This window comes from Burkholderia sp. F1 (genome assembly GCF_050813845.1).
In the GTDB taxonomy this organism is placed as follows: domain Bacteria; phylum Pseudomonadota; class Gammaproteobacteria; order Burkholderiales; family Burkholderiaceae; genus Burkholderia; species Burkholderia ubonensis.
The window spans coordinates 1,587,344-1,702,686 of record NZ_CP172422.1; the positions used below are offsets into that span (position 1 = coordinate 1,587,344).

Consider the following 115,343-nt stretch of genomic DNA (forward strand, 5'->3'; position numbering starts at 1 on the left):
TCGCCATGCGCGCGAAGACCTCGCGGATGTCGTGCGCCGCCGCGACGGGATCGGGATTGCCATCCGGACCTTCGGGGTTCACGTAGATGAGGCCCATCTGCACCGCGGCGAGCGGATTTTCCAGGTTGCGAGCGGGTTCGCTGCCGTGTTGCGGTTCGTCGGCCGCGTCCTTGCCGTAGCGCAGATCGCCACCGAGCCAGGTCTTCTCGCTGCCCCAGTAGACGTCGCGATCCGGCTCCCATGTGTCCTCGCGACCGCCGGCGAAGCCGAAGGTCTTGAATCCCATCGTCTCGAGCGCGACATTGCCGGTGAGAATCAGCAGGTCGGCCCAGGAGATCTTCTGGCCGTACTTCTGCTTGATCGGCCAGAGGAGGCGCCGAGCCTTGTCGAGGCTCACGTTGTCCGGCCAGCTGTTGAGCGGCGCGAAACGCTGCTGGCCGCGCCCGGCGCCGCCGCGGCCGTCGCCCATGCGGTAGGTGCCGGCGCTGTGCCAGGCCATGCGGATGAAGAGGGGGCCGTAGTGGCCGAAGTCGGCGGGCCACCAGTCCTGCGAGTCGGTCATCAGGGCCGCCAGATCCGCCTTCACCGCGGCGAGATCGAGGCGCTTGAAGGCCTCGGCGTAGTTGAAGCTCGAATCAAGCGGGCTGGATCTGCTCGAGTGCTGGCCGAGCAGATCCAGCCGCAATTCTGTTGGCCACCAGTCACGATTGGACGTGCCGCCGCCGGCAGCGTGGTTGAACGGGCACTGCCCTTCCTTCGACATAAGCACCTCTGTGTGAGGACGTGAGGATGTATCGTCATGCGCGCAGGACTCGCCGGGGCCGATCATCGCCCGTGCTGCGAGCCGCGCAAACGGACACTTGCACAACGCTTGAGCGTTTTTCAGCAAGACAATATGCCCCCCGAAGGGGGCTGGCGGGCGCCGGGAGGCTGTCGCCCTGGCGCTCGTGGCGCTTACCCGCGCACGAACGCGAGCAGATCGGCGTTGATCGTGTCGGCGTTGGAGGTGGGCATGCCATGCGGGAATCCCGCATAGGTCTTCAGCGTGCTGTTCCTGGCCAGCTTCGCCGACAGGAGGCCGGAATCGGCATAAGGGACGATCTGATCGTCGTCGCCATGCATCACGAGAACCGGGATCGTGGTGCTCTTCAGGTCTTCGGTGAAGTCGGTCTGCGAGAAAGCGACGATGCCGTCATAGTGGGCCTTGGCGCTGCCCATCATGCCCTGTCGCCACCAGTTCCAGATGACGCCTTGCGACGGCTTCGCTCCGGCGCGGTTGTAGCCGTAGAAGGGGCCTGCCGGAACGTCGTAATAGAACTGCGCCCGGTTCGCCGCGAGCTGGGCCTGGAGGTTGTCGAACACCTCCTTGGGAAGGCCGCCCGGGTTGCTCTCGGTCTTGACCATCAGCGGCGGGACCGCGCTGATCAGCACGGCCTTGGAGACGCGGTCCTCGCCATGACGGGCGACGTAGTGGATGACTTCGCCGCCGCCCGTGGAATGGCCGACGTGGATGGCCCTCTGCACGCCGAGGTGCTTGACCACGGCCGCGACGTCGTCGGCATAGTGGTCCATGTCATGACCGTCCCAGACCTGGCTGGATCGCCCGTGGCCGCGACGGTCATGCGCAATGACCCGGTAGCCGTGCGACAGGAAAAAGAGCATCTGGGCATCCCAGTCGTCCGCACTGAGCGGCCAACCGTGATGGAAGAAGATCACCTGCGCATCGCGCGGACCCCAGTCCTTGTAGAAGATCTCAACGCCATCCTTCGTTGTGACGTATCCCATGGTCTGTACTCCTGTTCAATATGTAAGTTGGCAAATCAGTGACGTGTTCGATGATCGTTGCTGCTCGGTAGGGTTCTGCTCCTTTCATGATGGTGACTGTCGAGACGGCAACATGGCTGGAGACATGTTGCCGGTGATACGCAGGCCCGGGTCACCATTCGCTCGGGCCTGGTGGAGGCGCATCATCTTCCCGGACCGGACCTGGTCCGTGTTTACGATGCTCTCCTTCGGATAGGCTTTGTTGAGACAATTCGACATGTTCGAGCGGTCAGGGAACGCTTGCTTGTCGAACAAATCCACCGTGTTGCCTCGCGTAGTCATGAGCCAACTTTAGGATTAAAGTCAACGTTAATGTCAATAGTTTTTTGGGGTGTAGTGTGAGAATTGGAGAGTTGGCGAAGCTCAGCGGCCTGACGGCCTCCCGTATCCGCTTTTACGAGGCGGCTGGATTGATCAGGGTGGTGGAGCGCAAGGCGAATGGCTATCGCGAGTACCCTCCGGAAGCGGCGTGGATCCTGGGGATCATTTCCATCGCCCAGAATGCGGGGTTCTCGCTCGAGCAGATCCGGCATCTGCTGCCGGTCGGGCCAGGTGCCTGGCATCATGACGCGCTACTGGATGCCCTCAAGCAGAAGGTGGCCGAAATCGAGGACCTTCAAAAGCGCCTCGTGCAGAACCGCGCGCAACTGCTCGTCGCGATCGAGAGCATCGAGAACAGGCCTGACGGAATCAATTGCGCCGATAACAAGAAGCGCGTGCTGGACCGCCTCCGCGAAGCAGGGGGCGCGTCGGCACTGGACAAGCTGGACGGCTCCGACCTCGGCTGATCCTCGTGCCAGCCGGGAAAACTTGCAGGGCTGCGAGAACACCTGCTTTCTCGGCGCGTCGGAACATCGACCGGGTCATCGGCCCCCGGTCCCTCGATGAGCGGCTGCAGGCCCTGCGTTAAATCCCCCTTGTCCCGATGAGGACAACCGCACCGATCCGCATCCGGGTGCTTGACCTTAAAGTCATATTCAATCTTAGAGTGGTTGCTGCTGGCTGTTAATCGGCATGCCTTTGGGGGCTGCCCGCCGGTTCAATCACCGAGAGAGGTCAACGAATATGGATAAGCGGTTTACACAGGTCGAATTCGGGACACACAAGGTCGAAGTGCCCGCGGGCGGATACTACGACCGTTTCCGGATGAATCCGAACCTCGATGAGGTGGCACGGGATCCTGCCGCAGGCAATATCGATTTCTTCCGCAGGATACCCAAGCAACTGGTGTCATCGAGAGTCGGCCCGACCTGGGCGCCGAACTTCTACTATCGCTCGAGCAATATTCAACTGCTGTTTCTGGCCCCTCTCGCCCGGTTGCGGGCGATGCTGCCGATGCCGCTCGAGCCCTTGAGGGCGTTTCCGGGCTACGGGCTGGTGGCGCTGACCTTTTTCTCCTATTCGGTTTGCGATAACGACCCCTACGACGAAGTGTCCGTTGCAGTGGTGATCCGCCGGCCTGGCGCGCGTGGTTCCCATACGATGGAACTGCTCGATTCGATGCGACGCCGCAGCTTCTTCGCGCATGTGCTCGCACTGCCCGTCACCACCGAGATCGCGCGGGTGCGTGGCGTGCATGGCTATCAGTTGCCGAAATGGCGCACCGACATCGACGTGAACATCGGCGCCGACGTGAAGGCCAGCATCGCCGGCCCCGGCGGCAAGCCGGACTTGACCCTGAGTGCGCCGCTGCCGGCCTTGCGCAATGTCGCACCGCAGTCGCATATGGGGACGACGACCATGATCAACCGGATCGACGGGGAATGGCACCAGACCTCGGTGCTGACCAACATGTTGTCGTTCGCCCAGCGCCTCTTTCCTAAAGACGTCAAGCTGTCGCGCCATGGCGGCCCGCTGAGTCAATTGCTCGATGGGCTGGGCGCTTCCACCATGGTCCGCCTGGACGTGGTCAAGGACGCGCAACTGGTCCTGAATCTGCCGACGCGGTTGAAGACTTTCGATTGCGTCGGCGCGTGACCGGGGAGCGTCGTCTAGCTGACGACCATCGGCCCCGACACACAACGCAGGGTTCGGCAGGCTCAGGGTCTGCGTCTGACAAACGGACCGGATGAATTTGAAAAAAAGCGGAATTGCCAGGATGTCGCTGGCGATACGCGGATATTGGAGAAGCCAGGCATGAAGGTCATGGATCAAGGGGGAGCGGTCCGCCCGGGCGAAGAGCTTGACGTAGAGGCTGTCGATCGATGGCTTAAGGCGCAGGACAGCAGCCTGTCCGGGCAGCCCAGGATCACCCAGTATTCCGGCGGCGCGTCCAACTGGACCTACCGGCTCGAGTACGGCAACCGCGACCTCGTCCTGCGGCGTCCGCCAGCAGGGACCAAGGCGGCGGGCGCGCACGACATGGCGCGCGAGTACTCGATTCAGAAAAGTCTCAAGCCGGCATACCCCATGGTGCCTGACGCCATTGCCCTGTGTCAGGACCATTCGGTGATCGGCTGCGACTTCTATGTCATGGAGCGCGTCGCCGGGATCATTCCGCGCGCGAACCTGCCCCGTGAACTCGATTTCACGGCGCCGCGTGTGCGTGAACTGTGCCTGAACGTGTTGGACCAGCTAATCGCCCTTCACCAGACGGATTACCAGGCGGCCGGGCTCGGTTCGCTGGGCAAGGGGGCTGGCTACTGCAAGCGTCAAGTCGACGGATGGGATAGCCGCTACGAGAAGAGTCTGACCTGGAACGTACCGCGCTTTCGAAGCGTGCGTGCGTGGCTGAGGGCAAATACGCCGGAGGACAGTCGTACCTGCATCATCCATAACGACTGGCGCTTCGACAACGTCGTTCTGTCCGCTCAGGAACCCACCCGGGTGATCGGGGTGCTGGATTGGGAGCTTGCCACGCTGGGCGATCCGCTCATGGACCTCGGCGCCATGCTGGCCTACTGGATACAGGCCGACGACAACTTCCTGATGCGGGCGGCGCGGCGTCAACCGACCCACTTGCCGGGCATGCTGACGCGCAGGGAAGTAGTCGACTACTACTTCCGCAAGACCGGCCTCAAGGTCGACAACTGGGTGTTCTACGAAGTCTTCGGACTGTTCCGGCTGGCGGTCATCATTCAACAGATCTACTACCGCTATCACCACAAGCAAACGAACAATCCGGCATTCAGGCATTTCTGGCTGATGGTTCATGCACTCCATCGACGCTGTCGGCAACTGATCCGCCAGGGCAACGGAGCTCGATCATGACGCGCGTCATTCTGGTACGTCATGGTCAGGCTTCCTTCGGCGCCGCCGACTACGACTGTCTCTCCGCCAAGGGACTCGAGCAGGCCGGGCATCTCGGCAAGGTACTGCGCGAGCGTGGCGAAACAATCGACGCCCTGTGGTCCGGAACGCTCCAGCGTCACCGGCAAACTGCGGACGGGTTGCTCAAGGGTGCCAATTGGGCACTTGAGCAGCACTGTCTTGCAGGTTTCGATGAGTTCGACCACCAGCAGGTGATCGTCCGTTACGAGCCTCGCTATATCGACCACAAGGTGATGATGAGCGAACTCGCCGCCGCACATGACCCGCGAGATGCATTTTTCAGCATGTTTGGCGCCGCGCTGGCGCGTTGGTATGGCGGCACTGCCGACGGAGACTACGACGAACCCTGGTGCCGGTTCCAGTCGCGCTGCCTGGCCGCATTGGCGCAGGTGCTGAACCGGGCCGGGCCGGACGAGACGCATCTGGTGGTGACCTCGGGCGGGGTGATCGCGGTGCTTGTTCAGGCAATGCTCGGCCTTGGCGATGCAGCCGCGATGCAGGTCAACTGGACACTGGCCAATGCCGGCATGACTGCAATACAGGCAAGCGGTCAGCACACACGCCGGCTCATGACCCTTAACGAGTATTCGCACTTTCACGGCGACCGTCAGCATCTGCTGACCTGGCGCTGAAGGATCGAACCGGACGAGATCGAAATGAAACAGCAATCCAGGACTGTCCTGATTACCGGTGCCAGCTCGGGGCTGGGAGCCGGCATGGCGCGGAAATTCGCCGCACGCGGCTACAACCTTGCGCTCTGTGCGCGACGCACTGAACGACTTCGGGAACTGGAGGCGGAGCTATGCGGAACGTTCGGCGTACGCGTTGAGGTCAGGGCGCTCGACGTCAATGAGCACGACCAGGTGTTCGCCATATTCGACGAGTTTGCGCAGATGTTCGGTCGGCTCGACCGGATCGTCGTCAATGCCGGGATTGGTGAAGGGCGACGCATTGGTACCGGCCATTTCACCACCAACCTGCGAACCGCCGAAACCAACTTCATAGCGGCCCTTGCGCAATGCGAAGCGGCGGTGGGGATTTTCCGAAAACAGAACAGCGGGCATCTGGTGGTCATCTCGTCCATGAGTGCAAAGCGCGGCCTGCCCAGGCACTTGACTACCTACGCGGCAAGCAAGGCAGCAGTGGCCCACCTTGCCGAAGGCATTCGCGCCGAGTTGCTGAGTACACCGATAAAGGTGAGCACGCTGTTTCCCGGTTATATCCGCACCGAACTCAACGCGGGAGCGAAAAAATTGCCTTTCGAGATCGACGAGGATCTCGGCTGCCACTACATGGTAAAGGCCATCGAGCGCGAACCGGACGAGGCCTGTGTCCCTCGCTTGCCGTGGGCATTGGTGGGCGTGCTGATGCAAACGCTGCCGCTACGCTGGGTGGCGCGCTTTAACTGAGGGGATACGCCTAAATGCCAAGGTAATTTCAATCAGATCGAGGAGCATCGAGAACATGAAGATAGGGGAACTGGCGGAGCGCACTGGCCTTACCCCTTCGCGCATCCGCTTTTACGAACGCATCGGCCTGTTGACGGCGGTCGAACGCCAGCCAAACGGCTATCGGACCTATCCGCCAGAAGCAGTGCTGGTGCTCGGACTGGTCGCGACGGCACAGAAGGCCGGCTTCAGCCTCGACGAGATCCGCATGCTGCTGCCGCCCGACCTCGCGCAGTGGCAGCATGGCCCGCTGCTCGAAACGCTCCGTCGCAAGGTGCGGGACATCGAGGAAATGGAGGCGCGGCTTGCGCAGAGCAAGGTGCACCTCGTGTCGCTGATGGCGGAAATCGAGGCCAAGCCGGAGAAAATCGACTGCGCCGCCAACGCGACGCGCGTGTTGTCGCGGATGCAGCGGGGGGCGATCGGCGACCCGGCCCCTGCGACCGGCGTCGTCAAGGCAAGCCGGCGCCGATCGGTCCGGACAAGCTAGGCAGTATGCACTCCGCAATGTAAAGGCTGGCCTGCGGTCACAGGTCACAGAAGCGCGGCGACCTGCTCGGCTGTCGCTTTCGCGGATTGCGGGTTCTGGCCGGTCACCAGGCGGCCATCCGTGACGACCTTCGACGTGAACGGCAGCAACGCTTTCTCGTAGAGTGCGCCGCGTCGCACCATCTCCTGCTCCGCGTTGTAGGGCACCTTCTTCGCGACCCCGGCCAGCACTTCCTCCACCCACGAGTAGCCGGTGACCCGGCGGCCGGCAACCAGCAGCGTGCCGTCGGTCAGCTTCGTGTTCAGCAGGCCGCAGTAGCCGTGGCAGACGGACGACACGATCCCGCCACGCTCGTAGATGTCGCGCGTGATCCGCTGCAGCCCCGCGTCGTCGGGAAAGTCCCACATGACGGCGTGCCCGCCGGTGAAATAGATCGCATCGAAGTCCGCCGGATCAATCTGGTCGGGCCGGGCTGTGGTCGCCAAAAGCTGCTGGCGGTCCTTGTCGTTCAGCCACGCCTTCACGGAGGCATCGGCAAGCGGCCATTTCAGGGAGCGGGGTTCCAGAGGGGAAGCGCCGCCCTTGGGACTGACGAGACGCTGGTCATACCCTTTCCCGGCGAAGACGTGCCAGGCATGGGTCAACTCCGACAACCACAGGCCGGTTGGCTCGGACTGGTCCGCATAATTGGCGACATTGCTGACGACGTGAAGTATGCGTTTGGTCATGCTGGACACCCCCTCTTCATCGGTCACGGGCGGCAGTCGTGGACATGCCGCCTCTGGTCTGACGGCAGAAAACATACCCATGGCCACGATACGCTTGCCATGGCCAACCATAACCTTCAAGTGAAGCCCAAGGTCAAGGCCTTTTTGCCTGCGTTCGCCCGGGCCGTGCTTCGTCCAGCACCAGCCCATCCAGCAGCGTCGTCAGGGCATCCTCGATAGCGTGATCACCCACCTTCGCCGGCACCAGCCGGCCATCGATCGCGAGCATGGTCAGGCCGTGCAGATGCGCCCAGCAGGCGGTCGCCTGACCTAGCGCCGAGCGCCGGCGGATCGTGCCCTCGCCCTGGCCCCGCTCCAGCACGTCGATCACGAGCAGGAAGGGGGCCTGCGCGCGCGGATCGAGGTGGATGTCCGACGGCTCCCCGGCATCCGCCGCGAACATCAGGCGATACAGGTCCGGGCGCTTGACGCCGAAGTCCAGGTGCGCATAGGCCAGCGCCATCAGGTTCACGGGCGCATCCAGCGCGGGATCGAGCGCCGCGTCCAGTTCGTCGCGCAGGCGGTCGAACCCGATCAGCGCCAGTTCGCGCAGCAATGCGGCCTTGTCCGGGAAATGCCGGTAGGGCGCCGAGTGGCTGACATTCGCCCGCCGGGCAATTTCGCGCAGCGTGAATTGCCAGCCCTGCTGCTCCTGCAACGTGTCGAGGGCCGTTTCGATGATCACGCGCCGCAAGTCGCCGTGGTGATACGGCTTCTGCTCGGCGCGCGCTTCCGACGTCATTTCATGTGCTCCCAATCGATGTTGACAGAGAACACATTGTGCTCCTATCATCGTTTCGCATCAAGTTGACGCTGTCTACATTGCAATTACCTCATGAGGTGCAAGATGACCATTCCTGCCGAACCCGGCCACGTAATTGATGCAGCGGCGTTGCTGGCTCGCCAGCGCAGCGCTTTCCTCAGGGAGGGCCCGCCGAGCCTGCATCAGCGCAAGGCGCGGCTCGCCCGGCTGCGCGCCGCTGTTCTTGCTTGCCGCAGTGAAGTAGAGGAGGCGATCAGCGCCGATTTCGGGCATCGCTCGCACCATGAGACCGGCATCATGGAACTGGTCGGCGTGATCCAGTCGATCGACTACCTGAGCCGCAATCTGCGCCGCTTCATGAAGCCCGAGCGCCGGCATGTCGGCCTGTTCTACCGCGCCGGCCGTGCTCACGTGGAATACCAGCCGGTAGGCGTCGTCGGCGTCATGGCGCCGTGGAACTACCCGTTCTCCCTGACGATCATCCCGCTGGCGACCGCGCTCGCCGCCGGCAACCGCGCGATGCTCAAGCCGTCGGAACTGACTCCGCGCACCAGCGAGGTGATCCTGCGAATGATCGCGGACAGTTTCTCGCCCGACGAAGTGGCGGTCGTGCTCGGCGGCCCGGAGGTCGGCGCCGCGTTCAGCGGCCTGCCGTTCGACCATCTGCTCTTCACCGGCAGCACCCAGGTGGGTCGCAAGGTCATGAAGGCGGCAAGCGACAACCTCGTGCCCGTGACGCTTGAACTGGGCGGCAAGAGCCCCGCGATCGTCGCGCGCGGCCATGTCGATGACCGAACGCTCGGCAGCATCGTCTTCGGCAAGCTGTCGAACGGCGGCCAGACCTGCGTCGCGCCCGACTACGCGCTGGTCCATGAAGACGACCTCGAAACGTTCGTCAAGCAGTACGACGCGGCGGTGGCCCGCTGCTATCCGGACGGGCCGACCAGCAAGGACTACACGTCGATCGTGAGCGACCGGCATCTCGACCGCCTGAAAGGCTTGATCGAGGATGCCCGGCGCAAGGGGGCGCGGGTGATCGAGGCGGGCGTGAGTCCGGAGCGCGCTGCTACCCGGCTGCGCACGCTGGCTCCCACGCTGGTCGTCGGGGCCACCGACGACATGGTGATCATGCAGGAGGAGATCTTCGGTCCGGTCCTGCCGGTGCGCACCTATCGCACGATCGACGAGGTCATCGACTTCGTGAACGAAAGGCCGCGGCCGCTCGCGCTCTATTACTTCGGCGCCCGCGACGCCGACTGCGAGACGCTGCTGAAGCGGACCACCTCCGGCAATGTCGGCATCAACAACACGCTCATGCACGTCGCGCAGGACGATCTGCCGTTCGGGGGCGTCGGGCCGAGCGGGATGGGCGCGTACCACGGCGTCGAGGGCTTTCGCGCGATGAGCCACGCGAAGGGGGTGTTCGTCCAGGGGCGCTGGAACCTTCCGGGCCTGCTGCGCGCGCCGTTCGGCAAGTTCGTGGATCTGGCGCTCTCGGTCACGCTCGGGAAGCGTCACGGCCGGCCGGCAAGCTACCCGGCTCAGGCCGGGCGCTGAGCCTGATTTGTCGCCGCTGTTTGACGGGGCGCTGCAGCAGCGGGCGTTGGCAGACCGCCGGTTCGATTCTGCTTGATGGGTTGACGAGGCGACCTGCAGGATGGCCGCTTCGATGTCGGTTTCCGTGAACGCACGCTGCTTCTGGGTGCCTGGCGACGATGCCTTGATCGTGCTGCCGTGAGGTATAGCCTGACCGGTACGGCATACCTGAATGGCCTCGATGCCGAGGCATATTTCGCCTACGTGCTTGAGCGCATCGCCGACCAGCGACTTCGATGCCCTGCGCGTTTCGCGCCAGGTCATTGCTGCCCGTTTTGTCCGCGTTCGGGCTGCGTAACTCAGGACCTCTGGAAGGCGAGAAACGGAGGGAAGGCCAGACGTGCCTCCGTACAAACAGCACTGCACGTTCACGATGCGCTGCTTGACCTTGAGCTCGCCTTCAAGGTTAGCCTCCTGCCTACCGTCATTTGACGCAAGGTTACAAAGGCAGACGATATGCAAACGATATTCGGGGCAAATGGCCAAATCGCCACGGAATTGGCGCGAGAATTGCGGCGCATTGACACGGGCGACATCCGCCTCGTAAGCCGCAATCCGCGCAAGGTAAACGACACCGATAGCTTGGTGTCGGCCAATCTCCTGGATGCGAGCCAGACAGCCCGTGCGGTCAGGGGCAGCAGTATTGTCTATTTCACCGCCGGCCTTCCGCCGGACACGCAACTGTGGGAAACGCAGTTTCCCGTGATGTTGAAAAACGCCCTGGACGCGTGTCGGGCGGAAGGCGCCAGGTTTGCCTATTTCGACAACACCTATATGTATCCGCAGGACAACCGGCTGCAGACGGAGGCAACGTCCTTCGCGCCAGTAGGCCGCAAGGGCAGGGTGCGCGCGGCAATGGCGGCCATGGTGCTCGACGAGATGGCGCGAGGGGACATTCCGGTCCTAATCGGGCGGGCGCCCGAGTTCTATGGCCCCGGCAAGACGCAGAGCTTCACGAATGCGCTGATCATCGACAAGCTCAAGGTCGGCAAGAAACCCAAGGTGCCATTGCGTGACGACACCCGGCGAACGCTCATTTGGACGCCCGACGCAAGCCGTGCGCTCGCGGCCCTGGGCAACACGCCCGATGTGTTCGGCCAGACCTGGCATCTGCCGTGCTGCGACGACCGGCCGACATACCGGGAGTTTGTCGCCATGGCCAGCGAGGCCTTCGGACGAAAGCCTGCCTATACGGTTGTCGGGAAATGGGCCTTTGTCGCTGCTGGCATTTTCTCCGGCCAGGTGCGCGAGATCAGGGAGCTCCTGCCCCGCTACGAGCAGGATAACCTCTTTGATTCCACGAAGTTCAAGCAGCGGTTCCCCGAGTTCGAGGTGACAACTTATCGAGCGGGTCTTGAGCAAATTCGACGGGAACTGTAGGCGTTCACAATGGAAAATTCCGGATCTTCGGGATGGGCCGGCTCGGCCCGGACGGCGCACTGGCGGGCGAATTCCGCCGGCGTCACCCATTGCAGCGCGGATTGAGGACGCGCCTCGTTATAGTGCTCGTGCCAAGCCTCGATTCCTGCAGTGACAAGAACCAATGTGCGTCGAGGCATTCCTCCCGGAAGCGCCCGTTGAAGGACTCATTCCTTGCGTTATCGGTTGGCTTGGCGGGACGTGAGAAGTCGATGTCCACGCCGTTCTCGTATGCCCATCGATCCGGCGCTTTCGAGACAGCAGATCCTTCAGCGCGGCGTTGTCGAGCATCGATTCGGCCACCAGGCGCTTGAGCTTGTTGTTCTCCTGCTCCAGTTCCTTCAGGCGCTGCGCTTCGGAGACCGTCATCCCGCCGAACTTCCCTTTCCAGTTGCAATAGGTCGCTTCTGAGATGCCGTACTTGCGGCACAGCTCTGCCGGCTTCAGGCCAGCCTCGGCTTCCTTCAGGATGCCGATGGTTTGTTCTCTGTTGAATCGCCTCTTTCATTGCCGTTCTTCTCTGGAACGGACTCTACACCGTCACCGAACTAAGCGCGGGGAGCGGGTCGCAACCAGACGGCAGGTCCGCGTTCCTGTCCATTGCGCGTTGCAATGCGTCCAGCAACGCATCGAGATGAGCGCGCGAGTCGAGCGTGACGTGTGCCGCCGTCGACGGTTTCGGCAATCCGCCGCAGCGCGTCGCTTCCCGACATATCGAATGTGCCTGCGCCTGAGTCGGCGTCGCGACAATTCGGTGTCAGCGAGTTGACTTCGGCGGACGTATCGGTCGAAACGTGCATGTACGCAAGGGCTCCCTGGTTCGATGTCGCGCAGCGCGCGTCCCATGTTGCGATCTGACGACGAGGTGCGCCGAGCGCCGCCGCCGCATTTCGAACGCGTAATTAGTTGCCTTAATTGCAATGATAAGGCCGACTGGAAATAATCGGTTAATCTATTTTTTCATTGAAACTGTTTCGTAATGTTGAATTGCAAGCGAATCCGGTGAAGTTTGTGAGATTTTCGCGTCCGCTTGAGATTGGCAAGGTTTCTTTTAACGAACGCATCGACGGTAAAAATTTCCGCGCTCATATTAATGTTGATGGGTAATATATCTTTTATAATGTGTGTGCTTAATTAAGGGGCGGTCGCAAGTATTTCGAGTTCAATCGTCCAGCTTTCCTTGTCGTGTACGCTCGTAAAAATACTGTTTACATTCATGCACCTGCATCCTTTCCGGGATGTTCGGGATGACGGGCGGCGACCAAGCGCCCATCGAATCCTCGAAGCGGCCGACAAGTCACGTAAGCATCGGTCCCTGCGCACGCCGCGCCTCCCGGTCACCATCCGTTAATGAAATTCTCGCGCCCTCCACGTGTAAATTTTTCGCCTGTAAAATCTATCAGGGAAGGATTTTTGTTTGAAATAAAGCGGCGTACCTTGCCGCGAAATTTCTTGACACCTGAAAGGTTGTGGTTAATTCTAATCGTGCCTTGAAGATGAGGGTTCATTGACAAATACATGCCCAATAACCGGATATCAGGTTGGTTCAGAGGACAATTCCCGCAGAAGAAATACTTGATTCTCTGATGCATCCAATGCGTTGGGCGTAGTGGCGAGCCCGCATCCGAGCGATGCCGAGGCGGTACATCCGGCGCGCCTTTCCAGCCGATGGTTTCGCGCGATTTCACCTGCGCGCCGCCACGGCAAAAAACCGGCACATCACGTTGCTTTCCCTGGGAACCAGCTATGGACGACGAATTGTATTTCGTAGTGCGAAATAACGAGAGCCAGTATTCGGTCTGGATGGACGGGCGAAGCCTTCCCGCCGGCTGGGAAACGGTCGGCGAACCTGCGACGAAGCAGCAGTGCCTGCAACGCATCGAGCAACTATGGACGGACATGGTGCCAGCCAGCGTCCGCGAGCATCTCAATCAACAATCGGGCTCGGGAATCGACTATGCCGTACGATGAAATTCTGCCTATTGAAACGCTGGTTCGGCCCAAAGTGTCGGACTTCCGCGAGCATTACCTGGAAAAAGAGCACCCGGTGAAGATCGCGAGGGCGCTCGATGCGTGGCCGGCGATGCAGAAATGGTCGCTCGACTATTTCGAGAATAATTTCGGCGACGAGACCATCGGCGTCGAGAGCTTTCAGCCTGACGAACGCGGGCCCGGCAACAATAGCCCACAAGGTTACGTCAAGCACCTGCGCTTCCAGGAACTCAAGCTCAAGGACCTGATCCACACCCTGCGAACGAAGCCGGACCACATGTACTACATGGCGTCGCACCCGTTCCGCAAGAGCTTTCCGAACCTGCGCGCCGATCTCGTGCCGCATCCGTATGTGCAGGGGCATATCGAGCACATTCCGGGTGCGCACATGGATTCGTACCTGTGGATCGGACCGGCCGGCACGCACACGCCGATCCACATCGATCCGATGCCGAATTTCCTGACGCAGATCGTGGGCCGGAAGATGGTGTACCTGTTCCCGCCGGACCAGGTCAGCAAGAACCTCTACATCGGCCAGTTCGAGCGCGAAACGTTCAGTCCGGTCGATCTCGAGAAGCCGGATCTCGAGCGCTATCCGAACTATCGGTATTGCACGCCGTACCAGGCGATCATCGAGCCGGGCGAGACGCTGCACATTCCGCGCAACTGGGGGCATTGCGTGATCTCGATGGACATCTCGATTTCCATCAGCACGTTCTTCATCACGTATCCGCAGCTGTTTCGCCTGGTGCCCGAGTTCTTCACCCAGTACGTGAAGCGGGCGTTCGAGGGCTGGCGCTGGAAGGGCATGGAAAACGAGCGGGCCGGCCTGAATCCGCCGCCGCGCTGACGCCGTGCGCACGATGCATCGGGCAGGAATCGACAAATCAGAATCGGCAAGGATGAAATCGTGAGCGTTGGCGAAGCAATGGAAACCGAAGTACGGGCATCGGCGCAAGCCGCCTGTCTGGCATTCAATGAAAACCCGGAAGCGGTGGAGCCGCGCGTGCAGGCCGTGATTGCAGCCGCGGCCGCACGGATCAATCGCTACCCGTTTGACGCCGAACCGCGAGTCATGCACAAGCTCGCCGAGCATTTCAGTTGCCCCGAGGAAAACCTGATGCTGGTGCGCGGCATCGACGAATGCTTCGATCGAATCAGCGCAGAATTTTCGTCGATGCGGTTCGTTACCGCATGGCCGGGCTTCGACGGCTATCGCGGGCGAATCGCCGTCAGCGGGCTCCGACACTTCGAAATCGGCCTGACCGACGATCTGTTGCTCGAACCGAAAGATCTTGCTCAAGTATCGCGCGACGATTGCGTCGTACTCGCCAATCCTTCGAATCCGACCGGCCAGGCGCTGACGGCGGGCGAGCTCGATCAATTGAGGCAGCGCGCGGGCAAGCTGTTGATCGACGAAACCTACGTCGATTATTCGTCGTTTCGCGCCCGCGGCCTGGCTTACGGCGAGAACGAACTGGTGTTTCGCTCGTTCTCGAAATCCTACGGTCTCGCCGGTTTGCGGCTCGGGGCGCTGTTCGGGCCGAGCGAGCTGATTGCCGCGATGAAGCGCAAGCAGTGGTTCTGCAATGTCGGCACGCTCGATCTGCATGCGCTCGAAGCCGCGCTCGACAACGATCACCCGCGCGAAGCGCATATCGCGAAGACGCTTGTGGAGCGTCGCCGCGTCGCCGACGCGCTGCGCGGGCTCGGCTACCGCGCCGCGTCGTCCGAGGCCAATTTCATTCTCGTCGAAAACGCCGCCGGCGAGCGCACGCTGCAGTTCCTGCGCGACCGGGGCATTCAGGTGAAGGACGCCGGCCAGTTCGGACTTCACCACCACATCAGAATCAGCATCGGCCGTGAAGAGGACAACGATCGGTTGCTCGCGGCGCTGGCCGAATATTCCGACCACTCATAAGGTGACTCCATGACCGCTGCAACGCTCGTTCGTGCGCAAGCGCACGAAGAAGACCTGTCTGTCGAAGAAATTCTGGATTCGCGCTGGTTTCAGCCCGAAATGTTCAAGACGCTCGACTACGTGAAAGGCTTCGTCGGCGCGAAGGTGATCTTCCAGATGCTCAAGCTCGGCGTGTTCGACGATCTGCTCGCGGGCAAGGCCCTCGCGGAAATCGCGAGCGACCGTGCGCTCGATCCGTACCTGCTGCGCACCGTGTTCGAGTATCTGACCGTCGAAGGGCTGCTCGTCAAGGACGGACGCGAGGACGAGGCGTCGTTCCGGCTGTCCGATTACGGCTCTCGCATCAAGCACTACGAAGGGTGGTTCAACATCCTGATCGGCGGCTACGACAGCATCTTTTCGAACGTCGGCGCGATGCTGAAGGAAGGTATCGACGGCTATAAGCGCGACGGCAAGTGGGTCGGCGTCGGCAGCTGCCAGATTTCGAAGTACGACACGATTCCGATCACCAAGGCTTTCATCGAGTCCGTGAAGCCGGATGCGAAGCAGATCGTCGACTTCGGCTGCGGCAACGCCCTTTACCTGTGTACGCTCGCGAAAGAGCTCGGCGACATCAAGGCGATCGGCATCGAGCCGGATACGAGCGCGTACGAAGCCGGCTTGAAGAAGGTCGCCGAAATGGGCTTGCAGGAGCAGGTACGTCTCGTCAACGTCGATGCGCTGGATTACGAAATCGAAGAGCAGCCCGATTTCATCCTGTTCGGCTTCGTGCTGCAGGAAATCATCGCGCAGATCGGCCGGCCGGCATTCATCGAGTATCTGCGAAAGCTGGGCCGGAAATTCGCCGACAGCTACCTGATGGTGATGGAAGTCGACTACGACATCGACAACCGCGAAATCATGCAGTCGCCGATGGGCCGCGGGTATTACAACCCCTATTTCCTGCTTCACCCGTTCACCAATCAGCTGCTGCTGCCGAAGCGCGAGTGGGACGGAATTTTCGAGGAAGCGGGCTACGACGTCGTCCGGGACGAGGTCACGAGCCCGAAGGCAGATCCGTCCGGCTTCGGCATTTGCTACGTCCTCAAGTATCGCAGTGCGGACCGCTGACTGATCCGCCCAACGGCTCGACGCGCTTTCGTGCGCGATCAGAATAGGATTCCTACATGAATGACAAGACTTGCGAGAAAGTCCTGCTCTGCATCGACAACGTCGCAGGACTGGAAGTGCTCAAGTACCTCGCCGACCGGCCGAGCGTCGAGGTCGTCGGCGCGATCGTCCATCCCGAAGCGAACGCGACGCACCTCGACGAAATCGTCGAGGTGTGCGAGCGGAACGGCATTCCGCCGATCGACATCCTCGATGCGCGTGCCCGCTTCGACGAGCTGATCGCGCCGCTCGCGCCGGACTTCATTGTTTCGATCTACTTCGACTATATCCTCGACGATCGCTTCATCGAGTTGCCGTCGAAGGATTCGATCAATCTGCATCCGGGCTATCTGCCATACAACAAGGGCTTCTATTACTACGCGTGGGCCGTGCTCGACGGCACGCCGGCGGGCGTCAGCATCCACCGGATCGTGTCGGCGGTCGACGCGGGGCCGATCATCAGCCAGAAGCGTGTGCTGATCGACGGAGCGGACACGGGCGACGTCATCTACGACAAGCACATGGACGCGTCGGTCGAGCTGTTCCGGACGACCTGGCCGAGCATCGAAAGCGGCACCTATCAGCTGTTCCGGCAGCGGCACCAGGGCACGCGCAAGAAGATCACCGAAACCAATGAGGCGATGGAGATCGATCCGAACGCGACCTACGTCGCGCGCGAGCTCATCGATCTTCTGCGCGTGTTCTGCTTCCGCGGCAGCGGCGGCTGCGTGATGAACATCGACGGCAAGAAATACAGCATCGGCATCGAATTCTCGGAACTGGCCGACAACGTCAACCAGATTCGCGGCAAGCGCGACAACTACCTCGTCGGCTAGGCGACGAGGCGGCGAACCCATCCATCACGGAAGATCCGACATGAAACCCAAACACATCCTCCTCGCCTATTCCGGCGGCCTCGACACGTCCACCGCGCTGCATTTTCTGAAGCAGCATTTCGATTGTCGCGTCACCGCCTATTGCGCGAACCTCGGGCAGAAAGAGGATTGGGAGCGGATGAAGCGCCGCGCGGCGATCGCCGGCGCGGACGAGCTGGTCGTCGAGGATCTGCGCGAGACGTTCATCGGCGATTTCGTGTTTCCTGCACTGAAGGCGAACGCGTCGTACGAGCGAGACTATCTGCTCGGCACGCCGCTCGCCCGCCCGGCGATCGTCAAGGGTCTCATCGAGTACGCGCGCAAGCACGACGTCGACTGCCTGTCGCACGGCTGCACGCAAAAGGGCAACGACCAGGTGCGATTCGAGATGGCCGCGAAGATCCTCGCGCCCAACCTTCCGACTGTCGCACCGTGGCGCATCTGGTCGCTGCAGTCGCGCGAAGATCTGTTCGCGTATTGTCAGCAGCACGACATTCCGGTCGAAAGCCGTCCGGACAATCTGTTGAGTCACGACGAGAACCTCGTGCACATCACGACGGAGGGCGACTATCTGGAAAGCGTCGCGAACGAGTTCAACTGGCTCGACGTGAACTGGATCACGCCGCCCACGGAGGCGCCGGATGCGGTCGAGACGATCACGGTCGGTTTCCGTCAGGGCGTGCCCGTCAGCGTCAACGGCGCGGCGCTCGGGCCGGTCGAGCTGATCGAGCGGCTCAACGAGGTGGGCGCCCGCAACGGCGTCGGTTTTCAGGACATCATCGAGAACCGCATCAACGGCCTCAAGGTGCGCGGCGTGTTCGAGAATCCCGCGCTGACGATCCTGCATGCCGCACATCGCAAGCTCGAGAAGATCACGCTCGGGCGCGACGTCGAACGCCTGCGCAACCTGGTATCCGACGACTACGGCGACATCGTCTACCGCGGGCTATGGTTCAGCGACGAGCGGCTGTGCCTGCAGGCGCTCATCGACGAATCGCAGAAATACGTGAGCGGCGACGTGACGGTTCAGCTCTACAAGGGGTCGTGCACGCCGTCCGCCGTCGAATCGGAGCAGTCGCTCTATTCGCGCGAACTCGTGACGCTGCATGCGGGTCGCGCGATCAGCGGCGAGGACGCGACGGGCTTCCTGAACACGCTCGGCCTGCGCATCGGCATCGAAGCCGCGCGCGCCGCGAAATCGGGAGCCGGCGCATGAGCAATCCGATGGCGAATCCGTGGGCCGGACGCTTCAGCCAGTCGATGACCGACAGCCTGGTGGCGTTCAACACGAGCCTGCCGCTCGAGGCGCGGCTCTTCGAAGCCGACATCGACGGCACGGCCGCGCACGTCGAGATGCTGCATGCGGTCGGCTTGCTGGAGACGGCGGAGCACGAGGCGCTCGCGCGCGCGCTCGACGAGATCCGCGCTGCGTGGCGCGCGGGCGAGATCCAGTTGTCGCCCGCGCTCGAGGACATCCACATGAACCTCGAGACGCTGCTGGTCGACAAGGTCGGCGAGCTCGGCAAGAAGACGCATACCGCGCGCAGCCGCAACGATCAGCAGGCGAGCGCGCAGCGCATCTATTTCATGCGCTCGACGCGCGAGCTGGTCGACGCGATCGACACGCTGCAGCGCGCGATCTTCGAGCACGGCGAGCGCCACGAGGGGCTCGTGATGCCGTCGTACACGCATCTGCAGCGCGCCGAATTCACGTATTACGCGCACTGGCTCGCGACTTACGTGGTGATGCTCGAACGCGATCGCAGCCGTTTTGTCGACGCGCTCGCGCGCGCCGATCAGTGCCCGCTCGGCGCCTGCGCGTCGACCGGCACGAGCCTGCCGATCGACCGCCGGCGCTCGGCGTCGCTGCTGGGTTTCAAGGAGCCGACGCTGCACAGCATCGATTCGGTGTCCGACCGCGACTACCTGGTCGAATTCGGCTCGCACGCGGCGAACTTGATGATCCATCTGTCGCGGCTGTCGGAAGAGCTCATTTCGTTCACGAGCCAGGAGTTCGGTTTCATCGTGCTCGCGGACGGCTACTGCACCGGCAGCTCGATCATGCCGCAGAAAAAGAATCCGGACGTGCCGGAGCTCGTGCGCGGCAAGGCGGCCTCGGTGATCGGCAATGCGATGAGCCTGATGGCGCTCCTGAAGGCGCTGCCGCTCGGCTACAACAAGGATCTGCAGGAAGACAAGACCGCGTGGTTCGCCGCGCTCGACAACTGCATGACGTCGCTCGCGATCCTGACCGAGCTGGTTCGCACGATGGCGCCCGTGCCGGACAGGATGCGGCAGGCGACGCTCGGCGGACACATCATCGCGACCGAGTACGCGAACTATCTGGTCCGGAAGGGAATGCCGTTCCGCGAAGCGCATCGGGTCGTCGGCGAGCTGGTGAAGACGGCGGACGCACGCGGCGTCGACGTGTCGGCGCTGCCCCAGGCGACGTTCGCCGAAGCGAGCCCGCTGTTCGGCGACGACATCGGCCGCATCACCGTCGAGGACATGGTGTCGCGCAAGAACTCGTACGGCTCGTGCGGCGACCAGGCGCTCGACGAACTGCTCGCGCGGCTTCGCCTGATGCTGGACGCGCACCATCCCGGCCGATGACCGATCGAGCGCTGACCATGTCGGAGCCCATGCGTTCATTCATCCCGGCCGCGCGGACGGCGTCGGGCATCTCGTACTGCTCGTTCGGCGAACTGCTGCAGGGCGTGCTGCTCGAGGACGACGCCGATTTTCTCGTCACGCTGCCAATCCAGAAATATTCGGTGAGCACGTTCGTGCCGGACCACGGCAGCACCGAGATCGTCACGCATCCGAGCGGCAAGACGAAGTCCGCGGCGCTCGCGAAGATGATTCTCGGGCGTTACGGGCACAACGTCGGCGGGACGTTCTACATCGACTGCGACATCCCGATCGGCAAGGGGCTCAGCAGCTCGTCCGCCGACCTGCTCGCGACCGCGCGCGCGATCGAGGTCTACATGGGCCGCGAGCTGCCGCTCGGCGAGCTGTGCCGCGACATGAGCGGCATCGAGCCGACCGACGGCGTGATGTTCGCGGAATCGGTCGTCTACCTGCAGCGCAAGGGGATGCTGCGGTCGCGGCTCGGGCGCCTGTCCGGCATCCAGATCCTGTCGCTCGACGAGGGCGGCACGATCGACACGCTCGAGTATCACCGCCGCGACCGCGCGCATCGGCACAACGCCGAGCATCGCAGCGAGTTCAACGAGCTGCTCGACCGGATCGTCGCAGCCTTCGGCGCACGCGATCTCGACGAGATCGGCAGGGTGTCGACCCGCAGCGCGTACATCAACCAGAAGATCAATCCGAAGCGCCATCTGGCCTCGGTTCACGACGTGTGCAAGGGGACGCGGGGGATCGGACTCGTGACGGCGCACAGCGGCACGTGCATCGGCATCCTGTACGAAACCGGGCGGCCGGGGCACCGCGAGAACCTCGCGCAGGCGGTCGATGCGCTCTCGGGATACGGAAACGTCAAGGTCTATGACACGATCCAATAGCCGCCGCGCATACGCGGCCGAACAGCTGTCGCTACGCTTCGGCAAGGACGACCATGCCATTTTCTGAATCCGTCGCCGACGCGCCGAGCGCCGTCGAGGCCGGGTATGCGCTCAGCGCGCGAAACGTGCGCATCTACCTCGCGTACCGGGTGCTGACGCTCGCGATCATCGATCGCGCGATCTTCGTGATCTTCCTGATGCACAAGGGGTTCGACGCGTATCAGATCGGCATCCTGCAGGGCGTGTTCTTTGTCGCGAATATCGTGACCGAAGTGCCCGCCGGCATGTTCGGCGATGCGTTCGGCCGCAAGCGCTCGGTGCTGCTCGGACTCGTCGCGTATTGCGTGTACGCGCTCGGCGTCATCGTCAGCGACGGCTTCGTGCCGTTCGTCTGTCTGTATGCGCTCCTCGGCGTCGCGCTCGCGCTCGTGTACGGCTCGGACACCGCGCTCCTCTACGACAGCCTCGTCGTCGACGGCCGCGTCTCGCATTTCAACCGGGTGCAACTGCGCGCGAACGCACTCGGCCTGATCTCCGGCGCGTTCGCCGTGCTCGCGGGCGGCTTGCTGCAGAAGGTGTCGTGGAACGCGGTCTATGCCGCGTATTTCGCGATCTACGCGGCGGCGCTCGCCGCGTGGTGCTTCGCGATCGAGCCGCCCGAGGCCCCGACGGAAAAAAGCGCGGGGCGCAAGGACGTGACGAAGGAGCTGTTCGCGTTCATCCGCGGACACTGGAGAAGCGTCGCGCTGCCGATCCTCGGCTTCACTGTGTTCGCGGCCTGCACGACGCCGTTCTTCACGTTCAGTCAGGCGCTCTTCAAGGAGAACGGATTCAGCGTCGAGCACATCACATGGTTCTTCTTCGCCGCGCAGATGCTGATCGGCGTCGTGTATCTCGTGATGCAGCGGACCATGTCGTTTCTCGGCTTCTATCCGGTCGTGCTCGCGAGCACGCTGCTGACCGCGGTCGTGCTCGCGTCGATGTTCTTCAACGTCGCGGCCGTCGACTTCACCGGATTCTTCCTCGTCATGATCATCAATCCGATCGTCACGGTCGTCGCCAACGAATACTTCAACAAGCGTCTGCCGAGCCGAATCCGCGCATCGTTCCTGTCGCTGATCGGGCTGTGCATGTCGGTCACGATCGCCGTGATGTATTTCCTTTACAGCTATCTCGCCCAGTACCTGGCGATCTACAAAGTGATGGCGTCGACGTCGCTGATCGCCGCCTGCGCGTGCGCGATCTTCATCGTCGCGCGCTGCGTCGACACGAAGGAGCAAGCATGATGCTGCGCCGCCTGCTGTACCGCGAAACGCCGTTCGAGCCGCTGACCGATGCCGAGCTGCAGCGCCTCGAGGCGGCGTTCGACGAGATGGTCGCGGGCAATCCGCTCATCTACTACTGGGTCCACCGGATCGACGGCGCGCGCTGGCTGATCACGGACTTCTTCCATCCGTCGATGTTGCGCTATCGGGGGCTCGAGTTCGTGCTCGTCGAGCGCGGCACGGTTTCGTACTACCGGCTGCCGGGCGCGAAGGTCGGCGGCACCGGCCACGTCGCCGCCGGGGACTACCGCGTGAGCGTCACGTCTCCCGCCGGCGCGGCCTTCCTGATCGAGATCCGCAAGAACGCGCTCGGCCGGCTCGAGCTGCTCGGCGTCTCGGCGGGGCCGGCAAGCGGCGCGTCGCCGTCGCACGTCGAACTGCCGCGCCATACGCTCGAGCCGAGCAAGTTCGCGGACGAGATGAAGGCCGCGATCGCGGGCGGCGTCGAGTGGGTCTACCGGCGCTACCGCAGCGCAGACGATCGCGCGAAGGCCGCGCTCGCGGACGAGTTGCGCGACGCCCGCTGGCCCCGCGCGGTGCGTGGCGCGAGCCCCGACGCGGATACCTATTTGTGGATGCTCGAACAATCGATCGCATGAGCGACATCATGACCCAGACACTCGACAGACCCGCCATCCCCGTGTACGACAGCGTATCCGGCTCGCTCGACCATCCCGACCTGATCCGGCTCGCGCCGGGGCTCGTCGCGGCCGCGTTCCGGCTGATGAAGCTCGTGCCCGCCAAGTACATCATCGAGAACGCGATCGCGAGCGGGCAACTGAATCCCGGGATGCCCGTGCTCGAGACGTCGAGCGGCACGTTCGCGATGGGCATCGGGATCGTCTGCGCGGAAAAGCGCATCCCGTTTCACATCGTCAGCGACGCGGCGATCGACGAACGGCTGCAGGCGCGCCTGCGGCAGCTTGGCGGGCGCGTGCAGATCGTCGGAGCGAACGCGACCGGCTCGAACGTCCAGGTGCTGCGGCTCGAAGCGCTGCAGGAGCAGCTGCGCGAGAACCCCGGCGGCTTCTGGCCGCGGCAGTACGACAACCCGGACAACCAGCACGCGTATCGCGGGTTCGCCGCGCAGTTGATCCGCACGTTCGGCACGAAACTCGCGATCGTCGGTACGGTCGGCTCCGGCGCGTCGACGTGCGGCACGATCCGGGCACTGCGCGAGGTCGATCCGTCGATTCCGCTCGTCGGCGTCGATACGTTCGGCAGCGTGCTGTTCGGCCTGCCGGTCGGGCCGCGCGCGTTGCGCGGCCTCGGCAATTCGATCTATCCGAACAACCTCGACCACACCTGCTTCGACCAGGTGCACTGGGTGTCGCCAGGCGAGGCCTTCGAGAGCACGCGCCGGCTGCACCGGCAGCACGGGCTGTATTGCGGGCCGACGTCCGGCGCGGCGTTCATGGTCGCCGAATGGCTGCGAGCGCAGCGCGACGACGGCAGGACGATCGTGTTCATCGCGCCCGATGAAGGACATCGCTACATCGACACGGTCTACGACGACGCATGGCTGCGCGAGCAAGGGCACGCCGGCGCGGCCGCCGCGCCGGCCGCCGGGCCCGTGCGGGCGGTGAGTCCGAACGCCGCATCCGGCCCGTGGGCGTACGTCGAATGGGGGCGCCGCACGTTCGAGCAGGCGACCGGCCGCTCGCGCCCGGCGGGCAGCGTGCTCGAGCAGATTCGCGGCGTCCGGCCCGCGCCCGTCGCGTGACGCCGCGAGCGACGCATCGCGTTTCGATTTTCCTTTGGCGGCCACATTCATCGTGAAGACCTTCGTATTCATCGAAAGCAACACCACCGGCACCGGCCGGCTCTGTCTGCAAAAAGCGCGGCTGCGCGGCTTCGACGTGCTGTTCGTCACGAGCCGCCCGCAGCTCTATCCGTTCCTGCAGGAAGAGATGGTCGTGCCGCTCGTCGCCGACACGTCCGACGCGCAGCGGATCGTCGACGCGCTTGCGCCGTATCCGGGCATCGCCGGGATTTTCTCGACGTCCGAGTACTACATCGAAATCGCCGCGACCGTGGCCACGCGCTTCGGCCTGCCCGCGGCGGACCCGGAAGCGATCCGCACCTGCCGCGACAAGGGCCGGCTGCACCGCTGCCTGCGCGACGCGGGCGTCGGCGCGGCCGATACCGCGATCGTGTCCGACCGAACGCAGTTGCGCGATCTGGCGCGCAGCCTCACGTATCCGCGCGTGCTGAAGCCGGCATTCGGCTCCGGCAGCGTCGGCGTGCGGCTCGTGCAGACGCAAGCCGACATGCTCGCGCACGGCGACCGGATTCTCGACGCGCGCAGCAACGAGCGCGGCATCGCGGTCGCGCCGCAACTGCTCGTGCAATCGTTCGTGGAAGGCCCGGAATTCTCGGTCGAAGTCGTCGGGCTTGGCGCGGAGCACGGCTATGCGGTGCTCGGCGTGACCGGCAAGCATCTCGGGCCGCTGCCGCACTTCGTCGAGTGCGGCCACGATTTTCCGGCGCCGATATCCGCGGCGCAGCGCGATGCGATCGTAGCCGAGACGCTGCGCGCGCTCGACGCGGCCGGCCACCGCTTCGGGCCCGCCCATGTCGAATGCCGCGTGAGCGGCGGCAAGGTCGTCGTGATCGAGATCAATCCGCGTCTTGCGGGCGGCATGATCCCGCAGGCGGTCGAATGCGCGACGGGCGTCGACGTCCTCGGCGCGGTGATCGACCTGCACGCGGGCACGCCGCCGGATCTGGGCCCGCGCCGCCGCGACCATGCGGCGATCCGCTTCGTGCTGCCCGCGCGGCGCGGCGAGCTGAAGGCGCTGTCGTTCGAGCCGGACGAGCGCTTCCCGGCGGTGCGCATGCGCTTCATGCCGCTCAAGCAGCCAGGCCAGCGCGTCGAGCCGGCCGGCGATTTCCGTGACCGTCTCGCGGTCGTCATCGCGTCCGCGGCCGATCCGGACGCGCTCGCGCGCGCGCTCGAAGACGTCGAGCGGCGCGTGACGGTCGTGCTCGGCGACGCCGACGCGGCGGGCGAAAGCATGAGCGCCGGCCGGCTGCGCCGCACGCTGCATCCGGAGGCGCTCGCGATCGTGCGCAAGCCGGCGCCGCGTGCCGAGCGGCTCGCCGAACTCGGCGCGTTCGCGGCGATCGACGAGGCGCATCTGCTGATGCTCGTCGACGCGGGTATCTGCGATCGTGCGCGGGCCGCGACGGTGCTCGCGGAAATCGCGCGGCAGCGCGATGCGGAGTTCGCCGCGATCGCCGATGCAGTCGCGCCGCGCGGCGCATATGCGCTGTACGAGCAACTGATCATCGAGCGGGTCGGGATCGACGCGGGGGGCGCGGTGCATACGGCGCGGTCGCGCAACGACATCAACGCGTGCGTCGCGAAGCTGCGCGCACGCGACTGGTTCGATACGTGCGGCGGCAAGCTGTGGCGCGTCCGGGCGGCGATCGTCGACAAGGCGCAGCACACGCTCGACTGGCCGCTGCCCACGTACAGCCAGTACCAAGCGGCGCAGCCCGGCAGCTTCGGCTATTACCTGTGGTCGGTCGAGACCGCGCTGCGGCGCGACCAGGCGGCGCTCGAACGGCTCGACGACGAGCTCGCGGTCTGTCCGCTCGGCGCGGGCGCGGGCGCCGGCACCGATTTCCCGATCCGTCCGGAGGTGAGCGCGGCGCTGCTCGGCTTCGCGCGCAGCTTCGACAGCGCGCTTGACGCGGTCGCGAGCCGCGATCTCGTGCTGCATTTCCTGGCCGCGATCGCGATCGCGTCGACGACGCTGAGCCGGCTCGCGCACGATTTGCAGCTTTGGACGATGCGCGAGACCGACTTTCTCGCGCTGCCGGACGAGCTGAGCGGCGGCTCGTCGCTCATGCCGCAGAAGAAGAACCCGTACCTGCTGGAAATCGTCAAAGGCAAGCTCGCGCACGTCGCGGGCGCGCTGAACGCGGCGGTGTTCGCGTCGCAGCGCACGCCGTTCAGCAATTCGGTCGAGATCGGCACCGAGATGCTCGCGCCGTGCGCCGACGCCGTGCAGGCGTTCGGCGAAAGCTGCGATCTGTTGCGGCTGATGGTGAGCGGCGTGACGGGCGATCCGGCGAAGATGCGCGCGGCGGCCGAGGCGGGGCTCGTGACCGCGACGCAGGTCGCCAACACGCTGGTCCGGGAGACGGACATCAGCTTTCACGCCGCGCATCGCCAGATCGGCGCGCTGATCACGCAGGCGCTCGACGCGCACGAGGAACCGGCCGCGGTGCTCGGCGGCCTCGTGCGGCAGCCGATCGCGTCGATCGACGAAGCAGCCGAACGGCTCGTCTACGGCGGCGGGCCCGGCGCGGCGGGCGCCGGACTCGCGCGGTCGCGCGCGCTGCTGCGGCAGTCGGCAGACCGCCTGTGGCGGCGCCGCGCCGCATGGCACGCGGCGGATGCGCAGCGGCGCGTGCGCGTCGCCGACCTGCTCGCCGTGGCGCCGGCCTGACGCGGCGGCGCGGCCGCACGCGATGCGCGGCGCGCACATGCAATGACACGCACGACGGCGGCCGCGAAGGCGGCCGTCTCTGCGACGAACCGGCGCAGCGAGGCCGGACGACCCAACTAATGGATCGAGACGATGATTGATTTCCTGAGCGACACGGTGACGCTGCCGACCGCGGAGATGCGGCACGCGATGTTCACGGCGGACGTGGGCGACGATTGCTACGGCGAGGACCCGACGGTCAACGAGCTGGAGTCGGTCGCGGCCCGCATGACCGGCAAGGAGGCGGCGGCGTTCGTCACGAGCGGCACGCTCGGCAACCTGACCGCGCTGCTCGCGCAATGCCCGCGCGGGCACGAAGTGATCCTCGGCGATCGCTCCGACCTGTACAACTACGAGGCGGGCGGCGTGTCGCTCGTCGGCGGCGCGGTGCTGCATCCCGTCGCGACCGCGGACGACGGCAGCCTGCCGCTCGAGCGGCTGCGCGCGGCGATCCGTGACAAGACCGACTACCAGTGCGCGCCCGCCGCGGTGATCGCGCTCGAGAATCCGCATTGCCTGGCCGGCGGCCGCGTGCTGTCGCTCGACTACCTGCGGCGCGTGCGCGCGCTCGCCGACGAGCACGGGCTCGCCGTGCACATGGACGGCGCGCGTCTGTTCAACGCGCAGGCGAGCCTCGGCGCGCCGGCGGCCGAGATCGTCGCGCACGTCGATTCGGTCCAGTTCTGCCTGTCGAAGAGCCTCGCCGCGCCGTACGGCTCGATGGTGTGCGGCAGCGCCGATTTGATCGATCGCGTGAAGCGCTATCGGAAGCTGCTCGGCGGCGGCACGCGGCAGGCCGGCATCATGGCGGCGGCCGGGCTCGTCGCGCTGCACACGATGGTCGCGCGGCTTTCGGACGATCACCGCCGCGCGGCCCGCCTTGCCGCGGAACTGTCGCGGATTCCGGGCGTCGCGCTGCGCTCGGCGGTGGTCGAGACGAACATGGTGTTCTTCGACGTCGCCGAGCCGGGCAACGAGGCGTTTCTCGCCGCGCTGCACGACGCGGGCATCCGGATGGGCGTGCTCGGCGACGGCGTCATTCGGGCCGTCGTGCACTACATGATCGACGACGACGCGATCAGCCGCACCGTCGACGCCGCGCGGGCGATTCTCCGTCCGTTCGTGCCGTCGTCCAAGCCGGTCGTCGCACCGGAGGCGCAACGATGAGCGCCTTCTCGCTGACCCACGCGCACCTCGATTTCGGCCATGAAGGAACCCGCATGACCACTTTTCCCATTTCCACCGCGCGCCTCGTGCTGCGGCCGTTCAAGCGCGGCGATCTGGCCGCGTTCACCGCGTACCGGAACCATCCCGACGTCGCTCGCTACCAGAGCTGGTCGTCGTACACGGACGACGACGCGAATGCATTCCTCGCCGAGCAGCACGCGCTCATGTTCGATACCGACGACACGTGGTTCCAGATCGCCGCCGAGCACAAGGCCGACGGCGCGCTGATCGGCGACGTCGCGGTGCATTTCTTCGACGAAGGACGCCAGGCCGAGCTGGGCGTGACGTTCGACGTCGCCGCGCAGCAGCAGGGCTTCGCGTTCGAAGCGGTGTCGCGGGTGATCGAGCTGCTGTTCGCCGATCTCGGCAAGCACCGGATCGTCGCGACGGTGGACGCGCTCAACGTGCGCGCGCAACGGCTGCTCGAGCGACAGGGCTTCCGCCGCGAGGGGCACTATCGCGAAAACATCTTCTTCAAGGGCGCGTGGTCCGACGAGTACGGCTATGCGTTGCTGAACCGCGAATGGCGGACCCTCCGGCAAGCGGCGACGGGAGGCGCGCAATGACGGCGTTCGAGAATTTCGTCGACCTGTGCGCGCACCGCGCCGCCGCGAACGGCGACGCGCTTGCCTACCGCTATCTGAGCCCGCACGACGAGGATCGCACGCTCAGCTTCGGCGCGCTCGATCTCGCCGCGCGACGCATCGCGGCCCGGCTCGCCGCGAGCGGGGCGCCGGGCGATCGCGTGCTGATCGTCTGTCCGCAGAGCCTCGACTACGTGAGCGCGTTCTTCGGCTGCCTGTACGGCGGTTTCATCGCGGTGCCCGCGTACGCGCCGCGCAACAACCACCATTTCGAGCGGCTCAGCAAGATCATCGAAGACGCGCAGCCGCGCGTCGTGATGCTGTGCCGCAAGCAGTACGCGGCCGTTCACGCGTTCATCGAGCGCAATCCGCCGCTTCGCGCGGTCGAGCTCGTCGTCGTCGACGCGCTCGACGACGTGGACCCGAGCGACTGCCGGCCGCACGCGGCCGCGCGCGACGACGTCGCGTTCCTGCAATACACGTCCGGCTCGACGGGGCAGGCGAAGGGCATCATGGTGTCGCACGGCAATCTGCTCGCGAACGAGGAGATGATCCGCACGACCTGCGGCAACACGCCGGACAGCCGCGCGGTGTTCTGGCTGCCGCTGTTCCACGACATGGGGTTGATGACGTTGCTGCAGGGCGTCTACGTCGGCTATCCGACGTACCTGATGGCGCCGATGGATTTCCTCGCGAATCCGCTGCGCTGGCTGCAGGCGGTGTCGCGTTTCCGCGCGACGCTGACCGTCGCGCCGAACTTCGCATGGCAACTGTGCGTCGAGAAGATCCCGCCCGGGCAGCTCGACGGGCTCGATCTGTCGAGCGTGACGGCCGCGGTCAACGGCTCGGAGCCGATCTCGGTGCGCACGCTCGACAGCTTCGTCGCGCGCTTCGGCGCGTGCGGCTTTCGCCGCGAAGCGTTTCGGCCGAGCTACGGCCTCGCCGAGGCGACGCTCCTCGTCACCGGATCGAGCGGACATGCGCCGGACGGCGTGATCGAAGACACGATGGTGTCGTCGGCCGGGCGCCGCACGCTGTTTCAGCGGGTCGGCTGCGGCCGGCCGGCCGCCGGTTGCGAGGTGGCGATCGTCGAGCGCGACACCCGTGCGGTGCGCCGCGACGGCGAGGTCGGCGAGATCTGGGTCAAGGGGCCGCACGTCGCGCAAGGCTACTGGAACAATCCGGAGCAGACCGCGCAGACCTTCGGCAACCGCACCGCGGACGGCGCGGGGCCGTATCTCGCAACAGGCGATCTCGGGTTCCTGAATGACGGCGCGCTCGTCGTCACCGGCCGTTGCAAGGACGTGATCATCCTGCGCGGCGACAACTATTACCCGTCGGATCTCGAAGCGACCGCGACGGCGGCCCATCCGGCGCTGGTGCCGGACGGCGCGGCGGCGTTCACGCTCGCGGGCGACGACGCCGGGCCGGACGACGCCGCGGCGCAGGCGCTCGCCGTCGTCGCCGAAGTGCGGCGCAACACGCCGTCCGCGCAGTTCGCGGAGATCGCCGCGGCGATCGTCGAACGGATCTCGGCGGGCTACGGGCTCGCGCTCGAGCGGCTCGTGCTGATCAAGGAGCGCTCGATTCCGAAGACGTCGAGCGGCAAGGTGCAGCGCGGCGCCGTGCGCGCCGAGCTCGACGGCGGGCAACTGAAGACGCTTCACGACGTCCGTCCGGGCGAAACCGGCGTGTGCGCCGCCGCGCAGCCGTTCGCCGAGCTGCACGCGATGCTGGCCGCCGCGCGCGGCGACGGCCTGGCGCGGATCGTCGACGGCTTCGTGCTGGGCCAGTTCGCCGAGATCATGAAGACGCCGTTCTACGCGCTCGACCTGACGCGCTCCGTCGCAGCGCTCGGGCTCGATTCGCTCGCGCTCGTCAACGTCCAGCACCGGCTCGGCGCGGCGCTGAAGATCGACGCGCCCGCGGAACTGCTGTTCGGCGACGCGACGCTCGGCGAACTGGCAGCGCAGATCGGCGCGCTCGCACGGCACGCGTGGGCGGCTTTGCCTGCTTCGTCGGCTGCGTCTGATTCGTCGGAGACCGTGGCCGCGTCGGACGAGGCAGCGCAGGCGTCGCCGGAAGCAGCGGCATCGGTGGTGCGTTCGGGGTTCGCCGACGCCGGATTCGAGTCGACTTCGGCGTCGGCCGGCTGGGACGCGACGCCCGGTCAAGCGGCGCTATGGCTGATCCAGCAGGCGGAGCGCGAATCGCGCGATTACAACGAGGGCTTCGTCGCCGCCGTCGACGGCGCGTTCGATCCCGAACTGTTCATGCTCGCGCTGGCGCGCCTCGCCGCGCGCCGCGATGCGCTGCGCGTGACGTTCGCCGAAATCGACGGCCGCCCGGTCGCGCGCGAGGCGCACGCGCTCGAGCAAGCGACGGTCCGCTGCGCGGACGACGCGGCCGCGCTGCAGGCGGCGCGCGACGCACTCGCCGCACCGTTCGACTTGAGCCGCGCGACGTGGCGCGCGGTGCTCGCGAAAGGGCCGGGCGCGACCTATGTCGCGCTGGCGCTGCACCATGCGGTCGTCGACATGTGGTCGTTCGACATCCTGATCGACGAATTGAAGCAGCTCTACGATGCGCTGGCGCGCGGCGTCGACGCATCGCTCGCCGCAGCCGGCGGCTACCGCGAATTCGCCGCGTGGCAGCGCGGCTGGCTGAACTCGCCGGAAGCGGCGACGCACGCCGCGTATTGGCGCGACCAGCTGCGCGGGATGCCGGCGCGCTCCGCGTTTCCGTCGACGTCGATTGCGACGCCCGCGCCCGGCGCAAGCGCCGGCGCGCGCGCCCACCGCTTCGCGATCGATGCGCGGACGATGGACGCCGTGCGCGCGCTCGCGAAGCGGCATGGCCTCACGACCTACCACGTGCTGTTTGCGGCCGGCGCGCTGCTGCTCGGCCGCTACGCCGGCCAGCGCGACGTGGTCGTCGGGATGCCCGCGCACGGCCGACCGCGCGCGGCCGACGCGGGCACGATCGGCTATTTCGCGAACGTGCTGCCGATCCGGATTGCGCTCGACGACCGGAAACCTCTTGCCGACTGGCTGCACGACGTCAAGGATGCGATCGTCGGCGGCCTCCTGCATCAGGCGCTGCCGCTGCCCGTGCTGACCGAAGCGCTCGCGCTCGAGCGGGGCGCGCAGGACGGCGCGCTCGTGCAAACGGTGATCTCGCTGCTCGCGCCGAACGCCGCGCGCGCAGCGGACGACACCGCGGACGCCGGCGACCGACTGTCGCCGTTCGTGCTCGGCGACGCGGGCGGCAGGCTCGCGCTGGGCGACGCGACGCTGACGTCGTGCGAATCGCGGCACGATCGCGCCCCGTTCGACGTCGCCTTCACATTGATCGATGACGGCGGCGAGCTCGCGGCGTCGATCGGCTACCGCGCCGATCGCCACTCGGCCGAGATGATCGAGCGGCTCGCCGCGAACTACCGTTGCGTGCTGGAGGCGCTTGCGCATGCCGCGTCCGCGCGGCTCGGCGACGTGCCGCACGTGTCGGCCGCGGAGCGCGGGCTGCTGCGCCGCAGCCTGACGCATCGGGCGCTTGCACCGGCGTCGGCGGCCGGCGCAGACGGCGAGAGTGTCGTCGATCGATTCCGCCGCACGGTCGCCCGACAGCCGGACGCGATCGCGCTGGCCGGCGCCGGCCGCACGCTCACGTACGGCGAACTGGCGCGCGCCGCCGACGCGCTCGGCCATGTGCTCCTCGACAACGGCGTCGCGCCCGGCGACCGGGTCGTCGTCGCCGTCGGCGAGCGCGCGATGCAGGCGCTCCTCGCGCTCGCGACGCTCAAGGTCGGCGCGGCCTACGTGCCCGTCGACCTCGCGAATCCGCCCGAGCGGCTCGCTTATCTGCTGAACGATTGCGGCGCGAAGCTCGTGCTGACCGCGCGCGGCGACCGGTCGAGCCTGCCCGCGACCGGCGCGAACGTCGTCTGCGCGGACGCGCTCGACGACGCGACGCTCGCACGGCATGCGGGCCGCCCGCTGCCGCGCATCGCCATCACCGCGGGCCAGCCAGCGTATTGCATCTATACAAGCGGCTCGACCGGCCAGCCGAAGGGCGTGCTCGTCACGCACGGCGGCTTGACGAACCTCGTCGACTGGCACGTCGACGCATTCGCGCTGGACGCCGGCGCGCGCGCCGCGATGCTCGCCGGCCCCGGCTTCGACGCGGCCGTCTGGGAAATCTGGCCCGCGCTGTGCGCGGGCGCGGGCCTGACGGAGCCCGCGCCGGACGCGCGGCACGACGTTGCCGAGCTCGCGCGCTGGCTCGACGCACACGCGATCAGCCACTGTTTCATGCCGACGCCGCTCGCGGAGGCGTTCATCGCTGCGGGCGCGCGGCCGCGCGCGCTGCGCTTCCTGCTGACGGGCGGCGACCAGTTGAAGGCGCGCGGCCGCGCCGACGACGGTTTCCGGCTGATCAACGCGTACGGCCCGACCGAAAACACCGTGGTCACGACGAGCGGCGCGGTCGAGCCGGCGTCCGCGTCGGCTCACGGCGACGCCGCGCACGAGCGCGTTGCGCCGCTGCCGGATATCGGCGCGCCGATTCGCGGCCAGTCGCTGCACATCCTCGACGCGCAACTGCGGCCGACGCCGCTCGGCGTGAGCGGCGAGCTGTACGTGAGCGGCGCGGGGCTCGCGCTCGGCTATCTGAATCGGCCCGCGCTGACGGCCGAGCGCTTCGTGCCGGCCCCCGACGCGGAGGCGTACGGCGCACGCATGTATGCGACCGGCGACATCGTGCGGCTCGACGCAGGCGGGCGGCTGCATTTCGTCGGCCGAGCGGACGACCAGGTGCAGATCCGCGGCTTCCGTGTCGAGCCGGGCGAAGTCGAAGCGGTGCTCGCCGCACATCCGGGCGTCGCGCAATGCAAGGTGATTGCGTTCGAGCGCGAACCGTCGGGCAAGCTGCTCGCCGCGTACGTCGCGGGCGACGCGAGCGTGACCGAGGCGGCGCTGCGCGCGTTCGTCGACAGCCGGCTGCCGTCGTACATGCGACCCGCCGCGTTCGTGATCGTCGACGCGCTGCCGCTCGACGCGAACGGCAAGATCAGCCGGCGCGCGCTGCCGTCCCCGACGCTTGCGGCCGCAGACGAAGCCGCCTTTGCCGATCCGCTCGAGCAGGCGGTCGCGAGCGTTTATCAGGAAGTGCTCGGCTGCGGCCCGGTGCGCGCCGACGCCGATTTCTTCGCGCTCGGCGGGCATTCGCTGCTGGTCGCGCGCGTCGCGGCGGGCATTCGCGCGCGGCTCGGCATCACGGTGTCGATTGCCGACCTGTTCGCGCATTCGAAGGTGGCGGCGCTCGCTGCGCACCTGCGCGGCGCGGCTGCCGCGCCCATCCTGCCCGCCGGCCGGCTCACGCGCGCCGGACGGCCCGCGCGCGTGCCGCTCAGTCCCGCGCAGCAACGGATCTGGCTGCTGCAGGCGCTCGAACCGGACAGCACCGACTACCACGTTTGCGGCGCGCTTCGGGTGCGCGGCGCGCTCGATCTCGATCGGCTCGCGGCCGCGCTCACGCAGACCGCCGCGCGCCACGAAGCGCTGCGCACCTGCTTTCCGAAGCAGGACGGCGAAGCATGCCAGGTCGTCTTGCCGCCAGCCTCCGTCGCCGTGGAACGGCTGTCGGTCGACGTCGGCGGCGCATCGCCGGCGGTGCGCGACGCGGCCGTGCAGGCGCGGATCGACGCATGGGAAGCGCAGCGCTTCGATCTCGAGACCGGTCCGCTCATCAAGGCGGCGTATCTGCCGCTCGCCGATCGCGACGACTATCTGCTGCTGAATCTTCATCACATCATCGCGGACGGCCGCTCGATCGCGATCCTGCTCGACGATATCGCGGCGCGCTATGCGGGCCTGCGCGCCGGGGCCGCCGGCGCGGATGCGCTCGACGCGCCGGACGCCCCGCATTACGCGGACTACTGTGCGTGGAGCCGCTCCGCGGCCGCGCGCGAATGCGAGGCCGCGTCGCTGCCGTTCTGGCGGACGCAGCTTGCCGGCGAACTGCCGGCGGGCATCGCCGCGCTGCGCACAACCCACGCCGCTGCGGCGCAAGACGCGCAGGACGCGCCCGGCGCGCGGCGCGGCGACGAAGTCAGCGACACGCTGCCGGCCGATCTCGCGGAGCGCATTCGCGACGCGGCGGCGCGCTGGGGCGTGACCGAATCGATGGTGTATCTGGCCGCCTACGGCCTGCTCGTCGCGAAATCCGGCGGCGACGCCGACGTGCTGATCGGCATCGCCTATGCGGGCCGCGATCTGCCGGACACGGCGGACATGATCGGCATGTTCGTCAACGTGCTGCCGATTCGCGTCGCGCTCGGCGACGCGGACGCGTTCGAGCAGCAGGTGCGCGGATGGCGCGATGCGTGCGTCGGTGCGTTCCGGCATGCGCACGTCAGCTATGAGCGGATGGTGGAGCTCGCGGGCGGCGACCGTCGCGACGGCGCGGGCGAGCTCGTGAAGACGATGTTCGACTTCGAGGAGCGCGGGCTGCTGCCGCGCGTGTTCGGCGACGCGCAGCTCAGCGTCGAGCGCCGTCCCGACCGCAGCGCGAAATTCGATCTGACACTGCGCTGCAGCGCTGACGCGGACGGGCGCATGCGAGTCGCGCTGAACTTCCGTCGCGCCGCGCTGAGCGTCGAGCGGGCGCGGCGCCTGCTCGACGCATACCGGCTGGTCCTCGAACAGGTGCTGCAAACGCCGGACCTGACGCCCGCCCGCACGCGGCTCGTCGACAACGCGCAGGCCGACGCGCTGCTGCGGCTCGGCGGCGGGCGGGCTGCGCCGTGGGCCGGCATGCCGGTGCATCGGCAGATCGAACGGATCGCGCAGGCCGATCCGGATTCGCTCGCGCTCGCGGGCGAAGACGGCGCGCGCATCGGCTACGCGGCGTTCAACGCGATCGCGAACCGCCTCGCTCGCCGGCTGCGGGCGCTCGGCGTCGCGCCGCGCGATGCGGTGGCGCTGTGCATGCGTCCCGGCCCGTCGTTCGCGCTCGCCGCGCTCGCCGTGCTGAAGCTGGGCGCCGCGTACGTGCCGATCGATCCGCGCTATCCGGACCCGCGCAAGCTGCGCATCGTCGCGGACAGCGGTGCGCGGCTCGTCGTCACCGAGCCGGACGCCGCGCCCGCGCAGACGCCGGACGCCGCCGCGCTCGTCTGGTGGGACGCCCTCGCGGTGGAAGCCGCGACGCTGCCGGACGGCGATCTCGGCATCGAAACCGCGCTGGACGATCTCGCGTACATCGTCTATACGTCCGGCACGACCGGCGCGCCGAAGGGCGTCGAGATCCCGCACCGGGGCCTCGCGAACCTGTGCCAATGGCATGCGCGCGCGTACGGGCTGCACGATGCGCCGCGGTCGATTCGCGCGAGCCAGACGGCGGGCGTCGGCTTCGACGCCGCCGTTTGGGAAATCTGGCCGTATCTGTGCACGGGCGCGAGCGTCTGGTTCGCGCCGGACGCGGCGCGGCAATCGTCCCGCTGTCTCGAAGACTGGCTGACCGCGCAGCGCATCACGCATTGCTTCGTCGCGACGCCGCTCGCGCACGCGGTGCTCGCGGACGGCTGGCTCGGCTCGCCGAGCCTCGCGTATCTGCTGACGGGCGGCGAGCGGCTCACGCGCCGCGCGCCCGCCGGCGCCCGCTACCGGCTGTTCAATCACTACGGGCCGTCGGAGAACAGCGTCGTCGCGACGGCGGGCGAAGTCGCGCAGGGCGTCGGCGAGCCGCCGTCGATTGGCGCCGCGCTCGACAACGTCCGCGTCTACGTGCTCGACCGACACGGCCAGCTCACGCCGCGCGGCGTGCCGGGCGAGCTGTACCTCGGCGGCGCGTCGCTGATGCGCGGCTACCGGTCGAACGACGCGCTGACGCATGCGCGGCTCGTCGCCGATCCGTTCGCGGGCGCGCCCGATGCGCGCATGTACCGCACCGGCGATCTCGTCTGCTGGAACGACGCGGGCGAGCTCGACTACGTCGGCCGCGCAGACGATCAGGTGAAGATTCGCGGTCACCGGATCGAGCCGAGCGAAATCCTGCATGCCGTCAAATCGGACCCCGGCGTGTACGACGCGGTGGTGACGACGGTCGACCATCCGCAGGCCGGCCCGCAGCTCGTTGCATACGTCGTGTTCGATCCGGCGCGCATCGCCGGCGTGCCGGATCGCGCGGCGCACCTCAAGCGTGCGATCGCCGCGCAACTGCCGGAGTTCATGGTGCCGGCGCACGTCGTCGAGCTTGAAGCGCTGCCGCTCACGAGCAACGGCAAGATCGACTATGCGGCGCTGCCCGCGCCGCGCGCGGCGAACGCTGCTGTGCCGCGGACGCCGCTGCGCACGGAAACCGAACGCGCGCTCGCCGGCATCTGGAGCGAGCTGCTCGGCGAGCCCGTCGACGACGCGCACGCGAACTTCTTCGCGCTCGGCGGGCATTCGCTGCTGGCCGCGCGGGCCGTCGCGCTGATCGAGACGCGCATGGCGCGCGAGCTTGCGCTGAAGGACTTCTTCGCGGCCGAGGATCTCGCGGCGCTCGCGCACGCGCTCGACGCGGCCGGCGTCCATGCCGGCATTCCCGCCGCGCCGGCCGGCGCGCCGATCCCGCTGTCGCCGTATCAGCAGCGCCTCTGGCTCGTGCAGGCGTTCAATCGCGGCAGCGTCGACTACAACGTCGTCGGCGCGCTGCGCGTGAGCGGCGCGCTCGATCCGGCGCGGTTCCGCGCGGCCGTGTCGGCGGTGGTCGAGCGGCACGAGATCCTGCGCACGCGCATCGTCGACACGGAAGACGGCCCGCGTCAGCACGCACCGGACGGCGACGCGCGCGAAACGGACCTGCTGCAGATGAACCTCACGGGCAACCCGCCGTCGATGCAGGACGGTTTCGTGCGCGACTACCTCGCGCGGATGGCCGTCGAGCCGTTCGACCTGGCTGCGGGGCCGCTCTTCAAGCTCGTGCTGATCCAGACGGCGGCGGACAGCGGGGTGCTCGCGGCGAGCTTCCATCACATCGTCGTCGACGCGTGGTCCGCGAACGTGTTCCTGCGCGATCTGCTCGAATGCTACGCGGCGCAACGCGCGCCGCGGCTCGCTGCGCTGCCGATCCAGTACAAGGACTACAGCGTCTGGGCGCAGCGCGAGCTGGCACGCTCGGAAGACGCGCTGCTCGCGTTCTGGCGCGACTATCTGCACGCGCTGCCCGCACACGCGCCGCTGCCGGTCGCGCGCCGCGGCGCCGACGCCGCGCCGCGCGCCGGCCGCCAGCTGTCGATCGCGTGGCCGGCCGACACGCTCGCGCGGCTGAAGGCGCTCGCGCGTCGCGAGCAGGCGTCGTTGTACGAGGTGCTGATCGCCGCGTATTTCGCGTGGCTGCACCGGCTGAGCGGGCAGAGCGATTTCGTCGTCGGGATGCCGTACAACGATCGCGGACGCGCGGAGCTGGAGAACCTGGTCGGGTTCTTCGTCAACGTGCTGCCGGTGCGCGCGCGCGTGCGGCCGCATCTGTCCTGCGCGGCGCTCGTGCGGCAGGTTCGCGACGATCTGCGCCGCGTGTACCGGCACCACGCACTGCCGTTCGACCGGATCGCCGAACAGTGCACGGACGCGACGGGCAGCCTGTTCCAGACGATGTTCGACCTCGAAGCGCAGCCGCTCGCGCACGACGCGCGCACGGCGGACGGCGACAGCGATGGCCTGTGCGCCGAGCTGCTCGACGGCGCGCCGCAAGCGCCGGTCGCGGATCTGTCGGTCACGTTCCGCGAAGCGGCGGACGGGCTCACGCTGTCGTGCGTCTACGCGGCCGACTGCTTCGATGCGCCGGCCGTCGAGCGCTGGCTCGACAACTTCCGCGCGCTGCTCGACGGCGTGGCGACCGACGCCGATCAGGCCGTCGGACGCCTCGCGTTTCTGACGGCGAACGAGCAGGCGATCGTCGACCGGCTGCGCAACGCGGCGAGCGTCGACCACCGTGACGTGCTCGCGGAGGCGGGCGGCGCGAGCGGCCCGGCGCTGCTGCACCAGCTCGTCGACCGCTGGGCGACGGTCGCGCCGGCGAATCCGGCGCTCGTGTCGCCGGTGCAGACGCTGAGCTTCGCGGAGCTCGCGCGCAGGACCGACCGGCTCGCCGGGATCCTGTGGGAAGAGGGCGTGCGGCCGGGGATGGTGGTGGGCGTCGAGGCCGCGCACAGCGTCGACGCGGTGCTCGGCATCATCGCGACGATCAAGGCGGGGGCGATCTGCTTCCCGGTCGACACCCGGCTGCCGCCGGACCGGCTCGACGCGGTAATCGCGGACAGCGGCTGCCGCCACGTGCTTGCGTCGGCGGGCGCGTCGCTCGGGCGCTTCGACGGCAAGCGGCTCGCGCTCGACGGCGCGGCGTGGCGCACGCGCGACGCGGCTGCGCCGGCCGCCGATGCGACGCCCGACCACGGCGTGTTCCTGACCTACACGTCGGGCACGACGGGCGCGCCGAAGGCGTCGGTGCTCCATCATCGCGGCATCGTCAACTACATCGGCACGGTCGTCGAACGCTTCGGCTATACGCGCGGCGATCGCGCGATGCTGTTCGCGCCGCTTACGTTCGACGCGTCGCTCGAGGAGATCTTCACGCCGCTGTGCGCGGGCGCGTCGCTGTACATCGGCGACGAAAACGTCAAGCGCTCGGTGCCGGCGCTCGTCGACACGTGCCGTGCGCAGCGGATCAGCGTCCTCACGCTGCCCACCGCGTACTGGCACGTGCTGAACGAGCATCTCGCGGCAAGCGGCGGCGCGGCCGAGCTCGGCGCGGTGCGGCTCGTCAGCATCGGCGGCGAAAAGGTCACGCTCGAGGCGATCCGCCAATGGCATCGCGCGACGGCGGGGCGCATCGCGCTCTACAACATCTACGGGCCGAGCGAATGCTCGATCGGCAGCATCGTCGACCGGATCGACGTCGCGCGTGCGCTCGAAGACGGCGAAGTCTATCTGCACCGGCCGGTCGCGAACGCGCATCTGCACGTGCTCGACGCGTGCCTGAATCCGGTGCCCGCCGACATGCCGGGCGAGCTCTACATCGGCGGCGTCGGCGTCGCGCACGGCTACCACGGGCGGCCGGCGCTGACCGCGCAGCGCTTCGTCGCCGATCCGTTCGCCGCCGTTCCCGGCGCGCGCCTGTATCGGTCCGGCGACCTGGTCAGCTACGACCTCGAAGGACGCCTCCATTACCTCGGCCGCACCGACTTCCAGGTGAAGGTGGACGGCATCCGCGTCGAGCCGGAAGAAATTCAGGCGGTGCTCGAATCGCATCCTGAAGTCGCGCAGGCGGTCGTGCTCGCGGGCGAAGCGCGGCATGCGCGCAATCCGCTGATCGGCTACGTGATCCTCGAGAAAGCGCCGGCCGGCGCGCACTCGGCCACCGGCACCGACGGCGCGGCGTTCGTCGACTTCCTGCGCGCGCGGCTGCCCGCGCACATGGTGCCGGCCCAGGTCGTCGTGATGGGCGCGTTTCCGCTGACGACGAACCAGAAGGTCGACCGCCGCGCGCTGCTGCTCGCGGCGAACGATTCGGTCGTGGCCGCGCCCGCGCTGTCGGTAACCGAAACGGCGCTGCTCGCGCTCTGGCGCGAACTGCTCGGCAACGACACGTTCGGCGTCGACGACAACTTCTTCAGCCTCGGCGGCAGCTCGCTGCTCGCGATCCGCATCAATAGCCGCGTGGAGGCGATGTATGCGGTGCGGCTGCCCGTCGCCGCGCTGTTCGACTGCCCGACGGTGCGCGCGCTCGCGGTGCTCGTCGAGCGGCTGCGCGCGAGCCGCGACGCCGGTCCCGACGAAGCCGCGCAGTCGATCGCGCCGATCGAGCGGATCGACGAGCGGGCGACGCCGCTGTCCGGCGCGCAATACCGGCTCTGGTATCTGCATCAGCGTGACCCGGAGAGCACCGCGTACCATCTGCCGGACCTGCTGAAGCTTGCCGGGCCGTTCGACGCCGCCGCGTTGCGCACGGCGCTCGCGCATACGCTCGACGAGCATGAATCGCTGCGCACGACGTTCGTCGTCGAAGGCGAGACGCCGCTGCAGGTGATCGCCGAGCGGGCGGAGCCCCGGCTCGACGTGCACGACTTGTCGGCGCTCGCGCCGCACGCGCGCGACGTCGCGCTCGATGCGCTCGTGCGCCGCGCGCTCGACACGCCGTTCGATCTGGCGCACGGTCCGCTCGCGACGTTCGCGCTCGTGACGCTCGCACAAGACGAGCACGTGCTGCTGTCGGTGTTTCATCACATTGTCGTCGACGGCTGGTCGGTCGGCCTGTTCCAGCGCAGCCTCGCGTGCCATTACAACGCGGCGCGCGGCGGCCGGGCGGCGGCGCAGGCCGCTGCCGACGCGTCCCCGCGCGCGCTTCAGTACCGCGACTTCGCCGCTTGGCACCGGCGCGTGCTCGACGGCGGCGAGCGCGAACGCCAGCTCGACTACTGGCTCGCGCAGCTCGACGGCACGCTGCCGGTGCTGCAACTGCCGACCGACTTCAATCGCCCGCCGCAAGCGAGCGGCAGCGGCGAAGCGTTCTCGTTCGAGCTCGACGCGGCGCTCGCCGCGCGGCTGCAGGCGGTCGCGCAGCGGCATCACGTGTCGATGTTCATGCTGCTGCTCGCGGCGTACGCGGCGCTCCTCGCGCGCTACGCGCGGCAGGACGATCTGCTGATCGGCGTGCCCGCGCTCGGCCGCACGCGGCCCGAGTTCGAGTCGGTCGTCGGCTTCTTCGTCAACACGCTGGTGATCCGGGTGCGGACGAATCCGTCGACGACCTTCGCGAGCCTGCTCGAGCACGTGCGCGCAACCTGCCTCGACGCGTTCGATCACCAGGATGTCGCGCTCGAGGAGATCGCGGCCGGCGTGAACGCGCGGCGCGAGCGCGACGGCACCGGGCTGTTCCAGACGATGTTCTCGTACCAGGAAGCGGATGCGCTCGAACCGGCCGCATTCGACGGTCTCGTCGCGACGAGCGTCGAGCCCGAGCACCGGAGCGCGAAGTTCGACCTGTATCTCGCGACCTGGGCGCAGGACGGCCGGCTCCACGGCGGCTTCGAGTTCAGCACCGACCTGTTCGAAGCCGCGACGGTCCGGCGCATGGCCGATCACTACCGGAACCTGCTCGCCGGCGTCGCCGCGCATCCGGACGGCGCGCTGCACGCGCTGCCGCTCCTCGGCGACGACGAGCGCGCGTATCAGGTGCGCACGCTGAACCAGGCGTCGCGGCCGCTGCCCGGCGGCGTCTACGTGCGCGATCTGTTCGCCCGGCAGGCGGCGCTGCATCCGGCGCGCGTGGCGGCGAGCTGCGGCGCGGCGTCGCTGACCTACGGCGAGCTCGACCGCGCGTCCGATCGCGTCGCGCGCAATCTGCTCGCGGCCGGCGCGCGCGGCGAGGATCTCGTCGGGCTGCTGATCGGCCGCAATCTCGACTATCTGGTCGCGATGCTCGGCGTGCTGAAGGCCGGCGTCGCATTCACGCCGATGAACCCCGACGATCCCGCGCACAAGCTCGACCGGATCGCCGAGCTGGGCAACGTGCGCTACGTCGTGCACGACGCGGCGAGCGCGGGGCGCGCGCAGGCGCTGACCACGCGGGCGACGCGCGTCGCGCTCGACGCGCTGCTGGGGGAACCCGCGGCGGCGCTCGACTTCCTGCCGCTCGCGCCGTCGTCGCTCGCGTACGTGATCTACACGTCGGGCTCGACCGGGCTGCCGAAGGGCGCGATGATCGAACAGCTCGGGATGCTGAATCACCTGCTCGCGAAGATCGACGACCTGGCGATCGGCGCGGACGACGTCGTCGCCGAGATGGCGGTGACCACCTTCGACGTGTCGGTCTGGCAATACCTCGTCGCGCTGCTGGTCGGCGGCCGCACGGCAGTGATGCCGGGCGATGCGGCATGGGAGCCGCAGCAGCTGTTCGCGCAGCTCGACGCCGACGGCGTGACCGTGTTCGAATCGGTGCCGTCGCACATGAAGATCCTGATCGACGAACTCGAAGCGCGGCCGGGGCATCATCGGCTCGGCCGGGTGCGCGTGTACGTCAGCAACGCCGAGGCGCTGACGCCCGCGCTATGCGCGCGCTGGTTCGCGTGCGCGCCGCACATTCCCGTGGTCAACACGTACGGCGCGACCGAGTGCTCGGACGACACCAGCCACCTGTGGATTCGCGAGCCGCTGTCGACCGCGTTCCCGTACGTGCCGATCCAGGGCACGCTGCCGAACCTGACGACCTACCTGCTCGACGAGCGTCTCGAGCCGGTGCCGGTCGGCGTGACGGGCGAGGTTTACATCGGCGGCGTCGGCGTCGGGCGCGGCTATCTCGGCGATCCGGCGCGCACCGCGCGCGCGTTCGTGCCGGACCCGTTCTCGCCGCAGCCGGGCCGCCGCCTGTACAAGACGGGCGACCTCGCGCGCTACCGGCCGGGTGGCACCCTCGAGTTCCTCGGCCGCGAGGATTTCCAGGTGAAGATCCGCGGCCAGCGGGTCGAGATCGGCGAAGTCGAGAAGGCGATCGGCGATCACGACAACGTGCGCCAGGCGGTGGTGGTCGCCGCGCGCGACGGCAAGGACCGCCTGTATCTGCTCGGCTACGTGATCCCGCATCGCCATCCGGCGCCGACCGTGCCCGAGCTGCGCGCGTTCGTCGCCGGGCGCGTCGCGAGCTACATGGTGCCCGCGTCGTTCGTGCTGATGGACGAATTCCCGCTGAACGCGAACGGCAAGGTCGACCGCAAGCGCCTGCCGAAGCCGGCGGATCAGGACATCTTCCGGCGCAACGAGCATGTCGCGCCCGCGACGCAGACCGAAGCGCGGCTCGCCGAGTTGTGGCGCGAGCTGCTCGACGTCGACGAAATCGGCGCGCTCGACAGCTTCTTCGAGCTCGGCGGCCATTCGCTGCTCGCCGCCGAGCTGACGCTGCGCATCCGCACGCTGTTCGGCGTCGCGCTGCCGCTGCGCACGCTGTTCCAGTCGCCGCAGCTGCGCGACGTCGCGTCGGCGCTGGACGCGCTGCGCACATCGGCGGACGCGGGCGGGCTCGCGCGCGTCGAGCGCCTGCCGGCGCGCACGCACTACGAGCTCGCGCCGTGCCAGGTGCCGGAGTGGTATGCGTACCAGATGGACCCGTCGAGCCCGGTCTACAACATCAGCGTCGCCGACCTGTTCTTCACCGGCAAGCTGAACCGCGACGCGTTCGTCGCCGCGTGGCGGACGATCCTCGACCGGCACGACGTGCTGCGCGTGAAGTTCGACTATCGCGACGGCGCGCCGATCCAGATCGTCGATCCCGCGATCGACATCCGCGCGGACGAGGTGTTCCTCGATCGCACGACGCTCGCCGGCGCCGACGCGATCGACGAGGCGAACCGGCTCGGCGCGCGGTTCGGCACCGCACCGTTCGATTTCGCGAACGGTCCGCTGTTCCGGCTGCACGTCGCGAGCTACGCGGGCGACTTCCATCAGCTGATCTTCGTCGTGCACCACATCATCTGGGACGAAACGTCGCTGATCAACCTGATGCTCGAGCTGAGCGAGCTGTACAACGCGCATGCGGCGGGCCGCGCGGCGAACGTGCCGGCGCTCGAAGTCGGCTATTTCGACTACGTGCAATGGACGCACCAGCAACTGCGCTCGGGCGCGTTCGACGAGCACAAGCGCTACTGGCTCGACATGTACCGCACGCTGCCGCCGCCGCTCGACCTGCCGACCGACCGTGCGCGGCCGAACCTGATGTCGTACCGCGGCGACGCGCTGCGCACCTGGCTGCCGCGCGGCGTCGTGCGCAAGATCGAGGCGTATCTGAAGCAGCATGACGTGACGCTCTTCATGCTGCAGCTCGCGATCCTCGACTGCTATCTGAGCCGCATCAGCGGTCAGCGCGATTTCGTGATCGGCTGCCCGATCGCGGGGCGCGCCGACGCGCGCCTGAAGCCGCTGCTCGGCCTGTTCGCGACGCCGATGCCGATCCGTTGCACGATCGACGAGAACATGACGTTCGGCGAGCTGCTCGCGCAGGTGTCGCGGCGTACGCTCGATGCGTTCGAGCATTATCACTATCCGTCGAACCAGGTAATCGAGCAGTTGCAGCACGAGAAGGACCTGTCGCGGCCGAAGCTGTTCTCGATCATGTACGGGGTGCAGAACAACAAGACCGACCTGATGGGCCGGCTGAAGTTCGACGGCCTCACGCTCAGCCTCGAGAACGTCGTCGATACCGAGAACAAGTCGTCGAGATTCGATTTGAACTTCGTCGTCGACCAGTTCGGCAGCGACATCATGTTCAGCTGCATTTACAACGTCGACCTGTTCGACGCGTCGACGATCGAGCAAATGCTCGACAACATGACGGCGCTGATGGACCAGGTGCTCGACGACCCGGATCAGCCGCTGTCCCGCTACACGATGGTCGGCGCGAACGGCAATCCGTCCGCGGTGCTGCACGGCCCGCGCGTCGACTACGACGGGACGGCGACAATGCACGCGCTGATGGCCGAGCAGGCGGCCCGCACGCCCGCGGCCACGGCGCTCGTCGCGGAGGGCGTCGAGTACGACTACGAGACGCTGAACCGCCAGGCCAACCGGCTCGCGCATTACCTGCTGTCGCTCGGCGTGACGAGCGGCGAGAACGTCGCCGTGATGCTGCGGCCGTCGTTCGAGATGGTCGTCGCGCTGTACGCGATCCTGAAGGTGGGCGGCGCGTTCGTGCCGATCGGCCCGCAGTATCCGCAAAAGCGCGTCGACGCGATCCTGCGCCACGCGGGCGCGCGCTGGGCGCTCACGCACGGCGACCACCGTCGCGCGTTCGCCGCGTTCCCGTACGACGTCGTGTGCATTGACGACGTGATGGGTGCGCTCGGCGGCTATTCGGACCGCAATCCGCCGCCCGTCGATCCGCGACGGCTCGCGTACGTCCTGCACACGTCCGGCTCGACCGGCGTGCCGAAGGGCATCGAGATCGAGCATCGCGGCGTCGTCAGCATGCTCGCCGACCTGCAGCGGACCTATTGCCTCGACGCGAACGACCGCGTGCTGTTCCACACGCCGTTCACGTTCGACGTCTTCATCCAGGACGTGTTCTGGCCGCTCGCGTCCGGCGCTCGCGTCATCGTGATGGGCGACGATGCGCTCAAGAGCGCGCACGGCTTCGCCGACGTGATCGAGCGCGAGGGGGTGACGCTCGCCCAGTTCGTGCCGGCGATGCTGGAGACGCTGGTCGACGCCCGCGAGCGAGGCGAGATCGCGGGCCTCGCGTCGCTGCGGCAGGTCATCTGCGGTGCGGCGGCGCTGTATCGCGGCCTGGCCGAGCGCTTCGCGCGCGCGTTCGGCTGCCGCCTCGCGAACCATTACGGCCCGACCGAAGTGACCGTCGACGCCAGCCGTTTCGACTGCGCCGAGCCGTACGCCGGCGACACCGTGCCGATCGGCCGGCCCGTCGGCAACGCGAGCCTTCATGTGCTCGATGCGCATCTGCAGCCGGTGCCGCGCGGCGTAATCGGCGAGATCTGCGTCGCGTCGCCGGGCCTTGCGCGGCGCTATCTGAACGACGACGAAGGCACCGCGCGCGCGTTCGTCGAGGTCGTCGTCGACGGCGCGCCGCTGCGGCTGTACCGCACGGGCGACCTCGGGCATTGCGATCGAACGGGCGTCGTCTACTTCCACGGCCGGGCGGACAAACAACTGAAGATCCGCGGCAATCGCGTGGAGCTCGACGAAATCGGCAGCGCGCTGCGCAGCCATCCGGCGATCGCCGCCGCCGCGCTCGCGTACCGCGAGGACGCGGCGCACGGCGGCCGGCTCGTCGCGTACGTCGAGCAGACGGCGCTCGATCATCAGGTGCCGGCCGGGCCGGGCGGCGCGCCGCTGTATGGCTTCACGCTCGAGCAGCGGCCGGAGCTCGCCGCGGCGGCGCTCGCCTTGTCGCCGGGCGCGGACGATTCGGCGCGCGAACTCGCGCGCCGCTTCCCCGCGTGCCAGCTCGTCGTGACGGACCGCGCGAGCACGGTGACGGCGTTCTGCCAGGCCGTGCCGCTTCGGATCGACGCGACGGCGGGGGGCGACGCGCCGTCCGCCGCGCCTGTGCTCGGCCGCGACGCGGCGCTGCGGCTCGCGTTCGCGCAGCAGGACGACGGCGTCGAGCCGAACGCGCTGTACGTGCTCGACGATGCGGCGACGGGCGCGCCGGCGACGTCGCCCGCCGCGCGCGCGGCGCTGCTCGCGCAATGGCGGCGGCTCGCGGCGGCGCTCGGGCTCGCGCGCCTGCTGCACGCGAGCGCGGGCGGCGCGGCCGCCGAGCCCGCCGATGCGGGCGGGCAAGGCGCGCTCGCCCGTTCGTACCTGACGCGCGATGCGGTGCGCGCGTGGCTGCGCCAGTCGCTGCCCGACTACATGATCCCCGACCAGGTCCACTTCATCCCCGCCATCCCGCTGACCGACAGCGGCAAGGTCGACGCGCGGAACCTGCCGGTGATCGAAGTCGACGAGCAGCCGGGCAGGCAGGCGGCCAGCACCGCGCTGCAGCGCGAGCTGACCGACGTGTGGGAGCGCCTGCTGCAAGTCGAGCAGATCGGCGTGACCGACGATTTCTTCGTGCTGGGCGGGCAGTCGCTGAAGGCGATCGAGATGGTCGCCGAGGTGGGCCGCCGCTACGGCGTGAAGATCCATCTGCGCCAGTTTTACGAGAACCCGACCATTCGCTATCTGGAAACGCTGCTGACCGAGCGTGCCTGACGCGAATGACGGCGCGTTCCGGCTTGCCGCCGACCGGAACGCGCGCACATCGAGAAGCGGACCATCGAGACAATCAGAAAGGACGTCAACGTGTACATACTAGGCATCAACGCTGCATATCATGAGTCCGCCGCCTGCCTCGTCAAGGACGGCCAGGTGGTGATGGCGATCGAGGAAGAGCGCCTGAACCGGATCAAGCACGGCAAGCTGTCGACGCCGGAGACGACCGGCCAGCTGCCGTGGAAGGCGATCCGCAAGTGTCTCGACGCGGCGGGCATCGGCCTCGACGCGTGCGCGCACATCGGCTACTCGTTCAGCCCGGACATCCTGCAGAAGGGCGTCGCGTCGTGGCGCTCGGCGAACGGCAGCGCGCACGATTGGCCGCTCGACAACGAAAGCTATCAGACGCTCGAGGGCGGGCTGAATTTCGCCGAAGGCGTGCTGTCGTCGCGCCGGCAGTTGATCGAGGACGCCGGCTTCAAGGGCGAATTCCATTTCCTGCCGCACCACGACTGCCATGCGGCGAGCGCGTTCCACGTGTCGCCGTTCGACAAGGCGGCCGTGCTCGTGGTCGACGGCATCGGCGAGTGGGCGAGCACGTCGCTCTATCACGGCGACGGCGCGACGCTGAGGAAGGTGCACGACTTCCTGTTTCCGAACTCGCTCGGCTTCGTGTGGGAGAAGCTGTCGAAGTATCTCGGCTTCAGCCAGTACGACGCGTCGAAAGTGATGGGGCTCGCCGCCTACGGCGACGGCGCGAAGACCATCGAACTGTTCTCGCGGATCGTCACCGACAAGGAGAACATGACCGTCGATCTCGCGGTGCTGCGCCACGAATCGCCCGATTTCACGACGCTCGAAGCGCTGTTCGGGCTGCCCCGCCGGCACACGCCCGTCGACTTCGACGCCGACAACTGGCAGGCGTACGTCGACGTCGCCGCGGGGCTGCAACTGCTCACCGAGCAGGTTCTGCTGCACATCCTGCGCAAGTTCGATCGCACGACCTACCGGCACCTGTGCATGGCGGGCGGCGTCGCGCTGAACTGCGCGGCGAACGGCGTGATCGTGCGCGAGAAGCTGTTCGACGACGTGTTCATCCAGCCGGCGTCGAACGACGCGGGCACCGCGATGGGCGCGGCATTCCTGATCTGGAATCAGGTGCTCGGCAATCCGCGCGAATACGTGTTCAACCACGCGTATCTCGGCCCGGAGTATTCGGACGGCGAGATTGAGACGGTCCTGCAGCGCACGAACCTCGCGTACCGGAAGGTCGACATCGAGAAGGAAGTCGCGCAGCTGATCGCGAACGGCAGCATCGTCGGCTGGTTCAACGGGCGGATGGAGTGGGGCCCGCGCGCGCTCGGCGGCCGCAGCCTGCTCGCGGACCCGCGCAACAAGGCGGTGCGCGAGCTGATGAACGTGAAGGTCAAGCACCGCGAGCTGTATCGCCCGTTCTGCCCGAGCATCCTCGGCGAGCGCGCGGAAGAGTGGTTCGAGGGCAGCGCGAGCGTCGCGGCCGGCAAGTACATGCTGACGACCTCGCGCGTGCGCGCGGAGAAGGCCGAGCAGATTCCGGCCGTCGTGCACTTCGACGGCACGGTGCGGGCGCAGACGGTGTACGCGCAAGACAATCCGCGCTACCACCGGCTGATCTCCGAGTTCGACGCGCTGACGGGCGTTCCGCTGCTGCTGAACACGTCGTTCAACGATTCGGAGCCGATCGTGTGCACGCCGCAGGATGCGATCAACACGTTCATGAAAACCGACATCGACTATCTGGCGCTCGGCAGCTACCTGATCTCGAAGCATTGAGCGGCGTCGAAGCGCCGGCCGCCGCCGCGCGCCGCGCAGCCTGCCTCCGCGCCGCGGAGGCGGGCGGCGCGGCGCCATCCCGTCTCACCGTCTCGTCTCACGAATTCGCGTACCCATGGCTTCTCGCACGAACCGCTTGCCGCGGTGGCTCAAGATCCTCCCCGGCCTCATTCTCCTCGGCGCGCTGCTCGTCGCGGCCGGCGCGGCGCTGTTCCTGCGCGCGAGCCTGCCGCAGCTCGACGGCGACGTGCGCGCGCCGACGCTCGGCGCTCCGATGACGATCGAACGCGACGCCGCCGGCGTGCCGACCGTCGCCGCGCGCGACCGCTTCGACGCCGCCTACGGCATCGGCTACCTGCATGCGCAGGACCGCTTCTTCCAGATGGATTATCTGCGCCGGACCGGAGCAGGGGAGCTGGCGGAGCTGCTCGGGCCCGCCGCGCTGGATTTCGATCGCGAGCACCGGCTGTTCCGGTTTCGCGCGCGCGCCGCCGCTGCGCTCGCGCAGTTGCCGCCCGACGAGCGGCGCCTGCTCGAACGCTACGCGCAAGGTGTCAACGACGGTCTCGCCGCGCTCCGCGCGCGCCCGTTCGAATACGCGCTGCTCGGCGAGCGGCCGGCGCGATGGCGGCCCGAAGATTCGCTGCTCGTGATCTGGGCGATGTACTTCCAGGTGCAGGGCACGCTCGCGTCGCGCGACATCGCGCGCAACTGGCTGACGGACCACGCGACGCCGCAGCAGCGCGCCTTCCTGCTGCCGTCGTCGAGCGGATTCGACGCGCCGCTTGATGCGTCGCGCATCGACGAAACTCCCGCGCCGCTGCCGGACGCCGCGCCCGACTGGTTCCGCGCCGCAGGCGACGGCGCGACCAAGCGCGCGTCGCTCGACTTGCGGTCGTCGGTCGGCAGCAACAACTGGGCCATTGCCGGCAGCCGCAGCGCACGCGGCGCGGCCATCGTCGGCGACGACATGCATCTCGTGCTCGGCCTGCCGAACACCTGGTATCGCGCGGCCTTCACCTATCCGGCCGGCGCGGCGCCCGTGCGGCGGGCCGTCGGCGTGACGCTCGCCGGGCTGCCGGCGATCGTGGCCGGCAGCAACGGGCATGTCGCATGGGGCTTGACGGTCGGTTACGCGGATTGTCTCGACCTCGTGCCGCTCGAGCGGGACGGCGACGATTCGCGCGCGTTCCGGATGGACGGCGCGCGTCAGGTCGCGCGCCGGTACGTCGAATCGATCCGGGTGCGGGGCGGCGCGCCTGTTTCGCTGACCGTGCTGGAAACGGCGGCCGGGCCGGTGCGGGAAATCGGCGGCCGGCCCTATGCGGTCCACTGGGTCGCGCAGTCTCCGGGCGCAGTGAACCTGAGGCTCGCGCGCCTCGCGGACGCCGTCGACGTCGACGGCGCGATCCGCGTGGCGAATACGCTCGGCATTCCCGCCGAGAACATCGTGGTCGGCGACCGCGCCGGGCGAATCGGCTGGACCATCGCCGGCGCGCTGCCGGACCGGCGCGCGCCGCGCGGCGGCGAGGGCGCGGCGTGGCAGTCGCTGCTGCCGCCCGACGCGTATCCGCGCGTCGTCGATCCGTCGGGCGGCCAGCTTTGGACCGCGAACAGCCGGCAGTTGGCGGGCGACGCATACCGGTTGATCGGCGACGGCGGCACGGATCTCGGCGCGCGGGCGACCCAGCTGCGCGACGGACTAACGGCGCTCGGCCGCACCGACGAACGGGCGGCGTATCGGATCGATCTCGACGATCGCGCGCTGTTCATCGCGCAGTGGCGCGACCGCGCGCTGCGCGTGCTCGACGACGCGGCGCTCGCCGGCCATCCGTCGCGCGCGGAATTCCGCCGGCTGCTCGAGAACGGCTGGACGGGCCGGGCGAGCGTCGATTCGGTCGGGTACACGCTCGCGCGCGGCTTTCTGTATCGGCTGTACGACGTCACGTTCGACGGGCTCAACGCACGCCTGAAGCAAGTCGATGCGGGCACGGACTACGAGCTGGCGAATCTGCGCTGGCCGGCCGTCGTCGCGCGGCTGCTCGACGCGCAGCCGCCGGGCTGGCTGCCGGCCGGCGCGTCGAGCTGGCGCGACGTGCAACTGATCGCGATCGACCGGACCATCGCCGCGCTCACGGCCGACGGCGCGCCGCTCGCGCGGGCGAGCTGGGGCGCGCGCAACACGCTGCGGATCGCGCATCCGTTCGCCGGCAGCCTGCCGCTGCTCGGCGGATGGCTGACGGCGCCGGCTGCCGAGATGCCGGGCGATTCGCACATGCCGCGCGTCGCCGCGCCGGATTTCGGGCAGTCCGAGCGGATGGTCGTGTCGCCGGGGCACGAGGAATTCGGGATCTTCAACATGCCGGGCGGGCAGAGCGGGCATCCGCTGAGCCCGTTTTTCCTCGCGGGCCACGATGCGTGGGTGCGCGCGGAGCCGACGCCGTTTTTGCCCGGCGTCGCACGGCATACGTTGAGATTCGCGCCGTAGCCGTGACCGAAGCGAACGGGCGCGGCGCTTCGGTGCGGTTTCGATTCCGGCCGCAGGCGACGCTATGCGTACGACCATCGCATCCGGCCTTTCCGTCAGCCTGGTTACAAATTTGCGAAGACCGCAGCCACCAACCGTCCGGTAGGCGAGGGCATTTTCAAGCGGCACGCCCCCGTCCCTATTTACGTCTACGAGTGTAGTGAGAAACCGCTGAGCCTTACCAGGTAAGGCTTGGATCATGCGGCCCGATCCCATGGGAGGAGGGGCAGTTACAAAATTGTGCAAACAGACGGCCAGCGTCCGGTTGCAGAATTTTGTAATTCCCCGGCAACAGCAATTAGAGGCTCTTCGCCCAGGCAGTTACAAAATTGTGCAAACGAATTTTGCAGAATTTTGTTCATTTATCGGACGGTTGCACAATTTTGTAAATCTTTCCAACGGATCGACCAACGCTGGCCTACTCTTTAGCTCACGTGCCCGATCGGCATAGGAGGCTCTCATGGCGAGCGTCGGACTCGTAGATGACCGTGCCGAAGAGATGGAACACTCGGAACGCCGAATCTGCGGGAAATCGATCGATCTTTCCGCTTGGCCGACGTTTGATGAAGCAACCCTTGTGGGGGCCCAGCAAGAGAGGTATTTTGCCCGAAAGTACGCTGTGACCCTATATTTAAGGGGAGCATCATACGAAACACTTGCGAAGTCGACATCTCTTAGTGGAAACCAAATATATCGACTCATCAGTGAGAGATGCTTAGCCATTCATCCTGATGGACGCGAATATGGTTGGCGCGGCCTCGTGCCGTACGCCCGAATTCGGCAATATCGACGCACCAAGAAGGTCTGTATCGATCAATTCGGATCTGGTGGTGTAGGTGCACTGGAGAGTACTCTCGATGCGTATCCAGCTCTTCGGCATGCGTTTGAAAAGCGCATTCGAACGGTTGCCCCGAACCAAAAACTGGTCCATATAGGACCGTCATTGACTCGGCATTGCAAATGGCTCCTCGATGAGCTTCGCCGACTCGGCTGTGAAGCGAGGGGGGAGTGGCCATTTAACACTCGCAGCTTGGCGTACTACTCAGTCCGCCGATATGTCGAGAAGACTCTCGCAGAATCCCCAACGGCGCTGGCAAGCTCCATTGGAGGGCCAAGACTTGTGCGAAAACTGAAAACTGGTGACGGGACAGGTCGTCCGGTAACGCGCTTTATGCAACGTGTCGAAATGGACGCACATAAGATCGATGGCCGATTTTGCGTCTCAGTCGCACAGCCAGACGGAAGTTTCCAGGAGAAAATCGTCCACCGACTGTGGGTAATTGTCATTATCGAGATAGTCTCTCGAGCAGTGCTCGGGTATCGTCTTAGTATGGGAAAGGAGATTTCGAAAGATGATGTGTTGCGTGCAATCAAAAGCGCACTAGGGAAGTGGGTACCCCGACCAGTGGTGTTCAGTGCGGCACCATTTGCTAAAGGCGCCGGATTTCTATCCGCTCTGGGAGATGAATTCGTCGGCTTGTGCTGGGACGAGACCAGTGTTGATGGCGCGCTCGCAGAAACCTGCCAGTATGTAAGCCAGGCGCTTTTAAATGCTGTCGGCGCAGTGATTTTAGAACCAAAATCGTCTTTCGCGAAGCGTCGAAGCATGGATGATCGCCCGTTTATTGAGACATTTTTCAGAACTTTGGCAGGCCGTGGATTTCAGAGGCTTTCAAATACAACCGGAAGCAATACAACTGGGCGAAGCGACAGGAAACCAGATGAGGTGGCTATCTCTAGCAAATTCCAGCTTGAATACGCTGAGGAGTTATTGAATGTATTGATTGCGAATTATAACGGTACGCCGCATAGTGGAATAGGCTTCCATACCCCACTCGAGTACGCAAAATTTCTATATGACAACACGCCAGCAAAGCTGAGAAGAGCAGACGCGAGTCAGGTTCAAACATTTTTCAGTTTTAGAAGGTGTTGTGTCGTACGGGGCGGGGCTAAAAGCGGCCGCTCGCCGTATGTGGAGTTTTGCTATGCACGCTATACCAATGAGACATTGCAGCAGAGGCAGGATCTTGTTGGGACTAAAATATGGGTGATTTCTCACATTGACGACGACGGGCGCGTCGCGATTGGATCGACCCTTGATGGAGGATCACTCGGAGTGTTGCGCGCCGCACCTCCGTGGCATCGCTCCCCTCATAGTGTCACGGTTAGAAACTCAATATATAAGATAAGCAAGCGATTAAAATTTTCGCTAACAGAGGGAAACGATGGAATTGGTGCATTTATCAATTTTGTCGAAAGTCAGCCGAAGGGGAAATTGCCGGTGCATCCAACTTATCTCGAAGTTCGACGAATTCTCGCAAATGCGTTACCAGCGTCAATCACCGGGACAATGCTCGATTCCGCTCTACAGAGGCTCGAATCTGATCGCGAAAACTGTCAATCAGCTCCAGTGGAGGACGGGGTGACACTTTTTGAAGAGGTGTCGAAGGAAAAAGAAGCGTTGTCAAGATTGCCCCCACCCACAATGGCGGCATCAGATTAGCCATGCACGAGTCGTGGCCAGAGCATATCGATCCCCAACACTGCGTCCTCCGGCAGCGATATGCCGTGTATACCCCGCCAGCCTATGAAATGATCAATCAGATTGGCGACTGGATCGATCAGCAACTGCCGGGTGGTTATGTCTATGGCGCGTCTCGCCTTGGAAAAACAAAATGCGTCCAATGGTACCTCGCTTCGAAACTGGAGGAGCGTTTCAAATCCATACTGCCAATAATTATTTGGAGTCGCCCAGCCGACAGCCAGACGAGCGAAGTGGCTTTCTGGTATCAAATACTGAAGGCATCGAAATTCGAATTTGCAAAACCAAATTCTCGCCAGAGCGTGCGAAAGATCTTTGAGCAATGCGAGCAAAGATTTATCTCCATAGCGGAAAATGCGAAAAGTAACTATGCGATACTCTTGATTGATGAGGCTCATGATTTGACGCTAAGGGAGTGGAAGTGGCTGCTCGGAATGCAGAATGCTCTCGATAGCGCCGGATATATCCTGAGCATCTTTTCAGTCGGATCACATCAGTTAGGATATCAGCATGACTATATTGCGAAAACCGGGAATGCGCATGTCGCGGCGCGTTTTATGGTGGCAAGCGTTCGTTTTCATGGGTTGCGATCGAGCAGTGAGATCGAGTACGTTCTAAATGGATATGATGTGAATTCCGAGTGGCCGCGCGGCAGTCAGATTTCTTTTCTTCAATATTTCGCTCCGAACGATTTTTCTCGCGGCCGCCGTCTGGCGGAATCGTCGAAGCTGTTTTGGAAAGCGCTGAAAGAACTTACACCAACCGAGGCAAAAGAATATAAAGAGTTCCCGATGCAGCATATCGCACGAGCCGTAGAGGGTGTGTTGCGGCAGCTTGCAAATGGACTCGATTGGGAAGATGCGACATCATATGAAAATTGGTTGAAAGAGCTTGCCAAAACTAATTTTTCAGATCACATGAGAATCATCGCGTCGGAGCAGTAAATGATTCGCTACCCCTCTATAAATTGGTGGCCAGGGAATTTGCGGCGCTATGAGGCAAGGGAGTGTTTTGTTGCGCGTTTTTGTGATCAGAATGGAATTTCAACAAGTCAGGCAATAAAATATATAGGAATGGGGACGTCGCACATCGGTCTCGATGCAAATAAAGAGATAATGCATGTGTCATAGGTCTTGCGAGAAAATAAAGCAGTTGTCTCAACCGTTCTTCGTCCTTTGCTAAGGGCTCCAGCATTCGAGGTGCGCCATTATCCTAGCATTAAACGCGGCTCCTATATTATGCGAATATGCCCCGAATGCATAGAAAATGGATATTACAGCAATTTCCATGAAATGAAGTGGATTAGACTGTGTCCGCTTCACGACTGCGAATTGGTGGAGTGTTACGCAAACCGAAGTGGGTCGACTATTTTTGAGAATAGGGTTTCACGTCTTCGAGACATCCTTCGGAGTAGTTGTAGTTATTGGCCGGCGTCTGGAACAAGACACCCTATTAGAATCACGAATGCCGCGAAAAGAATCGCAGAATGGTTGTCCGCGGCCAGTGATGAAATGGCGACCTTATCCGAGAACCAGATATGGACAAATGATAATCAAGCTGAGGATCCGATTAATTTGATGGGTCGAGCAAAAAGATTGGTGCCGATTGAGAAAAGTATCGAGAAATACCTTGTCGATCGGTACGCATTGTGGCACGTAGAGCGCCAGGATTTTGGTGTTGAAGTGAAAAATAGAATTGACGAGCTTCAGCTTGCTTCGAATTTTAGCTTCGAATATTCATATTATTTCTACAAATGCCTCGGAGGAAATGAGGCGAGCGGAGTTGACTTCCTTGGGAATGTGAAGCGAGAAAGGAAGAAAATTGAGCTCCGACATGGTGTATGCAACTGTCAATGGAAATATTTCAAGGGTGGATGGAGAAGGTCTGAGCTGCTTGATGATTATGGATGGCCGGAGAGGTCAATGGGGGAATGTCCATTCCAGATGGCGCTGTCTATGTGGGATGAAGAGTGGGGAATGGTTTCCGATTCTATTTCCAATCGTGATCTGAGAGAATACGCATTGGAGATGACCGAGTTATCTCGTTTGATGTATAACGCCGACTTGATTTCTTACGCGCCTGATGCCAACTTGTCACCGGAAGGGCTTCTTTGTTTATCAAAAAAACCACTGTCTTACTGCAGATGGAACTCCGAGTCGGTGCTTGCGGGAATTTTCAAATGCACCGCTATTTGGGAGGTTGAGTGGCTGTCGACCGTGCTCAACAAATGGCTCGATAACATGAAGAAAGAAAGCCCGCCTCCGGAAATAAATTGGTCGCGAGATCGAATATGCTTAGTCAAGATGGCGGAAGGGGTGGCGTTGATGAAGTGGATAAAAGTCATTTAGCCATTTCGACAACTTACAGCTCGTGAAGAAAAAAATAGAGTCTCCGCTGCATGAGTGTGTACCCGATGGGGTGGTTGTTCCCAATACACTCCGAAAATTGTGACTTAAAGACGACTGACGGGGTTCGGGGAAGTTCGCAGTATTCTGCGGATGTCTCACATCCGAAATGTCCCGCCCCCCCAAGTCGCTTCCAGCTCGCGAGGTGTTAGCGATTAATCTACGCCGTCTTCGCGCGGAACGAGGCTGGTCGCAAGGGGATCTCGCTGAACATAGCGGGCTTGACCGATCGTTCGTGGCGCATGTCGAACGCCAGGCCCGCAACATATCGCTCGACAACCTGGAAAAGCTGGCCTTAGCACTTGGCGTGAAAATAGCTAGGCTGCTCGAGTATTGAGATTGGTGCCGCGCTCTTCGGAATGTGACGGGCGTCCATGGTGACCTCAGTCCTCGTCAAGATCGCCCCGCGTTGCGCCGCTTTGAATTCCACAAGGGATATGACCTGACGCGCTCGTCGGTACGACACAAGCAGTGCGGTGCTCGAACAGGACTCCTCCCTCTGTCTAACAAATCGCTTGTACGTTCGTGCCATCGACACATGGAGATGTGGTTTTATTTTGGTGGTTTTTGCGTCACAACCAGACCTAACCTCCGACTTCATGGGCGCGCGATGGGCACACGTTCTGATGCACCAAATGCTGGGCAGAGGGATTCGTTCAAATGTCAGGTTGACTGCGGCGTCGAGGTCGGCATTGATTATGCAGGGCGCATGGTCTGGGTTGTGGCTGAGAAATCAAGGCTCTGCATTGCGGTAGCGCTCGCCGATTTCGCCGACATGGGATACAGCGTCAAGGCCCGCACGCTAGGCATCGCGCTTGATTCATCGCTCGGATACATAGAAATACCATGCTCCCGACAACAGGCCGAGAGTATTGTCGTACGTATCGGGTGGGATGTGGCCCGCCTCCATATTCATTGACATCACGTTCTTGGCGGTCGTCGTTCACTTTGCGTGGCAGCCGAACGGAAAAGCTGCACTGAGTCGATGATGAAGAAGCCATATCGCGCCGTCAGGCGCTATTCACTCAACGTCGAGGGACGAGACTTCGTTGTCGGTGACGTGCATGGTTGCTTCTCCCTGCTAGGGAATCGCTGATTAATAGGCCATCCTGCGAGGTTGTCGGCGGCGCTGGTACGGAATTTCCGGATGCCGAAGTGAAGCGTCGGCAATTCCGGTGAGTTTGGCCCGAGGGTGCGCCTCGTTTCTCGCATTCTTCACGCACATAACGGACTGCTCCCATGAACGGATCGCAACAGGTTTCGCGCGATCACCAGATTCGCCAAGGCGAACAGGCTGAACAGTTGCGCGGTGTTCTTCGCCAGTCCCTTGTAGCGGACTTTGCGATGGCGGAACAGATTCTTGACGACATGAAACGGGTGCTCGACTCGCGCACGAATCTGCGCCTTGGTTCGCTCGAATGCGATCATCAGATCCTTCAGCGCCCCGTCCTGCATCGCCTTGATCCTTCCGCGCTTGGCCGCCACCCGCCATTTCACCGACTTGCCCTTCATTTCGTCGCGCTTATCCACGCCGATATAGCCCGCGTCGCCGAACGCTTCTCGCTCGTGACCGTGCAACAGCGCGTGCGCTTGCGAAACGTCCGACACGTTGGCCGACGTGCTGACCACACTGTGAACCAGCCCCGAATCGGCATCGACGCCGATGTGCGCCTTCATGCCGAAATGCCACTCGTTGCCCTTCTTCGTTTGATGCATGTCCGGATCGCGACGCTTCTCGGCGTTCTTGGTCGACGGCGGCGCTTCGATGATCGTCGCATCGACCAGCGTGCCTTCCTTCATCATCAGCCCGCGTTCGCACAGCGAGATGCCAATCTCGTCGAACAGCTTGCGCGTCAGGTCATGTTCGAAAAGCAGGCGCCGGAACTTCAGCAGCGTGGTCGCATCCGGCACGTTCTCGACGGCCAGATCAATCCCGGCAAACGCTCGCATCGCGATGCTGTCGTACAGCGCATCCTCCAGCCCTTCGTCCGACAGGCTGTACCACTGCTGCAGGAAGTAGATTCGCAGCATCCGCTCCAGACCAATCGGCGGGCGGCCGCGAGCTCCCTTCGGGTAGTACGGCTCGATTGCCGCCAGCAACCGCGACCATGGCACGAGCTTCTCCATCTCGTCCAGAAAACGCTGACGCCGGGTCACGCGCTTCTTGCCCATGCTTTCCGCTTCCGCAAAGCTCACTTGCCGTTTCATCGTCTTGGGTTCGTTCCGTGAACTATCTTCTACAACGTCCCCGGCTGCGTCAGCGATGACCGCCGTGCCGGATAAATCAGTGTTTCCCTAGAGAAAGAACTCGCGTCAGCCGCGTATGATCCTCGTTCCGACAGACTATTTAGCGTCGGCGACTTGGTAGACCGCGGGCCGGAATCAGCATCGGTACTCGATGCTGTTCGCCGGTACCGGATCAAGGCAGTTCGTGGCAATCATGAGGACATGATCCTGAGGTGGTGGGGCGGATACACGTCTAGTGATCAATTGATCGCCAACGGTGGGGAGTGGTTCATTGCGATGGACGACGGGAGCGGTAGAGCAAGGCGTTTCGCAAGCTTTATGGGCTCGTTGCCGTACGCCATCGAGATAGAAACCCGCAACGGTCTTGTTGCACTCATCCATGCGGATGCTCCTCAAGACGATTGGCCAAAGTTGGCCGAGATGCTTGAACGTGAGGGGCCCGACAGTATGACCAGCCGACAGGCGCTGTGGCTGAGAGCGCGGTGGGGCGAGCGCAGGGAGCGCGATGATGGCGAACTATCTCCACTTGACACGTTATTCGACCTACCCGTCGAAGGGAGGAGGCCGATAGCGTCCGATCCCGGCCGAATCATTCATGGCGTGAAGGCCGTGATTGTTGGTCACACTCCGGTTCGAGAACCGATTGTTCGCGGAAACGTAATCAATATCGACACCGGCGCCGTATATGGTGGGGTACTGACAGTGTTTGATCTCAACGCATTGTTAGGCTTACTTTCAAGCACAGAGCCCGAACAAATCGGCGAGGTTCATCGCCTCGTCAAGTAGCGGGCGGCTACCGCGTCCCGGCTGTTCAAGCGACGATGCGCTGAGCGTCATAGCACGCCTGCTTGATGCTCATATCGCGGGGCCAGCACCGCCGGTCGTCGAGAGCCACGCAGGCGTGCGCAGGCGCCTGCAGGCAGCAACTTGGAGCGTCGACAAGCGGCCAGTGCGACGGAAACTCGGCTGCGGCGATCGCATCGATTCGTTCGACAGGCGCGTGTCAAATCACCTCTCGGTAGTGCGCCGCAAGAATGCGCAATTGTTCGACGAGACTCGCAAATGATGGCCGCGGCAGCCGGCGCATGACACGCATCGCACGTCGAGCGCCTCGAGCAGGTCTGCCGTGCGATGTTCGATGCCGCGTCCACGGGGTGACCTTGAGATACAAGTAAATCTCCGGTCAGCGCGATCTAGATGCGGTCGCATCGCAACAAGCGGTTCGACGGCCGTGAGCAGATCGGATTTTTCCGGAACTCGATGCGCTGTCCAGTACGCGCGAGATGATTGTCGCAATATTCTCACCGTTCTGGATGATTCGGTTCGGCTGGCATCTGTTGCCATGTGCTGGGAAGCGGGTTGCGGCAGGTAACTGCATTCGAAGTGGTGTCGCGTCCATTTGCAAGTACATGGCACGGGCGCTTAATTGACTGCGGATCTGGTGCCAAAGTTTGGCGAAATCGTTCTTTGCTGGACCCGTAGGTATCGCATCGACACTGGACGGGGTCATCGGGTCGTTGATCTCGACTTCGTCCGCGGAGAACATCTCCGGTGAATTGCGCTAAACCGGAATCGCCCCGGCCAAGTTCCCTTTGACTCGATGCGAGCGGCGGATGATGAATGTTTTGCACCTGCGTTCTCAACACGGTTCATATCAACAGTTCAATGTCAAAAGGGCGAGGTACCCTCTTTCTCATCGCGCCACATTGTCGTTAGCCGCTTGCTATTCGTTGCGCCTTCCTGTGCTCATCCCGTAGATGAGGTCATGAGCCACACTCATGAGCCTCGCCTCGATCGCCGGCGAATTTCTCGCTGTTCCGATCTGAATCGTCAGTCCGTCAACCATTGAAATCAACAGTGTTGCCACTTCCTGACTATAAGCAATACTGTTTTTTGGATTAACGGTGCTCAGCAATTTGGCAAGTTCACACGTTAGCGTGCTGTACCATTCGTCGAGAAACTTGGAACATTCCGGATCCGTTGCTGCAAACGATAGAAAATGCCGAATCAGTGCGCAATATTCCGGACTCTTCGCATCGCGCAGCGAGCGCTGCAAGATCTCGTCGAGCACTGCTTGGGGTGTTGTGTCGCTGCTCAGTGCACTCTTTAGATCGTCCAAATACGTGTCGATGACAGGTTCGATAACCGCACGCAAGACGGCCAGCCGCGTTGGAAAGTAATATTGGAGATTACTAACGCTGATCCCTGCCGCAAGGGCAACCGCACGTTGCGAAAATTCGAGTGGCCCACCTTGCAAAAGAAGCTCTTTTGCCACCCCCACAATTCGATTGCGGGTACGCAAACCTTGTGCCCGCAAGCCGTCGACATGGCTTCCCGCGACCGCTGCACTCGATGTGCGCCGACTCCTACGAATGTGCTGCTTAATAGGCATTGTCATCGCTGCGTGTCCAGAATAGGGCGTGTCAGCACTTTGAGTGCCGCTGGCAAGATTAGTACGCAACGCACGAACTGGTTGAAGCGGCATTCCGTCCACGTGTGCCGGTTGCACACCCCACTACGTGATGGGTCACAGAACTCTGCGACATGTCATTGCACGGCATCATTTGTGGCGATCTTTCCGTGGGCGATGCGAATCGTCATGGTCATCATCAGTTCAAACACGCGGTCAACATCCAGCGACTGCTCACTCGCGCCAAACATTAGAATCCCTGCGCCGTCCGCCTGCGCCGTGATCAATGTCGCGCGTGCGAGGCATTCACGCGCGGACGCGGTCGAGTCTATCTCGCGCACCAGATCAGCACAGATCCCCCGATATATGATGTATACGTTTCTTACAAGTTCTCGCGCTACGTCCGAGTGCTGAGCTAGCGCATACATTTCGAACCAGAGTCGACACTCTTTCGGATCGCGCGCTGCCTCGAAGACGTCCTCAGCGATTTCACACAGACGATCCAGCGCCGATTTGGCGCTCGGCTTGCCCATATCCGTATAGCGGTCTAGATAAATCTTTCCTAATGCGCCGATTGTCGAGCGGAGCAGATCATCGTGGGTCGGAAAGTAATTTCGGAGAGCTGATGTCAAGATGCCGAGTTCCTTGGCGACTCGCACCAAGGTAAAGTTCGCGTACCCTTCGGTCGCCAAAAGGTTCACGGCCGTAGAGAGGATCTCGTTAACCTTTATTTCTCGTCGCTTTCCCTGGATTGTAGGTCGGTAGTAGAGGGAGGCTTGCGTTGCTTGTAGATTTCTCAAATCCAAGTGTTCGGAATGGTTGTCTCGATCGGACCCAAAGAGGCCGACGTGGGCATCGTTAGTGTCACCGACGTGAGGAGTGTGCGAACCCTGAAGAGAATTCTCGCTGTCCTGCGGCTGTCCTGACATTCCAACGATCATTTTCACAGCCCTCTTTGTCACACGAACGAATTCTGTATAGTCTTTCTCCGGGTATTCGCCGCGAGAAGTTAACAGCACCATTCCGTCAAATTTCGCGACAATGACCGATGCGCGTGCCAAACACTCTTTGCTCGGCATATTCGGATGGAGATCCGAAACCAGTCTCGCAAAGACGCTACGATACTTGGCGCACATATCGTCAACGAGCTCGGTAGCATATGGCTCATGCTGTGCGAAAGCCCAGACTTCCACCAAAAACTTCGGTAAGTCAGTTTGACTGATATCTTGAAAAATTCGTTCTACCAGTGTGGAGCATCGCCGTATGGCGCTGATATTTGATTGACTGGCGATCGCCGCGTAATTTTCGATTGTCTGACACATAAATGCCAGCAGTGCTGCGCGCAGCAACTCTTCTTTCGTTCGAAAGTAATACTGGAGATTGCCCAGTGTAATTCCCACTCGATCCGCAACCCGGCGTGTTGCGAATCCGGCATACCCGTCCTCCTGAAATACCTGGCGGGCGACATCGAGAATCTCCCTGATGCGCAGCTCCCGGTTTCGTCGAGCCGTCACCCGCGTATTGGGTTCTGCTTCCTCAGAATAGTCAGAGGTTTCCTGCTTGATAGCCGTCCGTTGCACGTCGACTCTCCCCCAAAGCTTACAAGAACATGCCCACGATTATAGGTCGAATCGGTGGAGTAACAAAACATCGCGGTGTTCTCGCCCCATTGGCAGACCCCACTGCGAGAGCGGGGTGCACCGGGTGCTGGTTCCCACGGAAGTTCAGGGGAGTCGGGAGCTGCTTTCACTCGCGTTGCACTGTATCCCGTGATTGAGGGCTGTGCGCAGCTCATAGTCGATTCCGCCCCATCTGCTCCGCGTTCACGTGCCACCATGCGTGCATAGCGCTCGGCCTATGCTTGGTAGGCGGCATCGCGGCCGGGTGATCCGACGTCCTTTGTGAACGCCACTGAGGGGCGAAATTCGGGGCGTCCGAGGTCAATCAATCTCCCGGAGTGGTCAACTTTTCGGTGGCCACCTCAGCAAATATGTTTGGGCCATTCGGTGTTTTCCCTACTTTTGATCGCCTTGCATATAGGTCGTGACGGTTTTATTATTAGGTCAACAAGGTGTTGTTTTTGGGTCGGTGGCGCGGAAAGATCGGCGAGGCGTGACACCAGCTACGAGGGGTGGATGCGGATGGCCCGAACAGCGCGATGTCACCCGCATGGCGCTGACTTCGGATGAGGTAGGTCACTTGCGATTTGACAGATCTATAGCCCGCTAACGAATCGTCCTTCTTGTGGCTTATCGTCTGTAGTTTGGTGTTCTAAATGCATGTGGCCAGAAGCGTTCGTGGCCCGGTTGCCGTTTGATGTAGTAGGAGATCGAAGATAGATGCGCGTCGTGGAGCTCAGTCGGGGTGTCGCAACTCGCCCTTTCCGAGCCGTGCGTCGAGATTCAGGGGTGGCTGGGTTTGGCAATGACTGAGGTGGTCTTCCAAGCTGCTCATCGAGCGAGACATGCTTTTCTATCTCGTTAGTATCACTATCAAAAAATATCGTCGTCGTGGATGTCTGCCAGGGCGGCGAGTGATGGCGGAATCGAAAGGAGAATCATGATGGAGCAGCGCAAAATCAGGATCGTGTCCGCTATCGCGGCCACCGCATTTTTTGTGGTCGGGACCGCCGCCACGGCGGACGATCTTACGCAGGGGGGGGGCGCGAGCAAGGATGGAGCCGTGCCTGCCTATACCGGAAAGCAGTCGCCGGATTCCGGCTGGGCGTACGGAAAGGTTCGCGGCGATTTCTGGAAGCACCGCAACGAGAAGCCGCTTTACTCGATCGACGCAGCAAACGTCGAAAAGTACGCAAGCCAGCTCACACCGGGACAGATCCAGTTGGTCAAGCAGCAGAAGGGTTACCGGATGGACGTCTATCCGAGCCATCGCGAGTGCCAACTCCCTGAGGCTGTCGAGGAGAACTCGAAGGCGAACCTGACCTCGGCGAAGCTCGCGTCAAACGGCGAGACGTTGCAGTCGGCGATCCTGCCCGGTGTGCCGTTCCCGCAGCCAAAGAATGGCGCCGAAGCGATCCTGAACTACGAAATGCGCTACCGCGGCGAAGGCGTCGAATGGCCACTCGACGTCACGACCATTTCACCTCGCCCGGGCGGTAGCGAATGGATCGACGCGGTCGGCCCACAGATCTTCTTCTTCCCGTCGGGCAAACTCGGCAAGACCTCGCCGCAGGACGTCGACCAGCTCAGCCTCGCCGCGTACTTCACCGCCAACTCGCCGGCGGCGCTGGCTGGGCAGGGTTTCGTGCAGCGCCAGTACTACGACAAGGTGTCGGAAACGTACTACTACTTCCCCGGGCAGCGGCGCGTGAGGCGCATGCCAGCCTATACGCACGACGCGCCGCTGATCGGCTTCGAGAACCAGTACCTGATCGACGAAGCGAACATGTTTAACGGCCCCATCGACAGATTCAACTGGAAGCTCGTAGGCAAGAAGGACATGATCGTACCGTACAACGCGTTTGGCATGTATACCTTCAACGCGAAGCTGCGCGACGTCGCGACGCCGAACGGCATCGCCGCCGGCCACCGCCGGTACGAAATGCATCGTGTCTGGGTGGTCGAGGCGACGGTCAAGCCGAGCGCACGCCATGTCGCATCGAAGAAGGTGTTTTATCTGGACGAAGACAGCTGGCTCGCGCTCGTCGGCGAAGACTACGACGCGCAGGGCAAGTTGTGGAAGGTCCGCGAGAGCTATCCGATTCCGGTATGGGAACTCGGCGGTACCTGCGACAACGAGCCGTTCGTGCAGTACGACCTGATCAACGGGCGCTATGTGTTCGATTCGTCGACGATCGGTCAGGGCAAGGACATCCGCTGGTATCAGCAGGTCAACGACCCGCGTTTCAAGCCGGATTTCTTCACGGCGGAAACACTGAGGTCGGTCAGCGAGCGCTGACGGCTGTTGGGTCGATAAAAAATAGAGCGGACGCGCGCGGATGCGCCGTCTGCACCCGGTCTGGAGATGGGGTGGCGCGATGAAAGCGAATAAGGTAGTTAGACATACTACAGTTTCGATTGCCGTGCTGGGTGCGGCGACGTCGAGTGCATACGGTTACGATTTTACGATGGGGGAAGGTGCCGTTCAGGGCTCGTTCGTCACCAATCTCACGGCAGGCATGGGGATTCGGACCAAGAATCCGAGCTGCTCGCTCACCGGCGATCCGAACGCGTACGGCTGCGGGGCAGCCGCCAACGTCAACCAATGGGGGGCCAGCGACAACGGCGACCTGAATTACCGCAAGGGGCAGCCATTCAGCACGTACGTGAGCGCGACCAGCGAGTTGCTGCTGAAGATGCCAAGCGAGGGGCTCAAGTTCATGGTGCGCGGCACGGGGATGTACGACTTCCTCGCGGGGAATACGGCCCGGACGCCGCTGTCGAGTACCGCGTCGGCGCAGGTGGTCTACAACGCGCAACTGCTCGACCTGTGGGCGCAGAAGGACTTCACGATCAACGGGCAGGCAGCGCACGTGCGACTCGGCAACCAGGTGATCAACTGGGGCGAGAGCATGTTCGCGCAAAGCGGCATCAACGCGACCAACTCGCTCGATACCCAGAAGCTGCTGATCCCGGGCGCGCAGCTCAAGCAGGCGCTGCTCCCGGCGCCGATGCTGAGCTTCGCAACCGGTCTGTCCCACGGGTTCAGCACCGAGGCCTACTACCAGTTCCAGTGGAACGGCAACCGCTACCCGCCGGTCGGCTCGTACTGGTCGCTGGCCAACGTGTTCGGCCGTGGTGCGGAACCGTTCACGATCAACACGAACAACCTCAACGTGGCGGGCCCCAGCGCGGGCACGATCGCGGGGCTGACGGGGCTCGACAAGGGCAACTCCGGCGCACTCGACGGCATCAAGAACGGGCTCGTGAACGGCAGCTTTTCCGGGCCGCCGTTCAACGACATCGGCATTCCGGTCTCGACGCAGTTGCCGGCGAAATACCGGCCGCAGTTCGGCGTGAAGTTCAACTACTCGCCGCGTTCGTTCGACGCGAACTTCGCGTTCTACTACATCAACTACATCGACAAGTCCCCGGTGCTCTCGACGCTGGCGAACGGCACCGCGCAGTGGTCGTATCTCGGCAACCGCCAGCTGTTCGGCGCCAGCGCGAACTTCGGCCTCGGCCCGTGGGCGATCGGCACGGAACTGTCGTACCGGCCGCGCGACGCCGTCGCCTTGTCGAGCTGCTTCGGCGCGGGCGGCCCGCTGGACCTGAACACGAACGGCGTACCGGGGACCAACTGCCAGCAGTGGGTCGACAAAAAGAAATTCCAGCTCGACATCAACGGCCTGCTGGCGCTGACCCGCAGCGAGTATCCGTTCCTTAAGCTGCTCGGCGCGGATTCCGCCGCGCTGACCTGGGAACTGACGTGGATCTATTACCCTGGCCTCGGGTCGAGCGTCACGCGCACGATCAACGGCCAGCCGGTCACGCAGGTGCCGGCGACCGGCTATTTCCCGTGGCTGAACAACAACTCGGGGCTCGGCTATCCGATCACGGCGGGGCAGGGCACGTCGAGCTCGGTGGGCGCGACGATCGACTTCAACTGGACGTATGACGGCACGCTGATCCCCGGCTGGCAGGTGACGCCCGGCGTGACCTTCACCACCGGGCTCTACGGATACACGCCGACGTTCAGCGCGAACTACATGCAGGGCGCGAAATCATTGAACGTCTACGTGCTGTTCAACCAGAATCCGCCGAAGTGGCAGGCGGGCATTAACTTCGCGGCGTTCTTCGGCGGGCACCAGACGGTCGGGCAGCCGTACGCGGATCGCAATTTCGTCGGCTTGTTCGTGACCCGGAACTTCTGACGGGGTAACCCGCGGGAGACGGCACACGTCGTGCGCCGCCGGCATACTTGAAGGGGTAATGTTGTGCTCAATCGTCTAGTCAGCCGTCTGGAAAGAAGCTTCTTCGGCCATCGCGCGATCGTGCTTGCCGCGATCGGGCTGTTCACCGCCGCGATGGCCGTGTTCGCGGTGCAGTTGCGCATGGACGCCGGCTTCGAAAAGCAGATGCCGATCGGCCACGAGTACATCCGGACGTTCCAGCAATACCGCAACGACCTGCTCGGCGCGAACCGGATCACGGTGGTCGTGCGCGCGAAGCACGGTTCGATCTGGTCGAAGGAAGGGCTGACTCGCCTGTACAACGTGACGCAGGCGGTCACGTACCTGCCGAACGTCGACCGGATCGGGGTGCGCTCGCTGTGGACGCCGAACGCGTTCGTCAATGAAATCACCGACGAAGGCTTCCGCGCGGAGCCGATCATCTCCGGCACGATCACGCCGGACCAGCTGACGCCGGAGACCGTCGCGAGCATTCGCCGTGCGACGACGCTGGGCGGCTATGTCGGCACGCTCGTGTCGCATGGCGAGGACAGCGCGATGATCACGGCCGAGCTGAACGAGCGCGACCGCGCGGGCAAGGTGCTCGACTATGTCGCGTTTAACCGTCTGCTCGAACAGCAGATCCGCAAGCCGTTCGAGGACGCCGGCTACGAGATCCAGATCATCGGCTTCGCGAAACAGATCGGCGACATCGCCGACGGCGCGACCGGCGTGCTCGGCTTCTGTGCGATCGCGCTGCTGCTGACTGCGCTCGCGGTGTACTGGTACTGCCATTCGGTGCGCTTCACGGTGCTGCTGATCGTGTGTTCGCTGACGTCGCTCGTGTGGCAGTTCGGCACGCTGAAGCTGCTCGGTTTCGGGCTCGATCCGCTCGCGGTGCTGGTGCCGTTTCTGGTGTTCGCGATCGGCGTATCGCATGGCGTGCAGCAGGTGAACTTCATCGTGCGCGAGATTGCGCACGGGAGCAGTTCGTTCGATGCGGCACGACACAGCTTCAGCGGCCTGCTGATTCCGGGCGTGCTCGCACTCGTCACCGCGTTCGTGTCGTTCATCACGCTGCTGCTGATTCCGATTCCGATGGTGCGTGAGCTCGCGATCACCGCGTCGCTCGGCGTCGCATACAAGATCGTCACGAACCTGATCCTGCTGCCGGTCGCGGCGTCGTGCTTCAACTTCACGAAGACCTATGCGGACAGCGCGCTGAAGCGCGGCGAGCGGCGCTCGGCATGGCTGCGCGGGCTCGCGCGCATCGCGCAGCCGAAGTATGCGGGCGTGACCGTCGCGGCGACGCTGGCGGTGTTCGCGCTGGCCGCGTGGCAAAGCCGCGACCGCGTGATCGGCACACTGCAGCCGGGCGCGCCGGAACTGCGCGCGGATGCGCGCTTCAACCGCGACGCGACGTCGATCGCGGGCAACTACGACATGGGCCTCGACTGGCTCACGGTCGCGATCGAGTCGAGCGGCAAAGCGTGCGACAACCCGGCGGTCGGGCTGTACGAAGACGATTTCGCGGCGGCGATGCGCACCGAGCCGGGCGTCGTGTCGGTGCAGTCGTACTCGGGCATGTTGCGCGCCTATAACCAGGGCTACAACGAGGACTACCCGAAGATGAACGTCGTGCCGATCGACCCCGAAAACTACGGGGCGGTGTCGGTCGATGCGGGGCGCGTCAAGGGCTTCATGAAAAGCGACTGCGGGATGACGGCCGTGCATCTGTTCCTGACCGATCACAAGGCGACGACGATCAACCGGATTCTCGACGACGTGAAGGAGTACCGCGCGTCGCACGTATTCCCGGGCATCAACGTCCGACTCGCGGCGGGCAATGCCGGCGTGCTGGCCGCCACCAACGACGAGGTCGAGAGGAGCGAGCTGCCGATGATGCTGTACGTGTACGCGGCGATCCTGATCCTCGTGTTCCTCGCATATCGCGACTGGCGCGCGATGCTCGCGTGCTGCGTGCCGTTGTCGGTCGCGACCTTCATCGGCTACTGGTTCATGAAGGAGCTGCAGATCGGGCTCACGGTGGCAACGCTGCCGGTCATGGTGCTCGCGGTGGGTATCGGCGTCGATTACGCGTTCTACATCTACAACAGGCTGCAGGTGCACCTTGCCGGCGGCCAGACCATTGTGAAGGCGGTCCAGCACGCGATGCTCGAAGTCGGCGTGGCGACGATCTTCACCGCGATCACGCTGGCGATCGGCGTCGCGACGTGGAGCTTCTCGGCACTGAAGTTCCAGGCCGACATGGGCAAGCTGCTGGCGTTCATGTTCCTCGTCAACCTGCTGATGGCGATGACCGCGCTACCCGCGTTGGCGTCGGTGCTGGAGCGCTGGTTCCCGCGCCGCAAGCCGGCGCGCGCGCCGGGCTTGTTCACTCATTGACTTCAGCCATCGATATACCCGAACGCCACGGAGAACCTGCCATGAACAAGCCCCTTGCTGGCTGTACCGCGTTTTGCGTTGCCGCAGCGGCATTCGCTCTATTCCACGGACCGGTTGCTGTTGGGACGGCACCGCTCCCCATGAACCTTACCAGCGTCACGCGCACTGGCGTGCACATCGTCGCTGTCGACGAAAGCGGGGTCGTTCTGTTGTCGGACGACGACGGCAAGACCTGGCGGCGCGCGTCGCGCGAGTCGGCGTCGGCGACGTTGTCGACCGCTGCGTACGGCGGCGCGCAGTCCGGCTGGGCTGGCCTGTTCACCCACTGACGTCCGCGAACACCACTACCGAGGCGCGACCATGATCAAGACTCTTGTTGCCTGTACCACGCTCTGCGCCGCCGCGGCCGCCTTCGCGCAATCCCATGGAACGGTCGCGGACTGGGCCGCGATGCCGGCTCACGCGTGGGCCGCACCGACCCACATGATGCTGACCGACGCGACGCGCGCGGGCAAACGCATCGTCGCCGTCGGCGAGCACGGCGTCGTGCTGCTGTCGGACGACGATGGAAAGACCTATCGTCAGGCCCGTCGCGTGCCGGTCTCGGCGGCGCTGTCGGCTGTCACCTTCACTGACGCCCAGCATGGCTGGGCGGTCGGCCAGTGGGGCGTGATTCTCGCGACCAGCGACGGCGGCGAATCGTGGGAAAAGCAGCGTATCGACACGTTGGTCGATCAGCCGCTGTTCTCCGTCAACTTCACCAGCGCCAAGGACGGAATCGCGGTCGGCCTGTGGTCGCTGATGCTGTCGACCCATGACGGCGGCAAGACGTGGACCCGGACGACGCTGCCGAAGCCACCGCGAGGCGGCAAGGCGGACCGAAATCTCTATCGCATCTTTGCCGATGGCAAGGGCGCCCTCTACATCGCCGCGGAGCAGGGAACCGTGCTCAAGTCGAGCGACGGTGGCGCGAACTGGATCTATCTCGAGACGGGCGGCAAAGGCTCGCTGTGGTCGGGCGTGGCCCTGCCCGACGGCCGGATCGTGGTTGGCGGCCTGCTCGGCAGCCTGTTCCAGAGCAGCGACGGCGGCACGACCTGGTCGGCGCTGAATGCAGGGACGAAGAGCTCAATCACCGATCTCGTCGCAACCGGCGACGGGCTGATCGGCGTCGGGCTCGACGGACTGGAGTTGAAGCAGCGCGCAGGCAGCGCGTCGTTGGAGGTCTCCCAGCGTCAGGATCGCGCAACGCTGACCGCGGCCCTGGCCGACGCGGGCGGAAAGCCGATTTTGTTCTCGCAGGATGGTGTGCTGACGGCGCGCTGAGCATGTCTGTTTCGTACTTTGTTCACACGCGTTCATGAAATTATTCAAGCAAAAGCCCTCGATGATATTGAATAAGGACTACTAGTTAATCGAGAACAGACTCAATATTTTAAGATTTCAACCACCCAAGTTTTAGCGATTCAACTTTCAACCACTCACGTATCAGGAGACAAGCATGGCAAAGCATCCCGTCGTCGTTTATGGCGCAAGCGGTTACACCGGCATGTTGGTCATGGACTGGCTGATCGACCAGAACATCCCGTTCACGGCGGTCGCGCGCAATGCAGGCCGGACGAAGGAAATGATGGCGCAACGCGTCGTGCGCCTCGAATCGGCGAACTACGAGATCATCGAGGTGGAACACAACGTCGACTCGCTCGTGAAGGCGTTCCGTGGCGCAAAGGTCGTGTGCAACACCGTCGGGCCGTTTGCCGATTTCGGGCTCGTCACTGTCGAAGCGGCGCTCAAGGCGGGGTGCCATTACCTCGACACCACGGGCGAGCAGTACTACATGCGCACGGTCCGCGAGCAGTTCGGCGAACAGTATCGGCAAGCCGGGTTGCTGGTGTCCCCTTCGAATGCATACATGTACACGTTCGCCGAAATCGCCGCCGAGCTGGCGCTCGAGACGCCGGGCGTCGATGCGCTGGAAACCGCCACGCTGGCGCGGGGCCCGCGCGCGGCGGCGGGAGTGAGCGTTGGCTCGGCGGCGACGATTTTCGAAGGCTATCGCCAGGAAGCCTGCTACCTGTGGGAGAAGAAACTCGAGCCTCACGCGGCGAGTGCGTCGTTCAACGTCACCTCGCCCGATTTCCTGGAGCCGGTGTTCTGCCTGCCGTGGGGCGGTACGTCGCTGCCCATCTACTTCGAGCAGGATTCGCGCGTGCGGAGCTGTATCTCAGCAGTCGGCTTCTACGACAACAACGTGATGCGGACAGTACACGCATTTGGGCAGAAATGGGAAGCCGAGTACAAGGGTCTGCCGCGTGAGCAGCAGGACGCGATCGTGAAGCAGCTCGTCGACTCGACCACGCCGACGATGCCGCCGCGTGAACGAACGACGCTTCAACGCACCGTCGACTTCGCGATCGGGCGCGGCCAGCTCGCATCAGTGCGGGCGACCGTGCACGGGATCACGCCGTACATCTCGACCGGTGCGATCCAGACCGCCTGCGCGATCAAGCTCATCGAAGGAGAGACCACAAAGGTCGGCTTCGCTTCCGGTTCGAAAGCGTTCGGACATCGCTACCTGCTCGGTTTCCTCGAGCAGCGCGGGCTCGCACGCGCGTCGGTGTCGCAGCTCTGATTGCCATCCCGGAGCCGGGACAACTACATAGGAATACCTGAAATGGCAATCATCGATTTCTTCGACCGCGGGTGGCGCATCGACCCGCACGCCATCGCATATATCCAGGGCGAGCGCAGCTACTCGTTCCAGGAAACTGGCGAGCGGTCCTGCCGCATCGCCAACGGGCTGATCGCGGCCGGGTTCGCCAAGGAAACGAAGGCTGCGGTGTGGGCGGACAACGACGTCATGGCCTGGGGCTGCACGCTCGGGCTGTGGCGCGCTGGGCTGGCATACATTCCTGTCAACGGGCGCAGCACGCCCTCCGAGAACCAGTACGTTCTCGATGCGTTCGACTGCGAAGTGCTGTTCTTTCAGCAGGCGTTCGCACCGGCGATCGAAGCGCTGCGCTCAAGTCTGCCCAAGGTCCGGCTCTGGGTGTGCATCGATGCGGAGTTGCCGTGGGCGCCGTCGCTGGATGCATGGATCGCAGGCCAGCCGTCGACGATACCGGTCGTCGACTACCAGATGGACGATGTCGTAACGCTGTCGGCGACGGGTGGCACGACCGGCTTGCCGAAGGGCGTGATGAACACGCATCGCTCGCTTCAGACCTACTTTGCGCAGTTCATGATGGCGTTCCCGTACGGAACGCAGCGTCCGGTGAACCTCGCCGCGGCGCCGATGACGCACACCACGGGGACGCTGTCGCTGCCGTGCACGTCGCGCGGCGGCACGGTGGTCGTGCTGCCGAAGCCCGACCCCGCGCTGCTGCTCGGCGCAATCGCGAAGCACGGGGTCACCGAGTTCTTCCTGCCGCCGACGGTCATCTACCGGCTGCTCGACATTCCGGGCATCGAGAAGGTGGATTTCTCGTCGCTCAAATGCTTCCTCTACGGTGCCGCACCGATGTCGGTGGAGAAGCTCAAGCGCGCGATCGAGGTATTCGGCCCGGTGATGGCCGGCGGCTACGGGCAGACCGAAGCCCCGGCGTCGATTTCCTATCTGACGCCGGCCGAGCATTTCGTCGACGGCAAGCTCGCGTCCGACGAACGGCTGGCGTCGGTCGGCCGCCCGAACCCGCTGACTCGCGTCGAGATCCTGAACGATCGCGGCGACGTGCTGCCGCAAGGCGAGACCGGTGAAATCTGCGTGCGCGGCGACCTCGTGATGAAGGGCTACTACAACGCGCCCGAGAAGACCGCCGAGACGATCGTCGACGGCTGGCTGCACACGGGCGACGTTGGCCATCTCGATGCCGAAGGCTACCTGCACATCACCGACCGCAAGAAGGACATGATCATCAGTGGCGGCTTCAACGTGTATCCGAGCGAAGTCGAGCAGGTGATCTGGGCGCACCCGGCAGTGCAGGACTGCGCGGTGATCGGCGTGCCCGACGACACGTGGGGCGAAGCGGTGAAGGCGGTCGTCGAGCTCAACGCGGGCCAGAGCGTGAGCGCCGAAGAGCTCGTCGCGCTGTGCAAGGAGAAGCTCGGCTCGGTGAAGGCACCCAAGAGCGTGGATTTCGTCGCCGCGCTGCCGCGCAGCACGGTCGGCAAGGTGTTGAAGAAGGACCTGCGCGAGCAGTACTGGCACGGTCAGCAACGCAAGATCTAAGCGGGTTTACGACGAGAGACAAACGATGAGCAACATCTACATTGCCGGCATTGCGATGACCGTGTTCGGTCGGCATCTCGAGCGCAGCCTCGACGATCTTGCGGGCGAGGCGCTGCGCGGCGCGTTGCAGGATGCTGGCTGCGGTGCCGAGGCGATCGGCGCGGCCTTCTATGCGGGCATCACCAATGGGCCGCTGCAGGGCCAGCTGTCGATCCCGGGCCAGGTCGTGTTCAGCAAAATCGGCATCGAAGGCATTCCGGTGTTCAACGTCGAGAATGCGTGCGCGTCCGGCAGCACGGCCGTGCATCTGGCGGTGCAAAGCCTGAAGGCTGGTACGTGCGACGTCGCGCTGGCGCTCGGCGTGGAGAAGATGAACGTCCCGGACAAGGCGAGATCGTTCGCGTTGTTCGACGGCGGGTGGGACGTGTCTCGCGTCGATGAGAACTTCGCGAACCTGATGAAGCTGGGCGAAGGCATCGAGCCGCCGCCTGGATCGGAATCGGACCGGCCGTACAGTCGCTTCATGTCGGTCTACGCGGCGATGTGCCGCTATCACATGAAGACCTACGGCACGACGCAACGTCAGATCGCGGCGGTTTCGGCCAAGAACCACCAGCACTCGGTGCACAACCCGCTCTCGCAGTTCCGCAAGCCGTTCACGATCGACGAGGTACTGGCGGCACCGCCGATCACCTATCCGATCACGCTGCCGATGTGCGCGCCGGTCACGGACGGTGCGGCTGCCGCCATCCTTTGTACCGAAGCGGGCCTGCGCCGCATCGGCGCAGACCGTAGCCGTTGCATCAGGGTCGCGGCAAGCGTGATCCGCAGCTTCACGCATCGGCGCATCGACGAGCCGGAGAAGAACATCGGCCGGCTGGCTGCGCTGCAGGCCTACGAGCAGGCAGGCCTCGGCCCCGAGGACATGGACGTCGCCGAAGTCCACGATGCGTCGGCCATGGGCGAGATCATCCAGGCCGAAAACCTTGGGCTGGTGCCGTTGGGCCAGGGCGGACCTGCTGCCGAGCGGGGCGAATTCACACTCGGCGGGCGCATTCCCGTCAATCCATCGGGCGGCCTCGAATCGAAGGGGCACCCGCTGGGCGCGACGGGCATCGGCCAGCTTCACGAACTGGTGACGCAATTGCGTGGTGAAGCCGGTGCACGCCAGGTGCAGGGCGCGCGGCATGCGATCCAGGAAAACGGTGGGGGCTTCCAGGGCATCGAAGAAGCCGCACTGGCCATCCACGTCCTGGCAAAAAATTGAAGGAGTCCGTGATGACTAGGAGTATCGATATCAGGCAGGAGGGGCCGGCGGGTCACTCCGGAATGACGCGGTGCACCTTCGTGAAAAGGGCGGCCGTCGCCGCTGTCGCGGTGCCCGCCGTGGCAGCCATGCGAAGCGCACCCCCGCAGACGGTGGCGTCCGCCAAGGCGACGGCCGACCTGGAGAAGTACCGGGCGCTTGGCGGGTGGGTCGAAAGGCCCGACGACATGCAGTCGCTCGTGGGCGATGTGACCGGTGCCCACCAGAACATCTATTACTCCGCCGGGTGTACCGGGCACGGTGTCGCCTCTCAATCCATGCTGGGGAACATGATTGCCCAGCGGATTCGCGGGTCCGAGCCGCCGTTGCTGGCGGCACTGGACCACAAGACGCCCTCGCAATTACCGGAGCCGTTCCGCTGGTGTGCCTTCAACGGCGCGCTGACGGGCGTGAACGCACTGGATGACTGGGTCAATCGTAAGGCGCGCGACGCTTCGGCTTGAAGACGAGCGCATTCACTGCAAAAGGAAAGGAGGAGCAAATTATGATTCGCCTGAGAAAACACGTAGAGCTGCCGTCGGTCGGGTTGACCGGTTTCGAGACGCCGTTGAGCGAGGAGGAAAGTGCGATCCAGAGCACCGTCCACCGTTTCGCGCGCGACGTGATGCGCCCGATCGGCCGAGAGCTCGATCGCATGAAGTCGGAGGAGGCCATCGCGCCCGGTTCGCCGTACTGGACTGCCATGGCTGAGGCTGCGAAGCTCGGGCTCGACCCGCAACTGATCAGCCAGTTCCCTCCCGACATGGCCATCCGGATCGAATCGCTCATCGCAGAAGAAATGGGCTGGGGCGATGCGGGTCTGGCCATCTCGATGGGCGCGACGATGATGCCGATGATGGTGGCCCAGTCGATCGGCAACCAGGAACTGATCGACATGTGCGCGGGCAAGATCGGCTGCTGGTCGAATACGCAGCCCGACCGCGGCTCCGACGGCGCGATCCTCTATCGCCAGGAGCTCAGCGCACACGGCAGGCAACCGCTGGGCAACCTCACCGCGAAGGTGGGTGTCGACGAAATCGTCATCAACGGGCAGTACTCGTCGTGGGTGTCGAACGGCGCGGTCGCGCAGGTGGCGCTGGCATACATGGCGGCGGATTACGGCGACGGCTTCTACGGCACCGATGAGCGCGGTGCGTTCACCCACGGCATCGGGGTGATCATTCCGCTGGACCTGCCGGGTATCTCGCGCGGCAAGCCGCTGGAAAAGATCGGCCAACGTGCGCTGCCGCAGGGCGAGATCTTCTTCGACAACGTCAAGGTGCCGAAGCGCTTCGCGATCGCGCTGAAGGACGACTATCTCGGCAACTTCGCGTCGGCGTGGTCGCACGCCGGGACGCACATGTGCCAGGTCTTCACCGGCGTGGCGAGGTCGGCATTCGAGCTCGCGTTGGCCTATTGCCACGAACGCAAGCAGGGCGGCGCGCTGCTCATCGAGCACCAGATGACGCAACTGCGCCTGGGCGAGATGCTGCGCCGGGTAGAGATGGCGCGTGCAATTGCCCGTCGCAGCATGGCGTACTCGCGCCTGTCGCCGCAGATCCACCCGTATGCGTCCGCGCAGGCCAAGGTCAGTGTGACCGAAGAGGCGATGAAGGTCGTCAATGAGGCCTTTCAGCTCTTCGGCGGCAACGGCACCACGCGTGAGTATCCGATCGAGAAGATCTTCCGCGATTGCCGCTCCGCGCTGATCGAGGACGGCGAGAACTATGTCCTCACCATGCGCCTCGGTGTGCTGGCCAGCCAGCTCTACCAGGACGGGTGGACGAAGGAGTAAGGGCGTCGCCATCGACGAGGGTGACCAAGCCGGTCTGCCGTGAGGTCACCCGCGCGATGAAGGCGGAATCCCCGCGATTCCGAATGGAATGAGCAAGGAGAGGTCATGAAGGTGCTGGTAGCAGTGAAGCGCGTCGTCGATGCCAATGTGAAAGTCCGCGTCATGGCGGACGGATCGGGCGTCGATCTTGCAAACATCAAGATGAGCATCAATCCCTTCGACGAAATCGCCGTTGAGGAGGCGGTGCGCCTAAAGGAATCGGGCTTGGCGACCGAAGTGATCGCCGTGTCGGTCGGCGTTACGCAAGCGCAGGAAACGCTGCGCACGGCGCTGGCGATCGGCGCGGACCGCGCGATCCTCGTCGAAGCGAACGACGGCGTCGAGCCGCTGGCCGTCGCGAAGATCCTAAAGGCGCTGGTCGACAAGGAGCTGCCGCAACTGGTGATCCTCGGCAAGCAGGCGATCGACGACGATTCGAACCAGACCGGCCAGATGCTGGCTGCGCTGGCGGGCCTGCCGCAAGCGACGTTCGCATCGAAGGTGACGGTGGCCGACGGCAAGGCGACCGTTGCGCGTGAAGTCGACGGCGGCGCGGAAACGCTGTCGCTGACGCTGCCGGCCGTGGTCACGACCGACCTGCGCCTGAACGAGCCGCGCTACGTGACGCTGCCGAACATCATGAAGGCGAAGAAGAAGCCGCTGGACACGGTGAAGCCGGAAGACCTCGGGGTCGACGTTGCGCCGCGTCTGAAGACGCTGAAGGTGGTCGAGCCGCCGAAGCGCGCGGCGGGCGTGAAGGTGCCGGACGTGAAGACGCTGGTCGAGAAGCTGAAGACCGAAGCCAAGGTGCTGTAAGAGGGAGCGGAAAGAAATGACGATTCTGGTGATTGCAGAACACGACAACGCGTCGATCAAGGCCGCGACGCTGAACACGGTGGCGGCGGCGGCGGTAGTCGCGATGTTCATCGACCAGGCGATCCATGTGCTGGTCGCAGGACACAACGCGCACGCGGCCGCGGATGCGGCGGCGAGGATCACGGGTGTGTCGAAGGTGCTGCTGGCCGACGCGCCGCAACTGGCCGACGGTCTCGCGGAAAACGTCGACGCGACCGCGCTGAACATCGCGAAGGACTATTCGCACATTCTGGTTCCGGCAACCGCGTACGGCAAGAACATCGCGCCGCGCATCGCGGCGAAGCTCGACGTCGCGCAGATCTCGGACATCACGGCGGTCGATTCGGCCGACACGTTCGAGCGGCCGATCTACGCAGGCAATGCGATTGCGACGGTTCAATCGAGCGATCCGATCAAGGTCATTACGGTTCGTGCGACGGGCTTCGATCCAGTGGACGCGGAAGGCGGCCACGCGGCGGTCGAGACGATCGACGCGGCGGCCGATGCGGGCATTTCGCAGTTCGTGAGCCGTGAAGTGACGAAGCTGGACCGTCCGGAGCTGACGAGCGCGCACATCATCGTGTCGGGCGGCCGCGGCCTGGGTAGCGGCGAGAGCTACATGAAGGTGCTGGCGCCGCTCGCGGACAAGCTGGGCGCGGCGCTGGGCGCGTCGCGCGCGGCGGTGGATGCGGGCTACGTGCCGAACGACTACCAGGTCGGCCAGACGGGCAAGATCGTCGCGCCGCAGTTGTATATCGCGATCGGCATTTCGGGCGCGATCCAGCACCTGGCCGGCATGAAGGACTCGAAGGTAATCGTGGCGATCAACAAGGATCCGGAAGCGCCGATCTTCAGCGTGGCGGACTACGGGCTCGTAGCCGACCTGTTTCAGGCCGTGCCGGAGCTGACGTCTGCGATTTGAGTGAGGAGTCGATCAGTCCGGACGATTCGGAATCGGTTGCGCGCGCAGGAAATCGTACAAGCCGGGATGCCCCCCCGGTCGTCGCACGCGATGCGGGGCGGTGCGCTCGGCCATGAGCATCCCGACGAATTGCCGCCGCTTTCCCGGGCGATATCGAGCGACTTGTTGGAGTGCGGCTGATTTGCGGCACGGAACGATCCGGACAGTGACGAGCGCTTCGCGGCAGTTCGACTTTTCCGGGGCGGCACGCTATCTGGAGCGACACGTGGCCGGCTTCAAGGAGCCGTCAATGCGGAGAAGGTCCCAGGCGATTCACGCGTGCGATGAAGCCGGAGATCGCTCACTCGAAACCTGTAGCGCCATCCGGATCACGGATTCAATCGATTCGATATGCAAATAAAAAACATTGAATTTCATCACAGTGACGGAGCCATCATGGAAGAGAAACCTTCCGCTGACACCTCAGCCAATCTGCAGCGCAGGCAATTGCTCAAGTACGCCAGCGCTGCGGCTGCCGTGGGCAGTTTCACGTTGGGCGTCGGGCGGGCGAGCGCCGACGTCGCCAAGGCCGCGGGCAATTCGGGCGACGTACTTGACGTCGTCATCGTCGGGGCGGGGCTGGCGGGATTGACTGCCGCGCGAGACCTGCGCCGGGCCGGCTGCGAATCGTTTCTGGTGTTGGAAGCCCGAGACCGAGTCGGGGGGCGAACGCTCAATTTCAACATCGAGGGGGGGTACGTCTCCGAAGTCGGCGGACAATGGATCGGGCCCGGTCAGACGGCCGTCGCGGATCTCGCCCGTGAACTGGGAGTCGGTACGTTCCCGACCTACTACGACGGAAAGACGGTCATTCTTGGCGGCGACGGCCTGGTGGCGGTCGATCTGAAGGGTACCTTCGGCACTGACGAGGCTGTCGGGGCAAAGCTCGGCAAGGAGTCGCGCGACGTGCCCTCGGGAGCCCCCTGGACATCTCCACGGCGCGGCGAGCTTGACCGGCTCTCGGTGGGTGATTGGCTGGCCAAACAGAATATCAAGCCAGAAGACCAGGTCGGATGGAACGCGAGCATCGCTCTGTCCGGCGGTGCGACGCCGGCCAAGATGGGGCTATTGCATTTCCTCTCCATGATCAATTCGGCCGATTGCGACTACTCGCAGCTCGATGGCATCAAGCACAGCGCCCAGGAGACCCGGTTCATTGGCGGTTCGCAAATCCTCAGCATCAAGATGGCACAGCAGTTGGGCGACAAGGTGCGTTTGTCGACTCCGGTTCGCCGGATCTCCGGTTGGGAACATGATGTCGTCACGTTGCATACCGACCGTGGAGAGGTGCGGGCCCGGAAAGTCATCATGGCTATCCACCCGGCATTGTGTCATCAGGTGCAGTTCGATCCGCCTCTGCCTGAGAAACGAGCCGCGCTGCAGCGCGCATGGCCTGCCCATTCACCTGGGAGGAAGACGGCCATGGTCTACCGTCGTCCGTTCTGGCGCGACAAGGGAATGAACGGCAGCATCTTTCAAGTCAATGGGCCGATTATCTGGGCTTTCGACAACTCTCCACCTGGCGGGGAAGTTGGCGTCATCAATGCATTTGTCATGAATTCAATGGTTCCCTCGGAGCGGGAAGCAGCAATGTCCATGCAGACAGAACTGTATGCCAAGGCGTGGGGGCAGCAAGCCTTGTCTCCGATTGCGTATCACGACCAGGACTGGGGTAAAGCCGACCCCTGGACGATCACATGTGTCTCCGCCATCCCGCCCGGCTTTTGGAGTGCTCATGGCGAGGCACTGCACCCGTCGTGCGGCAATCTGATCTGGTCAGGGACTGAGACCGCGAACATCTGGGCCGGATACATGGATGGCGCCGTGCGCTCAGGACATCAAGGTGCTCTTCAGGCGTTGAATGCGCTTCGCCGAGCATAGAGGAGTGGATATGAAGAAATTCCTGTTGTTCGGCATCCCGGTAGTCATTGTTCTGCTGGGTGTCGCGTTCGGTGCAGATCTCCTGAATCTTTATCGGCTTCAGAGCTACATCACGGTGTCGTCAGAGGCCTCTCAGGCAGACGGCGGCCCATGGCCACGTGTGACCGATACTTGTGTTGTTTGCCACGGTGTCAAAGGCAATTCGCTTAATCAAAACTATCCGAGTCTGGCAGGCCAACCAGCCCCTTACCTGGAAACCCAGCTTCATAATTTTGCCACCGAGACGCGACGCAATCCGACCATGGGTCCGTTGGCGATGACGATGGGCGATGCCCAGATCAAATCCCTCGCGGATTATTTTTCCAAGGCAACGCCTGTTCCGAATCATTACTTCAAGTCTGATGCCCAAATTCGCGAGAAAGGTCGGCAACTGGTTGCAGCAGGCAATTGCGCCGCATGCCACGGTGCTGAACTGATGGGCCAAGGCCAATTTCCGCGTCTCGCCGGACAAGGATTCGAATACTTGCTGGCCCAGTTCGACGGATTCGCTTCTGGCGTGCGCAGCGAGCCAACCGGCATGATGAAAAGCATTGCGACGCGCGCTTCACTAGAAGATCGCAAGGCAATGGCCACCTATCTTGCCAGTCTTGATCCGAAGAAAAAGTGATTGATGAATTGATGGTTACATTTTTTTGGGAGAGATCGTGGACATAAGGGCTTTGATTCTTTGCCTCTCAAGCGTCTTGTTGGCGTTAAGTTCATATTTCTACGGATGGAGGTTTTGGAAGAAGCGGAATTATCTCCTCGGAATAGAAATGTGGATTGTCGGAATTTCTGCGACGAACGTCATTGGATTCTTTGCTATCGGATCGGCGATTTCATATGAGATATCGCACTTCTTTGACGCGTTTTCGAGAGGATTCGGCATGCCGATTATCTCTGTTGCAGGAATGATGGCCGTTACGCATGGCTATAAACCATCGATTCGCCAGGATGTGGCGGTGTTCATGGCTTCGTTCGCAGGTGCATTCGTCCTGGTAAGGAGCGATTTCATCGCTGGAATTCTGCCCTACTACTACGTGGCGATGTGGACTTTGCTGTCGATCTACCTCGCGTACTTCATTAAGCGGTTGCTAGGCATCGGGGCGAGACCTCAGGCAATCGCCGTGTTGCTGGCTTTGGTTACATCTCAAGGTATTGCATGTATCTATGATTTCTACAAGATACCTGGGGAAGAAACGAATGTTGTGCTCAATTTTTACGTGTTTGCGCTGAACACTTGGGCTTACTTTATGCCGGCAATCTATTACGCCTATTGCGCTTTGGAGCGTACGCAGAAAAAGGGGGCGACATTGATCTCCCCTGTTCCTTGCGGAAACTGACTTTATCCCCCGGAGAAACATGATGAACCAACCCTCGCGCAAGGTGATGCGCTTCACGGCCTGGAGCGCCATCATCGGCGGTATCTTGGCTTACGCCAACATAGTGTTTTCGACGATGGTGACCGGCTCGGACGTCGGCATGGTGCTGCACGGCGCAACGATGCTGGCGTTGCCGCCCGATACGCGGGATCTGTTCCGCCTGTCCATGCTCTGTGACGTGTTCGGCTTCTATCTCGCGGTTCTGGTCGTCGGAGGCTATTTTTTGCACGTCTTTCGTGACGAACTGGGCGCGCTCGGCAACATGATTGCGTTCGCGATAGGGCTCTATGCAGTGCTGGGGATCAGCGGTGCGGCCATGCAACTGGCGGTCTATCATCCCCTCGCGCATCTGTACGCGGGCGGGGATGATGCGACGAGAGCTGCTGCTGCGGCCGCATGGACGACCGTAGCAAATGGCACTCAAAACGGGCTGTGGTGGTGCGAGGGACCGCTCGTACTCTTCTGGGCGCCGATCGCTGCCAACCACCTGAAGAAGGCGGGGTGGAACGGGTCGATCCTCCTGAAGATCGTCGGCTGGTTTTTCGGGCTTTTTTTCCTGTTTGGCTTTTTCCCGGACCTCGACGCACTGAGCAATGCAAGCGAGATGGTGGTCGTGCTGGTCTTGCCATTATGGATGATGTGGTTCGGCTGGCAGTTGTTGCGGCGTGCGGGAAGAGCCGTGGCACCGAGTCCCGTTGCTGTTGGATAACGCGCTTCTAGCGCTGATTTCTGGACTCGTTCTGGCTTGATCAGTGAGCAGCACTCGATAGACGAGCGAACGTCAGCAGAGTGCTGCACACATGGTTTTTTGTTGTCGCCACTTTCCTCAAACATCAAGAAGAGACACATATGCACATCGGAGTGCCTGCAGAGACGCGCGTTTGTGAAACGCGCGTTGCCGCGACGCCCGAAACGGTCAGGAAGTACGTATCGCAGGGTCACCGGGTCACGATCCAGCGCGGCGCCGGAACCGACGCCAGTTTCGATGACGACGCGTTCATAGCCGCCGGCGCGGAGCTTGGCGATGCCACCGCCGCGTTCGGTGCGGAACTGGTGCTGAAGGTCCAGGCGCCCACCGACACCGAACTGCTATCGCTCAAGCGCGGCTCAGTGCTGGTCGGCATGCTCGAGCCGTTCAACGGCGAGCAGGCGGCGAAGCTCGCCGCTGCCGGCGTGACGGGCTTCGCGCTCGAAGCCGCGCCGCGCACGACGCGTGCGCAGAGTCTCGACGTGCTGTCGTCGCAGGCGAACATCGCGGGCTACAAGGCCGTGCTGGTCGCCGCGGCGCTGTATCCGCGCTTCTTCCCGATGCTGATGACCGCCGCGGGCACCGTGAAGGCCGCGCGGGTGCTGATTCTCGGCGCGGGCGTCGCGGGCCTGCAGGCGATCGCGACCGCGAAGCGCCTCGGCGCAGTAATCGAGGCATCCGACGTGCGGCCGGCCGTGAAGGAGCAGATCGAGTCGCTCGGCGCGAAATTCCTCGACGTCCCGTTCCAAACCGACGAAGAGCGCGAGGCGGCGCAGGGCGTTGGTGGCTACGCGCGCCCGATGCCGCCGTCGTGGCTCGGTCGCCAGGCCGCGCTCGTGCACGAGCGCGCGAAGCAGGCCGACATCGTGATCACCACCGCACTGATTCCCGGGCGCCCGGCGCCGACGCTGATCTCGGTCGAAACCGCGCAGTCGATGAAGCCCGGCTCGGTGCTGGTCGATCTCGCGGCCGGCCGCGGCCCGGAATTCGACGGCCGCAAGAGCGGCAACTGCCCGCTGACGGTCGCCGACCAGGTGATCGTGCACCACGGCGTGACGATCGCCGGCTACACGAATCTCCCGGCGATGGTCGCCTCGGACGCGTCGGCGCTGTATGCGCGCAACCTGCTCGACTTCGTGAAGCTGATCGTCACGAAGGAAGGCACGCTCAACATCGACCTGACCGACGACATCGTCGCCGCGACGCTGCTGTGCCGCGACGGCGAAGTCGCGCGCAAATAACCGGAGGGGACCATGGAAGTCATCAATCACACGGTGATCAACGTGATCATCTTCGTGCTGGCGGTGTACGTCGGCTACCACGTGGTGTGGAACGTCACGCCGGCGCTGCACACGCCGCTGATGGCGGTGACGAACGCGATCTCGGCGATCGTGATCGTCGGCGCGATGCTCGCCGCCGCGCTGACGGTCGGCGGGACAGGCAAGATCTTCGGCACGCTGGCCGTCGCGCTGGCGGCGGTCAACGTGTTCGGCGGGTTCCTCGTCACGAGACGAATGCTCGAGATGTTCCGCAAGAAGGAGCCGAAGGCGGCGAAGGAGGGCGCGCGATGAGCATGAACGTCGTTACGCTCCTTTACCTGATCGCGTCGGTCTGCTTCATCCAGGCGCTGAAGGGGCTGTCGAACCCGAAGAGCGCGCGGCGCGGCAACCTGTTCGGGATGGTCGGGATGGGGATCGCGATCCTCACGACGGTCGCGCTGATCTTCAAGCAGGCCGCGTGGCTCGGCGCGAACCTGCCGCTCGGCCTCGGGCTCGTGCTCGGCGCGCTGGTGGTCGGCGGCGCGGTCGGCGCGGCGGTCGCCGCGCGCGTCGAGATGACCAAGATGCCGGAACTCGTCGCGGCGATGCACTCGCTGATCGGTCTTGCGGCGGTGTGCATCGCGTATGCGGTGGTGGCCGAGCCGGAAGCGTTCGGGCTCGTGCCGCAGGACGCGACGGTGTCGAACTTCATTCCGTACGGCAACCGGGTCGAGCTGTTCATCGGCACGTTCGTCGGCGCGATCACGTTCTCCGGTTCGGTGATCGCGTTCGGCAAGCTGTCGGGCAAGTACAAGTTCCGGCTGTTCCAGGGCGCGCCGGTCGTGTATGCGGGCCAGCACCTGATCAACCTGATGCTTGCGCTCGCGATGCTCGGCTTCGGCGTGCTGTTCGTCCTCACGCAGTCGTGGCTGCCGTTCGTGATCATGACGGCGATCGCGTTCGTGCTCGGCGTGCTGATCATCATCCCGATCGGCGGCGCGGACATGCCGGTGGTCGTGTCGATGCTGAACTCGTACTCAGGTTGGGCGGCGGCGGGCATCGGCTTCTCGCTGAACAACGCGATGCTGATCATCGCAGGCTCCTTGGTCGGCTCGTCGGGCGCGATCCTGTCGTACATCATGTGCCACGCGATGAACCGCTCGTTCTTCAACGTGATCCTCGGCGGCTTCGGCGGCGAGGCGGCGGCCGGTGGCGCCGCGGGCGCACAGGAGCAGCGGCCGGTGAAGTCGGGTTCGGCCGAGGATGCGTCGTTCATGCTCGGCAACGCGGAATCTGTCGTGATCGTGCCGGGCTATGGCCTAGCTGTGGCCCGCGCGCAGCACGCGTTGAAGGAGCTGACCGACAAACTGATCGAGAAGGGCGTCGACGTGCGCTACGCGATCCATCCGGTTGCCGGGCGGATGCCGGGGCACATGAACGTGCTGCTCGCGGAAGCCGAAGTGCCGTACGACATCGTGTTCGAGATGGAGGACATCAACGGCGAGATGGGCCAGGCCGACGTCGTGCTGGTGCTCGGTGCGAACGATGTGGTGAACCCGGCCGCGAAGAACGACCCGACATCGCCGATCGCGGGGATGCCGATCATCGAGGCGTACAAGGCGCGCACGGTGATCGTCAACAAGCGCTCGATGGCGGCCGGCTACGCGGGCCTCGACAACGACCTGTTCTACATGGACAAGACGTTGATGGTGTTCGGCGACGCGAAGAAGGTCATCGAGGACATGGTGAAGGCAGTCGAGTAGCCTGTACGACTTGATGAAGTATTAATGCATTCGTCTGGCGTTCCGGTTCGTCAGCGAAGAGCCAAGTTTCCCGCTTGACCGTCGTATTGCACGACAGCTATCCCCGATAGCTTAAACGGAACCGCCCAGAACAACTGGTCGAATCGACGGGAAAACGAAACAGCATGGTGTTCGCTCGCCTGTGGCGTGAATCGGTAGTGACAGCATGTCGCGCCGAGGGCTCGCTCCCGATGAAGTTCAACGGAATCGGGAGCGAGCCCTCGCCAGTGCTCTGGGCCTTCTTTGATTGCAAGCTTCGCGTAACTCTTAGCCGAACCCGTCCCATCGGCGCCGCACTCGCACATAGCCCCGTTCAATATCGGCGACGTCGAACCTGATCGATTGGTAGGCCGCGTGCGCTTTGCGCGCCTGAGGATGTTGTTCTCCGGGGTTAGCGAGGTCATTCAATTCCCGGGGTGACTCATTTTTAGGTGGTCACAGTAGAAAACTCGTTCGCACCGTTCGGTGTTTTCCCTACTTTTGATCGCCTTGCATCTAGGTCGCTGCGGTTCTATTATTAGGTCATCGCGGTTTTATTTGTGGGTCTTTGATGTGCAAATTTGATCCAACTCGATGCCCGCCGCGAGGGTAAGAGGTGGGGGCTCGAACCGCCGATGTGGATCTGTATAAAGGGTGGTTTGGGAGAGGCTGGTCAGCTGCTTCGGCAGGTTCTTAGCCCGACCACAAATCATTCCAGTTGTGACAGATTTCTAATAATTTGTTGTACGAAATGAATGCACTCGGAAGCGCTCGCAACCCGGTTGCCATTTCATGAAATCACAAACACTCTTGCAAAGGAAAACCCATGACAGACCTCACAAGACTTTCCGGCCAAGCGGCCACGGCCGAAGATGTGATCGCCGCCCTGGAGCGCGACGGTGGCGTGATCATTGAGGACTTCCTGTCGAGCGAAACCCTCGACGGTCTTGGAAATGATCTGCTTCCCCTCATCGAACGCCAGCCGGTCGGACGCGACAGCTTCTCCGGCAACCGTACGCGGCGCTTGTCGCGCCTTTTCGCACGCACGCGCCACTGCGTCGAGATCGCTACCAATCGGCTCTATCTGCCCGTAGCCGAGCACTTTCTGTGCAAGCCGCGCGAAGCCTGGGTCGGTGACCAGCGCTACCCGATGACTGCCGGCGTTCGCATCGGGGTGACTCAGGCGATCCAGATCGGGCCGGGCCAGGCCGCGCAGCCGCTGCACCGGGACGATACCGTCTTTATGTGGCGCCACCCGACCGGGGGCCGGGAAGGGAGGCTGCAGATCATCTGCGCCGTGACAGATTTCACTGCCGAGAATGGCGGAACGCTTGTAATTCCGGGTAGCCATCTCTGGGACGACGATCGCAAGCCCGATCCGTCGGAGGCTCGTCCGGTCGTCATGAAGGCCGGCTCGGCACTGATTTTCCTCGGCTCGACCTTCCATGCGGGCGGTGCAAACTCCACGCAATCGGAGTATCGGACCGCTGTGAGCATTGCGCTCGATGCCGCAAACGTTCGACAGGAGGAAAACATGTATCTGTCGTTGACGCCGGAGTTGGTCGCGAGCTACCCCGAACAAGTCCAGCGATTGCTGGGATGGTCGGCGGGCGAAAATCTCATGGGTTGGGTCGAGGTCGACGGGCAGATGATCGATCCGAACCAACTGCTGAGCGATCAGGGCGGCGCGACGCTCAGAGGGGTCGGCGCAGGCATCGATTGAAGTTTGGTGCGGCCGGCAGGGGTATTCTGATGCATCCGTTAAAGTGCTTGTCATGACGGCGACAAAGCTGCCGACGCAGAGGTGCAATCAAGTCGCCTTTCTGCTCACTTGGCACGCTGATCATCAACATCCTGCCGGTCGTTTCCTTCTGCTATGCGGCATTCACGTTTGCCCAATACGACATTGCGCTGCCTGCGGTAGCGCAACTGTGCGTGAACGTGGATTTCGCCATCAATTTGCTCGAACACGACAACAAAGGACTCTATATGGCAACACTAATCGTCAGCTATCCCGCAACCGAGGGTACGAAATTTGATCGGGAGTATTACCTTTCCAGTCATGCCCAACTGGTTCACTCTGCATGGAGTGAGTTTGGCTTGCAATCGGCCGAGATTCTGTTTCCAGCGCCCGGCCCGCAGCCCTTCGCATGCGTGACAGTACTGCGTTTCCGTGATCAGGATGGGATCAATGCCGCGCTTTCGTCCCCCAAAACAGCAGAGGTGGTGGGCGACGTGGCGAACTTCACCAATACTGCGCCGACAATCTTCCATGCGGATGAATGACGGATCGTACGGCGGATCGACAATTGCGTCTGGATGCGGCGTGGCGGTGGCGGTCGGGGCACGCCTAAGTTAACGTCAGAGTCGGTGGCGCTCCTGGCACGGAGCGCTCATCCCGTCCGATTGAGCGACTGACGCGCAATCGCACACCTTTCAGGTCATTCTCGGCGTCCAGCACCAAGCCCAGCACGCGCGTAGCGGGAGGGGGGCGCGAAAGCCCGCGTCGGAGGCCTGCGCTGGCGGCATCCTGCCGCTACGCAACTCGGTCGTCGCACAGTGCAACATTTTGGGCAAAATAGCGTGTTCGTGGAATTGGAAATCTCTCGACATGCTCTCGAAAACAGTGCCCGCACGACAGCCTAAGCAGCAACGATCGCAAGTGACCCGAGACCGGATTGCGCACGCAGCGATCGAATTGCTAGGGGAAATCGGTGAAGCCGGCCTGACGCATCGCGACGTCGCCGCACGCGCCCAGGTCGCGCTGGCTGCTACGACCTACCACTACGCATCGAAGCTTGATCTGGTCGCGCACGCGTCGTCCGTCCTCCTCGAAGACTACGTGGCGCGGTTTCGCAAATTCGCATCTCGGCAGGCGGCACTCACGTCGGGCCGCCCGACGTTCGAACAGTTCCTCGTCCGTCTGTTGCGCAATGCCGCGGGACGTCACCGCCCGCAGTCGATCGCCTGGTGCGAGATTATGCTCGTCGCTGCTCGGAACGCGGGCACTCGTGCACTTGCGAAGGTCTGGTACACGCACCTGCGCGAGATCTGGACGGATATCGCATCACTCCTGGGCTCAAGCTCCGAGCCACTTTACGTACAGGCGACGATCGATCGAACCATTGGGTTGTTGTTTATCGTCATGTCGCTCGGCCTGACACCGGACGAAGCCACGGCCTGCTTTGTCGACGGGCTGGAAAAGATCCGACCCGTACCCAAGTCCGACGCCCCAGCGCCTGCTTCGGAACCTGCTCCCGCAAAACGCAGCAAGGGGCACGAAACCCGTCAGCAATTACTCGATGCCGCAATTCGACTGATGGCGACGCATGGTGCCGGCGCCGTGACGGGACGCTCGGTTGCTGCTGAAGCCGGCGTGGCGCCGGCTGTCCCGTCCTACTATTTCAAACCAGTCGGCACGCTGATCGATGCGGCGCGCGAGCAACTCTATGAAGCCGCCAAGGCACGCTATCGCGAAAGCGTCAACGGAATCGACCTTGCGACCGTCACGCTCGACCAGATCGTCGATTTGACGACTGCCGTGCTGGTTCGCGAAGTCACGCAGTTCAGCGATTTCAATCTCGCCACCCTTGCGATCGAGGTGGAGGCCGCGAGGCAGTCGGCGCTGAGGCCAATGGTGGGCCAGTGGTTCAGCGACCGGAGCCGAGCCTGGCATCGGCTCCTGACCAATTTCGACGGTGAATCGCCAGCGGCACACGGGCTGCTCGTCAGCAGTCTCTTCGCAGGCATGCAGGTTCGCTTGCTGGCGACGGGCGCAGAGATCGCGGCGCTGGGTGACTTGCGGCTCGAGTTTTTGGCAGCACTCGACGCACTAGGGTATGGAAAGCCGGATGCGCCAGTCGATTAAAAACGGTACAAGTGATCGAAAAACGATTGACGATGGGTCGGAAGGCCCCTACCATTGAGCGTTATAAAGGCATGAAAATGGCACTGATTCGTTGTTATCGTGCCAAATCGATATTCGTACAAATATCTTTATTTCGTCGTTATGGCACCGGAATGTGTGCCGGGCACGGCGGTGAGCGCCGGAGCCTTCCGGCAGCGCGGCGATCGGTCGCGCGGTGCTGGCAGTTCGTACCGGCGTGTCGGTGGGGCATCACCAAATTCATATCAAGGAAGCGAGACATGGCGATCAATTTGACCAATCGAGTTGCGATCGTGACGGGCGCCGGCGCCGGCCTCGGTCGGGAACATGCGTTGTTGCTCGCGCGGCTGGGCGCGAAAGTCGTCGTCAACGACCTCGGTAGCGACGTGACCGGGCGAGGTGGCTCTGCCACCGCCGCACAGAAGGTCGTCGACGAGATCGTGGCTGCAGGCGGCGAGGCGATTGCGAACAGCGCGTCCGTCACCGACATCGAACAGGTACAGAAGATGGTCGACGAGACGCTCGCGCGCTGGGGGCGCGTCGATATTCTCGTCAACAATGCCGGCATCTTGCGCGACAAGAGCTTCAGCAAGATGACGCTGGACGATTTTCGCGCTGTCATCGAAGTCCATTTGATGGGATCGGTGAATTGCACCAAAGCCGTGTGGGACGTCATGCGAGAGCAGAAATACGGCCGCATCGTAATGACGACGTCGTCGTCCGGCCTGTACGGGAACTTCGGACAATCCAACTACGGCGCGGCGAAGATGGCGCTGGTTGGCCTGATGCAAACACTGTCGCTCGAGGGAGAGCGATCCAACATCCGTGTCAATTGCATCGCGCCCACGGCGGGCACACGCATGCTCGAGGGCCTGATGCCCGAAGCGGTTCTCAATGCACTGTCGCCCGGTGCCGTCAGCCCGGCGGTTGCTGTGCTCGCCGGCGATGACGCGCCGACCCGGATGGTGCTGTGTGCCGGCGCGGGTAGCTTCGAAGCCGCGCACGTCACGCTGACGCCCGGCATCTACGTCGGAACCGGCGAACTGGCGCCGCACATTCTCGCGGAGCGGCTCGGCGAAGTAGCCAGCCGGAACGGCGAATCCGTCCCGGCGTCGGGCGCTGCTCAAGGCGAGCTTGAATTGCACAAGGCCGGCTTTACCGGAGCGGGTGCCGCGGAGCAGCCTCATGCGTGATACGTCCGGCATGGCCACCGGCGCCGGCGGCAACGATTCGAACGACGACGCGCATGTCGTCGTAAGTCATGGACGCGCCGCGCTCTCGCGGTCGCAACTGTCGGCCCTCGTCGGCGAAGAACTCGGCGTGTCCCAATGGATCTGCATCGATCAGGCGTCGATCAATGCCTTTGGCGATGTCACGCGCGATTGGCAACCCATCCACGTTGATGAAGAGGCCGCGCGAGCGGGCCCGTTCGGCGGCACGATCGCTCACGGGTTCCTCACCCTGTCGTTGCTTTCGGCGATGGCATACGGCGTCATTCCTGCACTCGAGGGGCAGCGCGCGGCCGTCAACTACGGAATGAACAGTCTGCGTTTCGTGACGCCAGTGCGAAGCGGCGAGCGGGTGCGCGGACGTTTCGTGTTGAAGCAAGTTACGGAGCGCAGCCTGGGGAATTATCAGTTGACGATAGGTGTCGCCGTGGAAATCGAGCATCAACCAAAGCCAGCGCTGGTGGCCGAATGGCTGACCCTCGTTAGCACCTGACACGCGTCGAGCGATTACGAATCCGGTATCGACTTCCTTATGTTAAGGATTCCTTATGATTTATCTTGACCCGGATCCCGGATTGGGCCACCGCCAGATTAAACTCATTCATTCGATTCCATGACAAGCGAACTCATCCTCTCCCGCCGCGACCTGGACTTCATTCTGTTTGACTGGCTTCAAATCGAATCGCTTCTCGATCGTCCACGCTTTGCCGGCCAAGATCGATTCGACTACGCGTCCGTGCTCGACGTATACGAAACCATCGCGACCGAGTGCTTCGCGCCCCACAACAAGAAGAACGATAGTCACGAACCGTCGTTCGACGGAGAGCGCGTGACGGTCAACCCGGAGGTCGGTGTCGCATTGCGTGCATTTGCCGATGCGGGCCTCGTCAGTGCCGCCTTTCCGGCGGAATGGAACGGCATGAGCCTGCCGAGCACGGTGGAGCGGGCAGGCATGGCGTACCTGCTTGCCGCTAACCCTGGCACGGCCGGCTACGCGTTTCTCACCATCGCCAATGCAAACCTGCTGATCGCGCACGGCGAACGCGAACGCGTATCGCACTACGTCGAGGCGATGTCGGAGGGTCGCTGTTTCGGCACGATGTGCTTGTCGGAGCCGCAAGCCGGTTCGAGCCTCGCGGATATCCGCACGCGCGCGGTGTCGACCGGCGATGGCCGATATCGCCTGTTTGGCAACAAGATGTGGATCTCGGGTGGGGATCACGAAATATCAGACAACATTGTTCATCTGGTGCTTGCGAAGATTCCGGATGAAAACGGGCAGGTACCTCCGGGCGTGCAAGGCATATCGCTGTTCACAGTGCCACGCAAGCTGATCGGCGCGGACGGGCAACCCGGCGAGCGCAACGACGTTGTGCTCGCCGGCATCAATCACAAGATGGGTTATCGCGGCACGGTGAATTGCGTATTGAATTTCGGTGAAGGCCGCTTCCGTCCGGAAGGCGAGGCAGGTGCGCTCGGCGAGATCGTCGGCGAACCAGGCAGGGGGCTCGCCTACATGTTTCACATGATGAACGAGGCACGAATCTCGGTGGGTCTCGGCGCGGCTGCGCTCGGCTATACGGGCTATTTGCACGCACTCGATTATGCAAAGACGCGGCTGCAGGGGCGGCCGCGCAGCGAGCGCGCGCCGACAGCGCCGCAAGTCCCCATCATTCGCCACGCGGATGTTCGGCGCATGCTGCTTGCACAGAAGTCGTATGCGTCGGGTGCACTGGCCTTATGCCTCTACGCGGCCCGGCTCAGCGACGATATCCATTCGCTCGAGAACGAGCTCGCCCGCGAAGAAGCGCAGTGCTTGCTGGATCTGCTCACGCCGGTCGTGAAGAGCTGGTCTTCCCAATGGGGTCTTGTGGCCAACGACCTCGCGATCCAGGTGCACGGTGGCTATGGCTATACGCGCGAGTACAACGTCGAACAGTTCTATCGCGACAACCGGCTCAACCCGATCCACGAGGGCACGTTCGGCGTCCAGGCACTCGATCTGCTCGGCCGGAAAACGCGCTTGAACGGCGGCGCAGCCATGACTGTGCTCGACGGGAAAATCGCCGGTACCGTTGCGCGAGCGCGCGCGACCGAGTCGTTGCGACAGCACGCCAGTTCGCTTGAATGCGCGTGGGGGCGAATCCGCATCGTGACGGACGAACTGCACCGGCTTGACGACGTCGAGCTTCAACTGGCGAATGCGGCTGCCTATCTTGAAGCATTTGGCCATGTCGTCGTCGGCTGGCTTTGGCTGGATCAGGCCATTGCCGCGAATGCCCTCGCGAACGGTCCGCGCGCGAGTGACTTCCATCGCGGCAAGATTGCCGCCTGCGATTACTTCTTCGGGTGGGAAATGCCCAAAGTCAATGCGTGGCTTGCCGTGCTCAATCCGGTCGAGACAACCCCGCTGAACATGCCCGAGCAATGGTTCTGAACAACGCTGTCGCGATGTTGTTCGCGTGATTTCACATTTTCCATTCGACCGAGAGAGCATCATGATCGACGCAGTCATCGTTTCCACCGCCCGTACGCCGATCGGCAAGGCGTATCGCGGTGCATTCAACGCCACACACTCGCCCACCATGCTGGGCCACGCGATTCGGCACGCTGTCCAGCGTGCAGGCATCGAGCCCGATCGTATCGAGGACGCCGTGATCGGCTCGGTGCTCAACGCCGGCACCGCTGGTCTCAACGTCGCTCGAAATGGCGTGCTGGCTGCCGGGCTGCCCGATTCGGTGGGGGGGCAGACGCTCGATCGGCAATGCGCGTCTGGCCTGATGGCGATCGCCACGGCCGCCAAGCAGATCATGTGCGACGGTATGCAAGTCGTCGTCGCAGGTGGGCAAGAGAATATCTCAGCCGTACAGACGCGCTACTTCGAGTGGATGCGCGCTGATCAGGATCCGAACGTGCTGGCCGCCCAGCCGGCCGCGTATATGCCGATGCTCGAAACTGCCGAGTTCGTTTCGCGCAAGTACGGCATCTCGCGAGAGGTACAGGACCAGTATTCGCTCGAGTCGCAACGGCGCACCGCCGCAGCTCAGGCAGAGGGCCGTTTTTCGGACGAGATTGTGCCGTTCACGACGCAAATGTTGGTCTTCGATAAGACCACCGGGCAGACGTCGCGCAAGGAGATCACGCTCGCACAGGACGAAGGCAATCGTCCAGGCACGACGCTCGATTCGCTTGGCGCACTGGCACCGGTTGTCGAGGGTGGCGTCGTAACTGCGGGCAATGCCAGTCAGTTGTCGGATGGCGCGAGCGCATGCGTGCTGATGAGCGGCAAACTCGCGCAACAGCTCGGTGTCGCCCCGTTGGGAATTTATCGAGGCATGACTGTCGTTGGCAACGCCCCTGAAGAAATGGGCATTGGCCCGATATATGCGATTCCCAAGCTGCTGAAACTGCACGGACTGACGGTGCAGGATATTGGCCTGTGGGAACTCAACGAGGCATTCGCATGCCAGGTGTTGTACTGCCGCGACCAGCTCGGTATCGATCCGGCCAAATACAACGTAAACGGCGGCAGTATTTCGATCGGCCACCCTTATGGCATGACCGGCGCTCGCCTCGTCGGCCACGCGCTGATCGAGGGTAAGCGGCGCGGCGCTCGCTACGTTGTTGTGTCGATGTGCGTCGGTGGAGGAATGGGGGCGGCCGGCTTGTTCGAAGTAGCCTGAGTCGCCGTGTTGAAGCGCACTGGGGATGCGGACCTGACGGAACGCCGTGCTGCAGGGCAACGCGTCGAGCACGGCGACGCTGCGCGTTTGCGAAACGATCGGATACTTCGCCGAAGAGGCCGTGCTAGTGATCGACGCGCATTGCTGAACTACCTGAAGCGGCACGGACCGCACAATCATTTTGAGGAACGAAACATGGCAACGAACCTTTTCGACCTGACGGGGAAGATTGCGCTGGTGACCGGCGCGAGCCGCGGCATCGGCGAGGAAATCGCGAAGTTGCTCGCCGAGCAGGGCGCGCACGTGATTGTGTCGAGCCGCAAGCTCGGCGACTGCCAGGCGGTGGTCGACGAGATCGTCGCCGCGGGCGGTCAGGCAGAGGCGCTTGCGTGCCACGTCGGACGGATGGAGGACATCGCGGCCACATTCGAGCAGATCCGTGGCAAGCACGGGCGTCTCGACATTCTCGTTAACAACGCGGCTGCGAATCCGTATTTCGGCCACATCCTCGATACCGATGTCGCGGCGTATGAAAAGACCGTCGAGGTGAACATCCGCGGCTATTTCTTCATGTCGGTCGAAGCCGGCAAGTTGATGAGGACGCAGGGCGGCGGTGTGATCGTCAATACCGCGTCGGTGCATGCGCTGCAGCCGGGCGACCTGCAGGGCATTTACTCTGTCACGAAGGCTGCGATCGTCAACATGACGCGCGCGTTCGCGAAGGAGTGCGGGCCGCTCGGCATTCGCGTGAACGCGTTGCTGCCGGGGCTCACGAAGACAAAGTTTGCAGGCGCACTGTTCCAGAACCCGGCGATTTACGAAGATTGGCTGGCGAAGATCCCGCTGCGCCGTCATGCAGAACCGCGCGAGATGGCAGGCACCGTGCTCTACCTCGTGTCGGACGCGTCGAGCTATACGAACGGCGAGTGTATCGTCGTCGACGGTGGCTTGACAATCTAGCGCGGACAGCGACGCTTCGCGACGTCGCAGCAGAGTGGTGTAGCACTGCAATCTCGGGACGTATCTCAATTACCCGTCTAACGCTAGCCCTAATGTGCTGTTCATGGCCCGCTCACAGCCGCGATGTGGTCCTGAGCGGGTCACTAAACATCCTTCTTTCTCTGCGTTCCGCCGATACCGGATTCTTGCAGATGGTTCTGGACGTGGCTGCGCGCGCGAATCCAAAGGTTGCTGTTCATGAGAGGGCAGTACGCCGGACGTGGGCACCACATCTAAGGTCGTCTGTAAAATGGCGGGTACGGCCTCATGCGATTCACTACGCACCAGTTTATCTTCACAATCATGCTATTGTGATAAGAAGGGTTATCATGCCGTCACGTATAGATGAGCTCGATCGGAGGCAAGTGAATCTGGTCGCGTCTATTGCGGCAGGGCACTTCAGCATGCGGTGCAAGGCAGAAGGCGCATTCCAATCACAATCAGCTTGCGCAGCGCTCTGGGATATCCGGAATCGACGTCATCAGATGGCTCTCAGCCAGAAGCTGTCCTTCAATGCATTGCCGTAGTCGACCGCTTCAGGGCGATCTGAGACGTTCGCGTTTCATCGTGTGAACAGAAGCAACTAAAGACCAACCGTTCGCCGAACCTCGGGGCCATCTCGTGCGGAGTTCCGGAGATTGAGCGTCGTCGAAGCACTGGTGTCAAATTCCCGAAATAAGACGGAAGCGACCTGTCGAGCCGGGTTGGCACAAGGCGCCCTGCGAACCGCCAGTATCCAGAAGCCTCGCTTCGTGGCACGATCCATGTCATGAATAAAATTGGCAGGAGACGCCAGTGATTTCAATCGGGGACATCTACGACAAAGATATCAATTTCCTCTTCGGATCAGGGGCGTCCATTGGCCTGCTGCCGACACTGCAGCTTCAGATGCGAACAGGCGTAGGCGATACGCGGTACTCGCTTGAGGAATTGGCCACTAAGTTCGAGCAGGACGATGACGATCGTCGGCGCCTCGTGCCGCTGTTCATGCACTACTACTCGTCTTGCATCAGACCTGCGGAACGGCTCACCGTCGAGGCCGCTGTCGGCACCGAAGCGGGTGCTAAGACCATCCAAAACTATCGAACCTTCCTGACCACGGCGTTGGAGATGGTGAGTCGCCGCAAGGCACTGGACCGGCGCTGCAACCTCTTCACGACCAATTACGACGGGTGTTTCCCGCTGGTGGCCGACGAGCTCATCAAGGAGGGGCGCACTGACTTCGTGTTGAATGACGGTGCTCGCGGTTTCAGCAAGCGCATCTTGCAGGCCCGCAACTTTGGGTCGTACTTGTGCCAGGCCGGCGTCTTCGGGCGCTACCAAAGCAGCATTCCTCAGATCAACCTGATCCATCTCCACGGGTCGGTGTACTGGAGCAAGGCAGGGTCAGCGATCCAGGTCAGTTATAACACGGAGAATCGTGAAGACCTGCTCGACGCAGGCACCGCCGAATTGCTGCAGCCATTCTCAGCAACGTTGGATAACCCCGACGCCGAACTTGCTCAGTTACCCGACACCGGAATCGACAATGAGGTGCTGGAGGCGTTTTGGGCGAAGTACGAGCGCATGCCGATCGTTAATCCGACCAAGTGGAAATTCCACGAGACGGTGTACGAGGAGCACTACTACCAGATGCTGCGTCTGCTAAGTTATGAGCTGGAGAAGCACAACGCTGTGCTCATCACCTTCGGCTTCTCCTTCGCAGACGAGCACATCCTCAACCTCGTCATGCGGTCCCTCTCCAACCCAGGGCTGCAGGTCTTCATTTGCTGCTACAGCACATCGGGGCTCGCAGCCATGGAGGAAAAGTTCAAAGGTCACCGCAACGTCAAGTGCTTGGCTCTAGACGGCGAGAACATGGACTTCACCGCCTTTAATGAGAAGGTGCTGGTCTGGCCGGAGGCAGTTGCCTCGGCGCCAGCGGCGGGTCTGCCGCCTGCCGCTGTACCTGCTGCACAACACGCTAACGTCGAGGATTTGATCTGATGAGCATCCGCGTCGGCGAGGTCATTGCCGTTCAAGGGGCCAAGGTGGTTCTGAGGATCGACGAGCAGTCCAGTAAGGAGACTCTCTTCCACGGTGGCGACAAGTACAAGGGCGTCTCCATTCGAGAATACCTGTCAATCCAGCGCGGTTTCCGCGAAATTATCTGCATGGTCGAGGGTGAGTACTTGGACGAGAGCCGCGTTGAAACACGGGATGGCAAAGCAGCCTACATTCGCAAGGTAGAGGCCAGGCCTATCGGCTACTTCGACCGAGGCGGTTTCACGCAGGGCATCAAATTTTTGCCGATGATCCAGGATGCGGCCTACCTGCTGACCGAAGAGCGCATTAGGTCCATCTTCGACCGCAAGGCCGACAGCACCTTCAAGATCGGGCAAATGCTAAAGGAAGAGATCGCGGTTGGGCTGCCGTGGAAGCGGTTGTTCAACAGTCATATCGGCATATTCGGGAACACCGGCAGTGGGAAGTCGAACACCCTCGCTAAGCTCTACACCGTGTTGTTCGACCAGAAGCTGCCGCGCATCGCGGGGAAGAGCCGTTTCGTCATCCTCGACTTCAACGGCGAGTATGGGGGAGAGCAACTCGCGCCTGCGGCCCATAAGAAGGTGTATCACCTGTCAACCCAGGAGCAGCTCGGTGGCGCCTATGCTGTGGACAAGTTCCCCTTGGCGCCTACCGAGTTCTGGGACCTTGAGACCCTTTCGCTCTTATTCCAGGCCACAATGAATACCCAGCGTCCGTTCCTAAGCCGGGTTCTTAGCGGCAAGGCACGGTTTGACGGTCAGCAAGGCTCGCTTGATACATATGCGAAGAGCACGTTCCGGCAGGCGTTTTGTGCGGGCGAGGTCAGGCCGGCAACGCTTGATCTGATGCGGGTCGTGGCGCGGCGAATCAACTACCAGGCTTTGGATGATTTGCTCAGACAGGTGAACTGGCATCAGCGGGCCGGGAGATTCACGCGCAACGGAGTGTACTTCGATGCGGAAGGTGAAACCTATGACCACCATATCGCTCCTACCGTCAACGCGCTAGACACGTCCGGCCTGGATGACTTTGATCAGTTAATCGTCCGGGTCAACTTGCAACTGATGTCCGATTTGAATGCCGGGTACGTCCAATTCGAGCACATTCAACCCCTGCTCAAGCGCGTGGAGTCCTCGCTGAAGAGCATGCGTCGGGTGCTGAGCATCGCGAATGCTGCGGAAGACGAGAAGATCTTGACAGTGATTTCCTTGCGCCGGTGCAACAACGAGGTCAAGAAGGTCCTGCCGCTCCTGTTTGCGAAGCACTACTACAACGCCCATAAGACGACGGTAGCCACCCCTCCAGACCGTACCGTCCATTTAATAGTCGATGAGGCGCATAACATCCTTTCTGAGCAGTCAACGCGGGAGAGCGAGAGTTGGAGGGACTACCGCCTTGAGCTCTTCGAGGAAATTATCAAGGAGGGCCGCAAGTTCGGCATCTTCGTAACCATTGCCAGTCAGCGGCCGGCTGATATCTCGCCAACCATCGTCTCGCAGTTGCACAACTTCTTCATCCATCGCTTGGTGAACGACAGAGACCTGTTCCTCATCGACAACACCATCTCAACGCTGGACGCCTTATCGCGGAGTCTCATACCTGGGCTGTCCCAGGGGTGCTGCGTAGTCACTGGAACCGCATTTGAGCTTCCGATGGTCATCCAAGTGGACCGCTTGCCAAGCGACAAGCAGCCAGCCAGCGAGGACGTTGATCTTGAAGAGCTATGGGGCGAAGCACCGGTGGTTTTGGGTTGATACATCGGCCGGGAGGGGCGGCGATGCAATTCGCTGAGGTGGATGAGCTAGAAGCAAGCGAGCGTTCGTGAACAGCATCAAATAGCAGTCGATGGGCTGGCAATCAACAATCGACGCAATGGTTGTGCTCAACAGGCGAGGCGCGCTAGCCGGAAACATCAACAAACGCCGCATAGCAGTTTGCTCGAGCGTCATGAAGTGCGTGATGTCGTCCGCCGTGTTCGGGAGGTGTCCGGAATTTCGTGTGTGAGGCGGGTTAAGACTCAGATTCCGATGCTGAACCGTTCCGGGTAAAGCAACGCAAACTGCGTCATCGCGCTTTTCCAGTCGTGCCGGGAGCCAGTCCACTTGGCAACGACGTTGCGCAGCGCCAGCCAGATCAGCTTAAGCGCGGCCTCGTCTGACGGGAAGTGACCGCGTGCCTTGATGATCTTCCGAAGCTGCATGTGCAATGACTCGATCGCGTTGGTCGTATAGATAATCTTCCGGATGTCCGGCGCGAACGCGTAAAGGGATGACCTGTTCCCAGGCCCGGCGCCAGAGCGCGGCGATCGGCGGGTATTTCGTGCCCCACGGGCCGGCGTCGAAGGCATCCAGCGCCACGGCGGCGGCCTCGGCCGTCGGCGCCCGGTAGACCTCCTTGAGCGGCGGCGGCCGCCTTGCGATCTTTCCAGCTCACGAAGTCCAGCGAGTTCCGGATCAAATGCACGATGCAGGTCTGAACCGTCGTTTCAGGGAACACGGAATTGATCGCTTCCGGGAAGCCCTTCAGGCCGTCGACCACGGCAATCAGAATGTCCTGCACGCCGCGCAGTTTCAGGTCGTTGACGACCCGCAGCCAGAACTTGGCGCCTTCGGTCTGCTCGATCCAGAGACCGAGTACGTCGCGTGTGCCATCGCGGCGCACGCCCAGCGCCAGGTAGATCGCCTTGTTGCGGACCACGCCTTCGTCGCGGATCTTCACGCGCAAGGCGTCGAAGAACACGACCGGATACATCGGCTCGAGCGGGCGCTGCTGCCATTCACGCACTTCGTCGATCACCGCGTCGGTCACCGTGCTGATGAAGTCCGGCGATACCTCGATGCCGTACATCTCCAGCAGGAAGCCCTGAATCTCCCGCACGCTCATGCCGCGCGCGTACATCGCGATGATCTTGTCGTCGAACCCGGTGAAGCGCCGCTCGCCCCTGGCAATCAATACCGGATCGAAGGTGCCTTCGCGGTCGCGCGGAATCTCGACGTCGAGCAGGTCGTCGTCAGTTGCAACGCGCTTGCGGCTCGTGCCGTTGCGGTGGTTCGTGCTGCCAGCCGGCTTGACTTCGCCCTTCTCGTAGCCCAAGTGGTGGGTCAACTCACCGCCCAGTGCGCGTTCGAAGATCGCCTTCTTGAGCGCGGCAAGCTGCTCGTTGATCGTCGCCCGGTCCAGCGTCCCGGGCACCAGTTGCTTGATCAGTTCCGGGTCAAGGTTCAAGCCCTTGCCCGGTTCTATCGTCACTTCTTCCTTGCGTTTGCGTGGCATAAAGTGGCTCCTTGGCCATCAGTTTATGCCTCACACACAAAAGATCGGATAGGCTCCCGTGTTCGCGGTAATACGCTTCCATTTTGTGATGATTCAAAGACCCGCCAGCAAGATGACAGGCCTGCCATCCAATCGGTACGTCGCCAAGCAGGTCAACCAACAGTTCCCAGTCTCCACCGTAATCGAAACACAGCATCCGCGGTCCAGGCTCACCAGAAAATTGATGAAGCCACTCGAGCAACCCGTCGCGCAATTTTTCGCGCGTGAACACTCGATCGGGGAACTGTCCCAGTTGAGGCAGGATAGCAGCACGCACGAACTCGCTGCAGATCTGGACATCGAAATCGGAACGCTCGCCATAAAACTCGCGACCATCCGCGCACACGATTGCGATGCTGATCAAATCGCAATCCAGAAAATCTGTGAACTCTGTGTCCACGTATAAACGCAAGGGTGTCATGCGCTCTCCACAGGTGCCGCCGGTCCGTAGGCATCGCGTCTAGTGTACGGAAATGCGGCGTCTGCAGCGACCCGCACCCGTCACATGCCGCTGTCCCGCCGGGTAGTTACAAATTTGCGAAGACCGCCGCCGGTTGTCCATCATGCGACGCCATTTTTGAGCGACCGTCCTCGCACCAATTTTAGTCGGCTGCTGCGTCGTCGAGCCTTATTGGGCAAGGCTTAGCCGCGCTTCAGTCGCTGCAGAGGGAGGGGGCAGTTACAAAATTGTGCAAAAAGCGATTACAAAATTCTGCAACCAGACGGCCAGCTTCATCCACGCACATGCTCGAAAGAGAAATTTCAACATTATAGAAATAATGTCAAATATTTAGGGATGATTGGTTGGATATATAACGGTTTACGTTATATTATTAACGAAACCTTCCCGCAAATCCCGATCATGTCCGACCTCCCTCCCGACGAAACCCGCGTCGTCGCTGAAATAGAGCGGCTCAAGGCCAACTTCCCGAAAACCCGCGAGCTATATCGCGAGGTGTGCGCCCTGCTGTTCTTCCGCTTCGGCATCACGCCGACCGCCAACCGGCTGTATCAGCTGGTGCGCAGGGGCAGCATGAGCACGCCGACGGCGGTGCTCGGCGAGTTCTGGGCCGAGCTGCGGGAAAAGAGCCGCGTGCGGATCGAGCATCCGGACTTGCCGGTAGACCTGCAGGCGGCGGCGGGCGAGCTGGTGGCGGCGTTGTGGAGCCGATCGACGGCTGCGGCCGCGACGTCGCTCGATGCGCTGCGCGCCGAGGTGGAAGCGGAGCGAGCCGCCGCGAAGAACGAGGTCGTGGCGCTGCAGGCCGAACTCGCGCGCACCGAGACGGCGCTCGAGCAGCGCACGGCCGCGCTGCTCACGGCGCAGGTGCGGATTCAGGAGCTCGAGCAGGCACGTGCGGCCGACAGCGCATCGCAGCGCGCGCTCACGGCCGAGATCGAGCGCCTGAAGACCGACAACGCGGAGGGCGATCGCGCGCTCGCGCAGGCGCGCGCGGATTTCACCGCGCAGCTCGACCGGCTGCGCGACGACGCGCATCGTGCCGAAGAGCGCTTGCGCGCGTCGGAGAAGCGGGCGCTGCAGGAGATCGATCGCGAGCGCGTGACGGCCGCGCGGCTGCAGAAGGAGCTCGACGCGCTGACCGCGCGCGCCGAGCAGCGCGACGTCCAGTATCGGAGCGACCTGGCCGCATTGCAGGCACGGCTCGGCGATGCGCTGCATCGATGCGGGGTGCTTCAGGGGCAGCTCGACGGCGCGCAGGCGACGAATGCGGTATACGGGAACGAACTCGACACGCTGAGGCGGGAGATCGCGGCGCTGGCGAGGGCGAGCCGCACGCCGCCGCGGCGGGGCGCCGGGAAAACGCCCGCTGCGGCCCAGGGCGAGCGCAAGCCGCGTGCGAAGAAGCGCGTCGACGAAGCGTCGAGCTGACGGCGCGGCTGCCGTCGTTTCAATGCGCGCGCCGGCGCGGCAATCCGACCGGCGTGACGCCGCGCGCATGGCGCGGCGGGGAAGTGGGGCGCATTCCCGCCGGTGGACGGGGCGGGGCGTTGGGAACGGATCGAGGATCAGGTAAAGTGCGACTCAAAATGCCGGTCGCACATTACTAGACGACCGGTCTAATCATTGCTACCATACGCCATCATGAATGCATCTTCAGGCGCGGAAGTCCGCCAGCACATCCTGAATATCGCGAAGCCGATCATGCTCCACAAGGGGTTTTCGGCGGTCGGTCTGAACGAGATCCTCGCCGCGGCGGGCATCCCGAAGGGCTCGTTCTATCATTATTTCGGCTCGAAGGAGGCGTTCGGGGAAGCGCTGCTCGAAGCGTACTTCGACGGCTATCTCGACCATCTCGACAACCTGCTGGTCCGGCAGCCGGGCACGGGCGCCGCGCGCCTGATGAGCTACTGGAACAACTGGCTGCACACGCAGTGCAACGACGATCCGGAAGGCAAGTGCCTCGCGGTGAAGCTCGGCGCCGAGGTGGCGGATCTGTCCGAAGCGATGCGCTCGGTCCTGCGGCGCGGCACCGGGCAGATCATCGAGCGGCTCGCGGCCGGCATCGAAACGGGGCTCGCCGACGGTTCGCTGCACGGGATCGACGATTCGTCTCACACCGCCGCGACGCTGTATGAGCTGTGGCTCGGCGCGACGCTGCTGGAGAAGATCCATCGCAACCGCAAGCCGCTCGAGACCGCGATGGCCGCGACGCTGCGGATGCTGAATCTGCCGCAGTCGGACGGCAACGGAGCGTGGCAGTAAGAGTAGGCGAGGCGCGCATCGCGCGCCTTATTTTATGTCCCGATAATAGACGACTGGTCTACTTTATCCGAATCGGCGATGCCGCCATGCGACGAGTGGGCGTCGCCTGCCATGTCGTCGAATTCTTTTTCTGGCCGGATCGTGCGAGAGCACGCATCCCCATTGATGGAGGTTTTCATGTCGCAGAGCAAGACCGCAAACCGCAGGATCGTCCTGAATTCGCGCCCGGCGGGCGCCCCGACGCCGGACAATTTCCGCACCGAAGCCGGCGCGGTGCCGACGCCCGGGCCGGGCCAGGTCCTGCTGCGCACGATCTGGCTGTCGCTTGACCCGTACATGCGCGGCCGGATGAGCGACGCGCCGTCCTATGCACCACCGGTGGCGCTCGGCGACGTGATGGTCGGCGGGACCGTCAGCCAGGTCGTGGCGTCGAACCTGCCGGCGTTCCGCGCGGGCGATCTCGTTGTTGACATGGGCGGCTGGCAGGACTACGCGCTGTCGGACGGCACCGGCCTGTTCCCGCTCGGCCGCGACTTCGCGCACCCGTCGTACGCGCTCGGCGTGCTCGGGATGCCGGGCTTCACCGCGTATCACGGGCTGCTGAAGATCGGCGAGCCGAAGGCCGGCGAAACCGTGGTGGTCGCGGCGGCGAGCGGCGCGGTCGGCGCCGTCGTCGGACAGATCGCGAAGCTGAAGGGCTGCCGCGTGGTCGGCATCGCCGGCGGCGCGGACAAGTGCGCGTACGTCACCGGGACGCTCGGCTTCGACGCGTGCGTCGATCACCGCGACGCGGATTTTGCGCGCAAACTGGCGGACGCATGCCCTGACGGCATCGACGTCTATTTCGAGAACGTCGGCGGCGCGGTGTTCGATGCGGTGCTGCCGCTGCTCAACATCGGCGCGCGCGTGCCGGTTTGCGGACTGATCGCGCATTACAACGACGCCGAGCTGCCCGCAGGCCCGAATCGCCTGTCGCTGCTGACGTCCACGCTGCTCAGGAAGCGCGTCCGGATGCAGGGCTTCATCATCCTCGATCATTTTGCGGAGGGCTATGCCGCGTTCCTGAAGGACATGGGCGAGTGGGTCGCCGCCGGCAACGTGAAGGCGCGCGAGGACGTCGTCGACGGCCTGGGCGCCGCACCGGACGCGCTGATCGGCCTGCTCGCCGGCAAGAACTTCGGCAAGGTCGTCGTGCGCGTCGGTCCCGACGAACTGGCCTGACCTCATGTCTCACGCCGCTTGCCGGCTCCGGCGCGCGGCATCGTCAATCCCGATTCAACGAAGGAAAGAAGGAAGCACCATGCCCGTCTACGTTTTCGCCAGCCTGATCCCGAAACCCGAACATGCGCAGACGGTCGAGACCGAATTGCGCGGCCTCGTCGCGGCGACCCGCACCGAGCCGGGCAACCTGCGCTACGACCTGTTCCGCCAGGCGGACGGCTCGCCGGGCTTTGACCTGTTCGAGGTCTATGAGGACGACGCGGCGCTCGAAGCGCATCGCGCGAGCCCGCACTACAACGCCTATCGCGCGAAGGCCGGCGAATGGCTCGCGCAGCCGCCGGTCGTGAAGGTGCTGACGGCGCTCGACGCCGTGCAGTCGTAAGCCGTCCGCGCGCCACCCGGCGCGCCGTCCCCACACTACGCCAGCCCGGAGGCTGAATGATCAACCTGAACATCAACGGCGCGGTCCATGCGGTCGACGCGCCCGCCGACATGCCGCTCCTCTGGGCGCTGCGCGATCTCGTCGGCCTGACCGGCACGAAATTCGGCTGCGGCATCGCGCAGTGCGGCGCGTGCACCGTGCATCTCGACGGCGTCGCGGCGCGCGCGTGCGTGCTGCCGGTGGCGGCGGTCGGCGAGCGCAGGATCACGACGATCGAGGCGGTCGGCGCGACGCCCGCCGGGCGCAAGGTGCAGCAGGCGTGGCGCGAGCTCGACGTCGTCCAGTGCGGCTATTGCCAGTCGGGCCAGGTGATGGCCGCCGCCGCGCTGATCGCATCGAACCCGCACCCGAGCGACGCCGACATCGACGCCGCGATGGCCGGCAACATCTGCCGCTGCGGCACCTACAACCGGGTTCGCGCGGCGATCAAGCAGGCCGCGAAGGAGGCTTGACATGTCACGCGGACTGATTGAGGCAGGCCAGGCAGGCGCGGGTGTCTCGCGCCGCAAGTTCCTCAAGTTCGGCATGACGCTCGGCGCGGCGGCGGGCGGCGGATTGCTGCTCGGCTTCAGCGTGCCGGCGGCGGGCGGCGACGCGCGGCGCCCGGTGATCGGCGGCAATGCGAACGAAGCGCCGCGCTCCGGCGTGTTCGCGCCGAATGCGTTCGTGCAGATCGACCGCAACGGGCAGGTCACGCTCGTGATGCCGAAGGTCGAGATGGGGCAAGGCGTCTACACGTCGCTGCCGATGCTGATCGCCGAGGAGCTGGAAGTACCGCTGTCGAGCGTGATGCTCGACCATGCGCCGCCCAACGAGAAGCTGTTCTTCGACCCGCTGCTCGGCGGCCAGCTCACGGGCGGCTCGACGTCGATCCGCTACGCGTGGGAGCCGATGCGCCGGGCGGGCGCGACCGCGCGCACGCTGCTCGTCGGCGCGGCGGCGAAACAGTGGGGCGTCGATCCGGCGGCCTGCCGCGCGGAGAACGGCGAGGTGCTGCACCCGCCGAGCGGACGGCGCGCATCGTACGGCCAGCTCGCGGACGCCGCGGCGAAGCTGCCGGTGCCGAAGGACGTCGCGCTGAAGCAGCCCGCGGATTTCAAGCTGGTCGGCAAGCCGGTCAAGCGCCTCGATTCGCCGGAAAAGGTCGACGGCACCGCGCGGTTCGGGCTCGACGTGCGGCTGCCGGGCATGTTGTATGCGGTGATCGTCAACAGCCCGGTGTTCGGCGGCACGGTCGCGAGCGTCGACGGCACGGCGGCCAGGCAGATCCGCGGCGTGCGCCAGATCGTGCGCGCGGACAACGCGGTCGCGGTGGTCGGCGACCACACGTGGGCGGCCAAGCGCGGCGCGTCGGCGCTCGTCGTGAAGTGGAACGAAGGCGCGGGCGCGAAGGTGTCGACGCAGGACATCGCCGCGGATCACGCGCGGGCGGCGGACAGCGGCAAGGGCGCGGTCGCGCGCAAGGACGGCGACGTCGACAAGGCGTTCGCGAACGCGAAGACGCGCGTCGACGCGGTCTACGAGCAGCCGTTGCTCGCGCACGCGACGATGGAGCCCGTCAACTGCACGGTGCACGTGCGCCCCGACGGCTGCGAGATCTGGGTCGGCACCCAGGTGCCGACGCGCGCGCTCGACGCCGTGCAGCAGATCACCGGCTTCCCGCGCGAGAAGATCGTCGTGAACAACCATCTGCTCGGCGGCGGCTTCGGCCGCCGGCTCGAGGTCGACATGGTCGTGCAGGCGGTGAAGATCGCGAAGCAGGTGGGCGCACCCGTCAAGGTCGTGTGGACCCGCGAGGAAGACATCCAGCACGACATGTACCGGCCGTACTACTACGACCGGATCTCGGCCGGCCTCGACGCGAACGGCCGGCCGGTCGCATGGCGGCACCGGATCGTCGGCTCGTCGATCCTCGCGCGCTTCGCGCCGCCCGCGGTGAAGAACGGCGTCGATCCGGACGCCGTCGAGGTCGCGGCCGAGCTGCCGTACGACCTGCCGAACCAGCTCGTCGACTACGTGCGGCAGGAGCCGCGCCACGTGCCGACCGCATTCTGGCGCGGCGTCGGGCCGACGCGCGGCACGTTCGTCGTCGAGAGCTTCATCGACGAGCTCGCCGCGCAAGCGAAGACCGACCCGGTGCAGTACCGCCGCGCGCTGCTCGGCAAGGCGCCGCGCGCACGCAACGTGCTCGACGTCGCGTCGAAGGCCGCGGGCTGGGGAACGCCGCTGCCGAAGGGGCAGGGGCGCGGCGTGTCGGTGATGCACGCGTTCGGCAGCTTCTTCTCGATCGTCGTGGACGTCGCGGTGGACGACGGCGACGTGCAGGTCAAGCGCGTCGTGTGCGCGGTCGACTGCGGGATGGCCGTGAATCCGGACACGATCGACGCACAGGTTCAGGGCGGGATCATCTTCGGGATCACGGGCGCGCTGTACGGCGAGATCACGATCGAGAACGGCCGCGTCGCGCAGGGCAACTTCACCGACTACCGGATGCTGCGGATCAACGAGACGCCGCCGATCGACGTGCATATCGTGAAGAGCGGCGAAGCGCCGGGCGGGATCGGCGAGCCCGGCACCGCGGCGCTCGCGGCTGCGCTGGCGAACGCGATCTTCGCCGCGACCGGCAAGCGCGTGCGCAAGCTGCCGGTCGGCAACCAGCTGAAAACCGCCTGACATCGAGGACCTGGATGATTCGAATCACACCCCTGGCGCGCGCCGCGAAGGCGCTCGGCGCGGCCGCTGTCACCGTCGCTGTCGCGGCGGCGGCGGCCGCCGCCGCACAGGCCGCCCAGGCCGCGACGCCCGACGCGGCGCTCGTCGCGCGCGGCGCGTATCTGGCGAAGGCGGGCGACTGCGTCGCCTGCCATACCGCGCCGCACGATGGTACGCCGTTCGCCGGCGGCCTGAAGATGGACACGCCGATGGGCGCGATCTACACGACCAACATCACGCCCGACCCGGACACGGGCATCGGCCGCTACACGGAAGCCGACTTCGCGCGCGCGCTGCGCGCGGGCGTCGCGAAGGACGGCCGCAACCTGTATCCGGCGATGCCGTATCCGTCGTACGCGAAGCTGAAGGACGACGACGTGAAGGCGCTCTATGCGTATTTCATGAATGGCGTCGAGCCCGTGAAGCAGCCGAACCGCGCGTCCGACATCCCGTGGCCGCTGAACCTGCGCTGGCCGCTCAAGCTGTGGAACGCGGTGTTCCTCGACACGGCCGCCTATGCGGACAAGCCGGGCAAGGACGCGATGTGGAATCGCGGCGCGTATCTCGTGCAGGGCCTCGGACACTGCGGGTCGTGCCACACGCCGCGCGGCGTCGGGTTCCAGGAGAAGGCGCTCGACGAGGGCGGCGCGGCGTTCCTGTCAGGCGCGCCGATCGACAACTGGTTCGCATCGAACCTGACGGGCGAGCACAATACGGGGCTCGGCCGCTGGAGCGAGGCGGACGTCGCGCAGTTCCTGAAGACCGGCGCGAACCGGCATGCGACCGCGTTCGGCTCGATGGTGAGCGTGATCAACCACAGCACGCAGGCGCTCACCGACGAGGACCTGACGGCGATGGCCCGCTACCTGAAGTCGCTGCCGGCGGCGGGCGGGAACGGCGCGCCGCCGTACCGCTACGACCCGAAGGCGACCCAGGTCGCGCTGGCCCGGCCGGCGAACGATCCGGGCGCGAAGGTGTATAACGCTTACTGCCTGCATTGCCACGGCGTGGACGGGCGCGGCTATGCGCCGCTGCTGTCGCCGCTGGCCGGCAACCCGAACCTGCTGGAGCAGGATGCGGCGTCGCTGATCAACGTGACGCTCAACGGCAGCGAGACGCTGGCGATCGACGGCGTGCCGTCGGCGTACCCGATGCCGGCGTTCTCGAACGTGCTGACCGACCGGCAGATCGCCGACGTGCTGACGTTCATGCGCGCCGGCTGGAACAACGGCGCGCCGGCCGTGCAGGCGGCGGAGGTTGCGAAGCTCCGCAAGGCGACCCAGGCGGCGCGTTGAGCGCGCGGGTCGGACTTCGGTTAACCGGTGCGCGCTCGTTCGCGAGGCGGCGCACCTTTTTTGACGCAAAAGTAGGGGTGTCTGGATGGCTCACGTGACTTATACGGATACGCAACTCCTGATCAACGGCGAATGGACGGATGCCGCGAGCGGCAAGACGATCGACGTCGTCAACCCGGCGACCGGCAAGGTGATCGGCAAGGTGGCCCACGCGGGCATCGCCGATCTCGACCGCGCGCTGGCCGCCGCGCAGCGCGGCTTCGAGCAGTGGCGCCGGGTGCCCGCGCACGAGCGCGCGGCGACGATGCGCAAGGCGGCCGCGCTGGTGCGCGAACGCGCGGACGGAATCGCGCAGCTGATGACGCAGGAGCAGGGCAAGCCCCTTGTCGAAGCGCGCCTCGAAGTGCTGGCGGCCGCGGACATCATCGAATGGTTCGCCGATGAAGGGCGGCGCGTGTACGGCCGCATCGTGCCGTCGCGCAACCTCGGCGCGCAGCAGACGGTCGTGAAGGAGCCGGTCGGCCCGGTTGCCGCGTTCACGCCGTGGAATTTCCCGGTCAACCAGGTCGTGCGCAAGCTGAGCGCCGCGCTCGCGACCGGCTGCTCGTTCCTCGTGAAGGCGCCGGAGGAGACGCCGGCGTCGCCGGCCGCGCTGCTGCGCGCGTTCGTCGACGCCGGCGTGCCGGCCGGCGTGATCGGCCTCGTGTACGGCGATCCGGCCGAGATCTCCGCATACCTGATTCCGCATCCGGTGATCCGCAAGGTGACGTTCACCGGCTCGACGCCGGTCGGCAAGCACCTGGCCGCGCTCGCGGGCCAGCACATGAAGCGCGCGACGATGGAGCTGGGCGGGCATGCGCCGGTGATCGTCGCCGAGGACGCGGACGTCGCGCTCGCGGTGAAGGCCGCCGGCGGCGCGAAATTCCGCAACGCGGGGCAGGTGTGCATCTCGCCGACGCGCTTCCTGGTGCACAACAGCATCCGCGACGAATTCACGCGCGCGCTCGTCAGGCATGCGGAAGGGCTGAAGGTGGGCAACGGGCTCGAAGAGGGCACGACGCTCGGCGCGCTCGCGAACACGCGCCGGATCGCCGCGATGACGTCGGTCGTCGAGAACGCGCGCGCGGTCGGCGCACGCGTCGAGACGGGCGGCGCGCGGATCGGCACGGAAGGCAACTTCTTCGCGCCGACGGTGCTGGCCGACGTGCCGCTCGAGGCGGACGTGTTCAACAACGAGCCGTTCGGGCCGGTCGCGGCGGTTCGCGGCTTCGACGTGCTCGAGGACGCGATCTCGGAAGCGAACCGGCTGCCGTATGGGCTCGCCGGGTATGCGTTTACGCGCTCGTTCGCGAACGTGCATCTGCTCACGCAGCGTCTCGAAGTCGGGATGCTGTGGATCAACCAGCCGGCGACGCCGTGGCCGGAAATGCCGTTCGGTGGCGTGAAGGATTCGGGCTATGGGTCGGAAGGCGGGCCGGAGGCGCTCGAGCCGTATCTCGTGACCAAGTCGGTGACGGTCATGGCGGTGTGACGGCTACAGCAGCCGCGTCGATGCCGCGGCTCCGGTGTGATCGGAGCCGCGCGGGCTTCGGCGCGGTCGGCGCGGCGATGCAACGCGTCACGGCGCATTCGCCGTGTGCATGAGCAGACACTCGCCCGGTTTGTCGAACCGGTTGCTTCCGTCGCGCCACTCATCAATCAAGCGCCCAATGAAGCTGAACCCTTGCTCGGAAGCCGCACGCTCCAGATCGGCTGGCTGTGGAGGAAGGGCCGTCACTTGATCAATCACGAACATTCCTGATGCCCGCCACTGGTTCGTTCAATCCTAGCCGTTCAGCAGCGTGTGCCGGACCTGCGAAAGAAGCCAGAGGACGATCCAGCCTCGTGCGAGGTACATCCAGAGGCGGTGTTTCACGTTCGGCGCGCAGATCCAGGTCACGCGGCTCCATGCGGCGACCAGCACGATCTCCACGACCCACGCCGGTATCCAGATGATGTATGCCGTCGGTGTCGTCAGCGGCAGCATGTACATGACGTAGACGTTGATCAGGGTCAGGATTGCGCACATGGGAATTCCGAGACCCCACCAAACCTTCCAGAGTGGCTCCTTCCCAGCCCACGCATTCTTGAACATTGAAAACCCCGTGATTGATAAGTGGTGACGGCCCGTTGTAGTTCTTCATCGTCGGCCAAAGCGGAGGGACCGGAGTTTACCGTTACTTGGTCTCATATCGGTGCCGGTGCCCGCATAGCCGGAGCCCGAGCGTTCATGCTCGAAGTCGGGATGCTGCGGCCTCGCCGCGGCGCAAACGCGCCGCCGTCCGCGATCACCGGGGCGGCGGCGCTTTTTGCCTGGGAACGGCCGCTTCCGGGCGCCGGATGCACCGCCGCATTACATTCGGCTGACTATACTTGAAGCAGTCGTCCCGGCTCAGGCGGCGGGCTTTACGCGGGACAGCAGTTCTGGCAGGCCTGCCCGGTGGAGAAGTCCATGTTCAAGCACCTGCTCGTACCGACCGACGGATCGGATCTTTCCGTTGCGGCGATCCAGATGGCGGTCGCCCTCGCCAAGGAACATCGAGCCGCTCTCACCGCCGTGCACGTGATGCCGGAATTTCACGTTCTCACATACGAGTCGGAAATGCTCGGCGACACGAAAGAGCGGTTCATTCAGGTCGTCCAGCAACATGCCGAAGCCTATCTCGCGACAGTGACCGCCGCCGCCGCCGAGGCGGGCGTCGCCTGCGAGACCGTGACGGTCACCCAGGACCGCCCGTATGAAGCCATCATCAACGTTGCCGCGCAGCGGGGGTGCGACCTCGTCGTCATGGCGTCTCACGGCCGCAGCGGGGTACGCGGCCTGCTGATCGGCAGCGAGACCCAGAAAGTGCTCACGCATTGCAGCATCCCCGTGCTTGTGGTCCGGACGTCGAAAACGCCTCAGTCACACAACGAGTAGACGGCGGGCGCAACGAAGGATGCATCGTCGCAGTCATCGATTCCGCCGTTCGTTTCGCTGTAAATCCGCGGGAAGACAATTCGCACCGGCTCGCTTGTCCGGTTGCGCGCGATCAATTGCTCCGCTTCAACTGGGCTCGGCGCGTTGCAGGCGGCTGCCGCCAAAGCGCGCAACGACATTGCGGGCCACTGGTCCATCGCCTATTCTCTGATCAATACGAATATCAGGATTTCACGGGCGGAAAAGGCGCCTGCAATAGAAGCCTGCAATCGAAGAATGACAACTGCGCCATAGGCCCAGCACGACACTGCATTGCGGTACGTCCTCTACGCAACGGGGATCATGCCGGTAGATTTTGGAACAATCGCCGTGCGGCGCCGCCTGATTGAAACAGTCAGCCCGTGATTGGCTACGCCTGCGATTTGGCGATCCGTTTGAATCGAGCGACCAGCGCGCAATCGATATGGCTTTCCGGCACCCAGGTCAGAACCGGGCACTTTCAACAAGCAACGAATAGGAACAGAGGGGCGCAGTTCGGTCATTAACCACCACTACGGAGATATCGTCATGGCCAATGCGGTAGCGAATCAATTCGTCGATTGGGGTTCTGAATTTCACAATCCACCGTGGCAAGCGAACGACAGCATCGCGATTGCCCCCGGCGTGACAACCGTATTCGATCTGCTGACGGCCGACGGCGTGTCGCCCGCGCTCAACCCGCAATGGCAGGGTTCGGGCGCGAGCCTGTTCATTACGGCCTTGGGTGGAGTCGAGGCGAACCAGGGCGGCAACGGCTACTGGTGGGTGTATTTCGTCAACGGCCAGATGCCCGAGGTCTCGTGTGCGGTCTACACGCTGCAGCCCGGCGATAGCGTGGCCTGGGACTACAAGCACTACTCGAGCGGCTTGAAGCAGGCGGTTCATCCGCCGCTGGTTTGACGTTCGTCGCACAGACATGCGACGCGGCCGGCATCCGCCCCTTCAATGCCGGCCGCTCCCCCGATAACTCTCGACTTCCGCGTCATAGGCCGCCAGAAACGCCTTCCCGAACACCGACGCGAAATCGTCCTCGATTGCGAACACCGTATCGCGATGCGTCGCCGCATAGCGGTCCCACATCCGCGCCTTGTACAGCACCGGCAGATGCTTCTCGTACCACGGCGGCGGCGTGTCGTCGCGCTCGCGCAGGCGCTGCGGCGAGAAGCGCGTCAGCAGGTCCGTCAGCGCGGCGCGCATGCCGGCGACCATGCCGATCTGGTGCGCGTGCAGATCCTGGAACGCATCGCTGACCGCGCTCTGCGGCGACATGAAGCCCGGCAGCGGCAGCCCGAACATCTGCCGCAGCACCGCGCCGCCGTCCGGCAACAGCTTCAGCGGATTGTTCTCGCGGTCGAGCAGCATCGTCATGTGCGCCTTCACCTCGCGCTTCAGGATGCTGCGCGACGACAGCAGCTCGACCGTGCCGTTCGCGAACAGCGCGAGCAGCTGGCCGGCGATGTACAACTGCTCCGCCGACCATCGATGCGGGTCGGCGGCGTCGATCCCGGCGCCTTCGAAGAACGCGCGCAGCAGCGCGTCCGGCGTCGCGGGCTCCGGCGCGCGCGCGGCGGACGGCGGGGCGTCGGTGTCGGCGTCGGGCGCTTCGGCGGATGCGGCCGCCGGCTGCACGCGCACGTGCTGCGTCCATTCGGGCGCATGGTCGGCCTGCGTAAACCAGGCTTGCGAACCTTCGGACGCACGCTGCACGTCGTCGGGTCCGGCATCGGCCGATGAGCCGGCGTCCGCCGACGGTTGCGCGAACAGATCGAGCGGATCGGTCGACAACTGACGCAAGTCGCGCGGCGGTGCGGACGACGGTGTCGCGGCTGCGCGCTCGGCGGGCTTGCCATCCGGGCCGGCCGGCGCTCGCGGTGCGGCCTCGTCCGGCGTCTTGCCGCGCGCGAAGCGGTCGTGCAGCCGGCCCCACAGGCGGTTGCCGGTCACTTTCGCATCGTCGTGCGGCGCCGCCGGATCGCGTGCGCCGTCCGTCATATCGACCGTGCGCGCGGAGGCCGCATCGTTCCGCCCGGCCGCGTCCTCGCGCTCCGCGCGCAGCACGTAAGGCCCGATCCTGACGATGTCGCCGTCGTTGAGCGGCCGCTCCTGCGCATACGCGATCGGCACGCGGTTCACTTCGATGGTGGACACGCTGCTGAGGTTCTTCAGCAGGCACGCGTCGTCGCCGACCTGCAGCAGCGCCTGCAGCCGCGAGATCTGCCGCGTGTCGTCGCGCAGCACGAGATGATTGTCGCCGTCCCGGCCGATGGTGCCGCCCGGCGGGCGAAACACGACGGCGTCGAAGCGTTCGCTGCCGACCGGCTCGCCGGCATGTTCGATCACGGTCAGTTGCATGTCAGACGTCGCTCGCTGGATGAAGCGCTCGCCGGGACACCGGTTTGTTCAGGACGCCGACGCATGTCTGCGGCGTGCGGCCTCGAACGCCGGCCCCCAGATCGGATGCCCCTTCTCGGCGGGGGACAGCTCGAAGCGCGGTTTGAGATCGAGGATCTTCGAGAACTCGGCCCGGCACGTCGCGACGCGGTTCGTCACGCAGTAGCTGAACGCGAGCAGCTTGTGCGCGGCGACCTGCGTGTCGACGTCGGCGCCGTCGATTTCGCGCGCATGACCGAGGATCACGATCGTGCGGCCGTAGTCGCCCGCGGCGTACGCGGCGCGCGCGCTGTCGACCGCGGCGCGCGCGGCCGACTGGGCCGGGGACGTGCTCGCGGATGGGCTCGTGGACGTGCTGCTGCAGCCGCTCATGCCCAGCAGCACGAGGCCAAGGCAGACAACCAGCGACGAACGGCCTTTCATTCTTGTAGGGACGGATTCCGGTGATTGGACGGGTGACGCGCGGTGCTGTTGGATTCTAGTGCCAATCATCGGAACCGGACAGGCTGTTACGTTTCGTTTCATCTTG

The 115,343-nt window shown here is 64.1% G+C and carries 84 protein-coding genes and 4 pseudogenes (1 of these 88 cut by a window edge); 71 read left to right on the plus strand and 17 right to left on the minus strand.

Features of this window, described 5'->3' with window-relative positions; translation table 11 throughout:
• Together katG and ACFIMZ_RS26125 are read right to left on the minus strand one after the other, a co-directional pair.
• A pseudogene (gene katG, locus ACFIMZ_RS26120) lies at window positions 1-763 on the minus strand (catalase/peroxidase HPI); it reaches 1,451 nt to the left of the window's first position.
• Between the two features lie 191 nt (window positions 764-954).
• A complete protein-coding gene (locus ACFIMZ_RS26125; RefSeq protein WP_431825169.1) occupies window positions 955-1,785 on the minus strand; it encodes an alpha/beta fold hydrolase in 831 nt (276 codons plus the stop codon).
• A 377-nt stretch (window positions 1,786-2,162) separates the two neighbouring features.
• On the opposite strand from ACFIMZ_RS26125, the gene ACFIMZ_RS26130 reads away from it, so the two are divergent.
• From ACFIMZ_RS26130 to ACFIMZ_RS26155, 6 genes are all read left to right on the plus strand, one after another.
• A complete protein-coding gene (locus ACFIMZ_RS26130) occupies window positions 2,163-2,612 on the plus strand; it encodes a MerR family transcriptional regulator (RefSeq protein ID WP_431825170.1) in 450 nt (149 codons plus the stop codon).
• A gap of 277 nt (window positions 2,613-2,889) precedes the next feature.
• The gene (locus ACFIMZ_RS26135) at window positions 2,890-3,801 is read left to right on the plus strand and encodes an acetoacetate decarboxylase (protein ID WP_431825171.1); all 912 of its coding nucleotides are present in this window, start codon (window positions 2,890-2,892) and stop codon (window positions 3,799-3,801) included.
• A 159-nt stretch (window positions 3,802-3,960) separates the two neighbouring features.
• Complete coding sequence (locus ACFIMZ_RS26140) at window positions 3,961-5,034, plus strand: phosphotransferase family protein (RefSeq protein WP_431825172.1); 1,074 nt, start codon at window positions 3,961-3,963, stop codon at window positions 5,032-5,034.
• Entirely contained in the window at window positions 5,031-5,726 is a 696-nt protein-coding gene (locus tag ACFIMZ_RS26145) for a histidine phosphatase family protein (protein ID WP_431825173.1), read from the plus strand. Before ACFIMZ_RS26140 ends, ACFIMZ_RS26145 begins: the two co-directional genes overlap by 4 nt.
• Window positions 5,727-5,750: 24 nt before the next feature.
• A complete protein-coding gene (locus ACFIMZ_RS26150; RefSeq protein WP_431825174.1) occupies window positions 5,751-6,503 on the plus strand; it encodes an SDR family oxidoreductase in 753 nt (250 codons plus the stop codon).
• 55 nt (window positions 6,504-6,558) lie between these two features.
• A complete protein-coding gene (locus ACFIMZ_RS26155; protein WP_431825175.1) occupies window positions 6,559-7,032 on the plus strand; it encodes a MerR family transcriptional regulator in 474 nt (157 codons plus the stop codon).
• 44 nt (window positions 7,033-7,076) lie between these two features.
• Here the strand turns inward: ACFIMZ_RS26155 and ACFIMZ_RS26160 are convergent, their stop codons facing one another.
• Both ACFIMZ_RS26160 and ACFIMZ_RS26165 read right to left on the minus strand, forming a co-directional pair.
• A complete protein-coding gene (locus tag ACFIMZ_RS26160) occupies window positions 7,077-7,760 on the minus strand; it encodes a type 1 glutamine amidotransferase domain-containing protein (protein WP_431825365.1) in 684 nt (227 codons plus the stop codon).
• 133 nt (window positions 7,761-7,893) lie between these two features.
• Complete coding sequence (locus ACFIMZ_RS26165) at window positions 7,894-8,541, minus strand: TetR/AcrR family transcriptional regulator (protein WP_431825176.1); 648 nt, start codon at window positions 8,539-8,541, stop codon at window positions 7,894-7,896.
• Between the two features lie 105 nt (window positions 8,542-8,646).
• Between ACFIMZ_RS26165 and ACFIMZ_RS26170 the strand changes: the two genes are divergently transcribed.
• The 3 genes and pseudogenes from ACFIMZ_RS26170 to ACFIMZ_RS26180 all read left to right on the plus strand — a co-directional run bounded on the left by ACFIMZ_RS26170 (window position 8,647) and on the right by ACFIMZ_RS26180 (window position 11,538).
• A complete protein-coding gene (locus ACFIMZ_RS26170; RefSeq protein WP_431825177.1) occupies window positions 8,647-10,119 on the plus strand; it encodes a coniferyl aldehyde dehydrogenase in 1,473 nt (490 codons plus the stop codon).
• 165 nt (window positions 10,120-10,284) lie between these two features.
• Window positions 10,285-10,387: pseudogene (locus ACFIMZ_RS26175) on the plus strand (transposase domain-containing protein); the annotation flags it as partial.
• Window positions 10,388-10,614: 227 nt separating this feature from the next.
• A complete protein-coding gene (locus ACFIMZ_RS26180; RefSeq protein ID WP_431825178.1) occupies window positions 10,615-11,538 on the plus strand; it encodes an SDR family oxidoreductase in 924 nt (307 codons plus the stop codon).
• Between the two features lie 82 nt (window positions 11,539-11,620).
• Here the strand turns inward: ACFIMZ_RS26180 and ACFIMZ_RS26185 are convergent, their stop codons facing one another.
• The 3 genes and pseudogenes from ACFIMZ_RS26185 to ACFIMZ_RS26195 all read right to left on the minus strand — a co-directional run bounded on the left by ACFIMZ_RS26185 (window position 11,621) and on the right by ACFIMZ_RS26195 (window position 13,265).
• Complete coding sequence (locus ACFIMZ_RS26185) at window positions 11,621-11,797, minus strand: integrase core domain-containing protein (RefSeq protein ID WP_431825179.1); 177 nt, start codon at window positions 11,795-11,797, stop codon at window positions 11,621-11,623.
• Window positions 11,798-11,826: 29 nt separating this feature from the next.
• A pseudogene (locus tag ACFIMZ_RS26190) lies at window positions 11,827-12,054 on the minus strand (transposase); the annotation flags it as partial.
• An 860-nt stretch (window positions 12,055-12,914) separates the two neighbouring features.
• A complete protein-coding gene (locus tag ACFIMZ_RS26195) occupies window positions 12,915-13,265 on the minus strand; it encodes a hypothetical protein (RefSeq protein ID WP_431825180.1) in 351 nt (116 codons plus the stop codon).
• Between the two features lie 58 nt (window positions 13,266-13,323).
• On the opposite strand from ACFIMZ_RS26195, the gene ACFIMZ_RS26200 reads away from it, so the two are divergent.
• The 22 genes from ACFIMZ_RS26200 to ACFIMZ_RS26305 all read left to right on the plus strand — a co-directional run bounded on the left by ACFIMZ_RS26200 (window position 13,324) and on the right by ACFIMZ_RS26305 (window position 57,624).
• Window positions 13,324-13,548 (plus strand): MbtH family protein, encoded by a 225-nt coding sequence (locus ACFIMZ_RS26200; protein ID WP_059751869.1) that lies wholly within the window; start codon window positions 13,324-13,326, stop codon window positions 13,546-13,548.
• The gene (locus ACFIMZ_RS26205) at window positions 13,535-14,419 is read left to right on the plus strand and encodes a cupin-like domain-containing protein (protein ID WP_431825181.1); all 885 of its coding nucleotides are present in this window, start codon (window positions 13,535-13,537) and stop codon (window positions 14,417-14,419) included. The genes ACFIMZ_RS26200 and ACFIMZ_RS26205 overlap by 14 nt, the downstream gene beginning before the upstream one ends.
• 78 nt (window positions 14,420-14,497) lie before the next feature.
• The gene (locus ACFIMZ_RS26210; protein WP_431825182.1) at window positions 14,498-15,490 is read left to right on the plus strand and encodes a pyridoxal phosphate-dependent aminotransferase; all 993 of its coding nucleotides are present in this window, start codon (window positions 14,498-14,500) and stop codon (window positions 15,488-15,490) included.
• Between the two features lie 9 nt (window positions 15,491-15,499).
• Entirely contained in the window at window positions 15,500-16,600 is a 1,101-nt protein-coding gene (locus ACFIMZ_RS26215) for a methyltransferase family protein (RefSeq protein WP_431825183.1), read from the plus strand.
• 56 nt (window positions 16,601-16,656) lie between these two features.
• The gene (locus ACFIMZ_RS26220; RefSeq protein WP_431825184.1) at window positions 16,657-17,475 is read left to right on the plus strand and encodes a formyltransferase family protein; all 819 of its coding nucleotides are present in this window, start codon (window positions 16,657-16,659) and stop codon (window positions 17,473-17,475) included.
• 40 nt (window positions 17,476-17,515) lie between these two features.
• On the plus strand, window positions 17,516-18,730 hold the full coding sequence (locus tag ACFIMZ_RS26225; protein WP_431825185.1) for an argininosuccinate synthase: 1,215 nt from the start codon (window positions 17,516-17,518) through the stop codon (window positions 18,728-18,730).
• Window positions 18,727-20,127 carry an argininosuccinate lyase gene (gene argH / locus ACFIMZ_RS26230; RefSeq protein WP_431825186.1) on the plus strand — a complete coding sequence of 467 codons (1,401 nt, stop codon included), beginning with the start codon at window positions 18,727-18,729 and terminating at the stop codon, window positions 20,125-20,127. Before ACFIMZ_RS26225 ends, argH begins: the two co-directional genes overlap by 4 nt.
• Window positions 20,128-20,156: 29 nt before the next feature.
• Window positions 20,157-21,041 carry a kinase gene (locus ACFIMZ_RS26235; RefSeq protein WP_431825187.1) on the plus strand — a complete coding sequence of 295 codons (885 nt, stop codon included), beginning with the start codon at window positions 20,157-20,159 and terminating at the stop codon, window positions 21,039-21,041.
• Window positions 21,042-21,094: 53 nt separating this feature from the next.
• The gene (locus ACFIMZ_RS26240; protein WP_431825188.1) at window positions 21,095-22,327 is read left to right on the plus strand and encodes an MFS transporter; all 1,233 of its coding nucleotides are present in this window, start codon (window positions 21,095-21,097) and stop codon (window positions 22,325-22,327) included.
• Entirely contained in the window at window positions 22,324-22,965 is a 642-nt protein-coding gene (locus ACFIMZ_RS26245; protein WP_431825189.1) for a hypothetical protein, read from the plus strand. Before ACFIMZ_RS26240 ends, ACFIMZ_RS26245 begins: the two co-directional genes overlap by 4 nt.
• Window positions 22,962-24,089, plus strand: coding sequence for a cysteine synthase family protein (locus ACFIMZ_RS26250; protein ID WP_431825190.1), 1,128 nt, complete (start codon window positions 22,962-22,964; stop codon window positions 24,087-24,089). The genes ACFIMZ_RS26245 and ACFIMZ_RS26250 overlap by 4 nt, the downstream gene beginning before the upstream one ends.
• A gap of 34 nt (window positions 24,090-24,123) precedes the next feature.
• Window positions 24,124-26,826: a lyase family protein gene (locus ACFIMZ_RS26255; protein WP_431825191.1), complete on the plus strand. Its 2,703-nt coding sequence runs from the start codon at window positions 24,124-24,126 to the stop codon at window positions 26,824-26,826.
• A gap of 132 nt (window positions 26,827-26,958) precedes the next feature.
• Window positions 26,959-28,032, plus strand: coding sequence for a GntG family PLP-dependent aldolase (locus ACFIMZ_RS26260; protein WP_431825192.1), 1,074 nt, complete (start codon window positions 26,959-26,961; stop codon window positions 28,030-28,032).
• Window positions 28,029-28,658 (plus strand): GNAT family N-acetyltransferase, encoded by a 630-nt coding sequence (locus ACFIMZ_RS26265; protein ID WP_431825193.1) that lies wholly within the window; start codon window positions 28,029-28,031, stop codon window positions 28,656-28,658. The genes ACFIMZ_RS26260 and ACFIMZ_RS26265 overlap by 4 nt, the downstream gene beginning before the upstream one ends.
• Entirely contained in the window at window positions 28,655-47,419 is an 18,765-nt protein-coding gene (locus ACFIMZ_RS26270) for an amino acid adenylation domain-containing protein (protein ID WP_431825194.1), read from the plus strand. Before ACFIMZ_RS26265 ends, ACFIMZ_RS26270 begins: the two co-directional genes overlap by 4 nt.
• Window positions 47,420-47,509: 90 nt before the next feature.
• A complete protein-coding gene (locus ACFIMZ_RS26275; RefSeq protein WP_431825195.1) occupies window positions 47,510-49,231 on the plus strand; it encodes a carbamoyltransferase family protein in 1,722 nt (573 codons plus the stop codon).
• 115 nt (window positions 49,232-49,346) lie between these two features.
• A complete protein-coding gene (locus ACFIMZ_RS26280) occupies window positions 49,347-51,719 on the plus strand; it encodes a penicillin acylase family protein (RefSeq protein WP_431825196.1) in 2,373 nt (790 codons plus the stop codon).
• A gap of 1,210 nt (window positions 51,720-52,929) precedes the next feature.
• Complete coding sequence (locus ACFIMZ_RS26285) at window positions 52,930-54,261, plus strand: hypothetical protein (protein ID WP_431825197.1); 1,332 nt, start codon at window positions 52,930-52,932, stop codon at window positions 54,259-54,261.
• Window positions 54,262-54,326: 65 nt separating this feature from the next.
• Complete coding sequence (locus ACFIMZ_RS26290; RefSeq protein WP_431825198.1) at window positions 54,327-55,244, plus strand: ATP-binding protein; 918 nt, start codon at window positions 54,327-54,329, stop codon at window positions 55,242-55,244.
• Between the two features lie 546 nt (window positions 55,245-55,790).
• Entirely contained in the window at window positions 55,791-56,648 is an 858-nt protein-coding gene (locus ACFIMZ_RS26295; protein ID WP_431825199.1) for a hypothetical protein, read from the plus strand.
• Between the two features lie 166 nt (window positions 56,649-56,814).
• A complete protein-coding gene (locus ACFIMZ_RS26300) occupies window positions 56,815-57,042 on the plus strand; it encodes a helix-turn-helix domain-containing protein (RefSeq protein WP_431825200.1) in 228 nt (75 codons plus the stop codon).
• A gap of 201 nt (window positions 57,043-57,243) precedes the next feature.
• Window positions 57,244-57,624, plus strand: a complete 381-nt coding sequence (locus ACFIMZ_RS26305) for a hypothetical protein (RefSeq protein WP_431825201.1) — start codon at window positions 57,244-57,246, stop codon at window positions 57,622-57,624.
• A 296-nt stretch (window positions 57,625-57,920) separates the two neighbouring features.
• Here ACFIMZ_RS26305 and ACFIMZ_RS26310 read toward each other — a convergent pair whose 3' ends face one another.
• Window positions 57,921-58,913 (minus strand): IS5 family transposase, encoded by a 993-nt coding sequence (locus ACFIMZ_RS26310; protein ID WP_431819405.1) that lies wholly within the window; start codon window positions 58,911-58,913, stop codon window positions 57,921-57,923.
• Window positions 58,914-58,988: 75 nt separating this feature from the next.
• On the opposite strand from ACFIMZ_RS26310, the gene ACFIMZ_RS26315 reads away from it, so the two are divergent.
• Window positions 58,989-59,738 carry a metallophosphoesterase gene (locus ACFIMZ_RS26315; protein WP_431825366.1) on the plus strand — a complete coding sequence of 250 codons (750 nt, stop codon included), beginning with the start codon at window positions 58,989-58,991 and terminating at the stop codon, window positions 59,736-59,738.
• 937 nt (window positions 59,739-60,675) lie between these two features.
• On the opposite strand, the gene ACFIMZ_RS26320 is transcribed toward ACFIMZ_RS26315, so the two are convergent.
• On the minus strand, window positions 60,676-61,350 hold the full coding sequence (locus ACFIMZ_RS26320) for a TetR/AcrR family transcriptional regulator (protein ID WP_431825367.1): 675 nt from the start codon (window positions 61,348-61,350) through the stop codon (window positions 60,676-60,678).
• A 149-nt stretch (window positions 61,351-61,499) separates the two neighbouring features.
• Window positions 61,500-62,942, minus strand: a complete 1,443-nt coding sequence (locus ACFIMZ_RS26325; RefSeq protein ID WP_431825202.1) for a TetR/AcrR family transcriptional regulator — start codon at window positions 62,940-62,942, stop codon at window positions 61,500-61,502.
• A gap of 982 nt (window positions 62,943-63,924) precedes the next feature.
• Here ACFIMZ_RS26325 and ACFIMZ_RS26330 point away from each other — a divergent pair.
• From ACFIMZ_RS26330 to ACFIMZ_RS26470, 29 genes are all read left to right on the plus strand, one after another.
• A complete protein-coding gene (locus ACFIMZ_RS26330) occupies window positions 63,925-65,280 on the plus strand; it encodes a DUF1329 domain-containing protein (protein WP_431825203.1) in 1,356 nt (451 codons plus the stop codon).
• A gap of 79 nt (window positions 65,281-65,359) precedes the next feature.
• A complete protein-coding gene (locus tag ACFIMZ_RS26335; protein ID WP_431825204.1) occupies window positions 65,360-67,195 on the plus strand; it encodes a DUF1302 domain-containing protein in 1,836 nt (611 codons plus the stop codon).
• Between the two features lie 63 nt (window positions 67,196-67,258).
• On the plus strand, window positions 67,259-69,619 hold the full coding sequence (locus ACFIMZ_RS26340; protein ID WP_431825205.1) for an efflux RND transporter permease subunit: 2,361 nt from the start codon (window positions 67,259-67,261) through the stop codon (window positions 69,617-69,619).
• 140 nt (window positions 69,620-69,759) lie between these two features.
• The gene (locus ACFIMZ_RS26345) at window positions 69,760-69,948 is read left to right on the plus strand and encodes a hypothetical protein (RefSeq protein WP_431825206.1); all 189 of its coding nucleotides are present in this window, start codon (window positions 69,760-69,762) and stop codon (window positions 69,946-69,948) included.
• A gap of 31 nt (window positions 69,949-69,979) precedes the next feature.
• Window positions 69,980-70,945 (plus strand): WD40/YVTN/BNR-like repeat-containing protein, encoded by a 966-nt coding sequence (locus ACFIMZ_RS26350; RefSeq protein WP_431825207.1) that lies wholly within the window; start codon window positions 69,980-69,982, stop codon window positions 70,943-70,945.
• A 175-nt stretch (window positions 70,946-71,120) separates the two neighbouring features.
• Entirely contained in the window at window positions 71,121-72,251 is a 1,131-nt protein-coding gene (locus ACFIMZ_RS26355) for a saccharopine dehydrogenase family protein (RefSeq protein ID WP_431825208.1), read from the plus strand.
• A 42-nt stretch (window positions 72,252-72,293) separates the two neighbouring features.
• Window positions 72,294-73,847, plus strand: a complete 1,554-nt coding sequence (locus ACFIMZ_RS26360; protein WP_431825209.1) for an AMP-binding protein — start codon at window positions 72,294-72,296, stop codon at window positions 73,845-73,847.
• Between the two features lie 25 nt (window positions 73,848-73,872).
• Window positions 73,873-75,114 carry a thiolase family protein gene (locus tag ACFIMZ_RS26365; protein WP_431825210.1) on the plus strand — a complete coding sequence of 414 codons (1,242 nt, stop codon included), beginning with the start codon at window positions 73,873-73,875 and terminating at the stop codon, window positions 75,112-75,114.
• Between the two features lie 11 nt (window positions 75,115-75,125).
• Entirely contained in the window at window positions 75,126-75,617 is a 492-nt protein-coding gene (locus ACFIMZ_RS26370) for a hypothetical protein (protein WP_431825211.1), read from the plus strand.
• 41 nt (window positions 75,618-75,658) lie between these two features.
• Window positions 75,659-76,948, plus strand: a complete 1,290-nt coding sequence (locus ACFIMZ_RS26375) for an acyl-CoA dehydrogenase family protein (protein WP_431825368.1) — start codon at window positions 75,659-75,661, stop codon at window positions 76,946-76,948.
• Window positions 76,949-77,053: 105 nt separating this feature from the next.
• Window positions 77,054-77,803, plus strand: coding sequence for an electron transfer flavoprotein subunit beta/FixA family protein (locus ACFIMZ_RS26380; protein WP_431825212.1), 750 nt, complete (start codon window positions 77,054-77,056; stop codon window positions 77,801-77,803).
• A 16-nt stretch (window positions 77,804-77,819) separates the two neighbouring features.
• Window positions 77,820-78,764: an electron transfer flavoprotein subunit alpha/FixB family protein gene (locus ACFIMZ_RS26385; RefSeq protein ID WP_431825213.1), complete on the plus strand. Its 945-nt coding sequence runs from the start codon at window positions 77,820-77,822 to the stop codon at window positions 78,762-78,764.
• A 435-nt stretch (window positions 78,765-79,199) separates the two neighbouring features.
• Entirely contained in the window at window positions 79,200-80,684 is a 1,485-nt protein-coding gene (locus tag ACFIMZ_RS26390) for a flavin monoamine oxidase family protein (RefSeq protein WP_431825214.1), read from the plus strand.
• A gap of 10 nt (window positions 80,685-80,694) precedes the next feature.
• Window positions 80,695-81,351, plus strand: a complete 657-nt coding sequence (locus ACFIMZ_RS26395; protein WP_431825215.1) for a c-type cytochrome — start codon at window positions 80,695-80,697, stop codon at window positions 81,349-81,351.
• A 37-nt stretch (window positions 81,352-81,388) separates the two neighbouring features.
• On the plus strand, window positions 81,389-82,066 hold the full coding sequence (locus tag ACFIMZ_RS26400) for a hypothetical protein (RefSeq protein ID WP_431825216.1): 678 nt from the start codon (window positions 81,389-81,391) through the stop codon (window positions 82,064-82,066).
• Between the two features lie 19 nt (window positions 82,067-82,085).
• Window positions 82,086-82,814: a hypothetical protein gene (locus ACFIMZ_RS26405; protein ID WP_431825217.1), complete on the plus strand. Its 729-nt coding sequence runs from the start codon at window positions 82,086-82,088 to the stop codon at window positions 82,812-82,814.
• Between the two features lie 140 nt (window positions 82,815-82,954).
• A complete protein-coding gene (locus tag ACFIMZ_RS26410; RefSeq protein ID WP_431825218.1) occupies window positions 82,955-84,094 on the plus strand; it encodes a Re/Si-specific NAD(P)(+) transhydrogenase subunit alpha in 1,140 nt (379 codons plus the stop codon).
• 12 nt (window positions 84,095-84,106) lie between these two features.
• Window positions 84,107-84,424, plus strand: a complete 318-nt coding sequence (locus tag ACFIMZ_RS26415) for an NAD(P) transhydrogenase subunit alpha (RefSeq protein ID WP_431825219.1) — start codon at window positions 84,107-84,109, stop codon at window positions 84,422-84,424.
• Window positions 84,421-85,875 carry an NAD(P)(+) transhydrogenase (Re/Si-specific) subunit beta gene (locus ACFIMZ_RS26420; protein ID WP_431825220.1) on the plus strand — a complete coding sequence of 485 codons (1,455 nt, stop codon included), beginning with the start codon at window positions 84,421-84,423 and terminating at the stop codon, window positions 85,873-85,875. The genes ACFIMZ_RS26415 and ACFIMZ_RS26420 overlap by 4 nt, the downstream gene beginning before the upstream one ends.
• A gap of 844 nt (window positions 85,876-86,719) precedes the next feature.
• A complete protein-coding gene (locus tag ACFIMZ_RS26425; RefSeq protein WP_431825221.1) occupies window positions 86,720-87,616 on the plus strand; it encodes a phytanoyl-CoA dioxygenase family protein in 897 nt (298 codons plus the stop codon).
• 212 nt (window positions 87,617-87,828) lie between these two features.
• Window positions 87,829-88,179, plus strand: a complete 351-nt coding sequence (locus ACFIMZ_RS26430; RefSeq protein ID WP_431825222.1) for an EthD family reductase — start codon at window positions 87,829-87,831, stop codon at window positions 88,177-88,179.
• 325 nt (window positions 88,180-88,504) lie between these two features.
• Window positions 88,505-89,761 carry a TetR/AcrR family transcriptional regulator gene (locus tag ACFIMZ_RS26435; protein WP_431825223.1) on the plus strand — a complete coding sequence of 419 codons (1,257 nt, stop codon included), beginning with the start codon at window positions 88,505-88,507 and terminating at the stop codon, window positions 89,759-89,761.
• 278 nt (window positions 89,762-90,039) lie between these two features.
• Window positions 90,040-90,972, plus strand: coding sequence for an SDR family NAD(P)-dependent oxidoreductase (locus ACFIMZ_RS26440; RefSeq protein ID WP_431825224.1), 933 nt, complete (start codon window positions 90,040-90,042; stop codon window positions 90,970-90,972).
• A complete protein-coding gene (locus ACFIMZ_RS26445; RefSeq protein ID WP_431825225.1) occupies window positions 90,965-91,501 on the plus strand; it encodes a MaoC family dehydratase in 537 nt (178 codons plus the stop codon). The genes ACFIMZ_RS26440 and ACFIMZ_RS26445 overlap by 8 nt, the downstream gene beginning before the upstream one ends.
• A 120-nt stretch (window positions 91,502-91,621) precedes the next feature.
• Window positions 91,622-93,445 carry an acyl-CoA dehydrogenase gene (locus ACFIMZ_RS26450; protein WP_431825226.1) on the plus strand — a complete coding sequence of 608 codons (1,824 nt, stop codon included), beginning with the start codon at window positions 91,622-91,624 and terminating at the stop codon, window positions 93,443-93,445.
• A 61-nt stretch (window positions 93,446-93,506) separates the two neighbouring features.
• On the plus strand, window positions 93,507-94,691 hold the full coding sequence (locus tag ACFIMZ_RS26455; protein WP_431825227.1) for an acetyl-CoA C-acyltransferase: 1,185 nt from the start codon (window positions 93,507-93,509) through the stop codon (window positions 94,689-94,691).
• 195 nt (window positions 94,692-94,886) lie between these two features.
• On the plus strand, window positions 94,887-95,651 hold the full coding sequence (locus tag ACFIMZ_RS26460; protein WP_431825369.1) for an SDR family oxidoreductase: 765 nt from the start codon (window positions 94,887-94,889) through the stop codon (window positions 95,649-95,651).
• A gap of 834 nt (window positions 95,652-96,485) precedes the next feature.
• Window positions 96,486-97,676, plus strand: a complete 1,191-nt coding sequence (locus ACFIMZ_RS26465; protein WP_431825228.1) for a hypothetical protein — start codon at window positions 96,486-96,488, stop codon at window positions 97,674-97,676.
• Window positions 97,676-99,472 carry an ATP-binding protein gene (locus tag ACFIMZ_RS26470; protein WP_431825229.1) on the plus strand — a complete coding sequence of 599 codons (1,797 nt, stop codon included), beginning with the start codon at window positions 97,676-97,678 and terminating at the stop codon, window positions 99,470-99,472. The genes ACFIMZ_RS26465 and ACFIMZ_RS26470 overlap by 1 nt, the downstream gene beginning before the upstream one ends.
• A gap of 263 nt (window positions 99,473-99,735) precedes the next feature.
• Here the strand turns inward: ACFIMZ_RS26470 and ACFIMZ_RS26475 are convergent.
• Window positions 99,736-100,991 (minus strand): annotated as a pseudogene (locus tag ACFIMZ_RS26475) (IS256 family transposase).
• Window positions 100,933-101,451 carry a hypothetical protein gene (locus ACFIMZ_RS26480; protein WP_431825230.1) on the minus strand — a complete coding sequence of 173 codons (519 nt, stop codon included), beginning with the start codon at window positions 101,449-101,451 and terminating at the stop codon, window positions 100,933-100,935. Before ACFIMZ_RS26480 ends, ACFIMZ_RS26475 begins: the two are co-directional and overlap by 59 nt.
• Window positions 101,452-101,892: 441 nt before the next feature.
• Here ACFIMZ_RS26480 and ACFIMZ_RS26485 point away from each other — a divergent pair, with 441 nt between their 5' ends.
• The 8 genes from ACFIMZ_RS26485 (at window position 101,893) to ACFIMZ_RS26520 (ending at window position 110,956) form a co-directional block, all read left to right on the plus strand.
• On the plus strand, window positions 101,893-102,921 hold the full coding sequence (locus ACFIMZ_RS26485; protein WP_431825231.1) for a DNA-binding protein: 1,029 nt from the start codon (window positions 101,893-101,895) through the stop codon (window positions 102,919-102,921).
• A 213-nt stretch (window positions 102,922-103,134) separates the two neighbouring features.
• Window positions 103,135-103,755, plus strand: coding sequence for a TetR/AcrR family transcriptional regulator (locus ACFIMZ_RS26490; protein ID WP_431825232.1), 621 nt, complete (start codon window positions 103,135-103,137; stop codon window positions 103,753-103,755).
• A gap of 177 nt (window positions 103,756-103,932) precedes the next feature.
• Entirely contained in the window at window positions 103,933-104,976 is a 1,044-nt protein-coding gene (locus ACFIMZ_RS26495) for an NADP-dependent oxidoreductase (RefSeq protein ID WP_431825233.1), read from the plus strand.
• Window positions 104,977-105,055: 79 nt separating this feature from the next.
• Entirely contained in the window at window positions 105,056-105,358 is a 303-nt protein-coding gene (locus ACFIMZ_RS26500; protein WP_431825234.1) for a putative quinol monooxygenase, read from the plus strand.
• Window positions 105,359-105,414: 56 nt separating this feature from the next.
• Window positions 105,415-105,870, plus strand: coding sequence for a (2Fe-2S)-binding protein (locus ACFIMZ_RS26505; RefSeq protein ID WP_431825235.1), 456 nt, complete (start codon window positions 105,415-105,417; stop codon window positions 105,868-105,870).
• A 1-nt stretch (window position 105,871) separates the two neighbouring features.
• Window positions 105,872-108,091, plus strand: a complete 2,220-nt coding sequence (locus ACFIMZ_RS26510; RefSeq protein ID WP_431825236.1) for a molybdopterin cofactor-binding domain-containing protein — start codon at window positions 105,872-105,874, stop codon at window positions 108,089-108,091.
• Between the two features lie 14 nt (window positions 108,092-108,105).
• Window positions 108,106-109,425 carry a c-type cytochrome gene (locus ACFIMZ_RS26515; protein ID WP_431825237.1) on the plus strand — a complete coding sequence of 440 codons (1,320 nt, stop codon included), beginning with the start codon at window positions 108,106-108,108 and terminating at the stop codon, window positions 109,423-109,425.
• An 85-nt stretch (window positions 109,426-109,510) separates the two neighbouring features.
• Window positions 109,511-110,956, plus strand: a complete 1,446-nt coding sequence (locus tag ACFIMZ_RS26520; protein ID WP_431825238.1) for an NAD-dependent succinate-semialdehyde dehydrogenase — start codon at window positions 109,511-109,513, stop codon at window positions 110,954-110,956.
• A gap of 87 nt (window positions 110,957-111,043) precedes the next feature.
• Here ACFIMZ_RS26520 and ACFIMZ_RS26525 read toward each other — a convergent pair whose 3' ends face one another.
• Both ACFIMZ_RS26525 and ACFIMZ_RS26530 read right to left on the minus strand, forming a co-directional pair.
• Complete coding sequence (locus ACFIMZ_RS26525) at window positions 111,044-111,214, minus strand: hypothetical protein (protein WP_431825239.1); 171 nt, start codon at window positions 111,212-111,214, stop codon at window positions 111,044-111,046.
• A 36-nt stretch (window positions 111,215-111,250) separates the two neighbouring features.
• Window positions 111,251-111,493, minus strand: coding sequence for a hypothetical protein (locus ACFIMZ_RS26530; protein WP_431825240.1), 243 nt, complete (start codon window positions 111,491-111,493; stop codon window positions 111,251-111,253).
• 423 nt (window positions 111,494-111,916) lie between these two features.
• Between ACFIMZ_RS26530 and ACFIMZ_RS26535 the strand changes: the two genes are divergently transcribed.
• Window positions 111,917-112,384: a universal stress protein gene (locus ACFIMZ_RS26535; RefSeq protein ID WP_431825241.1), complete on the plus strand. Its 468-nt coding sequence runs from the start codon at window positions 111,917-111,919 to the stop codon at window positions 112,382-112,384.
• Here ACFIMZ_RS26535 and ACFIMZ_RS26540 read toward each other — a convergent pair.
• Entirely contained in the window at window positions 112,366-112,581 is a 216-nt protein-coding gene (locus ACFIMZ_RS26540; RefSeq protein WP_431825242.1) for a hypothetical protein, read from the minus strand. The genes ACFIMZ_RS26535 and ACFIMZ_RS26540 overlap by 19 nt on opposite strands.
• 466 nt (window positions 112,582-113,047) lie before the next feature.
• Between ACFIMZ_RS26540 and ACFIMZ_RS26545 the strand changes: the two genes are divergently transcribed.
• Complete coding sequence (locus ACFIMZ_RS26545; RefSeq protein WP_431825243.1) at window positions 113,048-113,323, plus strand: DUF4430 domain-containing protein; 276 nt, start codon at window positions 113,048-113,050, stop codon at window positions 113,321-113,323.
• A 42-nt stretch (window positions 113,324-113,365) separates the two neighbouring features.
• On the opposite strand, the gene tagH is transcribed toward ACFIMZ_RS26545, so the two are convergent.
• Both tagH and ACFIMZ_RS26555 read right to left on the minus strand, forming a co-directional pair.
• Window positions 113,366-114,775 carry a type VI secretion system-associated FHA domain protein TagH gene (gene tagH / locus ACFIMZ_RS26550; RefSeq protein WP_431825244.1) on the minus strand — a complete coding sequence of 470 codons (1,410 nt, stop codon included), beginning with the start codon at window positions 114,773-114,775 and terminating at the stop codon, window positions 113,366-113,368.
• A 48-nt stretch (window positions 114,776-114,823) separates the two neighbouring features.
• On the minus strand, window positions 114,824-115,237 hold the full coding sequence (locus ACFIMZ_RS26555; RefSeq protein WP_431825245.1) for a TssQ family T6SS-associated lipoprotein: 414 nt from the start codon (window positions 115,235-115,237) through the stop codon (window positions 114,824-114,826).
• Between the last annotated feature and the right edge of the window lie 106 nt (window positions 115,238-115,343).

What these genes read in the sequence shown, in the direction of transcription:
- ACFIMZ_RS26215 (WP_431825183.1), top strand. Translation starts at nt 15,500, where the DNA reads ATGACCGCTGCAACGCTCGTTCGTGCGCAAGCGCACGAAGAAGACCTG.
- ACFIMZ_RS26385 (WP_431825213.1), top strand. Translation starts at nt 77,820, where the DNA reads ATGACGATTCTGGTGATTGCAGAACACGACAACGCGTCGATCAAGGCC.
- ACFIMZ_RS26280 (WP_431825196.1), top strand. Translation starts at nt 49,347, where the DNA reads ATGGCTTCTCGCACGAACCGCTTGCCGCGGTGGCTCAAGATCCTCCCC.
- ACFIMZ_RS26375 (WP_431825368.1), top strand. Translation starts at nt 75,659, where the DNA reads ATGATTCGCCTGAGAAAACACGTAGAGCTGCCGTCGGTCGGGTTGACC.
- ACFIMZ_RS26125 (WP_431825169.1), bottom strand. Translation starts at nt 1,785, where the DNA reads ATGGGATACGTCACAACGAAGGATGGCGTTGAGATCTTCTACAAGGAC.
- ACFIMZ_RS26490 (WP_431825232.1), top strand. Translation starts at nt 103,135, where the DNA reads ATGAATGCATCTTCAGGCGCGGAAGTCCGCCAGCACATCCTGAATATC.
- tagH (WP_431825244.1), bottom strand. Translation starts at nt 114,775, where the DNA reads ATGCAACTGACCGTGATCGAACATGCCGGCGAGCCGGTCGGCAGCGAA.
- ACFIMZ_RS26405 (WP_431825217.1), top strand. Translation starts at nt 82,086, where the DNA reads ATGATGAACCAACCCTCGCGCAAGGTGATGCGCTTCACGGCCTGGAGC.
- ACFIMZ_RS26415 (WP_431825219.1), top strand. Translation starts at nt 84,107, where the DNA reads ATGGAAGTCATCAATCACACGGTGATCAACGTGATCATCTTCGTGCTG.
- ACFIMZ_RS26265 (WP_431825193.1), top strand. Translation starts at nt 28,029, where the DNA reads ATGAGCGCCTTCTCGCTGACCCACGCGCACCTCGATTTCGGCCATGAA.
- ACFIMZ_RS26225 (WP_431825185.1), top strand. Translation starts at nt 17,516, where the DNA reads ATGAAACCCAAACACATCCTCCTCGCCTATTCCGGCGGCCTCGACACG.
- ACFIMZ_RS26395 (WP_431825215.1), top strand. Translation starts at nt 80,695, where the DNA reads ATGAAGAAATTCCTGTTGTTCGGCATCCCGGTAGTCATTGTTCTGCTG.
- ACFIMZ_RS26535 (WP_431825241.1), top strand. Translation starts at nt 111,917, where the DNA reads ATGTTCAAGCACCTGCTCGTACCGACCGACGGATCGGATCTTTCCGTT.
- ACFIMZ_RS26335 (WP_431825204.1), top strand. Translation starts at nt 65,360, where the DNA reads ATGAAAGCGAATAAGGTAGTTAGACATACTACAGTTTCGATTGCCGTG.
- ACFIMZ_RS26320 (WP_431825367.1), bottom strand. Translation starts at nt 61,350, where the DNA reads ATGACAATGCCTATTAAGCAGCACATTCGTAGGAGTCGGCGCACATCG.
- ACFIMZ_RS26245 (WP_431825189.1), top strand. Translation starts at nt 22,324, where the DNA reads ATGATGCTGCGCCGCCTGCTGTACCGCGAAACGCCGTTCGAGCCGCTG.
- ACFIMZ_RS26200 (WP_059751869.1), top strand. Translation starts at nt 13,324, where the DNA reads ATGGACGACGAATTGTATTTCGTAGTGCGAAATAACGAGAGCCAGTAT.
- ACFIMZ_RS26390 (WP_431825214.1), top strand. Translation starts at nt 79,200, where the DNA reads ATGGAAGAGAAACCTTCCGCTGACACCTCAGCCAATCTGCAGCGCAGG.
- ACFIMZ_RS26160 (WP_431825365.1), bottom strand. Translation starts at nt 7,760, where the DNA reads ATGACCAAACGCATACTTCACGTCGTCAGCAATGTCGCCAATTATGCG.
- ACFIMZ_RS26305 (WP_431825201.1), top strand. Translation starts at nt 57,244, where the DNA reads ATGGAGATGTGGTTTTATTTTGGTGGTTTTTGCGTCACAACCAGACCT.
- ACFIMZ_RS26285 (WP_431825197.1), top strand. Translation starts at nt 52,930, where the DNA reads ATGCAACGTGTCGAAATGGACGCACATAAGATCGATGGCCGATTTTGC.
- ACFIMZ_RS26470 (WP_431825229.1), top strand. Translation starts at nt 97,676, where the DNA reads ATGAGCATCCGCGTCGGCGAGGTCATTGCCGTTCAAGGGGCCAAGGTG.
- ACFIMZ_RS26360 (WP_431825209.1), top strand. Translation starts at nt 72,294, where the DNA reads ATGGCAATCATCGATTTCTTCGACCGCGGGTGGCGCATCGACCCGCAC.
- argH (WP_431825186.1), top strand. Translation starts at nt 18,727, where the DNA reads ATGAGCAATCCGATGGCGAATCCGTGGGCCGGACGCTTCAGCCAGTCG.
- ACFIMZ_RS26380 (WP_431825212.1), top strand. Translation starts at nt 77,054, where the DNA reads ATGAAGGTGCTGGTAGCAGTGAAGCGCGTCGTCGATGCCAATGTGAAA.
- ACFIMZ_RS26500 (WP_431825234.1), top strand. Translation starts at nt 105,056, where the DNA reads ATGCCCGTCTACGTTTTCGCCAGCCTGATCCCGAAACCCGAACATGCG.
- ACFIMZ_RS26370 (WP_431825211.1), top strand. Translation starts at nt 75,126, where the DNA reads ATGACTAGGAGTATCGATATCAGGCAGGAGGGGCCGGCGGGTCACTCC.
- ACFIMZ_RS26540 (WP_431825242.1), bottom strand. Translation starts at nt 112,581, where the DNA reads ATGGACCAGTGGCCCGCAATGTCGTTGCGCGCTTTGGCGGCAGCCGCC.
- ACFIMZ_RS26505 (WP_431825235.1), top strand. Translation starts at nt 105,415, where the DNA reads ATGATCAACCTGAACATCAACGGCGCGGTCCATGCGGTCGACGCGCCC.
- ACFIMZ_RS26455 (WP_431825227.1), top strand. Translation starts at nt 93,507, where the DNA reads ATGATCGACGCAGTCATCGTTTCCACCGCCCGTACGCCGATCGGCAAG.
- ACFIMZ_RS26165 (WP_431825176.1), bottom strand. Translation starts at nt 8,541, where the DNA reads ATGACGTCGGAAGCGCGCGCCGAGCAGAAGCCGTATCACCACGGCGAC.
- ACFIMZ_RS26480 (WP_431825230.1), bottom strand. Translation starts at nt 101,451, where the DNA reads ATGACACCCTTGCGTTTATACGTGGACACAGAGTTCACAGATTTTCTG.
- ACFIMZ_RS26220 (WP_431825184.1), top strand. Translation starts at nt 16,657, where the DNA reads ATGAATGACAAGACTTGCGAGAAAGTCCTGCTCTGCATCGACAACGTC.
- ACFIMZ_RS26365 (WP_431825210.1), top strand. Translation starts at nt 73,873, where the DNA reads ATGAGCAACATCTACATTGCCGGCATTGCGATGACCGTGTTCGGTCGG.
- ACFIMZ_RS26530 (WP_431825240.1), bottom strand. Translation starts at nt 111,493, where the DNA reads ATGTGCGCAATCCTGACCCTGATCAACGTCTACGTCATGTACATGCTG.
- ACFIMZ_RS26445 (WP_431825225.1), top strand. Translation starts at nt 90,965, where the DNA reads ATGCGTGATACGTCCGGCATGGCCACCGGCGCCGGCGGCAACGATTCG.
- ACFIMZ_RS26420 (WP_431825220.1), top strand. Translation starts at nt 84,421, where the DNA reads ATGAGCATGAACGTCGTTACGCTCCTTTACCTGATCGCGTCGGTCTGC.
- ACFIMZ_RS26170 (WP_431825177.1), top strand. Translation starts at nt 8,647, where the DNA reads ATGACCATTCCTGCCGAACCCGGCCACGTAATTGATGCAGCGGCGTTG.
- ACFIMZ_RS26145 (WP_431825173.1), top strand. Translation starts at nt 5,031, where the DNA reads ATGACGCGCGTCATTCTGGTACGTCATGGTCAGGCTTCCTTCGGCGCC.
- ACFIMZ_RS26410 (WP_431825218.1), top strand. Translation starts at nt 82,955, where the DNA reads ATGCACATCGGAGTGCCTGCAGAGACGCGCGTTTGTGAAACGCGCGTT.
- ACFIMZ_RS26330 (WP_431825203.1), top strand. Translation starts at nt 63,925, where the DNA reads ATGGAGCAGCGCAAAATCAGGATCGTGTCCGCTATCGCGGCCACCGCA.
- ACFIMZ_RS26510 (WP_431825236.1), top strand. Translation starts at nt 105,872, where the DNA reads ATGTCACGCGGACTGATTGAGGCAGGCCAGGCAGGCGCGGGTGTCTCG.
- ACFIMZ_RS26440 (WP_431825224.1), top strand. Translation starts at nt 90,040, where the DNA reads ATGGCGATCAATTTGACCAATCGAGTTGCGATCGTGACGGGCGCCGGC.
- ACFIMZ_RS26425 (WP_431825221.1), top strand. Translation starts at nt 86,720, where the DNA reads ATGACAGACCTCACAAGACTTTCCGGCCAAGCGGCCACGGCCGAAGAT.
- ACFIMZ_RS26450 (WP_431825226.1), top strand. Translation starts at nt 91,622, where the DNA reads ATGACAAGCGAACTCATCCTCTCCCGCCGCGACCTGGACTTCATTCTG.
- ACFIMZ_RS26260 (WP_431825192.1), top strand. Translation starts at nt 26,959, where the DNA reads ATGATTGATTTCCTGAGCGACACGGTGACGCTGCCGACCGCGGAGATG.
- ACFIMZ_RS26135 (WP_431825171.1), top strand. Translation starts at nt 2,890, where the DNA reads ATGGATAAGCGGTTTACACAGGTCGAATTCGGGACACACAAGGTCGAA.
- ACFIMZ_RS26515 (WP_431825237.1), top strand. Translation starts at nt 108,106, where the DNA reads ATGATTCGAATCACACCCCTGGCGCGCGCCGCGAAGGCGCTCGGCGCG.
- ACFIMZ_RS26520 (WP_431825238.1), top strand. Translation starts at nt 109,511, where the DNA reads ATGGCTCACGTGACTTATACGGATACGCAACTCCTGATCAACGGCGAA.
- ACFIMZ_RS26485 (WP_431825231.1), top strand. Translation starts at nt 101,893, where the DNA reads ATGTCCGACCTCCCTCCCGACGAAACCCGCGTCGTCGCTGAAATAGAG.
- ACFIMZ_RS26270 (WP_431825194.1), top strand. Translation starts at nt 28,655, where the DNA reads ATGACGGCGTTCGAGAATTTCGTCGACCTGTGCGCGCACCGCGCCGCC.
- ACFIMZ_RS26345 (WP_431825206.1), top strand. Translation starts at nt 69,760, where the DNA reads ATGAACCTTACCAGCGTCACGCGCACTGGCGTGCACATCGTCGCTGTC.
- ACFIMZ_RS26150 (WP_431825174.1), top strand. Translation starts at nt 5,751, where the DNA reads ATGAAACAGCAATCCAGGACTGTCCTGATTACCGGTGCCAGCTCGGGG.
- ACFIMZ_RS26310 (WP_431819405.1), bottom strand. Translation starts at nt 58,913, where the DNA reads ATGAAACGGCAAGTGAGCTTTGCGGAAGCGGAAAGCATGGGCAAGAAG.
- ACFIMZ_RS26155 (WP_431825175.1), top strand. Translation starts at nt 6,559, where the DNA reads ATGAAGATAGGGGAACTGGCGGAGCGCACTGGCCTTACCCCTTCGCGC.
- ACFIMZ_RS26300 (WP_431825200.1), top strand. Translation starts at nt 56,815, where the DNA reads ATGTCCCGCCCCCCCAAGTCGCTTCCAGCTCGCGAGGTGTTAGCGATT.
- ACFIMZ_RS26205 (WP_431825181.1), top strand. Translation starts at nt 13,535, where the DNA reads ATGCCGTACGATGAAATTCTGCCTATTGAAACGCTGGTTCGGCCCAAA.
- ACFIMZ_RS26180 (WP_431825178.1), top strand. Translation starts at nt 10,615, where the DNA reads ATGCAAACGATATTCGGGGCAAATGGCCAAATCGCCACGGAATTGGCG.
- ACFIMZ_RS26210 (WP_431825182.1), top strand. Translation starts at nt 14,498, where the DNA reads ATGGAAACCGAAGTACGGGCATCGGCGCAAGCCGCCTGTCTGGCATTC.
- ACFIMZ_RS26240 (WP_431825188.1), top strand. Translation starts at nt 21,095, where the DNA reads ATGCCATTTTCTGAATCCGTCGCCGACGCGCCGAGCGCCGTCGAGGCC.
- ACFIMZ_RS26355 (WP_431825208.1), top strand. Translation starts at nt 71,121, where the DNA reads ATGGCAAAGCATCCCGTCGTCGTTTATGGCGCAAGCGGTTACACCGGC.
- ACFIMZ_RS26555 (WP_431825245.1), bottom strand. Translation starts at nt 115,237, where the DNA reads ATGAAAGGCCGTTCGTCGCTGGTTGTCTGCCTTGGCCTCGTGCTGCTG.
- ACFIMZ_RS26235 (WP_431825187.1), top strand. Translation starts at nt 20,157, where the DNA reads ATGCGTTCATTCATCCCGGCCGCGCGGACGGCGTCGGGCATCTCGTAC.
- ACFIMZ_RS26435 (WP_431825223.1), top strand. Translation starts at nt 88,505, where the DNA reads ATGCTCTCGAAAACAGTGCCCGCACGACAGCCTAAGCAGCAACGATCG.
- ACFIMZ_RS26495 (WP_431825233.1), top strand. Translation starts at nt 103,933, where the DNA reads ATGTCGCAGAGCAAGACCGCAAACCGCAGGATCGTCCTGAATTCGCGC.
- ACFIMZ_RS26250 (WP_431825190.1), top strand. Translation starts at nt 22,962, where the DNA reads ATGAGCGACATCATGACCCAGACACTCGACAGACCCGCCATCCCCGTG.
- ACFIMZ_RS26460 (WP_431825369.1), top strand. Translation starts at nt 94,887, where the DNA reads ATGGCAACGAACCTTTTCGACCTGACGGGGAAGATTGCGCTGGTGACC.
- ACFIMZ_RS26350 (WP_431825207.1), top strand. Translation starts at nt 69,980, where the DNA reads ATGATCAAGACTCTTGTTGCCTGTACCACGCTCTGCGCCGCCGCGGCC.
- ACFIMZ_RS26140 (WP_431825172.1), top strand. Translation starts at nt 3,961, where the DNA reads ATGAAGGTCATGGATCAAGGGGGAGCGGTCCGCCCGGGCGAAGAGCTT.